This is a genomic window from Streptomyces ficellus, from assembly GCF_030406405.1.
Classification (GTDB): domain Bacteria; phylum Actinomycetota; class Actinomycetes; order Streptomycetales; family Streptomycetaceae; genus Streptomyces; species Streptomyces ficellus_B.
Window position 1 is genome coordinate 1 of the sequence record NZ_JAUEPL010000021.1, and the last position, 100,795, is coordinate 100,795.

Here is a 100,795-nt window from a genome sequence, read left to right on the forward strand (position 1 = left end):
GCCGCCTGCGCGGGGGCCGCCGGCGCCGGAGCCGCCTGCGCCGGGGCCGGGGCGGCCTCGGCGGCGGCCGGAGCCGGGGCCTCGGCGGGCGCGCCCGTGCCGTCGTCGATGACGGCAAGCTCGGCGCCGACCTCGACGGTCTCGTCCTCGGCGACCTTGATGGAGGACAGGACGCCGGCGGCCGGGGCGGGGATCTCGGTGTCGACCTTGTCGGTCGAGACCTCCAGCAGCGGCTCGTCGGCCTCGACGCGCTCGCCCTCGGCCTTCAGCCAGCGGGTGACGGTGCCCTCGGTGACGCTCTCGCCGAGCGCCGGCAGGGTTACGGAAACCGGCATGGTTTCAGTTGCTCCTATCGAATGGTGCGGTAAGTGGTCGTCGCGCCCGGGACTGAAGGCGTCAGTCGTGGGAGTGGAGGGGCTTGCCGGCCAGGGCCAGGTGGGCCTCGCCGAGCGCCTCGTTCTGCGTCGGGTGGGCGTGGATGAGCTGCGCGACCTCGGCCGGCAGCGCCTCCCAGTTGTAGATCAGCTGAGCTTCGCCGACCTGCTCGCCCATGCGGTCACCGACCATGTGGACGCCGACCACGGCACCGTCCTTGACCTGGACGAGCTTGATCTCGCCCGCGGTCTTCAGGATCTTGCTCCTGCCGTTGCCCGCGAGGTTGTACTTCAGGGCGACGACCTTGTCCGCGCCGTAGATCTCCTTGGCCTTGGCCTCGGTGATACCCACGGAGGCGACCTCCGGGTGGCAGTACGTCACCCGGGGCACACCGTCGTAGTCGATCGGAACGGTCTTCAGACCGGCCAGACGCTCCGCCACCAGGATGCCCTCGGCGAAGCCGACGTGCGCGAGCTGGAGGGTCGGGACGAGGTCGCCCACGGCCGAGATCGTCGGAACGTTCGTACGCATGTACTCGTCGACGAGGACGTGACCGCGGTCCATCGCGACGCCCTGCTCCTCGTACCCGAGGCCGGCGGAGACCGGGCCGCGGCCGATGGCGACCAGCAGCACCTCGGCCTCGAAGGTCTTGCCGTCCGCGAGGGTGACCTTGACACCGCTGTCGGTGTACTCGGCGCTCTGGAAGAACGTACCGAGGTTGAACTTGATGCCGCGCTTGCGGAAGGCGCGCTCAAGAAGCTTCGAGCTGTTCTCGTCCTCGGCCGGGACGAGGTGCTTCAGGCCCTCGACGATCGTGACGTCCGTCCCGAAGGACTTCCACGCCGAGGCGAACTCGACGCCGATGACGCCGCCGCCCAGGATGATCGCGGACTCCGGGACCCGGTCCAGCGTCAGCGCGTGGTCCGAGGAGATGATGCGGTTGCCGTCGATCTCCAGGCCCGGCAGCGACTTCGGTACGGAGCCGGTGGCGAGGAGGAGGTGACGACCCTCGACGCGCCGTCCGTTCACATCGACCGAGGTGGGGGAGGAGAGCCGGCCCTCGCCCTCGATGTAGGTCACCTTGCGCGAGGCGACCAGACCCTGCAGGCCCTTGTAGAGGCCGGAGATCACGTCGTCCTTGTACTTGTGGACGGCCTTGATGTCGATGCCCTCGAAGGAGGCGAGCACGCCGAACTGGTCGGCCTCACGGGCCTGGTCCGCGATCTCACCGGCGTGGAGCAGGGCCTTGGTGGGGATGCAGCCGTTGTGCAGGCAGGTGCCGCCGAGCTTGTTCTTCTCGATCAGTGCGACGTCCAGGCCAAGCTGCGCGCCCCGCAGGGCCGCGGCGTACCCGCCACTGCCACCGCCGAGGATCACTAGGTCGAAAACGGTGCTGGCGTCGTTCGCCACGTCACGTCCTCCATGCATGTGCGCCGGTCGCCGGCCTTCCATGACCGGGCGGCGGCTGGTGTTCGGCCGCTGATTCTTCGGCCCTGTGGTGGGGGCCCTGTCCTGCCGAGAACCCATCTTCGCACTTGTTCCCGGAACAGGAGACGCCGGGCCCGGGCGTGAGACGGGCGGGCCCGCCCCCGGGGCCACCCGGCGGTGGTGGCCCCGGCGCCCCGGCGGTCGTGGCCCCGGGGCCCGCCCGAGCACGCTCGGGCCGCCCCGGGGCGCCGGCTGGGTGCGGCCGGAGGGAGAACGTGAGCGGGGGTGCACCCCACGCCCGCGGGCCGTAGGGGGCGATCGACCGTCGACGCACGCTTGAGCGCCCCGGAGCCGAACCGAGCCCTGAAGAGCCGAGCCCTAGAAAAGATCCGTGCGCTCCGCCAGCTTCACCAGCGTGCGGACCGCCGAGCCCGTGCCGCCCTTCGGGGTGTAGCCGAAGGGGCCGCCCTCGTTGTAGGCCGGGCCCGCGATGTCCAGGTGCGCCCAGGTGATGCCCTCGCCCACGAACTCCTTGAGGAACAGGCCCGCCACCAGACCGCCGCCCATCCGCTCACCCATGTTGGCGATGTCGGCCGTCGGCGAGTCCATGCCCTTGCGCAGGTCCGCCGGGAGGGGCATCGGCCAGGACTGCTCGCCGACCTCCTGCGCGATCTCGTGGAGGGAGGTACGGAAGGCGTCGTCGTTCGCCATGATCCCGAACGTGCGGTTGCCCAGCGCCAGCACCATCGCGCCGGTCAGCGTCGCCACGTCGACGATCGCGTCGGGGTTCTCCTCCGAGGCGCGGGTCAGCGCGTCGGCGAGCACCAGGCGGCCCTCGGCGTCGGTGTTCAGCACCTCGACCGTCTTGCCGCTGTACATGCGCAGCACGTCGCCGGGGCGGGTGGCGGAGCCGGACGGCATGTTCTCGGCGAGCGCCAGCCAGCCGGTGACGTTCACCGGCAGGCCGAGGCGGGCGGCCGTGATGACCGCGGCGAACACCGCGGCGGCGCCGCTCATGTCGCACTTCATCGTCTCGTTGTGGCCGGCCGGCTTGAGGGAGATGCCGCCCGAGTCGTACGTGATGCCCTTGCCGACCAGCGCCAGCGTCTTGGCGGCCTTCGGGTGCGTGTACGCGAGCCGCACCAGCCGCGGCGGGTTCTGCGAACCGGCGCCGACGCCCAGGATGCCGCCGTAACCGCCCTTGGCGAGCGCCTTCTCGTCGAGGACCTGCACCTTGATGCCGTGCTCCTTGCCGGCCGCGCCGGCGATGGCCGCGAAGGACTCGGGGTAGAGGTCGTTGGGCGGGGTGTTGACCAGGTCGCGGGCGCGGTTGATCTCCTCGGCGAGCGCGACGGCGCGCTCGGCGCCGGCCTTGTACGCCTTGTCGCGCGGCTTCCCGCCCAGCAGCGTCACCTCGGCGAGCGGGCCCTTGGCGTCCTTGCCCGCCTTGCCGTCCATCCCGGACCGGTACGCGGTGAAGGCGTACGCGCCCAGCAGCGCGCCCTCCGCGATCGCCTCCGCGTCCTCCACCGCCTCCACCGGCAGCGCGAACGCGGCCTTCTTGGTTCCGGCCAGTGCGCGGGCGGCGCACCCGGCCGCGCGGCGCAGCGCCTCGGAGTCGAACGACTCGCCCTTCTCCGGGGCCGTACCCAGACCCACCGCCAGCACGACCGGGGCCTTCAGGCCGGCCGGTGAGGGCACCTTGGTGACCTCACCCTCGCCGCCGGAGGCGCCGAGGGTCTCCAGGACGGTGGCGAGCTTTCCGCCGAACGCCTTGTCCACGGCCTCGGCGCCCGGTGCGACGACGAGTCCCTTGCCGCCCTTCGGGCTCTTGGCGACGCCGACGACGAGAGCGTCGGCGCGCAGTGTCGCCGCGCCGGCGGTGCTGAGAGTGAGAGCAGTCACGGTGGTGAATTCTCGCTTCCGTTGAGTTCTGAGGCGGCCTGCGTCCGTCAGGGGGTGGCCGGCCGGGCCTGCCGCATCGTGATTCGGCCCATGAAACGCCGAAGCCGAGCCTACGCGTGCCACCCGAGTTGGCTCACAGGGGCGGCAATTCACTCATCCGTGGCGTCCGCTCAACGTTTGTGCCGTCCATCCATGAGAGCTGCGTCACACTCCCCGCATTCGTGCAAGGGAGGGACGTGCCCCTTTGCATCATCTCCACAGATCCTCCGCGTGCCCGCATGCGCGCGGAGGGCCCACGAGGGGGGAAGTGCGCATGCAGGCATACGGATTCGCGAGCGGCCGGGCCGCCGGGGCGCTGCTGGCAGCGACGCTGCTGGTCACGGCCGTTCCGGCGGGTTCCGCCGCGGCGGCCGGGGCGGCGCCGCGCGTCGACCTGACGGTGCTGGTCGTGGACGACGGCGGCGGAGCGGTCGGGGCCATCACATCCGAACTGAAGGGTTCCGGCGTGCCCCACCGGACCGTGCGCCTCACCGACCCGGCCCGCCCCGTCATCGACGCCGCGTTCCTGGCCGACACGGCCGATGGGCGGCCCCGCGCCAAGTACCAGGGCGTGGTGCTGCCCGACGAGGCGCCGCAGGGCCTGGCCGCGACGGAGCGGGCCGCCCTCACCGCGTACGAGAAGACCTACGCGATCCCGCAGGTGGACGCCTCCACCTGGGCGCACCCGGGGGTCGGCCTCGACCACACCAGCGACGGCGGGCGTTCCGGCGTTCTCGACGGCGTGCGGAGCGCCGTCACCGCCGCCGGGCGGACGGGCCCCTTCCGGTACCTCGACGGGCCGCTCACCTTCGAGGACAACGACCCGGACATCTCGGAGAGCTACGGCTACGCCGGACGCCCCCGCGAGGGCTTCACCAGCTACCTGGACGTCCCCACCGACGACGGCGGGCGGGCCAGCCTCATCGGGGAGTACACCCACGACGGGCGGCGCGAACTGGTCGTCACCTTCTCCTACAACCAGCACCAGCGGCAGTTCCGGGCACTCGCCCGCGGCATCGTGGAGTGGCTGACCCAGGGCGTCCACCTGGGGCGCAGCCGCAACTACTTCGCCGTCCACGTCGACGACGTGTTCGCCTCCGACGCCCGCTGGGACACCGAACGCGACTGCACGCCCGGCGACTTCGACTGCGCGGGTGGTGACGGCGAGGGCACGGCGCCCATCCGGATGACGGCGGCGGACGCCCAGTACACCGCCCAGTGGCAGCGTGCCCGCGGCTTCACCCTCGACATGGTCTACAACGCGGGCTCGGGAGAGGCGTGGAAGGCCGGGCACGGCGGCAGCGACCCGCTCACCGCCCAGCTGCTGGCCGACCGCGCCCAGTACCGCTGGGTCAACCACACCTACACGCACCCCTTCCTCGGCTGCGTCCAGGACACCTCGACCGTCCCCTGGAGCTGCGCCAAGGACGCGTACGGCGACACCCGCTACGTCAGCCGCGCCGAGATCGCCGCCCAGATCCGCGACAACCACACCTGGGCCGTCGACAAGGGCCTGGCCGTCGACCGCACCGAACTGGTCACCGGCGAGCACTCCGGCCTGCGCACCCTGCCGCAGCAGCCCGCCGACAACCCCAACCTCGCGGGCGCGCTGGCCGACAACGGCGTCAGGTGGATCGGCAGCGACAACTCCCGCGAACCCCGGCAGCGCCCCATCGGCGCCGCGCGCACGGTGCCGCGCCACCCGATGAACGTGTACTACAACGTCGGCACCGCCGCCGAGATGACCGACGAGTACAACTGGATCTACACGGACAAGGAGGACGGCGGCAGCGGCGCCTGCGCGGACGACCCGGCCTCCACCTGCCTCGACGAGCCGCTGGACGTCACCACGGGCTACGCGTCGTACATCGTCCCGCAGGAGGCCCGCACCGCGCTCGGTCACGTCATCGCCAACGACCCGCGCCCGCACTACGCCCACCAGTCCAACCTCGCCGAGGAGCGCCTCCTCTACCCGGTCCTGGACAAGGTCCTCGCCGACTACCACGCCCTCTTCGCCGACAACACCCCGCTCGTGAACCTCCGCCACCGCGACATCGGTACGGAACTCCTCCGCCGCGCCGCCTGGGACAAGGCCCTCGCCGACGGTGAGGTCACCGCCTACCGTGTCGGGAACACCGTCACCGTCAAGGCGCCGGCCGGCGTACCCGCCCCGGTCACCGCACCCGAGGGCACCCGCAAGCAACAACTGCTCGGTACAGCGCCCTTCGGCACGCCGTACGCCGGTGCCCGCTCCGCCTGGACCGCGCCCGAGGCGTTCCAGTCCGCGATTACGCTCACGCTGCCGACCGCCTGACCATCCACCGGGGGGACACATCCATGCCGAGCAGCGGCCGTCACGTCACCATGCTCACGGAAGGCACCTACCCGCATGTCCACGGCGGCGTCAGCACCTGGTGCGACCAGCTCGTACGGGGTATGCCCGAGGTCGACTTCCACGTCCTGGCCCTCACCGGCAGCGGCCGCGAACCGGTCACCTGGGAGCTGCCGCCCAACCTCTACCGGCACACCTCGTTTCCGCTGTGGGGCCCGGCCCGCGGCCGGGGCCGGCCCCTCATCGGCCGCGAGCGGCGCCGCTTCACCGACACCTACGAACGCTTCCTGCTGTCGATACTCGACCCGTCCGCCGGCTGCGACTTCGGCGAGAGCCTCTACACCCTCGCCTTACTCGCCCGGCGCGGCAGACTGTCGACCGCCCTGCGCTCGGAGTCGGCGCTGCGCTCCCTGATGTGGATATGGACCATGCCGCACCTGCGGACGGCCGCCGCCCGCCCCACCGTCCACGACGCCCTGACCGGCACCGACCTCCTCGAACACGCGCTGCGCCCGCTGGCCGCCCGGATACCCGGCGACAGCGTCGCCCACGCCGTCTCCAGCGGCCTCGCCACCCTTCCCGCGCTGGCCGCCCAGCGCTTCGAAGGCGTACCGTTTCTCCTCACCGAGCACGGCATCTACCTGCGTGAGCGCTACCTCGGCTACCGCAGCGAGGCCCAGCGGTGGCCCGTCAAGGCCCTGATGCTCGGGTTCTACCGGGAGCTCAACTCCCTCGGCTACCGCAAGGCCGACCTGATCACCCCCTGCAACCAGTACAACCGGCGCTGGGAAGAGCGCGGCGGCGCTCCGAAGGAACGTATCCGCACCGTCTACAACGGCGTCGACCCGCACGCCTTCCCGCTCGCGGGACCCGAACCGGCCCTGCCCACCCTCAGCTGGTGCGGCCGGATCGACCCCATCAAGGACCTGGAGACCCTCATCCGGGCGTACGCCATCGTCCGCGCCGAACTGCCCGAGGCGCGGCTGCGGTTGTTCGGCCCCGTCCCGGCCGGCAACGAGGACTACCGGACCCGGCTGGAGAAGCTCGCCGCCGAACTGGGCGTCGGCGACGGCATCACCTTCGAGGGGCGCGTGAGCGATGTGGCCCGCGCCTATGCGGCCGGCAGCCTGGTGATGCTCTCCTCCATCAGCGAGGGATTCCCCTTCTCACTGATAGAGGCCATGTCGTGCGGACGGGCCACCGTCTCCACCGATGTGGGCGGGGTACGGGAGGCGGTCGGCGACACGGGTCTGGTCGTGCCGCCGCGCGAGCCCGCCGTGATGGCCGAGGCCGCCATGGCGCTGCTGCGCGACAGCGAGCGGCGCGCCGAACTGGGGCGGCGGGCCCGGCAGCGGGTCATCGACCAGTTCACGCTGCGCCGGTCGGTGGACGGCTTCCGCCGCATATACCTGGAGCTGGCCGGGGCGCCGGAGCCCGGCCCGGAGGCCGAGGAGACCCGCGACTGGACGCTGCGACTGCGGATCACCGACCCCTGGCGCGACGTCCCCACCGAGGAGTTCCCCGGCGGGGACTTCGCCGCTGAAAAGTTCCCCGGCGGGGACTTCGCCGCTGAGGGACTCGTCGCCGAGGGGTTCGTCGCGGGGGAGGCAGCCTGATGAGCGGCTCCCTGTGGCTGAAACCCACCACCGGCCAGGACACCCTGCCCGCCCTGCCGCGCCCCCGGCCCAGCTGGGCCGCCGCCGACCCCATCGACGAACTCACCCACCGGCTGGAGGAGGTGATAGCCGCCGCCGTCCACCCCGACGAGATAGCGGCCATCCTCGAATCCGACGGCATGACGGACGACCACATACGGCTCACCTACGGCCGCCAGGACTCCTTCGCCCTCGCCGAAGACCTCTACGCGCGCGTGGAGCGGCGTTTCCCCGAACCGCCGGGCCCGCCCGCCGACCCCTCGCACACCGGCCTCACCGGCTGCCTGCTGCGCGGCCTGGTCTTCGCCCTCCCCGGCCTCGCGTACGTCATCGGCGCGCCCTTCCTCGCCGGCCCGCCCGGCGCGCTGGGCCTGCCCGCCGGTACGGTCCCGCTGCTCGCCGGAGCGGTCACCGGCTGGGTGTGGAACCAGGCCCTGGCCCACCGCGCCTACTCCTGGCTGGGCCTCGGCGACCGCCGCGCCGCCGCCCGCACCCTGCTCAGCGGCGCCCCGGCCGGTGCCCTGGCCGGCGCGGTCGTCGCCGTCGCCGCGGCCGGGCCGGGGGAGTGGGGCGCCGCCACGTTCGCCGCCGGACAGGCGCTGTACCTGGCCGCCGCGACCGTACTGCTCGTCCTGGACCGCGAGAAGGCCCTGCTGGGCGCGCTGCTGCCGCTCGTGGCGGGCGCCCCCGTCGCCTTCTGGACCGACCCGCCGCTCGCACCGCGCACCGCCCTGCTGCTCGCCTCCCTCGTCGCGGCCGTCGCCCTCGCGCTGCACGCCCTGCTGCCGGCCGGGCCACGCGCCGAGGCCGGACGGACCGCGCCCCGGCTCGCCGCGTCCCTGCCGTACGGGCTGTTCGGGCTCGGCACCGGCGGGCTCGTCCTGTACGCCGCGATCGGCGACGTCCTGGCCGAGGGCGCCGGTGCCCCGGTGGCCGCGCCGACCGCCGTGGCGCTCACCCTCTCGATGGGCCCCGCCGAGTGGCTGCTGTACCGGTTCCGTGGCGAGAGCCTCGCCGGGCTGCGGGCCACCACCAGCGCCCGCGCCTTCCGCCGCGCCACGGCCACCACGCTCGTGCTGTGCCTCACCGCGTACCTGGCGGTGCTGCTGCTCCTGGCGGTGGCCGGGACACTGCTGTGGCCGGGCGCGCCCGCACTCGGCGGCTTGCGGCTGGTGTCGCTGCTGCTGATCGGTACGGTGCTGTGGGCGGCCCTGCTGCTCCAGTCCTTCGGGGCGGTGCTCAGTGCCGCGGTGGTGTGCGGGGCGGCGGCCGGGGCGCAGACGGTGGCACTGGCGACGGGCGCGGGCGACCCGAGGCTCGCCGGCGCGGCCGCCTCGGGGGCGGCGGCCGTGGTGCTCACCGTCCTCGGCTGCGTACTGCTCGGACGGGCGACCGCCCACCGCGTGTGACGCGACGCATCTGACGTAGAGGCACCTGACGTAAAGGAAACGACGAACCGTGGACCTCCTGGTGCCGTACTACGAGCACCCCGCCGACCGCCCCGCCGAGTGGGACGCCATCATCGCCGCCGCGCCCCGGCTCTACGGGGTCGTGCTCAACCCCGCGAACGGCGCCGGCCCCGCCCCCGACCCCGCGTTCGTGACCGTCGCCGACCGGCTGCGCGCGGCCGGGGTGTGCGTCCTCGGCTACACCGACACCGGCTACGGCCGCCGCCCGCACGCCGACGTCCTCACCGACCTGGTCCGCCACCGCGACTGGTACGGCGCGGACGGCGCGTTCCTCGACCAGGTCCCCACCGAGCCGGAGTTTGTCGCGCACTACCGCCGCCTGGGCGTGGCCGCCCGCGCGGCCGGCGCCGCCACGCTCGTCCTCAACCACGGTGCCCACCCCCATCCGGCGTACGCCGAACTTGCCGACCTGCTGGTCACGTTCGAGGGCCCCTGGGACACCTACCGCGCCCTGGACCTCCCCGTCGCCGACCACTACTGCCACCTGGTCTACGCCGCCCCGCCCGGCGCCCGCCCCACCACCCGCGTCCGGTGCGCGGTCCCCGGCGGCGGGGACCACCCGTGGGGGACCCTGCCGCACGTCCTGGCGGGTGCGTGATGCGACGCGCGCTCCCCGTGCTGCTGGCCGCCCTGCTCCTGCTGGCCGGGTGCACCAGCCCGTCCGACGACGACCCCGCCCCGCCGCGCCCCGGCCGCTGGCAGCCCGAGCCCGGCCTGGCCTGGCAGTGGCAGCTCAGCGGGCGCCTCGACCCGAGCGTCGACGTCCCCGTGTACGACATCGACGGCTTCGACCAGAGCGCGGGCGCCGTCGCCGACCTGCACCGGCGCGGCCGCAAGGTGATCTGCTACCTGTCCACCGGCGCCTGGGAGGACTGGCGCCCGGACGCCGCGGCGTTCCCCCGGACGGTCATCGGACGCGGCAACGGCTGGGACGGCGAGCGGTGGCTCGACATCCGCCGAACCGACGTCCTCCGGCCGCTGATGGCGGCCCGCCTCGACATGTGCCGGGACAAGGGCTTCGACGCGGTCGAGCCCGACAACATGGACGGCTACGCCAACGACACCGGCTTCCCCCTCACCGCCGCCGACCAGCTCCGCTACAACCGCCTCATCGCCCGACTCGCCCATGAGCGCGGCCTCGCGGTCGGTCTGAAGAACGACCTCGACCAGATCCCCGAGCTGGTCGGCGACTTCGACTTCGCGGTCAACGAACAGTGCGCCGAGCACGACGAGTGCGACCGGCTCAGCCCCTTCATCGCCGCGGGCAAGGCGGTCTTCCACGTCGAGTACGAACTGCCGACGCGCGCGTTCTGCCCGCAGGCGGAGCGGCTGCGGATGAGCTCGATACTGAAGCGGTACGAACTGGACCCCTGGCGCCGGGCATGCTGACGGCGCCCCGCGCGATGCCGTGCGGGGCGCCGTGGGTGGATACGGTCAGGCGGGTGTGACGTTCTCGGCCTGCGGCCCCTTCGGTCCCTGCGTGACGTCGAACTGGACCTTCTGGCCCTCGTTGAGCTCGCGGTATCCGGTGGCGGCGATGGCCGTGTAGTGGACGAACACGTCGGGGCCGCCGCCGTCCTGCTCGATGAAGCCGAAGCCCTTTTCCGCGTTGAACCACTTCACAGTGCCGGTTGCCATGTTGATCTCCTTCTTCCTCCCCCCACGACTACCGGGCCGCGGCACCCTTCAAACGTCCCCTGCCCCAGTCAGCCGAGTGTCAGCGCGACCAGCGCCGCCGTGGCCGCCGTCTCCGCCACCGCCCCGAACACATCGCCCGTCACCCCGCCGAACCGGCGCACACAGCGGCGCAGCAGCAACTCGGCCGCCCCCAGCGCCACCACGGCCGCCAGCGCGTGCCGCACGGCGCCCCCGGGCCCGGCCACCAGCCCCGCCCCGGCGCACCCGGCCACCACCAGCGCCGTCACCGCGAGCGCCGGCCCCGCCGGAACCGTGCCCGCCACCACCGCGCCCAGGCCCTCGGGGCGAGCGGCCGGCACAGCGGTACGGGAGGCGAGGGTGAGCGCCAGACGGGCGACCGTGCCGCTGACGGCCGCCGCGGCCATGCCGTACGCCCAGCCGGCCGTTCCCTCCGCGTACAGCCGGTGCAGCGCCGCCACCTGGGCGAGCAGGACGAACACCAGCGTGATCACCCCGAAGGGGCCGATGTCCGACTGCTTCATGATCCGCAGCGCGTCCTCGGCGGGCCTGCCGCTGCCCAGTCCGTCCGCCGTGTCCGCGAGCCCGTCGAGGTGCAGGCCCCGGGTCAGCAGCGCCGGCACGGACACGGACGCCACGGCGGCGAGCAGCGGGCCCGCGCCGAGCAGCAGGAGCAGCCCCCCGGCCGCCGCCGCGGCGAGGCCCACCAGCAGGCCCGCGAGCGGCGCGCACAGCATCCCGGCGCGGGCGGCGTCGCGGTCCCAGCGGGTGACGCGGGCGGGCAGCACGGTGAGGGTGCCGAAGGCGAACCGTATGCCGTGGCCGCCCGTACGGGTGTGGGAAGTGGTCACCGCGGGCACAGTAGTCGCTGCTGGCAACAGGTAAATTGCCCATATTGCCCATAGAGCGCAATCCGGAGCGGGTGGCATGGGTCACTGGTTTTACCGCAACATCGTCGAACCGGGAAAGCTCCCGTTGCTGGTCGCCCTGGCCTCTTTCATCCTGACGTTCCTGATCACCCGTACCGTCACCCGCCTGATCCGGGCGGGCAGGGGGCCCTTCCGCAACGTCGGGCGCGACGGGCTGCACATCCACCACGTGGTGCCGGGTGTCGTCCTCACGCTGATCGGCGGGTTCGGCGCGGTCGCCGTCGGGCGGCACGGCGCGGCGCCCATCGTGTGCGCCGTGCTGCTCGGGGTGGGCGCGGGCCTCGTCCTCGACGAGTTCGCGCTGATCCTCCACCTCGACGACGTCTACTGGACCGAAGAGGGCCGCAAGAGCGTGGAGGTCGTCGTCCTGACCGCCGCCCTCCTCCTGCTGGTCCTCGGAGGCTTCTCGCCGCTCGGCGTCAACGAGGTCAGCCAGGCGGAGCTGCAGAGCCGCACCAGCGTCCTCCTCAACTACGGCCTGAACTTCCTGTTCGTGCTGATCGCCCTGTTCAAGGGCAAGTTCCGGATGGCGATCATCGGTACGTTCGTCACACCCGTCGCCGTCATCGCGGCGCTGCGCCTGGCTCGCCCCGGGTCCCTGTGGGCCCGCCGCTTCTACCGCCGCAGGCCCCGCGCGCGGGCCAAGGCGGGGCTGCGGGCCTTCCACCACGACCGCCGCTGGGACCGGGTCAGGCGCGGCTTTCACGACCTGATCGCGGGCGCCCCGGACCGCGTACTGCCGCTGCGCCACTCCCCGGGCGCGCCACCGCGTCCACCGGAACGCGGGCCCGGCGGCCGGTCCGGTGACCGGTCCGACGACCGGCGCTGACGCCAGGACGCGACCGCGCACACCACCAGGACCGCCACGATCGCCGCCAGGTGCTCCTTGCCCGCGAGGTTGCACTTCACCAGCACCTCGACCACCATCGCCGCCACCACCAGGCCACCGGTCAGCCAGGCCCGGTAGTGCCAGCAGACGAACACCGCGAGCCCCACGACCGCCGCCGAGGGGCCGGTGTCCATGACGGCCGCGTCCGACGCGGGCAGCCCCAGCCCGAGTGGGGCGTCCGGGCCGAGCGCGATACCGATCCGCGCGTACAGCGTCCCGCCCAGCGTCGCGGCGTACGCGATCAGCAGCGTACGCAGCCGGCCAAGACAGATCTCCGCGATGCCGAACACCAGCAGGATCTGCGCCAGCGCGCCCCACACCGGCAGGTCCAGCGCCGGTACGAACAGCGACAGGGGCGTGCGCAGCAGCGCCGTCCACAGCGGGTCCTCGGCGCGCACCGCCCCGATGGCGTGCACCGGCCCCAGGCCCCAGGGCTGGTTCTGTACGAGCTGGAAGGCGGCCGTCAGGCAGACCGCGCCGAGCGTCATGGCGACTGCCCGCCACGTCCGCGTCACCAGCGCCGTCGTCACGGCCGCGTAGATCGCCCCCCACTCGCGGCGCGCGAACCGTCTCACCGCCGGCCGTCCAGGTGCCGGTGCATCCACTTCGGCAGTCCCGGAGCCTCCGGGAAGCCTTCCGCGCGGCCGGCGGCCAGCCCGATGCGCAGCAGGTCGGAACTCTTCTCGAAGAGCATGAAGCGCGGCTCCCAGATCGGTCGGTACTTGGCGTTGGCGCGGTACAGCGACTCGATCTGCCACCAGCGGGAGAAGAAGCTGAGCAGCGAGCGCCACAGTCGCAGCACGGGGCCGGCCCCGAGCCTCGCGCCACGTTCGAAGACCGACCTGAACATCGCGAAGTTCAGTGAGACCTGAGTGATCCCGATCTCCCCGGCGCGCTGGAGCAGTTCGATGACCATGAACTCCATCAGGCCGTTCTCGGCGTCCCGGTCCCGCCGCATCAGGTCCAGCGACAGGCCCTTGGGCCCCCACGGCACGAACGACAGCAGGGCGCGCGGCCGGCCGTCGGCGTCGGTGCATTCGAGCATCACGCACCGCCCGTCGGCCGGGTCGCCGAGCCGCCCCAGGGCCATGGAGAAGCCGCGCTCGGTCGCGCCGTCGCGCCAGTCGTCGGCCAGCCGCACCAGGTCGGCCATCTCGTCGGCCGGGATGTCCTCGTGGCGGCGGATGCGCACCTGGTACCCGGCGCGTTTGATCCGGTTGTAGGCCTGGCGCACGGTCCGCATCGCGCGCCCCTCCAGGGTGAACTCGCCCGTGTCGACGATCGCCTCGTCGCCCAGCTCCAGGGCGTCCATGCCGTGGCGGGCGTAGACGGTGCCCGCCTCCTCGCTCGCGCCCATCACGGCCGGGATCCAGCCGTGCTCGCGCGCCTGCGCCAGCCACGGCTCGATCGCGCCCGGCCAGGCCTCCGGGTCGCCGATCGGGTCGCCGGAGGCGAGGCAGACGCCGCCGACGACGCGGTAGGCGACGGCCGCCTTCCGGGTGGGCGACCACACCACGCTCTTCTCCCGGCGCAGGGCGAAGTACCCCAGCGAGTCGCGCTCGCCGTGCCGCTCCAGCAGCGCCCGCAGCTGCTCCTCGTCCTGCGGGCCGAGCGGATCGACGACCCGGCGGGAGCGGAACGCCGCGTACAGCACGGCGATCAGCAGGAGCGCCGCCATGACGTTGATGACGACGTCCACCCAGCCCGGCGTAGTGATGTTGGGCAGGCCTGAGGCGTCGGGGACGAGTGTGAACAGGCGCAGCACGCCGTAGCGCCAGCGCTCCAGGAAGGTGGAGGGGGCGGTGGCGGTGTTGGTCGCGGTGACGAGCAGGGCGGCGAGCAGCGAGGTGACCAGCAGCCCGCCCACGGCCACGGCGGTGGCGAGGGCCGGGTTGGAGCGGTCGCCCTTGGCGTAGAACTCGCGGCGGCCGAGGAGCAGCGCCAGCACGAAGGCCGCGGTCAGGAGCAGCGAGACCCAGTTCTGGGGGTGTCGCCGGATCTCCGGGAGGAGCGCGACGGCGGCGAGGAGCAGGAGGAGGAACAGCCCGCCCAGTACGGAGTTGAGGATCCACGCGGCCCGCTTGCGGCGGCGCATGGTGATCGCCAGGAAGAGCGTGAACGCCCCCGAGGCGAAGCCGGCGGTGAGCAGGTACGGCGTGAAGTAGTTGTCCGTGTTGTGCCGCCGCAGGTCCTGGCCGAGGGAGACCCACACGGCGCCCAGGAAGTTGATGAAGGTGACGACCCGCAGGTACCAGACGGCGAACGCGGCGCTGCGCCGCGACCGGACGGTGCTGCCGGGCGCTTCGGCGGTCAGACGGACTTCTCCCATGAAACGCGATCATATGGGGCATCACGTGACATGGCTGGGCGTGCGGTACGGCCGCCGTCCGTTCAGCGGCAGCGGCCGTACCGGCGCACCTCGGTCGCGCTGGGACCGCTGGCGTGGGTGCGGCCGTCAGCCCTCGACGGGCTTCCCCTCGACCGCCTTCTCCGGCTCCTCCGCCTTCTCCGGCTCTTCCAGCTCCTCCGCCTTCTCCGGCAGCTCGGCGGCGAGCGCCGCAGCCGCCTGGACGAGGGGAAGCGCGAGCAGTGCCCCGGTTCCTTCCCCCACCGTGACGCCATGGTCGAGCAGCGGGTTGAGCGCCATCCGGTCCAGCGCCTTCGACTGCGCCGGCTCACCGCTCACCTGACCCGCCAGCCACCAGTCCGGCGCCCGGAAGGCGGCACGCTGCGCGACCAGCGCGCACGCCGCCGACACCACCCCGTCCAGGATCACCGGCATCCGCCGCACCGCGCTCTGCAACAGGAAACCGGTCGTCGCCGCCAGGTCCGCGCCGCCCACCGCCGCCAGCAGCTCCAGCTGATCGCCCAGGACGGGCCGGGCCCGGCGCAGCGCGTCGCGGACCGCCGCGCACTTGCGCATCCACGCCAGGTCGTCGATCCCGGCCCCGCCCCGGCCGGTCACCACCGAGGCGTCGGTGCCGCACAGGGCGGCGATCAGGGCCGCCGCGGCGGTGGTGCCCCCGACGCTGACGTCGCCGAGCACCACCAGGTCCGTCCCCGAGTCGGCCTCCTCGTCGGCCACGGCCATCCCGAGGCGTACCGCCTGCTCCGCCTCCTCGGCGGTCAGGGCGTCCTCGATGTCGATACGGCCGCTGCCGCGCCGCACCCGGTGGCGTACGACCTCCTCGGGCAGCAGCTGGGGGTCGCAGTCCAGGCCGGCGTCGATGAGCCGCACCGGAACGTTCATCCGCCGTGCCAGCACGGCGACCGGGCTGGCCCCGTCCAGCACGTCACGCACCAGTTCGTGCGCACTGCCCGCGGGCCGGCCGGACACGTCCAGCTCCGCCACCCCGTGGTCACCGGCGAACAGCACCACGCGCGGCCGGTCGATGGGCCGGACCGGCACGGACCCCTGAGCGGCCGACAGCCACTCGCCCAGCTCGTCGAGACGGCCGAGCGTGCCGGGCGGCACGGCGAGGCGCTCCCGGCGTTCCTCGGCGGCACGCCGGATGCCGCTGTCGGGGCGCTCGATCAGGTCGGAGAAGTCGTCGAGATTCAGCCTGCTCATTCGCCGAACAGTACCGTCACCGCCGCCGGGGTGGCCCTGCGCCGGGGGCGGTCAGCCGCGCAGGGCCAGCACCTGGCCCGCCACCACCAGCAGCACGTGCTCGCACTCGTCGGCGAACCCCGCGTTCAGCCGCCCCAGCTCGTCACGGAACCGCCGCCCGGCCGCCGTGGCGGGCACGACCCCCGCCCCGACCTCGTTGGTCACGGCCACGACCGTACGCGGGGTGGCCCGCACCGCCGCGATCAGTTCCGCGACCCGCTCGCGCAGCTCCCGCTGCCCGCTCTTGGCCCAGGTGTCGTCGTCCCAGGCGCCGACCCGGTCCATCGCGTCCGTCAGCCACAGCGACAGGCAGTCGATCAGCAGCGGCGGCCCGTCCTCGGCGAGCAGCGGCGCCAGCTCGCACGTCTCCTCGGTACGCCACGAGCCCGGCCGCCGGTCGCGGTGGGCGTTCACCCGGGCCGTCCACTCGGTGTCACCGTCACGCGTGCCACCCGTCGCGACGTACACCACCCCCGGGAACGCCTCCAGGCGCCGCTCCGCCTCCAGCGACTTGCCCGAGCGCGCACCGCCCGTCACCAGGGTCCGCCGCGGCACATCGGGCACCTCGTGGTACTCGCCCACGGTCAGCGTCGACCCGTCCGGCACGGCCCGCGCACCGGCCGCGGCCAGGCGCCGGTCCAGCTCGTGGCCGGGCGGGGCGTCATGGTCCAGGTGCACCGCGATGACGTCCGTCGCCGGGCCGACGCCGCCGGTGGCCCGCAGCCGCGCGATCGCGTCGGGCCGCCCGACGACGTCCGCGACGACCATGTCGTACGGCCGCCTCGCCTCCGCGGCGCCCGCCGGAGCGGCACCCGGCGGCAGGTACAGCAGCCGCAGGCCCTCCAGCGACGTCACCTCGTACCCGGTGCCGGGGGCGTCCATCGGCACGGCCCGCACCCGGTGCCCGCTGATCAGCGTCAGCTCCCGCCCGTCCGGCACCCGGCCGGCCGTCGGCAGCCCGGCCGGCAGCTCCAGGGCCGGGCCGTCGTGCGGATGGGTCAGCAGCACCTGCCGTACGCCGGTCAGCGAGTGCCCCGCCCGGGCGGCCGCCAGCGCGGCCCCCGGCGTCAGGTCGAGCAGCAGCGCCCCGTCCACGAGCAGCGCGGTGGCGGCGCGCGCCCGGGTGCCGCGGGCGGTGGCGCACGCGGCGCAGGGGCAGTCGGGGCGGGGCAGCCCCTCGGGGGCGCCGGTGCCGAGCAGAGTCACGTCCACATGACGATCCTCCCGCGTCCCCGCGCGGGGTGCGCGCCCGGCTACGCTGCGGGCAGGAAACCGATCATCTGGAGGCCCACATGGCATGGACGTGGCGGTTCGAGAGCTCCGACGGCGCGGAGACCCAGCCGGCGGTCGAGCCGGAGGATTTCCCCACCCAGGGCGACGCGGAATCCTGGATCGGCGAGAACTGGAAGGCCCTCCAGGAGGGCGGCGCGGACCAGGTCATCCTCTATGAGGACGGCACGGAGATCTACACGATGAGCCTCCACCCCCAGGAGGCCTGACCCCATCGCCGGGGCCGGGCGGCCGGGCAACCGGCCGCCCGCGTCCCGCCGCCTCGCCCTACATCTCGCCCAGGGTGACCTGTGCCGTCGCCCTCCGGCCGTCGCGGCTGTAGGTGATCGTCACCCGCTCGCCCGGTTGCGCGGACGCCAGCGCCTCCAGCAGGGACGTGATCGTCCTGATCTCCGCGCCGTCCAGCTCCGTGATGATGTCGCCCGGCCGCAGCCCGGCGTCCGCCGCCGCACCGCCGGGTGAGACCTCGACGACCGCGACGCCCGCGGGCCGGTAGTCCTCGTCCAGGACGGTACGGCCGGTGATGTTCAGCGCCGCCCGCCCGGAGTCGGTGACCCGGCCCGTCCGGACGATCTGGTCGGCGACCGTGCGCACCATGGAGGCGGGGATCGCGAACCCGATGCCGGGGGCCGCGCTGCCGCCCAGGGCGGGGTCCGCCGCCGCGAGGGTCGGGATGCCGATGACCTCGCCGTCCAGGTTGACCAGCGCGCCGCCGCTGTTGCCCGGGTTGATCGCCGCCGACGTCTGGACCATGTTGCCGATCGTCGCGCCCGTCCCGCCGCCCGCCGGGCTCTCGGTGACGGTACGTCCGGTCGCCGAGACGATGCCTTGGGTGACGCTGCCGGACAGGCCCAGCGGTGAGCCCATGGCCAGCACGATCTGGCCCACCTCCACCCCCGCCGAGTCACCGAACCTCGCCGGCTTCAGCCCGTCGGGCCGGCTGTCGAGCCGGATGACGGCCAGGTCCTGTTCGGGGTAGCTGGACACCAGCTTCGCGGTCAGCACCTCCTCGCCGGTGGCCGCGGTGACCCTGAAGGTCCGCTCGTCGCCGACGACGTGCGCGTTGGTGACGATGTGGCCCCGGTCGTCGTAGACGACGCCGGAGCCCAGGCCCGCCCGGGCGTCGATCTGGACGACCGAGGGCAGGACGTCCCTGATGACCCTCTGGTACTCGTCCTCCAGCTCGGTCGCGTGGGTGGCCGCGGGCGGCGCCGCCCGCCGCTGCGCCGCGGCCGTACCGGTGGGCGGTGCGGCCGTGCAGCCGCCCGCCAGGGCGGCCGCGCAGAGCACGGACGTCAGGGGCACCAGCGCACGAAGGGCATCCATGTCCGGAGTATCCCTTTCGCCCCGCAGCGCGGCGCCCGCTGCGCACCCGATCAGGGGGTCGGCTCGGCGGTCGGTTCGACGGAGGGCTCCACGGTCGGTCCGGCGAACGTCTTGGCGGGCGTCGGCGTCTTGGCGGGTGTCTCGGCGGGGGTGAGGAACTGCGTCGCGGCCAGCTCCCCGTACAGCGGGTCGGCCGCCACCAGCTCCGCGTGGGTGCCCACCGCCCGTACCCGGCCCGCGTCCATGACCACGATCCGGTCCGCGAGGGTCACCGTCGACAGCCGGTGCGCCACCACCAGCACCGTCACCTCCCGCGCCACCTCCGCCACCACGTCCCGCAGCGCCAGCTCGTTGACCGCGTCCAGCTGCGAGGTCGCCTCGTCCAGCAGCAGCAGCCGCGGCCCGCGCAGCAGCGCCCGCGCGATGGCCACCCGCTGGCGCTCGCCGCCCGACAGCTTGGACCCGCGGTGCCCGACCAGCGTGTCCAGACCCTCCGGCAGCCGCTCGACGAGCGTGTCGAGCCGTGCCCGTACCAGCACCTCCCGGATCCGCTCCTCGGTCGCGTCCGGCGCGGCGAAGACCAGGTTCTCGCGGAGCGTGCCGGCCAGCACCGGGGCGTCCTGCTCGACGTACCCGATGGCCGCCCGCAGCTCGGCGACCGGCCAGTCCCGTACGTCCTTGCCGTCGACCAGGATGCGGCCGCCGCTCGCCTCGTAGAACCGCTCGATCAGCCCGAACACCGTCGTCTTGCCCGCTCCCGAAGGGCCGACGAACGCCGTCATCCCGGCGCCCGGCACCGTGAAGGTGACGCCGTGGTGGACGTACGGAAGGTCGTCGCGGTAGCGGAAGGTGACGTCCTCGAAGGCGACGGACGCGGGGCGGGTGGAGGCCGCGGGCCGCGCGGCCGGGCGCCCGCCGGACGGCGCCGGCGGCTCCGTCGCCAGCCGTTCCGCCTCCTCGATCCGGGCGACGGCCGCCGCGCCGACCTGGTACTCGGTCGCCGCCGACACCAGCTTGGAGATCGGCTCGGTCAGGTAGAAGAGGTAGAGCAGGAAGGCGACCAGGTCCGCCACGGAGATCGCGCCCGACGCGACCCGCGCCCCGCCGATGCCCAGCACCGCCAGGAACGACACCTGGACGGCCAGCCCCACCGACGAGCCCGAAAGCGCCTGCCACTTCGCCGACTTCAGCCCGTGCCGCCACGCCTCCCTGGCCGCCGCCTCCACGGCCGCCGCCTCGCGCTCCTCCGCGCCCGACGCCTTGACCGTGCGGAACGCCCCGAACACCCGCTCCAGCCGGGCGGAGATCTCGGCCACCGCCTCCTGGGAGCGCCGCGTCGCGCGCGCGATGCGCGGCATCACCACGGCGACCGCGCCGCCGATCAGCACGATCACGCCGAGAGTCACCCCGAGCAGGACCGCGTCCATCACGGCCATCATCGCGAGCGTGGCGAGGAACGCGAGCCCGCCCGTGACGGCCGAGACGATCGAGTTCGTCGTCACCGCGCGCAGCAGGGTCGTGTCGGAGGTGATGCGGGACATCAGGTCGCCCGGCTGCGTCCGCTCCACCTCGGGCAGGCGCAGCCGCAGCAGCCGGCCGATCAGGCTGCGTCGGGCGGCGAGCACCACGGATTCGGCGGTGCGCTCCAGTACGTAGGAGCCGACCGACTCGATCGCCGTACCGAGCACGACCAGCGCGGTGAGGACCAGCAGGATGTGGCCGACCGGCTGGTCCTGGCCCAGCCGTTCCACCAGCGCCCTCGCCGCGAGCGGCTGGAGGATGCCGGTGGCCGCGCCGATCAGGGCCAGGAAGGTGCCGAACGCGACGGTCCAGCGGTGCGGCCGGAAGTGCCGGTACAGGGCGCGCCAGGTCTCGCGCGCGGGCAGGCGGGGTTGGGTCTCCGTAGTGCTCACGCCGACACAGACGCCAAAACCCCCGCGCGCACCTGCCTGGGCGTCAACTTCGGTACGCCCGCGACCGCGCGGACGACGTCAGCCCCGTACCCGCAGAGGTGCACGCGGACGACGTCAGCCCCGTACCCCGCACAGGTGCACGCGGACGACGTCAGCCCCGTACCCCGCACAGGTGCAGCAGGGCCGCGACCCGGCGGTACGGTTCCGTGCGGCCCGCGCGGTCCTCCGCGGCCAGCAGGCGCTCCAGGTCCTCGGCCGCGGGCAGGCCCTCGTCGTTCGGTACGTTGTCGGTGAAGACCCGCACCCCGTACCAGGCGTGCAGGGGCGCCGCGATCCCCGCGAGCGTCGCGGTCAGCGCCTCCAGCCGGTCGGCCCGCACCGGGACCCCCGGCGGGCCTGGGGGTTCCCCCTGTTCGAGCGCGGCCGGCACCTTGGGGGAGTAGGCGTCCGACTCGAACGCGGCCAGCGCCCCGGACCAGTCCCCGGCCAGGCCCGGCCGCATCGCCAGCGCGTCCGCGTTCCGCACGAGCAGCGACAGCAGCCCGCCGGGCGCCAGCATCCGGGCGAGCCCCGCCAGCATGGCGTCCGGCTCCTCGACGTACATCAGCACGCCGTGGCACAGCACCACGTCGAAACTGCCCGGCAGGAAGTGCACGCCGGTGTCCCGGCCGTCCCCCTGGATCAGCCGCACCCGCTCGCGGATGCCCGCCGGCTCGGTGGCGAGCGCTTCGCGGGCGGCCTTCAGCATCTCCGGGCTGGACTCAAGGCCCGTGACGGCGTGCCCGGCCCGGGCCAGGCGCAGGGCCTGGGCGCCCTGGCCCATGCCGACGTCGAGTATCCGCAGCCGCTGCCCCACCGGGTAGCGGGCGGCTATCTGCTCGTCGAGCTGGCGGGCGACGAGCTCCCGGCGCACGGTGTCGCGCAGCCCGCCGAGTCCGTCCAGCCGCTCACCCGACGCGCCGGCGAAGCCGGAGACCTGGGTGCTCAGGGCCGCTCTCCGCGCTTGACCTGCGGCTTCGGCAGCCGCAGTCGGCGCATCTGGAGCGTACGCATCAGGGCGTAGGCCACGGCGCCGCGCTTGGGTTCGTTCGGGAAGCGCGCGTTCAGCTGCTTCTTCAGCCGGATCGAGATGCCGATCGAGTCCACGATGATCATGGCGATCACACCGAGCCACAGCAGCAGCGCGATGTTCTGCAACTGCGGGATGCGGACCATGGACAGGACCAGGATCACCACCGCGAGCGGCAGGAAGAACTCCGCGACGCAGAAGCGCGAGTCGACGAAGTCGCGCACGAAGCGGCGGACCGGGCCCTTGTCGCGGGCCGGCAGGTAGCGCTCGTCGCCGCTGGCCAGCGCCTGGCGCTGCTTGGCGAGGTCCGCGCGGCGGGCCTCGCGCTGCCGGCGCATGGCCTCCTTGCGGTCGAGCGGGGTGCTCTGCGCACGGCGGCGCTGGGTCTGGGCCTCACTCCGCTTCGGGGTCGGGCGGCCCTTGGGGGCCTCGGGGTCGCGGGGCTGCTTGGAGAGGTCCGCCGTCACCTTGTCGGTGGGGGCCTTCTCATCCTTCGAACGGCTACGGAACACAAAGCCCAAGGGTACGGGGTACCCGGCATGGACCCCACCCCCGAGGGGAACGATCCGGCAACAGCCTGCGTCCACCGTGGCAAGGGCCCCTACTCCTCGCGCCGGATCATCGCCGCGCACAGTCGTCCTTGGGGATGAGCGCATCCGCGCTCGAACAGTGCGGTAATGGACGCAGGGCCCGTACTGTGGGTTCTGTTGGAGTGCTGGAGCCGAGTCCGTCAGAAGGGGGCGCGCGAAGCCCATGAGCGGTGTCATGAAGCGTATGGGGATGATCTTCCGCGCGAAGGCAAACAAGGCCCTTGACCGGGCCGAGGATCCGCGCGAGACCCTCGATTACTCGTACCAGAAGCAGCTGGAACTGCTCCAGAAGGTGCGCCGTGGCGTCGCCGACGTGGCGACCTCGCGCAAGCGCCTGGAACTGCAGCTGAACCAGCTCCAGAGCCAGTCCTCCAAGCTGGAGGACCAGGGCCGCAAGGCGCTCGCGCTGGGCCGTGAGGACCTGGCGCGCGAGGCGCTGTCCCGCCGTGCCGCGCTCCAGCAGCAGGTCTCGGACCTGGAGACGCAGCACCAGACGCTGCAGGGCGAGGAGGAGAAGCTCACGCTCGCCGCGCAGCGCCTCCAGGCCAAGGTCGACGCCTTCCGTACGAAGAAGGAGACGATCAAGGCGACGTACACCGCCGCCCAGGCGCAGACCCGGATCGCCGAGTCCTTCTCCGGCATCTCGGAGGAGATGAGCGACGTCGGCGTCGCCATCCAGCGCGCCGAGGACAAGACCGCCCAGCTCCAGGCGAGGGCGGGCGCGATCGACGAGTTGCTCGCCTCCGGTGCGCTGGACGACCAGTCGGGCCTGGCGAAGGACGACATCCAGGCCGAGCTGGACCGCCTCTCGGGCGGTACGGACGTCGAGCTGGAGCTCCAGCGCATGAAGGCCGAGCTGGCCGGCGGGACGACGCCGCAGCAGGCCATCGAGGGCGGCACGGCCACGCCGCAGGACCAGACCCAGCAGCAGTCGAATCCGAGGTTCGACAAGCAGTAAAGGACGGCGCGTCATGATCGTAAGGATCATGGGGGAGGGTCAGGTGAAGCTGGCGGACAGCCACTTCGCCGAGCTCAACAAGCTGGACGACGAACTGCTCGCGGAGATGGAGAACGGCGACGGCGAGGGGTTCCGCCGCACGCTCCACGCGCTCCTGGACACGGTGCGCACCTTGGGCGAGCCGCTCCCGGACGACTCCTTGGAACCCTCCGAACTGATCCTCCCGGCGCCCGACGCGACGCTCGAAGAGGTCCGCGAGATGCTGTCCGGCGACGGGCTCATCCCCGGCTGACCGGCACCTCCCGCGCACCTTCACACCCACCTCCAACGCCTCACCTGTGCCCCGCCCGGCAGCGTCCGGGCGGGGCACAGGTGCTCACGGCCACCGCGAGTGGCGGGCGTGTGCGGATCGCGTGCGGGGGTCCCGGGCTCGTCTCCGCGGGGCCGGCGGCTACGGGAGCGCGAGCATGCGCTCCAGGGCCAGCTTGGCGAAGCTCTCCGTCTCCGGGTCGACCTCGATGCGGTTGACCAGGTTGCCCTCGGCCAGCGACTCCAGCGTCCACACCAGGTGCGGCAGGTCGATGCGGTTCATGGTCGAGCAGAAGCAGACCGTCTTGTCGAGGAAGACGATCTCCTTGCCCTCGTCGGCGAAACGGTTCGCCAGGCGGCGGACCAGGTTCAGCTCCGTACCGATCGCCCACTTCGAGCCGGCCGGGGCGGCCTCAAGGGTCTTGATGATGTACTCCGTCGAGCCGACGTAGTCTGCCGCGGCGACGACCTCGTGCTTGCACTCGGGGTGCACCAGGACGTTGACGCCCGGGATGCGCTCGCGCACGTCGTTGACGGAGTCCAGCGAGAAACGCCCGTGGACGGAGCAGTGGCCGCGCCAGAGGATCATCTTGGCGGCGCGGAGCTCCTCGGCGGTGAGGCCGCCGTTCGGCTTGTGGGGGTTGTAGAGGACGCAGTCGTCGAGCGACATGCCCATGTCCCGCACGGCGGTGTTGCGGCCCAGGTGCTGGTCCGGCAGGAAGAGGACCTTCTCGCCCTGCTCGAAGGCCCAGTCCAGGGCGCGCTTGGCGTTGGAGGAGGTGCAGATGGTGCCGCCGTGCTTGCCGGTGAAGGCCTTGATGTCGGCGGAGGAGTTCATGTACGAGACGGGCACCACCTGCTCGGCGATGCCGGCCTCCGTCAGGACGTCCCAGCACTCCGCGACCTGCTCGGCCGTCGCCATGTCGGCCATCGAGCAGCCCGCCGCCAGGTCCGGCAGCACGACCTTCTGGTCGTCGGAGGTGAGGATGTCGGCCGACTCGGCCATGAAGTGCACGCCGCAGAAGACGATGTACTCCGCCTCCGGCCGCGCGGCCGCGTCCCGGGCGAGCTTGAAGGAGTCGCCGGTGACGTCCGCGAACTGGATGACCTCGTCGCGCTGGTAGTGGTGCCCCAGCACGAAGACCTTGTCGCCGAGCTTCTCCTTGGCCGCGCGGGCCCGCTCCACCAGGTCGGGGTCGGACGGCGATGGCAGGTCACCGGGGCACTCGACGCCCCGCTCGCTCTTCGGGTCGGCCTCGCGGCCGAGCAGCAGCAGGGCGAGCGGCGTCGGCTGGACATCCAGGGGCTGGGCGGTGGTCACGTCACGCACCCTTTCTACTGAGCCTTTTCGTCTAATTGACGCTATCTATCATAACCGGTTCACGTCACTTTGACGATGGCCATAGTGTCGATGTGACACATCCCCCCTCCGCGCAGCGGTGCTTGTACCGGAGGCCGGTGTGCGAGCATGAAAGGGAAAGACACAAGCCTCGGCCCGGAATGAATCCGCGGCCCCGCCGGTTGCAACCGTCGGCAAGCAGTCTCCGTACAACCCGGGAGAGAAGCAGATGTCCGTATCGGACGAGAAGACCACTGTCAGCGACGGCATCCTTCTGTCGGACGCCGCCGCGGCCAAGGTCAAGGCCCTGCTCGACCAGGAAGGCCGCGACGACCTCGCACTGCGCGTCGCCGTTCAGCCCGGTGGCTGCTCCGGCCTGCGTTACCAGCTCTTCTTCGACGAGCGTTCGCTCGACGGTGACGTCGTGAAGGACTTCAACGGCGTCAAGGTCGTCACCGACCGCATGAGCGCCCCGTACCTGGGCGGCGCCTCCATCGACTTCGTCGACACGATCGAGAAGCAGGGCTTCACCATCGACAACCCGAACGCCACCGGCTCCTGCGCCTGCGGCGACTCCTTCAGCTAAGAGGCTGGTGGGTGAAGAGGCGGCGGCCCGGGATGTCCGGGGCCGCCGCCTTTGTCACCTGCGCGGGATACGTTCGCCGCTCGCCGCGTCCACGATCTGACGCTCGCCCACCGGCTTCTCCAGGGTGACCGTGCCGGTCAGGTCCTTGGCGATCAGGACGCACATCCGGCCCGGCTCGATCGGCGTCTCGACCACCGTCAGCTTCACCCGCGTGGCGCTCTCCTCCGCCCTCAGGGCGTACTTGCTGCACACCCCGCCCCAGAAGTGCGCCGTCAGGATCCGCCCGTCGACCCGGTACGACTCGATCCGCCGGGGCTCGTCGTCGCCCGGTTCGGGGGCGGGCGGGGTCGGCGTGGGGGCGGGCGCCAGGTGCTCCGGCGCCACGGCCGGGTACGTGATCGTGAACGGCCGCGCGTCGCCCTTCGGCACCGCCTCGAACAGCCACGACGGTACGAGCGCCGGGCGCCCCGCCGACTGGTGCGCCGCCAGCCCGAAGACCGCCTTGGAGACCGTCACCGTCTCCGGCGCCGCGGTGTTCCCCTCCGGGGCGCACGGCAGGGACGGGCTCTTCTCGTCCACGGGCGCGGGTGTCGCGCAGCCGCCGATGCCGACCCTGCCACCGGACGGCGTGTTCAGCCGCTTCAGCGCCTCGGCCGCGCCGATCACCGGATAGTCGTCGCCCTTCACCGGCGCCTTCAGCCGCCCACTGCCCCCGGCCAGGCGCCCGTCCGCGTCCACCTGGATGCCGGTCGACCAGCCGTAGGTGGGCAGCCCGCCCACCACCGGGTCGGCGTTGACCACCCGTACCGCGCCCATCAGCTGCGTGGCGTCCACCGCCGAGTCCCGCTGGCCCACCGCCTCCAGCACCGCAGCCGCCGCCTTCTTCGCGGCCTCCTCGCTCACCGGCTGCCCGCCGCCGCCCGGCGCGCCCCCGCCGGACGGGCACTCCTTGCCCTTCAGGCAGTTGTCCCCGGAGGGGGCCGTCCCGAACGTCCACACGCCCGGTGCCTGCCGTTCGACGTGCAGCGTCGCGCCCGAACCGTCCTTGTCCGGGCCCACCTTCCACACCGTACCGATCACCCGGGGCGTGCCCTGGACGCCCAGCGCCTTGGCCAGCCGGGCCACCTCGGCCGCGCCGACCGTGCCCTGCGGCCGGTACACGGGCGCCGACTCCGGGCCCTCGGGCAGCTTCCCCGCCGCCCGGTAGACCACCCCGTGCGGATCGGGCTCACCCGGCGCGACCCCGGGCCCGGTACCGGTGCGGCCGTCCAGGACCAGCGGCGGCGGCGTACCACCCGCCGCGGGCGTACCACCCGCCGCGGGCGCACCGCCGCGCCGCTCCTCCCCGTCCGCCCCGACCGTGGCGAGGTACGCACCGCCACCCCCGGCCAGCAGCACCGCCGCCGCCACCGAGGCGACGGCGAGCGGCGAACGCCTCCGGCGGGGGCTGTCCTGTGTCGGCTCCGTACTGCTCACCGCATGCTCCTTCGTACGCCGTGGTCCCTTACGGGAGACACCGGTGGGACGGAGCCGGGGAGCGCGCGGTTCCCCCGTGCCTCAGGCGCCGTACTCGGGTGTGGCGTCGATCAGCCGCGCCGAGGCGGGCGGGACGACCACGCCGTGGATGAGGGACGGGGACACGGGAGCGGGCGCGGCCTTCTCCGCCACCACCCAGTGCGGCGCCATGCGCGCGCCGTCCCCGCGCAGCTCGGCCAGGCTGATCTCGGACTCTCGCTGCTCATGTGGAGCGCTGTACTTGGGCATGACCGCACCGTACGCACGCGGAAGCCGACGGAAAAAGACCTACTATCGGGTAGTTTCCGCATGTCGGACGCCCGCGGACCCGGTAGCGTGAACTGTCAACTCCACCTTCCCGCAGGAGCGCCCAGCCGTGCGTATCGCAGTCACCGGCTCCATCGCCACCGACCACCTCATGACCTTCCCCGGCCGATTCGCCGACCAGCTGGTCGCCGATCAGCTGCACACGGTCTCCCTCTCCTTCCTGGTCGACAACCTCGACGTACGCAGGGGAGGGGTGGCGGCCAACATCTGCTTCGGCATGGGGCAGCTGGGCACCAACCCGATCCTCGTCGGCGCGGCCGGCTACGACTTCGACGAGTACCGCGCCTGGCTCGACCGGCACGGCGTCGACACCGGCTCCGTACGGATCTCCGAGGTGCTGCACACCGCGCGCTTCGTCTGCACCACGGACGCCGACCACAACCAGATCGGCTCCTTCTACACCGGCGCCATGAGCGAGGCCCGCCTCATCGAGCTCAAGTCGGTCGCCGACCGCGTCGGCGGTCTGGACCTGGTCCTGATCGGCGCGGACGACCCCGAGGCGATGCTCCGCCACACGGAGGAGTGCCGGGCCCGGGCCATCCCGTTCGCCGCCGACTTCTCGCAGCAGATCGCCCGTATGGACGGCGATGAGATCCGCACGCTCCTGGAGGGCGCGACGTACCTCTTCTCCAACGAGTACGAGAAGGGGCTCATCGAGTCCAAGACCGGCTGGACCGACGACGAGATCCTCGCCAAGGTCGGCCACCGCGTCACCACCCTCGGCTCGCGGGGCGTCCGCATCGAGAGCGTCGGCGAGCCGCCCATCGAGGTCGGCTGCCCCGAGGAGGAGGCCAAGGTCGACCCGACCGGCGTCGGCGACGCCTTCCGCGCCGGCTTCCTGTCCGGCCTGTCCTGGGGCGCCGGGCTGGAGCGCGCCGCCCAGGTCGGCTGCATGCTCGCCACGCTGGTCATCGAGACGCTCGGCACCCAGGAGTACACCCTGCGCCGGGCCCACTTCATGGACCGCTTCACCAAGGCGTACGGCCATGAGGCCGCCGCCGAGGTCCAGGGCTACCTGGCCTGATCAGGACGTCCGGCGGACCAGGTACGCCGTGCCGCGGTCCGCCGGCCGCTCGCCCACGTACTCCTGGCCGCGCATCTGGCACCACGCCGGGATGTCGAGGCGGGCCGCCTCGTCGTCGGCGAGGACCGTGACGGTGCCGCCGAGCGGTACGTCACCGAACACCTTCGCCAGCTCGATCACCGGGATCGGGCACCGCCTGCCGACCGCGTCCACGACGAGCGACGCCTCACCCCCGCCGGCCGCCGCCGGGGCGGGCGCGCCCAGCCGCTCCCGTACCCCGGCCACCGCGCCCGGCAGCACCTGGAGGAACCGGTCCACATCCGCCTCCGCCGTACCCGGCGGCAGCGACACCCGGACGTTGCCCTCCGACAGCACGCCCATCGCCCGCAGCACATGGCTGGGCGTCAGAGTCGAACTCGTACACGATGAACCGGACGAAACGGAAAAACCCTCCCGGTCCAGCTCGTGCAGCAACGCCTCCCCGTCGACATAGAGACACGAGAAGGTCACGAGATGGGGCAGCCGGCGCACCGGATCGCCGGCCACCTCCACATCCGGCACCAGCTCCGGCACCCGCACCCGGATCCGCTCCACCAACTCCCGCAGCCGCCCCGCCTCCGCCGCCGCCTCCGCGCGCACCGCCCGCAGCGAGGCCGCCGCCGCGACGATCGCCGGGATGTTCTCGAACCCGCCCGCCCGCCCCGACTCCCGCTCGTCGGCCGGGCCTTGGGGGGCGAAGCGCACACCCTTCCGTACGGCGAGCAGCCCGACCCCCGCCGGGCCGCCCCACTTGTGGGCGCTCGCCGTGACCAGCGACCAGTCGCCCGCCACCGGCCCCCACGCCAGCGACTGCGCGGCGTCCACCAGCAGCGGCACCCCCGCCTCCCGGCACGCCGCCGCCACCTCGGCCACCGGCTGCTCGGTGCCCACCTCGTGGTTGGCCGACTGGAGGCAGGCGAGCGCGGTGTCGTCCCGCAGCGCGGCGGCGTACGCCTCCGGCGCGACCCGCCCGGCCCGGTCGACCGGCACCTCGGTCACCGTCCCGCCGTCCGCCTCGTGCGCGGCCGCCGCGTGCAGCACGGACGAGTGCTCCACCGCCGACACGACCAGCCGCCGCCCCGCCCGCCGGCGCCCGGCGAGGGCCCCGGCAACACCGGTGTGCACGGCCCGCGTCCCCGATGGGGTGAACACCAGCTCGTCGGGACGGCACCCCACCGCCTCCGCCGCCGCCTCCCGCGCCGCGTCCAGCAGCAGCCGCGCCCGCCGCCCCTCCCGGTAGAGCCGGCCGGGATCGGCCCACCCCTCGTCGAGCGCGGCGAGCAGGGCCTGCCGGGCGACGGGGTGGAGGGGCGCGGAGGAAGCGGCATCGAAGTAGGGCACACAGCCACGCTAACTCCAGGCTTCTTCCCTGTGCGTCCCCCTCCGGTGACCCCGGCTGCCCTCCAGGCACCTGTGGCGAGTGAGGTGAAGGGGCGCGGGGCTGTCGAAAGGGAGAACGCGCGGAGGGTCGCGAGGTACGAGCGACCCGAGCGGGGGCACCTCCCACGCCCGAAGGGCGTAGGGGGAGATCGACCGTCGACAGCCCCTACAGGCGCCCCGGAGGCGAACCGAGCCCCCAAAAAGAGTGGCGCGCGGCGCGTTGGGCACCCTCCCCGCGCGACCCCAAATGGCGTCCAGTAGGGTTTGGTCCGCATAAACATCCAAACCCCTGCCCGCGTCAGGGCCGGCGACCGACCAGCGTGACGGCCGCAGCCGACCGCGCGGGCGAGACTCTCGGGAAGGCGCTACGTGAGTCCCAACGGCTCCGACCTCCCCCGCAGCCAAGGCGCGGGTGGTACCCCCACGTCGCGGCGCCCGATGCGGCGGAAGCTGCCGCAGGTGCTGACTGCGGGCCTGATCCTGGCTACCGCCTCCGGTTGCTCGTACAACTGGGAGGATTTCCCCCGTCTTGGTATGCCCACCCCGGTGACGGAGGAGGCTCCGACGATCCTCTCCCTCTGGCAGGGCTCGTGGGCGGCTGCGCTCGCCACGGGCGTGCTGGTCTGGGGCCTGATCCTGTGGGCGGTCATCTTCCACCGGCGCAGCCGCACCAAGGTGGAGGTCCCTCCGCAGACCCGGTACAACATGCCCATCGAGGCGCTGTACACGGTGACCCCGCTCATCATCGTCTCGGTTCTCTTCTACTTCACCGCGCGTGATGAGTCGAAGCTCCTTCAGATCTCCAAGAAGCCGGCCCACACCATCAGCGTGGTCGGCTACCAGTGGAGCTGGGGCTTCAACTACATCGAGAACGTCGACGGCAGGGCCGAGACGGGCACCAAGCCCGCCGCGGAACTGGCCGTCATTCCCGACCGGCTCCAGAAGGAATTCCCGGCGGGAGCCGAGGGCGTCTACGACTACGGCATCCCCGGCACGCGGAACCCGCAGAACGGCAACCCGGGTCCGACCCTGTGGCTGCCGAAGGGTGAGAAGGTCCGGTTCATCCTGACCTCCCGTGACGTCATCCACTCGTTCTGGGTGCTCCCCTTCCTGTTCAAGCAGGACGTCTTCCCCGGTCACAACGTCAACGTCTTCGAGGTGACCGCGACGAAGGAGGGCACCTTCAGGGGCAAGTGCGCCGAGCTCTGCGGCGTCGACCACTCCCGGATGCTCTTCAACGTCAAGGTCGTCTCCCCGGAGCGCTACCAGCAGCACCTGAAGGAGCTGGCCGAGAAGGGGCAGACGGGTTACATCCCGGCGGGCATTGAGATGACCGACTCGGCCAGGAACTCGGAGAGCAACCAACTGTGAGCATCCTCAACGAACCTCAGGGTGCCGCCGCGGCAGCCGACGGCTCGCGTGAGCCGTACGAGAACGAGCTGCCCGTACGGCCCAAGCACCCCGGCGGCGTCGTCGTGAAGTGGCTGACCACCACCGACCACAAGACGATCGGCACGCTTTACCTGGTCACGTCGTTCGCCTTCTTCTGCATCGGCGGTCTGCTGGCGCTCTTCATGCGCGCCGAGCTCGCCCGTCCGGGTACGCAGATCATGTCGAACGAGCAGTTCAACCAGGCGTTCACGATGCACGGCACGATCATGCTGCTGATGTTCGCGACGCCGCTGTTCGCCGGATTCGCGAACTGGATCATGCCGCTGCAGATCGGCGCGCCCGACGTGGCGTTCCCGCGGCTGAACATGTTCGCCTACTGGCTGTACCTGTTCGGCTCGCTCATCGCGGTGGCCGGCTTCCTCACCCCGCAGGGTGCGGCCGACTTCGGCTGGTTCGCCTACGCCCCGCTGTCGGACGCGGTCCGCTCGCCGGGTGTCGGCGCCGACATGTGGATCATGGGTCTGGCCTTCTCCGGCTTCGGTACGATCCTCGGCTCGGTCAACTTCATCACCACGATCATCTGCATGCGCGCGCCCGGCATGACGATGTTCCGGATGCCGATCTTCACCTGGAACGTGCTGCTGACCGGTGTGCTGGTCCTGCTCGCCTTCCCGGTGCTGGCCGCGGCGCTCTTCGCGCTGGAGGCGGACCGCAAGTTCGGGTCCCACATCTTCGACGCCGCCAATGGTGGCGCCCTGCTGTGGCAGCACCTCTTCTGGTTCTTCGGTCACCCCGAGGTCTACATCATCGCCCTGCCGTTCTTCGGCATCGTCTCGGAGATCATCCCGGTCTTCAGCCGCAAGCCGATGTTCGGCTACATCGGCCTGATCGCCGCGACGATCGCGATCGCGGGCCTGTCCGTGACGGTGTGGGCGCACCACATGTACGTCACCGGCGGTGTGCTGCTGCCGTTCTTCTCGTTCATGACCTTCCTGATCGCGGTACCGACCGGTGTGAAGTTCTTCAACTGGATCGGCACCATGTGGAAGGGCTCACTGTCCTTCGAGACCCCGATGCTCTGGACGATCGGCTTCCTGGTCACCTTCACCTTCGGTGGTCTGACCGGCGTCATCCTGGCCTCGCCCCCGATGGACTTCCACGTCTCCGACTCGTACTTCGTCGTCGCGCACTTCCACTACGTCGTCTTCGGCACCGTGGTGTTCGCGATGTTCGCCGGATTCCACTTCTGGTGGCCGAAGTTCACCGGCAAGATGCTGGACGAGCGCCTGGGCAAGATCACGTTCTGGACGCTGTTCATCGGCTTCCACGGCACGTTCCTGGTGCAGCACTGGCTCGGTGCCGAGGGCATGCCGCGGCGTTACGCGGACTACCTCGCCGCCGACGGCTTCACCCTGCTGAACACCATCTCCACCATCGCGTCGTTCCTGCTGGGTCTGTCGATCCTGCCGTTCTTCTACAACGTCTGGAAGACCGCCAGGTACGGCAAGAGGGTCGAGGTCGACGACCCGTGGGGCTACGGCCGTTCGCTGGAGTGGGCGACGTCCTGCCCGCCGCCGCGGCACAACTTCCTCACGCTGCCGCGCATTCGCTCCGAATCCCCGGCCTTCGACCTGCATCACCCTGAGATCGCCGCTGTCGGCCTGCTGGAGAACCACGGGCAGAAGGACACCGCGCTGTTCGGCGGCAAGGAGGTCGGCAAGTGAAGATCCAAGGCAAGATGTTCATCTGGCTGAGCGTCTTCATCCTGGCCATGGCCATCGTCTACGGCCTGTGGTCGAAGGAGCCGGCCGGTACGACGGCGCTGTTCCTGGCCTTCGGACTGTCGATCATGATCGGCTACTACCTGGCCTTCACGGCCCGGCGAGTGGACGCCATGGCGCAGGACAACAAGGAGGCCGACGTCGCGGACGAGGCCGGTGAGGTCGGCTTCTTCTCGCCGCACAGCTGGCAGCCGCTCTCGCTGGCGGTCGGTGGCGCCTTCGCCTTCCTGGCCATCGCGCTGGGCTGGTGGCTGCTGTACTTCTCCCTGCCGATGATCCTGATCGGCCTCTTCGGCTGGGTCTTCGAGTACTACCGCGGCGAGAACCAGAACCAGTAGGTCCGCGGCGCTCCGCGAAGCTCCGCGAAGCCTTCGGGCAAAGGGCCCGGCAACCTCCGTACGGAGGCTGCCGGGCCCACTCGTTTGGAGTCATCCGGCGTGCCGGGGTCGACAGGCATTCCTACCGTGTGCTTATGAGCCACACGCCACGCCTGCGCACTGTCCTCAGTTGCACCCTGCTGGTCGCCGTCACCGCCGCGACCGCGACCGCGTGCGGTGGTCCGGACGGCCATCCCCTCTCCGCGAGGCCGTACGACGCGGCCCGTCAGGTCGCGTTCAACACGCCGTCCGGCAGCGTCAAGGCGCCACTGGACAAGCCGCTCGAAGTCACCGCCCGGGGCAAGGACGGCCGCATCACGGACGTCACGGCCGTCGACACGGCCGGCCACTACCTGGCGGGCGAGCTGTCCGCCGACGGCAGCCGCTGGCGGTCCACGGCCCCGCTCGTGGCCGGTACGCGCTACACCGTCCGGGTCGCCACGGAGGACCGCGAGGGCTCGCCCGGCGCCCGTACGCTGACATTCGAGACGGCGCCCGCCAAGAAGCTCCTGAAGGTCGCATTCGGCCCGCAGGCGGGCAAGTACGGCGTCGGGCAGCCCATCACGGCGGAACTCAGCGCCCCGGTCACCACCAAGGCGGGCAAGGCCGCGGTCGAGCGCTCCCTCAAGGTCCGCTCCGTCCCGGCGGTCGCGGGCGCCTGGCACTGGGTGGACGACAAGAAGCTGCACTATCGCCCGAAGGAGTTCTGGCCCGTCGGCGCGTCCATCACCGTCACGGGCAACCTGGCGGGCGTCAGGGTCGCGGGCGACCTCTACGGCGGCCCGGTGAAGCCCCTGAACCTCAGCATCGGCGACCGCGTCGAGGCCATCACCGACGCGGCGAGCCACCAGATGACGGTCAAGCGCAACGGAAAGGTGATCAACACCATTCCGGTGACCACCGGAAAGCCGGGCTTTTCCACCCGTAACGGCATCAAGGTGGTGCTCGGCAAGGAGTACTACGTACGGATGCGCAGCACCACCGTCGGCATCGCCGCGGGCAGCAGCGAGTCCTACGACCTGCCCGTCTACTACGCCACCCGGGTCACCTGGAGCGGTGAATACGTCCACGCCGCGCCGTGGTCGGCCGGCTCACACGGGTCCGCCAACGTCAGCCACGGCTGCACCGGCATGTCCACCAGCAACGCCGCCTGGTTCTACCAGACGGTCCGCCCCGGCGACCTCGTCACCGTCATCAACAGTGACGGCAAGGAGATGGACCACTTCGGCAACGGCTTCGGCGACTGGAACCTGCCCTGGCACAAGTGGCAAGCCGGCAGCGCCGCCCTCGCCGACGCCCCCCGCACCCACCACCTCCGGCTCCAGCCGGGCCTGTGAGGCGAACCGAGCCCGGAAGAGGTGTCACGCCTCCACGGCGAGGCGGGAGCGCAGCAGGGCGGCCAGGGTGTCCGCGAGCTCGACCGGGTCGACCGGGAGGGTCACCGCGGCGTCCGCGCGGCTCCAGGTGGCCAGCCAGGCGTCCTGCGGGCGGCCGATCAGCAGCAGCACGGGCGGGCAGCGGAAGATCTCGTCCTTGATCTGCCGGCAGACCCCCATGCCGCCCGCCGGAGCCGCCTCGCCGTCCAGGACGCAGACGTCGACGCCGCCCTCGTCCAGGGCCTTCAGGACGGCCGGCAGCGTCGCGCACTCGATGTACTCGACCGGGGGAACGTCGGCCGCGGGCCTGCGCCCGGCCGCCAGCCGCACCTGCGCGCGGGTGTTGGCGTCGTCGCTGTAGACCAGGACGGTGGCGCTCGACTGCATTGTTCCTCCGAGTACGTCGGCGGCATGGGCAGGAACCGATGGGCCGGATGCTACTCCGTCCCCCACCGTGTCAACACCGGTTCGGACATCCCTTCGACGGCCGTTCCGCCGGGCCGTCAGGGCCGGTCGGACCGTACCAACACACCGAACGGCACCCCCCGGAGTGAGGGCGGGATAAGCGACCGACATAATGTCGGTCGTGGCGACAGCAACGACAGTAGAAACCGGGCACGCGCACCCGTCGGTCAATCGGCCGAACCTCACCAGCGTCGGAACCATCATCTGGCTGAGTTCCGAGCTGATGTTCTTCGCGGCCCTCTTCGCGATGTACTTCACCCTGCGATCGGTAACGGGTGCCGAGTTCTGGGCAGAGAAAGCCGATGCGCTGAACTTCCCGTTCTCGGCGACCAACACCACGATCCTGGTGCTCTCCTCGCTCACCTGCCAGCTCGGCGTGTTCGCCGCCGAGCGGGGCGATGTGAAGAAGCTCCGGGCGTGGTTCATCATCACGTTCGTGATGGGTGCGATCTTCATCGGAGGCCAGGTCTTCGAGTACACCGAGCTGGTCAAGCACGAGGGCCTCTCGCTCTCGTCCGACCCGTACGGCTCCGTGTTCTACCTGACGACCGGTTTCCACGGCCTGCACGTGACGGGCGGTCTCATCGCCTTCCTGCTGGTCCTCGGCCGTACCTACGCGGCCCGGAGATTCACTCACGAGCAGGCAACCGCCGCCATCGTCGTGTCCTACTACTGGCACTTCGTCGATGTCGTCTGGATCGGCCTCTTCGCCACGATCTACATGATCAAGTAATCGGGCCGGACGCCCGAGACATCCAGCAAGCACCGACGCAGAAGATCCTGACACCGGGGTAATCCGTGAAAAAGCTCTCCGCACGACGACGCCATCCGCTGGCGGCGGTCGTCGTCCTACTCCTCGCGCTGGCGGCCACTGGGGGGCTGTACGCCGCGTTCGCGCCCGCGGGCAAGGCGCAGGCCGACGAAACCGCCCAGTCCCTCGCCATCGAGGAGGGCAAGAAGCTCTACACCGTCGGCTGCGCCAGCTGCCACGGAACCGGCGGTCAGGGAACCACTGACGGCCCGAGCCTCGTCGGCGTCGGCTCCGCAGCCGTGGACTTCCAGGTCGGCACCGGCCGTATGCCGGCGCAGCAGCCCGGCGCCCAGGTGCCGGAGAAGAGGAACATCTACTCGCAGGCCGAGATCGACCAGCTCGCCGCGTACGTAGCCTCCCTCGGCCCCGGTCCCATCACGCCGACCGAGAAGCAGTACAGCCCGCAAGGCGCGGACATCGCCCGTGGTGGCGACCTGTTCCGCACCAACTGCGCCCAGTGCCACAACTTCACGGGCGCGGGCGGTGCCCTGACGCACGGCAAGTACGCCCCGCCGCTGACAGACGTGAGCCCGAAGCACATCTACGAGGCCATGCAGACCGGCCCGCAGAACATGCCCTCCTTCCCCGACACGATCATGCCGGAGAAGGAAAAGAAGGACATCATCGCGTACATCCGGACAGTGAACGACGACAGGACCGCGACCCCCGGCGGCTTCGCGCTGGGCGGCGTCGGCCCCGTCAGCGAGGGTCTGTTCGGGTGGATCTTCGGTCTGGGTTCGCTGATCGCCGTCGCCGTCTGGGTCGCGGCCCACACCGCTAAGGCCAAGAAGTCATGAGTAGCCAAGAGATTTCCAAGGAGAGCCTGCCGAGCGAGCAGGACACCGCGCACGGCACGGCGGTAGCCGAGAACCCGTTCGCCGACCCGGGGCTGCCACCCCACAAGCCGCGCATCCAGGACATCGACGAGCGGGCCGCCAAGCGGTCCGAGCGCACGGTCGCCCTGCTGTTCACGACGTCGATGCTGGCCACCGTCGCCTTCATCGCCTCGTTCGTGATCTTCCCGGTCGACCAGATCGTCTACGTCTGGCCGCTGGGCCACGTCAGCGCGACGAACCTGTCGCTCGGCCTGACGCTGGGCCTCGCGCTCTTCTGCATCGGCGCGGGCGCGGTCCACTGGGCCCGCACCCTGATGTCCGACCACGAGATGGCCGACGACCGGCACCCGATCGAGGCCACGCCCGAGGTCAAGGCCAAGGTCATGGCCGACTTCGCGGACGGTGCGCGCGAGTCGGCGCTCGGCCGGCGCAAGCTGATCCGCAACACCATGTTCGGCGCGCTGGCCATGGTGCCGCTCTCCGGTGTGGTGCTGCTGCGTGAGCTGGGCCCGCTGCCCGAGAAGAAGCTGTTCCACACCGCGTGGTCCAGGGGCAAGCAGCTCATCAACATGAACACGAACGAGCCGCTGCGCCCCGAGGACATCGTCGTCGGCTCGCTCACCTTCGCCAAGCCCGAGGGCCTGGAGGAGGACGACCACGAGTTCAACACCGAGATCGCCAAGGCCGCCCTGATGATCGTCCGGATCCTGCCGGAGGACATCAAGGACAAGCGCGAGCTGGAGTGGTCGCACGACGGCATCGTGGCCTTCTCCAAGATCTGCACCCACGTGGGCTGCCCGATCTCCCTGTACGAGCAGCAGACCCACCACGTCCTCTGCCCGTGCCACCAGTCCACCTTCGACCTCTCCGACGGCGCCCGCGTCATCTTCGGCCCGGCCGGCCACGCCCTTCCGCAGCTGCGGATCGGCGTGAATGACGAGGGCTTCCTCGAGGCGCTCGGCGACTTCCCCGAGCCCGTCGGCCCTGCATTCTGGGAGCGCGGATGAGCACCACGACCGCATCAGACAGCAAGCGCAAGGCGCCCGCCGGCGAGCGGGTGGCCGACTGGGCCGACGGCCGGCTGGGGATCTACGGGTTGGCCAAGGCCAACATGCGGAAGATCTTCCCGGACCACTGGTCCTTCATGCTGGGTGAGATCTGCCTCTACAGCTTCATCATCATCATCCTCACGGGTGTGTACCTGACGCTGTTCTTCCACCCGAGCATGAACGAGATCGAGTACCACGGTTCGTACGTGCCGATGCAGGGCATCCGCATGACCGAGGCGTACGCCTCGACGCTCGACATCAGCTTCGACGTCCGCGGTGGTCTGCTCATCCGGCAGATCCACCACTGGGCCGCGGTGATCTTCCTCGCCGGCATGTTCGTGCACATGATGCGCGTCTTCTTCACCGGCGCGTTCCGCAAGCCGCGCGAGGTCAACTGGCTCTTCGGCTTCCTGCTGCTCGTCCTGGGCATGTTCACCGGCTTCACCGGTTACTCGCTCCCGGACGACCTGCTCTCCGGCACCGGTGTCCGCTTCACGCAGGGCGCGATCCTGTCCATGCCGATCGTCGGCACGTACATCTCGATGTTCCTGTTCGGCGGGGAGTTCCCCGGCCACGACATGGTGGCCCGGTTCTACTCGATCCACATCCTGCTGCTGCCGGGCATCATGCTCGGCCTCGTGGTGGCGCACCTGATCCTGGTCTTCTACCACAAGCACACGCAGTTCCCCGGCCCCGGCCGGACGAACAACAACGTCGTGGGCATGCCGCTGCTGCCGGTCTACATGGCCAAGGCCGGAGGCTTCTTCTTCCTGGTCTTCGGTGTCATCGCGGTCATCTCCGGCATGTTCACCATCAACCCGATCTGGACCATGGGTCCGTACCGTCCGGACCAGGTGTCCACCGGCGCCCAGCCCGACTGGTACATGGGCTTCGCCGAGGGTCTCGTCCGCGTGATGCCGGGCTGGGAGATCAACCTGTGGGGCCACACGCTCGTCCTGGGCGTGTTCATCCCGCTGGTGGTGTTCGGTCTGATGCTCGCCGCGATCGCGCTCTACCCGTTCATCGAGGCGTGGATCACCGGTGACAAGCGCGAGCACCACATCCTGGACCGGCCGCGCAACGCGCCGACCCGCACGGCCCTCGGTGTCGCCTGGGTCACCGCCTACATGATCATGCTGGTCGGTGGTGGCAACGACATCTTCGCCACCCACTTCCACCTGTCGATCAACGCCATCACCTGGTTCGTCCGGATCGCCTTCTTCGCCGGACCGGTCATCGCGTTCATCGTCACCAAGCGGATCTGCCTGGGCCTCCAGCGGCGCGACCGCGACAAGGTGCTGCACGGACGCGAGTCCGGCATCATCAAGCGCCTGCCGCACGGCGAGTTCGTCGAGATCCACGAGCCGCTCAGCCAGGCTCAGCGTTACTCGCTCACCGCGCACGAGCAGTACACGCCGGCCGAGATCGGCCCGACGGTCGACGAGAACGGCGTCGAGCGCAAGCCCACGCGCATGCAGAAGCTCCGCGCCAAGCTGAGCAAGGGCTACTACGGCGAGGGCAACCAGATCCCCAAGCCCACCGTCGAGGAGTACCAGGAGATCACCAGCGGCCACGGCCACCACTGATCGCCTGGTCCGCCTGACCTGAAGGTCGCCACACCGCATCGAGCCCCGTCCACTCACCGGACGGGGCTCTTTGCCGTGTCCGGCGCTCGATAGGCTGTGGTCGACTGTGTAGGTACGGACACCAGGAGCGACCATGAGCGCTGTGCAACCCGCTGGAGGACCGAGCCCGGCGGGTCGTTCCTGGCCCGAGGTGCTGAACGGGCTGCTGGAGGGCCGCGACCAGAGCGCCGACGACACGGCCTGGGCGATGGACCGCATCATGCGCGGCGAGGCGACCGACGCGCAGATCGCCGGGTTCGCGGTCGCGCTGCGGGCCAAGGGGGAGACCGTGGAGGAGATCTCCGGCCTCGTCCGCACCATGTACGCGCACGCCAACCTGATCGAGGTGCCCGGCCCGTCCGTGGACATCGTCGGTACGGGCGGTGACGGCGCCAAAACCGTCAACATCTCCACCATGTCGGCGATCGTCGTGGCCGGTACGGGTGCCAAGGTGGTCAAGCACGGCAACCGGGCGGCGTCCTCCGCCTCCGGCGCGTCCGACGTGCTGGAGAAGCTCGGCGTCAACCTGGAGCTGACGCCGCGGCGGGTGGCGGAGGTCGCGCAGGAGGCGGGCATCACCTTCTGCTTCGCGGTCAAGTTCCACCCGGCGCTGCGCCATGTCGCCGCGGCCCGCAAAGAGCTCGGCATCCGCACCACGTTCAACTTCCTCGGCCCGCTGACCAACCCCGCCCGCGTCAAGGCCCAGGCGACCGGCGTCGCCGACGCCCGGATGGCGCCCATCCTGGCCGGGGTGCTCGCCGAGCGGGGCTCGTCGGCGCTGGTCTTCCGCGGCGACGACGGGCTGGACGAGCTGACCACCACGGCCACCTCGACGGTGTGGGTGGTGCGGGACGGCGCGGTGCGCGAGGAGGCGTTCGACCCGCGCGACGTGGGCATCGCGCTGGTGCCGGTCGAGGCGCTGCGCGGCGCGGACGCCTCGTACAACGCGGATGTGGCCCGCCGGCTGCTGGCCGGCGAGACCGGGCCCGTACGGGACGCGGTGCTGCTCAACGCGGCGGCGGCGCTGGTCGCGCTGGAGCCCTCCGCCGAGCCGCTGACCGAGCAGATCCGGGCGGGCATCGCGAAGGCGACCGAGTCGATCGACTCGGGCGCGGCGCGGGCGGCGCTGGAGCGGTGGGTCGCGGCCAGCAACGCGTGAGGCGTGTGGCTCGTGGGAGGGGTCCGGCCGCGGCCGGGCCCCTTCGCGTGTCCCGTCATCCGGACACGAGTTGCGCGGGGGCGATCAGTGGCATAGCTTCTCGGCAGGTCATGAGTGACAGCGACTACGGCCCCGGCCCGCTGTCCGGCAACCCTCCGTCCGTGGCGGGGTGCCCCGGGTGAAGACCAGGCCGCAGGCGGCGAAGTCTGTGGCAAGCGCGGACCCCTGGACATCGGTGAATGTCACAGCCCTGGGGTCCTGGTCCTCAAGGGAGCAGTCTCGTGAGCAAGCGAATGCGATAGGGCGTATCGCCCCTTCTCCGCACCTCCTTTTCCTCTCTGCGGCGCCGCACCGTGATGCGTGACGCGCAGAATTCGCCTGCCCTGTACGGGAGTTCGCCATGTCCGTTTCCAGTGTTGCCGCCGACCAGTCCGTTTCTTCGCCTCTGCCCGTTCTCGGGCGGGATGTCACCGTGCCGCTGGTCACCGGTGGCGAGGTCACCTACGCCGCGCTCGACTACGCCGCGAGCGCGCCCGCGCTCCAGCGGGTGTGGGACGACGTGGCCGCGTACGCGCCGTACTACGGCAGCGTGCACCGCGGGGCCGGGTACCTGTCGCAGCTGTCGACCGACCTGTTCGAGAGCAGCCGCGTGGCGGTGGCGGAGTTCCTGGACTGCCGCGAGGGCGACCAGGTGGTGTTCACCCGGTCGACCACCGACTCGCTGAACCTCCTTGCCGCCGCCCTCCCGGCCGGCTGCCAGGTCTTCGTCTTCGAGACCGAGCACCACGCCTCGCTGCTGCCCTGGAGGGACGCGCGGGTCACCTACCTCAACGCGCCCCGTACGCCGGGTCAGGCGGTCGAGACGCTGGAGCGGGCCCTCGCCGACCGCGACCCCCACGGCCCCGCCCTCGTCTGCGTCACCGGCGCCTCCAACGTGACCGGTGAGCTGTGGCCGGTGCGCGAGCTGGCCGCCGCCGCCCACGCGCACGGGGCGCGCATCGTGCTGGACGCGGCGCAGCTCGCCCCGCACCACCCGGTCTCCGTGCGGGACCTGGACGTCGACTGGGTGGCGTTCTCGGGCCACAAGCTGTACGCGCCGTTCGGCTCGGGCGTCCTCGCGGGCCGCGCCGACTGGCTGCGGGAGGCCGAGCCGTACCTGGCCGGCGGCGGCGCGTCCCGCACGGTCGCACGGCGGGCGGACGGCGGGGTGGACGTGGAGTGGCACACCACCGCCGCCCGGCACGAGGCCGGTTCGCCGAACGTCATCGGCGTGTACGCCATCGCCTCCGCCTGCAAGGCGCTCACCGAGGCCGGGTTCGACGGCCTGGTGGCGCGCGAGCGGTACCTGATCGGCAAGGTCCGCGAGGGGCTCGCCGAGGTGCCCGAGGTGAAGGTGCTGTCGCTGTTCGGCGACGACGCCCCCCGGGTCGGCGTCATCTCCTTCGTCGTCAGGGGCTGGAACAGCTCCCACTTCGCGGCCGCGCTCTCCGCCGAGTACGGGATCGGTGTCCGTGACGGCCTGTTCTGCGCCCACCCGCTGGTACGCACCCTGCTGGGCGGCGAGCGCGAGGACGTCGGCGAGTGCGGCGCGCCGGACGGCGGGACCACCGCGCTCAACGCCATCCGGGTCAGCTTCGGGGCGGGGACGCCGGACGAGCACGTCGAGCGGTTCGTTCGAGCCGTGAAGGAGCTCGTACGGGACGGGGCGAAGTGGAACTACCGTACGGAGGACGGGCGTTGTGTGCCCGACCGCGGCTGACGAGGCGGGTGCCCAGCAGGATCGTGCGCAGGGCCCGCTCGGCGGCGTCCGCGAGGAGTTCGGCGGCGTGTTCCAGGGCGTGTGACCGCGGTACGGGGCCGGGGGCGATCGACTCGTAGGCGTCCAGGCCCGCCGCCTCGGCGCCGCCCCCCAGGGTCCCCGCCAGCGCGAGCACCGGAACGCCCGCCTCCCGGGCGCGGCGCGCCACCTCGCCCGGGATCTTGCCGCGCGCGGTCTGGGCGTCCAGGGCGCCCTCGCCCGTGATCACCAGGTCGGCGCGGGCGAGCCGTGCGTCGAGGTCCAGCCCGTCCAGCAGCACGTCGAAGCGCGGCGACAGCCGGGCGCCCACCGCCGCGAGCCCCGCGCCCAGCCCGCCCGACGCCCCGGTGCCGGGCGCCGTGCGCAGGTCGGCACCGGGCGCGAACGCCTCGGTCAGGGCGGCCGCCCAGCGCTCCAGCGCCACCGACAGCTCCTCCACCCGCGCGGGCGTCGCGCCCTTCTGGGGGCCGAAGACCCGGGCCACGCCGCGCTCGCCGCACAGCACGTTGTACGGGTTGCACGCCACCAGCAGCTCGGCGCCCGCCAGTCGCGGGTCGAGCCCGCCCGCGTCGATGGCGGCGAGCCGCCGCAAAGCCGCGCCTCCGTGCGGCAGTTCACGCCCGTCCGCGTCCAGGAGCCGGACGCCCAGCGCCTGGAGCGCGCCGGCGCCCCCGTCCGACGTACCGGAGTCGCCGCAGCCGACGAGGACGCGACGGGCGCCCGAGTCCAGGGCGGCCCGGAGCAGTTCGCCGACGCCGTACGTCGTGGTGGCCCCCGGGTCGCGGCGGCCCGGTGGCACCAGCGCGAGCCCCGCGACGGCGGCCATCTCCACCACGGCCGAGCCGTCGCCCAGCACCGCGAAGTGGCTGTCCACGGGCGAGCCGAGCGGGCCCGTCGCGGTGCACGGCACGAGCCGCCCGCCCGTCGCGGCGGCCAGCGCCTCGGCCGTACCCTCACCGCCGTCGACCAGCGGGATGAGGTCCACCTCGGCGTCCGGCAGGACCCGCAGCACCCCTGCCGCGATGGACTCGGCGGCCTGCCGCGCCGACAGGGACTCCTTGAAGCCGCTGGGCGCGACGGCGATGCGGTACGGAAGGTTCACGGCTGGGTCTCCAGGAGGACGGGCACGCCGAGCAGCGGCCAGACGGTCAGGGCGAACAGCAGGACCAGGCCGGCCGTGAGCGGGGCCAGCACGGCCGACAGCCGCAGCAGGTCGCGCGAGGTGTACGTCGGCACGCCGTCCGGCACGTCGGCGAACAGCGCGACCGGCTTGGCCGACGCGGGAAGGGTGTGGCAGAACCCGGCCGCGGCGGTGGAGGCGAGCGCGGCGGCGACCGGGTTCACCCCGGCGGCCGACGCCGCCACCACCACCAGCGGCACGAGCACCGACGAGCGGGCGGAACGCGACTGGAGGACGAGGTGGGCCGCCGTACTCACCCCCACGACGACCGTGAGGAACAGCCACGGCGGCACGTCCACCGGCACCCCGCCCACCAGCCACTCCGCCGCGCCCGAGTCCGCCAGCGCCACGCCCATGGCCATCGTCGCGGCCATGAACAGCAGCAGCGGCCAGGGCACCGTCCTCAGCCCGTCCTTCAGCCGTACGGTGCCGAGCGCCGGCGACGCCGCCACCACCGCGCCGATCAGCGCGACGACCGCGGGTGAGACCCGGTGCAGCGGCTCGCTGCACCACAGCACCACCACCGTCGCCAGCAGCAGCGCGCAGCGGGCCTCGGCGGTGGACAGCGGACCGGTGACGGGGGTGGGGGAGTGCGCCCCGATCTCGGCCGGGGTGATGTGCACGGGACCGCGGCGGTCCGCCCGCGAGGTGGTCGTCAGCAGCACCGCCTCGGCGGCCAGATGGGAGGTGACGACCGCGAGCGGCAGCCCCAGCAGCAGCCATTGCACGAACCCCAGCCGCTGCCCGGTCTGTTCCCACAGCACGTTGACGGTGATCAGGTGCGCGCCCGCGCCGATCAGCGTGGCGACGGCCGACAGCAGCACGACGGTCGGGAACAGCAGGGCCAGCATCACCACCAGCCGCCGCCGGTCCGCCAGCACCTTGGCGAGCGCCAGGAACACCGGAAGCGCGAGGGCGGCGCGCCCGGAGGTGGCCGGGACGGCGAACGAGGTGACGACCAGTGCGGCGGTGGTGAGGTGGACCAGCTGGCGTACCGTACGGGCGCCACTGACCAGGAACGCCGCCGCCCGCCCCGCGAGCCCCGTCCGGGTGACGGCGGCCGCCAGGACGAACGCGCAGATCAGCAGCCAGATCGTCTCGTCGCCGAGGGTGGCGAACAGCGTCTCGCTGCTGATCACCCCGGTCGTGGTGAGGGCGAGACCCGCGCCCAGCGCGATGTAGGTGTCGTCGACGGGGGTGGCGATCCAGGCGACGGTGGCGAGGACGAAGACGGCGAGGGTCAGGCGCGCCTCACCGCCGAGGCCGGGGAACCGGTCCGGCATGGCCAGCAGCGCGCAGACGCCGAGCGCGCCGCCCAGCCACACCGGGCGGCTGAGGGAGAGGGTCACGGTGTCAAGTCTTGGTGTGCGCCGTGAGTCCTCAATGAGCGCTTTATTAAGGAAAGTTCATCCAAGGGCTGTTCTACGGCATGCGGTAGCCCATGCCGCGTACCGTCTCCAGCCGCCGCGCGCCCAGCTTCTTGCGCAGATTGCGTACGTAGACGTCCACGATGTTCGAGCCGGGGTCGAAGTCGTACCCCCACACGTGCGACAGGATCTGCTCCCGCGACAGGACCTGCCCGGGGTGGCGCAGGAACAGCTCCAGCAGGACGAACTCACGGGCCGTCAGGTCGACGGTCCGGTTCTCGGCACGGGCCCGGCGGGTGCGCAGGTCCAGGCTGAGGTCACCGCTGCGCAGCACCGTCACCTCGGGCGCGCGGGCGGCGGTGCGCAGCCGCAGCCGTACCCGCGCGAGCAGCTCCTCGAACCGGAACGGCTTGGTCATCCAGTCGTCCGCCCCGCCCTCCAGGCCCGCGACCGTGTCCCGTACCGAGTCGCGGGCGGTCAGGACGATGACGGGGAGCGTCACCCGGGCCTCGCGCAGCTCGCGCAGCACGGTGAAGCCGTCGCGTCCCGGCAGGCCGATGTCCAGCACCACCAGGTCGAAGCCGCCGGTGACGGCGTAGTCGAGGGCGGTGTCGCCGTCGGCGGCGACGGTGGTGGTGAAGCCGTTGGCGCGCAGTCCCTTCTCCACGAAGGAGGCGATCCGCTCCTCGTCCTCGGCGATCAGAATCCGGTTCACTCGTCTTCCTCCAGTGCGAGTACGAGGACGAAGGTGGCGCCCCCGCCCTCGGTGGGGCGCAGCTCGACGCGGCCGCCCGGGTGGCCCTCGGCGATGGCCCGCACGATGGAAAGACCGAGCCCGGCGCCGCCGCTGGTGAGCGTGGAGCGCCGCGCCGTGCCGCGCCGGAACCGCTCGAAGATCACGGGGATGTCCTGGGGCTGCACACCGGGCCCGCTGTCGGCGACGTACAGCTCGACGCGGCCGTCCAGTTGGCGCGAGCCGATTCTTATGCGCTGGCCGGGGACGGTGTGCTGGACGGCGTTCTGCGCGAGTTGGACCATCGCCTGGGTGATGCGCTGCGGGTCGAGCTCGGCCTCGCGGTCGGCGACGCCGTCCAGGACCCACTCGCGCTCGCCCAGCGCCCGCGCCTTCACGAACACGTCGGCCGTCAGCTCGGCGAGCTGGACCGGCTCGGGGGTGACGAAGTCGGGGCGCTCGGCCTTGGCGAGCAGCAGCAGGTCCTCCACGATCCGGCTCATCCGGTCCAGTTCGTCGGTGACCAGCCGGACCGTCTCGGCCTGCTCCACGGGGTCGTCGCCCATCAGCTCCAGATGGCCGCGCACGATCGTGATGGGGGTGCGCAGCTCGTGCCCGGCGTCGTCCACGAACTGGCGCTGGGCCGCGAACGCCCGCTCCAGCCGGTCCAGCATGCCGTTGAACGTCTCGGCCAGCAGCGCGATGTCGTCGCGGCCCTGCACCGGGATGCGGCGTGTCAGATCCTGCTCGGTGAGCTGCGCGGCCGCCCGGCGCACCACGCGTACCGGGGCGAGGATGCGGCCGGCGACGGCCCAGCCGATGCCGGTCGTCATCAGCAGGGCGACGCCCGAGATGGCGAGCTGGGTGCGGAACGCCTCCGCGGCGATGGCCTGCTCGTGGTCGGCGTGGAACGCCACGACGAAGGCGCCCGGCGCGGCCCGGCCCGCGGGGTCGATCGGCACCTTGGCCCACCGCACCTCGCCCTGCGGGCGGTCGATGGTGCCGGAGCGCTCGCCGGAGGAGAAGATCCGGGCGAGCGTGTCCCGGTCCCGGTGCAGGGCGACGCCCTCCGCGATGTCGCGCGGCTGCCGCAGCACGTCGGGGGCGGGGCCGGTGCCCCGGGTGAGGCCGAGCAACTCCTCGTCGGGGTCGGAGTACTGGCGTTGCAGGAACACCTGGAGCAGCCGGCGCGGCTCGGTGAACCGGGCGCCGGTGTCGGGGTCCACGCCCTGGTCGACGAAGTTGGCGAACTCGCGGGTCTCCTGCGTGAGCAGCTGGCTGATCCGGTGGTCCACGTCCCGCAGGAGGATCGAGCGGGTGGTCATCGCGACCGCGGCCAGCGCGACGGCCATCACCAGCAGTAGCCAGAGCAGGATCCGTACGCGGGCGGATACCCGGCGGTCAGTTCTCGTCACCGATGTCGTCACCGCGGTCGTCATCGTCGTCGTCGCCGGTGACCGGCGGAACCGGTACGACGGCGTCGGTGGGCGTGGCCGGCCGGGCCGGCGAGCCGGTGGGGCTGCCGCCCGGGGTCGCCCATGGGCTCGCCCCCGAGGTCACGGCCGGGGTCCGGGCCGGGGTGCCGGCCGGTGACGGCCCCGCGGTGGGCGTCCGTCCCGGGCCCGGCGTGGCGCTCCCGGCCGGCCGAGGAGTGGCGTCCAGCTCGACCCGGGGCGGCACCTTGGTCGTCTCGGGCGTATCGGTCAGCGTGTAACTGGTCGCGGCGATGCCGAGCGGGATGGCGACGACCGCGGCGAGCGTCACCATGCGATGGGAGAAAGCCATGCGCCCATCCTGGCCGGGCACCACCCTCGCCCGAATGAGCGCCGGATGAAGGCTCCTTCATGAACGGCGCGAACGGCACGAACGGCATGAAGGGCATGCACGGCATCCAGCACGGGCCCGGCCCGGCGCTGAGGGCGTACGGGCGACGCGGAAGGCGTTACGCGTCGAGGCCGATCGCGAACGCGGCTTCCAGGTCGTGCTGCGAGTACGTGCGGAACGCCACGTGCGTGTCCGTCGCCTCGACACCCGGGATCTTGCTGATCCGGCCCGGGATGACGTCCGCCAGGTCCTCGTGCCTGGCCACCCGGACCATGGCGATCAGGTCGTACGTACCCGTGACGGAGAAGACCTCGCTGACGCTGTCCAGCGCGGCGATCGACTCGGCGATCTCGGGGATGCGGTCCACGCTGGTCTTGATGAGCACGATCGCGGTGATCACGGCTGTCCTTCTCCCTCGGTGGCCGCTGGTGGGGCCTTCACTCTAGCTCCCCGCCCGAAGCGCCCCCACGCGTACAGGAAGCCCAGGCAGAACCCCACCACGTGCGCCAGGTACGCCACCCCGGGACCGCTGCCGGTGCCCCGCGCCGCCATCATCCACTGGAGCACGAACCAGAAGACCAGCACGGCCCAGGCGGGAAAGCGCAGCGGCAGGAAGAACAGGAACGGGAAGAGGCTGGTGACCCGCGCCCGGGGGAAGAGGTAGAGGAAGGCACCGAGCACCCCCGAGATCGCCCCCGACCCCCCGACCAGCGTCTGCTCCGAGTGCGCGTGGGCCACCGCGTACGCGAGCAGGGCGAGATAACCGCAGGCGGCGTAGAAGAGGCAGAACTCCAGGTGCCCCAACCGCTCCTCGGCCATCGCCCCGAACACGTACAGGAAGAGCATGTTGCCCAGCAGGTGCAGCCAGCTTCCGCTGACGAACAGCGCGGTCAGCGGCGTGGACAGCGCCCCCGGCGAGCCGCTCAGCAGGTCGGCCGGGATCACCCCCCAGCGGCGGAAGTACGCGCTCTGCGCCGCCAGCAGCTCGTCGCCGGTGCCGTACGACGGGTTCAACCCGGACACCGGACTGATCAGGAAGACCAGGAAGCAGGCGCCGATCACGCCATAGGTCACAGTCGGTCCGCGCCAAGCGATCATGGACAGATCATGACGTAAACGGAGGGAGCGGGACAGGGCGCCTCGCCGCGACACGGGGGTACCCCGAGGCCGTAGGGTTACGGGCAGTACCTCCGCAGTTCGACGGCGCACCGCGGCTCCGCACCCCGGCACGAGAGCACATGGAAGAGGACGGCACGATGACGACGGTTCCCCTGCCGACCGCCGAGACCCGCTGGCGCTGCACGCTCTGCGGCAACCTGACGCGCTTCGACGTCACCCGGTCCTCCAAGGTCGTGGAGTACGTCCATCTGGACCTCGCCGGTGAGCCGAAGGTCGAGGAGCGCGAGGTGGTCAGTGAGACCATCGAGTCGGTCCGCTGCCGCTGGTGCAACGCGGTGGACCAGATCGAGCTGGTGGACAGGCCGGGCACCGCTTCCTGAGACGGGAGCGGCCCGGCGGGCATGACGGACGGGTAGTGGGGTGACGGATCGTGGAGCAGCCCGCAAGCGGCGCTGAACCGGCCGGTGCGGCCGGTGACGCCGCCGAGGCGCTCGACCGGCCGCTGCCCGAAGGGGTGCGGCGCCGGGTCGTCGCCCTCGTCTCCGACGCCTTCGGCGGCCTGACGGTGGCGGAGCTGCCCGCCCAGCTGCGCCAGTACGCCCGGTTCACCCCGTCCCGGCGCGCGAGGTTCGCGGGCAACGCGATGGCGGCCGCGCTGGAGAGCGAGCCGCTGTTCCGGCAGCGGATCGGCGAGCGCCTCAGGGAGGGCCGGCCGGAGCTGGCCGGAGCGGTCGAGTCCGGCTCGCCCCCGGCCGCCGCCGACCCCGTCGACGTCGCCGCCGCGGCCTATGTGCTGCGCCCGGCCGGCTGGGTCAAGCTGGTCGCCGCCGCCGGTGAGGAGGCGCAGCGGGCCGACGCCGAGCGGGCCGACGAGGCGGGCCGGCGGGAGCTGGAACGGCTGCGCGCCGAGCTGGCCGAGGCCCGCGCGCAGACGAAGGCCGAGACGGAGCGGCTGCGCACCGAGCTGGACGCGGCGCGCAAGGAGGCCGAATCGCTTCAGCGCAAGCTGCGCAGCGCCCAGAGCGACGTCAAGCGCGGCGAGGCCGCCCTGCGCCGTACGCAGGCCGACATCGACGGCATCAGGGCCGAGGCGGCCGCCCAGGTCTCCGCGGCCGAGAGCGAGACGCGCCGCCTCAAGGCGCGGCTCGGCGAGACCGAGGCCGCGCTGGAGGCCAGCCGGCGGGCCGCCCGCGAGGGCCGCTCGGTGGAGGACATGCGGCTGCGGCTGCTCCTCGACACGGTCCTGGAGTCCGCCCAGGGGCTGCGGCGCGAGCTGGCCCTGCCGCCCGTCTCCGCCCGCCCGGCGGACACCGTCGACGCCGTCGAGCCCGGCCGGATGTCGCCCAAGGACATCGCGGCCCGCGCCCTGTCCGAGACCGACCCGGCGCTGCTGGACCAGCTGCTCGCCCTGCCCCAGGCGCACCTGGTCGTGGACGGCTACAACGTCACCAAGACCGGCTATCCCACCATGCCCCTGGAGAAGCAGCGGCTGCGGCTGCTCGGCGGTCTGTCCGCGCTGGCCGCCCGCACGGGCGCCGAGGTCACCTGTGTCTTCGACGGCGCCGAGCTCGCCGCTCCGGTGCTGCTGGCGCCGCCGCGCGGCGTGCGGGTGCTGTTCTCCAAGCCGGGCGTGACGGCGGACGAGTTGATCCGCCAGCTGGTACGGGCCGAGCCGCCGGGCCGGCCCGTCGTCGTGGTCTCCACCGACCGCGAAGTCGCCGACGGTGTCGCCACGTCCGGCGCGAGGCCGGTCGCGTCCGCCTTGTTGCTGAAGCGCCTTTCGCGGCTCTCGTAACTCCCTGGGCGCAATGCCCGATTGAGGGAAACCTACCGTCAAGTTCCCATGACGCAGCGTGGACTGTGTGTAAAGAATGTGACCTGTGAGCGAGATTTTTCGCATGAGGATTTGAACTGATCACAAGATGGTCACTAGGGTCTGGCCACGAACCTTCGCGCAGGTGATCACTCATCCGGAGTGACAGCGAAGGAACCGCCTAATTCCGTACAGTCCGGCCTGTTTTGCGGGGGAGCCGGGCACGATGTACGGAGCCGGGGCAACCGACCCCATAGCCCGGCAGGCGGCTCAGAGGAAGAAGGAGCTCGCCTCCGTGGCGTCCCACCGTCGTCCCAAGCAGCCGAGCCGCGCCCGTGTGACCGTGCTCACCGCGACCGCCGCCGCTGCCGTCGCCCTCTCCTCCCAAGCAGCTCAGGCTGACCCCAAGCCGAGCAAGAGCGAGGTCAAGGCCAAGGTCGACAAGCTCCACCACGAGGCCGAGGTGGCCACCGAGCAGTTCAACCTCGCCGACGAGCAGCGCGGCAAGCTCCAGAAGGAGGTCGACGCTCTCCAGGACAAGGTGGCCCGCGGCCAGCAGGAGCTGAACGAACTGCGCGACAGCCTCGGCGCGGTGGCAACCGCCCAGTACCGCGCCGGCGGCATGGACCCGTCCCTGCAGCTGTTCCTGTCCTCCGACCCGGACACCTACCTCGACAAGGCGTCCGCCGTCGAGGCGATGAGCGTCAAGCAGGCCGAGGCCCTGGAGACCATCCAGGCCAAGCAGCGCACCCTGGCGCAGGAGCGCGCCGAGGCGACGGGGAAGCTCGCCGACCTCGAAGACGTACGCAAGTCCCTGGCCGAGAAGAAGAAGTCCTACCAGGGCAAGCTGGCCGAGGCGCAGAAGCTGCTCAACACGCTGACCGCCGAAGAGCGGGCCACGATGCAGCAGGAGGAGCAGCGCGCCAGCCGTGCCGCGAGCGACCGCGTCGACCTCGGCAACGAGGCCCCGGCCTCCCAGCGCGGTGCCGCCGCCCTCGCGGCCGCCAACACCCAGGTCGGCAAGCCGTACATCTCCGGCGCCGAGGGCCCCAACGCCTACGACTGCTCGGGCCTGACGCAGTGGGCGTACCGCCAGGCCGGTGTGAGCATCAGCCGCACCACCTACACCCAGCAGAACGACGGTGTGAAGATCGGTCGCAGCCAGCTCAAGCCGGGCGACCTCGTCTTCTTCAACGGCCTGTCGCACGTGGGCCTGTACGCGGGCAACAACACCATCCTGCACGCCCCGAAGCCGGGTGCCGTCGTCCGTTACGAGTCGATGGACTACATGGGCACGTTCCAGTTCGGCGTTCGCGTCTGACGCGCCCGAACCCCGCGCCCGATCGGGTGGTTTACCGCCCTCAAAGCTGACGCTCCGCCCCGCCGGTGACCTTGTGGTCTCGGCGGGGCGCCGCTGTTCGAGGCCCGTACGGCCGGTGGCCGGTGGGTGGCCGCCCGGCTACTGTCTGGCGCGCAACAGCCTGCACAGCCTGCAACAGCGGAAGGGAGCGCGGTTCGTGGCGTCCCATCGCCGGTCCTCGTCATCCTCGTCCGGGTTCACCCGGAGCGCGAAGGTCACTGTCCTCTCCGCCGCGGCGGCCACCGCCGCCGCTTTCGGCGCCTCACCGGCGAGCGCCGACCCCGGCACCCCGGCGGAGGTCACCCGCGCCAAGGTCGACCGGCTCTACGCGGAGGCCGAGAAGGCCACCGAGGGGTTCAACGAGGCCGACGAGCGCACCGACGCGCTGCGCGGGCGGGTGGCCCAGGTGCAGGACAGCGTGGCGCGCGGACAGGAGCGCATCAACCGGATGCGCGGCCTGCTGGGCGCGGTGGCGGGCGCGCAGTACCGCTCGGGCGGCATGGACCCCGCGCTCGCGCTGATGCTCTCCGAGGACCCCGACACCTACCTCGACAAGGCCGCCGTCCTCGACCGGATCAGCGAGCGGCAGACGACCGCGCTCGCGGAACTCCGGCGCGCCCAGCGCGGGCTGGCCCAGGAGCGCGCCGAGGCCACCCGCATGCTCGCCGAACTGGAGCGCAGCCGGGCCGCCGTGGCGCTCCACAAGCGCACGGTCGAGCGCAAGCTCGCCGAGGCGCGCGCCCTGTTGAACGCCCTGTCCACCGACGAGCGCGACGCCTACGACCGCGCCTCCCGCTCCGGCCGCGACGACCTGCCGCCGCTCGCCGGTGAGGCCGTCTCCGGCCGGGCGGCCGCCGCGGTGGCCGCGGCCCGCTCGGCGGTCGGCAAGCCCTATGTGTGGGGCGCCAACGGCCCCTCCGGCTTCGACTGTTCGGGCCTGATGCAGTGGTCGTACGCACAGGCGGGCGTCGGCCTGCCGCGCACCTCGCAGGCACAGCGCAACGCCGGACGGCACGTCCCGCTGTCCGAGGCGCGCCCCGGCGACCTGGTGACGTACCGGGACGATGCCAGCCATGTCGGGATGTACATGGGCAACGGCCAGGTGGTGCACGCCCCGTACCCGGGTGCCCCGGTGCGCTACGACCCGGTCGGCATGATGCCCGTCTCGGCGGTCACGCGCGTCTGACCGTACGATCGGGAGAATGTGGGTCCCCAGACGTGCGGTGGCGGTGGCTGCGGGCCTCGTCCTGGTCTCCGGCTGTACGGCTCAGGAAGCACCCGGCACGGCCCAGTTCCAGTCGGCGGTGGACCGGCGGGCCGCCGCCGTGCGGGCCGAGGAGCTCGCCGGGGTGCCGCTCGGCTCCTGGTCGTACCGCGTGACGCGGGTGCGGCGGGACGGCGACCGGGCCACCGCGCGCGCCGAGCTGAGCTACCGCATCGCCGGGTACGACAGCGGGGCGGTGACCGGCGAGCGGGTGCTTGAGCTCGCGGAGCGGGACGGCCGCTGGTACGTGACGTCCGACCGGCCCGCGCAGGGCGCCGCCCAGCACCTCTGGGAGCAGGGCGACATCCAGGTCGTACGGGGCAGGAACAGCCTGGTCCTCGGGGTCGGGCAGGACGCGGCGCGGCTGAAGTCCGTCGCGGCGGCCGCGGACCGGGCGGTGCCCGCCGTGTCCGACGCCTGGCCCGGCGGGTGGGCGCGGCGCGTGGTGGTGCTCGTGCCGGCCTCGCTGAAGGGCATGGGCGCGCTGCTGGGGGAGCCGGCGGCGGGGTACCGGGGGATCGCGGCGGTGACGACCGGCCGGGTCGGGGGCGGCGCGGACGCCCCGGCCGACCGCGTGATCGTCAACCCCGAGGCGTACGCGGTGCTGGGCGAGTTCGGGCAGGGCGTCGTGCTCGCCCACGAGACGGCGCATGTCGCGTCCCGCGCGTACACCTCCGCGGCCACGCCGCTGTGGCTCTCGGAGGGGTTCGCCGACTGGGTGGCCTACCGGGGCACGGGGCGGCCGGCGGCGCGGGTGGCCCCGGAGCTGCGGGCGGCGGTCCGGGCGGGGGACGTCCCGGACGCCCTGCCGGACGACGAGGACTTCAGGTTCGGGGGCTCAGGCCGTTCGTCCGGCGGTGACGCGGGCGCGCTGGCGCGTGCGTACGAGGCCGGCTGGCTGGCCTGCGCGCTGATCGCCGACCGGTGGGGCGAGGCGAAGCTGACGGCGTTCTACCGGGCGGTGGGCAAGCACGAGAAGCGGGCCGGCGCGGTGGAGGAGGCCCTGCGCGAGGTGCTGTCGACCACCCCGGAGGCCTTCACCGCCCAGTGGCGCGGCTACCTGCGCGAACAGCTCGGCTAGCCGGCCGGCCGCCGCCGTATCAGGAGGTGAGCACCCGGTCGCGGGTCGCCTGAGCCGGGACCGTGGCGCGCTCGCGCAGGCGCGGCTCGGTGACCGACTGGAGCCACAGCTGCCGGCAGGCGGTGACCGTGGCCGCGACGAGCAGCCCGTTGCGTACGGTCAGCAGCAGCAGGCCCCAGCCGTCGCTGTGCACGACGTGGGTGAACCAGATCGGGAACTCCAGCATCGTCACGCCCGTCGCCGCCAGCACCAGCCGTGCCGCCCCGCGCATCCGGCTGTTGTGGAAGACCAGGCAGACGGCCGCCAGTCCGACCAGCCAGATCATGTACTGCGGGCTGATCACCCGGCTCGTGGTGGTGAACAGCAGCACGGCAGCGAAGGCCGCGTCGCACAGTGTCGTCGTACCGAACTCCCGCGCCCGCACCCGCCACACCAGCAGCCAGCCGAACGCCGCCACCGTCAGCGCGAGCGCGGCGGTGGAGACCACCGGGACGTACGGGCCGAGGAACTCCACCGACCCGTAGTTCAGCAGCACCTGCCCCTCCCAGCCGAAGTGCCGCGCCACATGGAAGACCAGCGCGCCCAGCGACTCCACCTCCGTGCCCCGGTCCCGCTGGAAGGTGAGGAAGGCCAGCGCCCCGGGCATCGCCGCCGTGCAGGCCAGCAGCACCGCCGCCCCCGTGACCACCGCCGTCGTCCACGAGCGCCGGGTGACCGGGCCGCGCCGGGTGCCCGCCAGCACCAGCACCGGCCAGACCTTCAGCAGCGCGCCGAAGCCGGCCAGCGCGCCGAGGACGCGCGGGTGCCGGACGCCCGCCAGCAGCGCGGCGACGGCCACGGCGGTGACCATCAGGTCGTAGCGGGCGTACGCGGTCGGGCCGAGCAGCGGCACGCCCACGACCCACACCCACGCGCCCATGAGGCACTTGCCGGGGCGCCGCGCCGCGTACAGCAGCAGGCCGAGGACGAGCGCGTCGCTGACGAGGACGAGCACGAAGAAGGCCGAGGCGTAGTCGAGGAAGGGCAGCAGGCCGGGGGAGAGGATCGCGAGCGCGGCGGCCGGGGGGTACTGCCAGGTGACGTCGTCCAGCGGGTACGTGCCGGTCCTCAGCACCTCGTACCAGCCCTGGTAGATCTGCGAGACGTCGGAGGTGACGTCCGGTCCGGGCAGGACGAGGACCTTGAAGACACAGAGCAGCAGGAGAGTCCTGGTCAGAAGCCATATGCCGATGACTGCGATCGGGAGCCGGGTGCCGCTGGGGCCCTTCATGCGTACCTCGTCCGGGTGGGTGGGCGGTCTGGGGTCGTGGTGCCGGGCGGGACTGTGCGTGAGCGGTGGAGCGGCGCCGTTCGGTACTGTCGGCTTGCGATGCACAAGACCTTGATCGTAACGAACGACTTTCCGCCCAGACCCGGCGGGATTCAGGCGTTTCTGCACAACATGGCGCTCAGACTTGATCCGGAACGGATCGTTGTCTACGCCTCCACATGGAAGCGCGGCCGGGAGGGCGCCGAGGCGACCGCCCTGTTCGACGCCGAACAGCCGTTCCAGGTTGTCCGGGACCGTACGACGATGTTGTTGCCCACACCACGCGTCACCGCCCGCGCGGCCGGGCTGCTGCGCGAGCACGGCTGCGAGTCGGTGTGGTTCGGGGCGGCGGCCCCCCTCGGGCTGATGGCGCCGGCGCTGCGGAAGGCCGGGGCGCGGCGGATCGTCGCCACGACGCACGGCCACGAGGCGGGCTGGGCCCAGCTGCCGGGGTCGCGGCGGCTGCTGCGGCGGATCGGCGAGGGTACGGACACGATCACGTACCTCGGTGAGTACACGCGCTCGCGCATCGCCGCGGCGCTGACGCCCGGAGCGGCCGGGCGGATGGTGCAGCTGCCGCCGGGCGTGGACGAGAAGACGTTCCACCCCGGGTCGGGCGGGGACGCGATCCGGGAACGGCTGGGCCTGGCCGGTCGGCCGGTCGTGGTGTGCGTGTCCCGGCTGGTCCCGCGCAAGGGCCAGGACACCCTGATCAGGGCCATGCCCGCGATCCTGCGGCGCGTGCCGGACGCGGTGCTGCTGATCGTGGGCGGCGGGCCGTACGGGAAGGACCTGCGCCGCCTCGCCGCCGGGACGGGGGTCGCCGGATCGGTGCGCTTCACGGGCGCGGTGCCGTGGGAGGAGCTGCCGGCCCACTACGGGGCGGGCGACGTCTTCGCGATGCCGTGCCGGACGCGGCGGGGCGGCCTGGACGTCGAGGGGCTCGGCATCGTGTACCTGGAGGCCTCCGCGACCGGCCTGCCGGTGGTGGCGGGCGACTCGGGCGGCGCCCCCGACGCCGTACTGGACGGGGAGACGGGCTGGGTCGTACGCGGCGAGTCCCCGGCGCAGTGCGCCGAGCGGATCGTGACGCTCCTGGAGGACCCGGAACTGCGCCGCCGCATGGGCGAGCGCGGCCGCGCCTGGGTCGAGGAGAAGTGGCGCTGGGACCTCCTCGCGGAACACCTCAAAACCCTGCTCTGACCCGCCCCCACGTCCCTCGGCCCTGGGCCGGCCCCGCCCCCGGCCGCCGTGGGCGGGGCGGGGGCCGGGCCTGCGGAACGCGGCTGTGGCCGGCTCGCAGAGGCTACGCGCCGTAGATGGCCTCGATCTCGTCCGCGAAGTCCTTCGCCACCACGTTCCGCTTCAGCTTCAGCGACGGCGTGATGTGACCGGCCTCCTCCGTGAACTGGGAGGGAAGGATGCGGAACTTCCGCACCGATTCCGCCTTGGAGACCGCCGCGTTGCCGTCGTCCACGGCCCGCTGCACCTCCGCCAGCAGGTCCGGGTCGTCGCGCAGCGACGCCGCCGTCGCGCCGGCCGGCTTGCCGCGCTCGGCGGCCCAGCGGCCGAGGAACTCCTCGTCGATGGTCACCAGCGCGCCCACGAACGGACGGCCGTCGCCGACCACCATGCACTCCGCGACCAGCGCGTGGCCGCGGATGCGGTCCTCGATCACCGCCGGGGCGACGTTCTTGCCGCCCGCGGTGACCAGGATCTCCTTCTTCCGGCCCGTGATGGCCAGGTAGCCGTCCTCGTCCAGCGTGCCGATGTCGCCGGTGTGGAACCAGCCGTCGGCCAGCGCGTCGGCGGTGGCCGCCTCGTTGTTCCAGTACCCCGTGAAGATGTGCTCGCCGTGCAGCAGCACCTCGCCGTCGTCGGCGATCCGCACCACCGAGCCCGGCAGCGGCTGCCCGACCGTACCGATCTTCTGCCGGTCCCACGGGTTGAACGCGGTCGCCGCGCACGACTCCGTCAGGCCGTACCCCTCCAGCACCGTGAACCCGATGCCGCGGAAGAAGTGCCCGAGCCGCTCACCCAGCGGAGCCCCGCCCGAGATGGCGAACTCGCCACGGCCGCCCAGCACCGCGCGCAGCTTGCGGTAGACCAGCTTGTCGAAGACGAAGTGCTTCAGCTTCAGCCCGAGCGAAGGCCCCTGCGGCGCCGCCAGCGCCCTGCTGTACGCGATCGCCGTGTTCGCGGCCCTGTCGAAGATCTTGCCCTTGCCGTCCGCCTGCGCCTTGGCCCGCGCCGAGTTGTAGACCTTCTCGAAGACGCGCGGCACGCCGAGGATCAACGTCGGCCGGAAGGAGGCCAGTTCGTCGGTGAGGTTCTTGATGTCGGGCACACAGCCCAGCCGGATCGGCGCCAGCACCGACGCCACCTCGACCAGCCGCCCGAAGACATGGGCGGCGGGCAGGAAGAGGAGTACGGAACACTCGCCCGTACGGAACAGGGGCTTGAGGCGCTCCACCACATTGCCGCACTCCGCGAAGAAGTTGCGGTGCGTCAGCACACACCCCTTGGGGCGGCCGGTGGTCCCCGAGGTGTAGACGATCGTGGCGATGTCGTCCGCCTTGGCGGACGCGCCGCGCTCGTCGACCGTCTCCTCCGAGACGTCCGCGCCCGCCTCGGTCAGCTCCTCGATCGCGCCCTTGTCGATCTGCCAGACGTGCCGCAGGTGCGGCAGCCGGTCCCGTACGGACTCCACGGCGGCGGCGTGCCCGTCGCTCTCCACCAGCACCGCGACCGCGCCCGAGTCGCCCAGGATCCACTGGACCTGCTCGGCGGAGCTCGTCTCGTACACCGGCACGGTCACCGCCCCGGCGCTCCAGATCGCGAAGTCCAGCTGCACCCACTCGTAGCGGGTACGCGACATCAGGGCGACCCGGTCACCGGGCCGGACACCCCGCGCGATCAGCCCCTTTGCGGCGGCCCGCACCTCGGCGAGGAACTGGGTGGCGGTCACGTCCGTCCACACACCGGCCACCTTGCGGCCCATGACGGCCACGTCCGGGTGCTGAGCGGCATTGCGGCGGATGAGATCCGTCAGGTTGCCGTCCGTGGGGACCTCGTACAGGGCCGGAAGGCTGAACTCGCGCAAGACTGCTGCTCCTCATCGGGCGCCGACGCCACGGCTCTGTGTGACGCGCCGGCTGCGGTCCAAGATCGGGCAGGTGCTCGGTGGGGGCGAGCACGACTGGACTGCCCGGACGTTACCCATCAGTACGCGGTTCCCGATAGGGGCGCCGGTCAGATGTTCGCTGCGTCACACATATGCGGCTGTGCTTCGCGCACAGTAGTCCACACCTGTCACGACTCGGAAGTAACCGCAGGTCCGACCCCCTAAGGTGGATGCTCATGCGAGTCCATGTGGTCAGTGACGTGCACGGGAACGCCGAGGACCTGGCCCAGGCCGGGGACGGCGCCGACGCCTTGATATGCCTCGGCGATCTTGTCCTCTTCCTCGACTACCACGACCACTCGCGCGGCATCTTCCCCGACCTCTTCGGCGTCGAGAACGCCGACCGCATCGTCGAACTGCGCACCTCCCGCCGCTTCGACGAGGCCCGCGAGTTCGGCCGCCGCCTCTGGGCGGAACTGGAGGTCGACCGCGAGAGCGCCATCGAGTCGGCGGTGCGCCGCCAGTACGCCGCCATGTTCGCGGCCTTCCCCACACCCACGTACGCCACGTACGGCAACGTCGACATCCCCGCCCTCTGGCACGAGTACGCCGCCCCCGGCACCACCGTGCTCGACGGGCAGCGCGTCGAACTCGGCGGCCGGGTCTTCGGCTTCGTGGGCGGCGGGCTGCGCACCCCCATGCGGACGCCGTACGAGATCTCCGACGAGGAGTACGCGGCGAAGGTCGAGGCCGTCGGGGAGGTGGACGTGCTGTGCTCGCACATCCCGCCGGAAGTGCCCGAGCTGACGTACGACACGGTGGCGCGCCGCTTCGAACGCGGCAGCCGGGCGCTGCTGGCCGCGATCCGGCGGACCAGGCCCCGGTACGCCCTGTTCGGGCACGTCCACCAGCCGCTGGCACGACGGATGCGGGTGGGGGCGACGGAGTGCGTCAACGTGGGCCATTTCGCGGCGACCAGGAGGCCCTGGGCCCTGGAATGGTGACGGCCGCCCACGCGATAGCCTTCACCCGACACACCACCCCCCGTCGGCACCGCACTGGAGGAGCCACAGCGATGGCGGAACACACCAGCTCGAGCATCGAGATCGAGGCGGCACCGGCCGACGTCATGGGCGTGATCGCCGACTTCGCGCGCTACCCGGAGTGGACGGGTGAGGTGAAGGAGGCCGAGGTGCTGGAGAAGGACGCCGCCGGCCGCGCCGAGAAGGTCCGCCTCCTGCTGGACGCGGGCGCCATCAAGGACGACCACACCCTCGCGTACACCTGGACGGGCGACAACGAGGTCAGCTGGACACTGGTCAAGTCCCAGATGCTGCGCGCCCTGGACGGCTCCTACCGCCTGGCCCCGCTCGCCGGCGGCGCGCGTACCGAGGTGACGTACCAGCTGACGGTGGACGTCAAGATCCCCATGCTGGGCATGATCAAGCGCAAGGCCGAGAAGGTCATCATCGACCGCGCCCTGGCCGGCCTGAAGAAGCGCGTGGAATCGACCCCGAAGCCCTGACCCGCCCCGGGGGCTGCGTGGCGCGTGGCCCCGTGACCGTGCGGCCCCGGGGCCCGGGCGCCCGGTCGCCCGTGGCTCCGTGACCGTGTGACCTGTGGCCGTGTGGCCTGTGGCCTCGTGGCGCCTGGTTCCGTGGCGCGCGACCCGTCCCCCCGTCGCCCCGTGGCCCGTGCCGGGGCCGGGAGGGGAACGCACCGGTAGCGTGTCGGCCCATGCGAACCATCCTCGTCACCGGTCCCGGAGGCGCCGGCCGGACCACCGTCGCCGCCGCCACCGCCCTCAGCGCCGCCCGCGAGGGGCGTGAACGGGTCCTGTTCCTCACCGGGGACCGAGACGTCGCCGACTGGTTCACGCCCGGCGAGGGCGGCCCGGCCGTCCGCCGCATCGACTCCGGCGCCCACTTCCGCGCCGAACTCCTCGCCGTCCAGGAGCGCTGCGCCGCCGCGCTCGACCTGCTCGGCGCGGCGCCCCTCGCCGAGGAGGAGCTGACCGAACTGCCCGGCAGCGACCGGTTCGCCCTGCTGCGGGCACTGCGCGACGCCGCGACCGGCGGGGACGGCGGGACCGGCGGGACCGGCAGGGACAGCGGGGACAGCGAGAACGGCGGGGCCAGCGGGAACGGCGGGGACGGCGTGACCGGCGGCGAAGGCCCCTGGGACCTGGTCGTCGTGGACCTGCCGCCCCTCCCCGACGCCATCGCCGTGCTCGCCCTGCCCGAGCAGCTGCGCCGCTACCTCCGCCGCCTTCTCCCGGCCGAGCGGCAGACCGCCCGCGCGCTGCGGCCCATGCTCGCCCAGTTCGCCGGCGTACCCATGCCCGCCGCGTGGCTGTACGAGACCGCCGCCCGCTGGGACGCCGACCTCGCGTCCGTCCAGGCCCTCATCGAGTCCCCCGCCACGACCCTCCGGCTGGTCGCCGAGCCGGGACCCGCCGCCGCCCACGCGCTGCGCACCGCCCGCGCCGGACTCGCCCTGCACCGCCTCGCCCCCGGCACCGTCGTCGCCAACAAGCTGCTGCCCACCACGTCCCCCGACCCCTGGCTCGCCGCCCTCGCCGCCCAGCAGCAGGCCCACCTCAAGGAGCTGTACGCCGAGCTCGGCGACGTACACGAGCTGCCGCACCTCGGCCGGGCCCCGCGCAGCGCGGGCGACCTGGCGCCACTGGAGCCGCCCGCGCCCACGGCCGCCCCCGCCCCCGCCCCCGCGCCGGAGTGGACCGTCGAGGACCGGCGCGACGAGGACGGCGTCCTGGTCTGGCGCATCCCGCTCCCCGGCGCCGCCAAACGCGACCTCTCCCTCGTCCGCCGCGGCGATGAACTCGTGCTCACCGTCGGGCCGTTCCGTCGCATCGTCCCCCTCCCGTCCGCCCTGCGCCGCTGCACCGTCTCCGGCGCGGGCCTCGCCGACGGCGTGCTGAGCGTGCGGTTCACACCCGACCCCGATATGTGGCCGCGCACGCGGTAACGTCGGAGGTACCACGTCACGCAGCCGCAGGAGTACGCCATGAGCGATGCCACCCAGCATCCCGACGCCGACGCCTGGGCGAGGGCCTGCGCCGAGGACCTGGAAGCCGAGAAGGCCCGCCGCCACGGGCAGAGCGCCCCGCCGCCCGGCGCCGCCGCCGACGAGCTGCGCAAGCTCGTCGACGCGGTCGCCGACAAGGTCGCCTCGCTGCGCACGCCGCTGCTCGGCATGGGCGCCCAGAACGCCGTACAGCAGCTCGTCGACCAGGCCAAGGCCGCCGTCGAGCCGGTCATCGAACGCAACCCCCAGGTCTTCGACCACCTCGCGGCCGCCGGCAACGAGTTGCTCGCCGCGTACCGCTCCGCCGTCGAGGGCCACGAGCGCCGCTGGACCCGCGGTCCCGACGCCCCCGAGGCGGGCGAGCGGAAGGGCGACGGCGGTCCCGCCGGGAGCGAGCACATCGACCTGGACTGACTGACGGGCCCGTACCCGCCCTCGGGTACGGTTGGCCGTAGCGGGGCTCGACCGAAAACTGAGGGACACATGGGACTCACCATCGGCGTCGACATCGGCGGCACGAAGATCGCGGCCGGCGTGGTCGACGAAGAGGGCACCATTCTCGACACCCACAAGGTGCCGACCCCGCCGACCGCCGAAGGCATCGTCGACGCGATCTGCGCGGCCGTGTCCGAGGCCGGCAAGGGCCATGACATCGAGGCGGTCGGCATCGGCGCCGCCGGGTACGTCGACGACAAGCGCGCCACCGTCCTGTTCGCGCCGAACATCAACTGGCGCCACGAGCCGCTCAAGGACAAGGTCGAGCAGCGCGTCGGCCTCCCGGTGGTCGTGGAGAACGACGCCAACGCCGCGGCCTGGGGCGAGTACAAGTTCGGCGCCGGCAAGGGCCACGAGGACGTCATCTGCATCACGCTCGGCACCGGTCTCGGCGGCGGCATCATCATCGGCAACAAGCTGCGCCGCGGCCGCTTCGGCGTGGCCGCGGAGTTCGGCCACATCCGGGTCGTCCCGGACGGCCTGCTGTGCGGCTGCGGCAGCCAGGGCTGCTGGGAGCAGTACGCGTCGGGACGCGCCCTCGTGCGGTACGCCAGGCAGCGCGCCAACGCCACCCCCGAGAACGCCACGATCCTGCTCGCCCTCGGTGACGGCACCCCCGAGGGCATCGAGGGCAAGCACGTCTCCCAGGCCGCCCGCCAGGGCTGCCCGGTGGCCGTCGACTCCTTCCGCGAGCTGGCCCGCTGGGCCGGCGCGGGCCTGGCCGACCTGGCCTCCCTGTTCGACCCCTCCGCGTTCATCGTGGGCGGCGGCGTCTCCGACGAGGGCGAGCTCGTCCTCGACCCGATCCGCAAGTCCTTCCGGCGCTGGCTGATCGGCGGCCGGTGGCGGCCGCACGCCCAGGTGCTGGCCGCCCAGCTGGGCGGCGAGGCCGGCCTGGTCGGCGCGGCGGACCTGGCCCGCCAGGGCTGAGGTCCCCGCACGTATGGCGGTGCCCGCCGCGTCCTCGACCGGATGCGGCGGGCACCGTCATATCGTGCTCGTATGACGGTCACCGAACTGCCCAAGTCCCGCACCGAGCCGGACGGTTCGGCCGTGATCCGGGCGCTCAGCTACAACATCCGCTCGATGCGCGACGACGAGGACGCGCTGGCGCGGGTGATCCGGGCCTGCGCACCCGACCTGGTCTTCGTCCAGGAGGCGCCCCGCTTCTTCCGCTGGCGCAAACACGCCGCCCGGCTCGCCGCCAAGAGCGGCCTGATGGTGCTGAGCGGCGGCGCGACCGCCTCCGGGCCGCTGCTGCTGTGCTCCCTGCGGGCGACCGTGGAGCGCACCGAGGACGTGCTGCTGCCGCTCACGCCCGGTCTGCACCGGCGCGGCTTCGCGACGGCCGTCGTACGGATCGGGGGCGCCCGCATCGGCCTGCTCAGCTGCCATCTCAGCCTCCGGGAGGACGAGCGCTACGCCCAGGCCGGGATGGTCCTGGAGCGGCTGGCCGCCCTGGACGCGCCGCACGCCATCGCGGCCGGCGACATCAACGAACGGCCCGAGGGGCGCTCCTTCCGCCGCCTGGCGGCCGAGCTCCAGGACTGCCGGGCCGTGCGGCCCTGGGGAGGCGAGTACACCTCGACCCCCGGGGAGCCGCGTCAGCGGATCGACGCGATCTTCGCCACCAAGGGGATCGAGGTGCTCGGCTGCGGCGTCCCGCACGGCCTCGCGGGCGTCACGGACGCGGACCTCCGCGCGGCCACGGACCACCTCCCGGTGCTCGCCGCCCTGAGGGTGCCGCCCGTGAACGGAGATCCGGAGAACTAAACCACCGCGCCGCGGCCCGGATCGTCGTCCTCGTCGTCGCCGTCCCGCATACGGGCCACCAGGGTGGCGAACCCTCCCAGGAAGCCGCCGACGCACAGCGTGGTGAGCCACCAGGTCATGTCCCAGCGCAGTATCACGGCGATCAGCATCAGCACCGGGCCGCCGATCACCCCGAGCCAGGCGAACTTGGCGGTGGTGTCCGCCTCCGGCAGCGGCGGCGGCTCCGGCGGTACGAAGTGGCCCTCGTCGGTGTCGTCGAGGTCGTCGTCCTTCGCCTCGGCCACCTCGTAGTCGCGCGGGCCGCCCATGCCCACGCCAGGGGCGAACACCACCGACCCGCCCAGCGGCCTGTCCGGCTCCCGGGACTCCCCGGGCTCACCGGACTCCCCCGGCTCACCGGCCTCCGGGCGCTCGGCGGACGTGCCCTCCGGTACCTCGTTGATGGTGTCCTCCGGCAGGGCCAGGTCCTGGACGGGCTTGAACGGCTTGGCACCGGGAGGGTCGGCCGGCTCCTCGCCGTACCCGGCGACGATCGCCGCCCACGCCGCCTCCTCGTCGAACGGCTGCTCGTCCCGCTTGTCCGAGTCGTGCTGTTCAGCCACCGGTCGTGCTCCCTCCCCTGGCCTCCGGCATGGGGGACCCCATAGTGCCGACGCTCGGAGCGAGCCGGCCGATGAAGGCGTGACTCTCCTCGAAGATCCGCTCCGCGTCGTGGTCCAACGTCGCCACGTGGTAGCTCTGTTCCAGCAGGATCTCCGTGACGTCCGTGGAGGAGATCCGGCTGAGGATCCGCGCCGAGTCGGCGGGCGGCACGACATGGTCCTGGGGGCTGTGCATCAGCAACACCGGCTGCGTGACCTGCGGCAGCTCCGCGTCCACCACCCGGAAGAACTGGCGCAGGGAGTACGCCGCGTGCAGCGGCACCCGGTCGTACCCGATCTCCGCCACGCCCTCCTTGGCTATGTCGCTCGCGATGCCCCGGGTCGAGGGGACGAGGTGGCGGACGACCGGCAGGGCGTGCGCCATCACCCCATGGACCTTGTTCGCCGGGTTCACCAGAGCGACGCCCCGCACCGCGTCCCCGTGCCTGGCGGCGAGCCGCAGCGTCAGCGCGCCTCCCATGGACAGGCCGAAGACGAACACCTGGGCGCACCGCTCCCGCAGCGCGCGCAGCTCCCGGTCCACCTCCGCGTACCAGTCCTGCCAGCGCGTCACCTGCATGTCCTGCCAGCGTGTGCCGTGCCCGGGCAGCAGCGGAAGCGACACCGTCAGGCCGCGGGCGGCCAGATACTCGGCCCAGGGCCGCAGCGACTGCGGCGAACCGGTGAAGCCGTGACAGAGCAGCACGCCGACCTCTCCGCCCTCATGGCGGTACGGCTCGGCTCCAGGGAGGACCGGCACCGGGGTCTCCTGTTCGGGGGTTCGATGGTCTGGACATTCGATGGTTCCGGGATCCGGGGACCCGGGAAATCCGGTGGATCCAGGAAGGGTGTCTTCACCGTACGCGACCGGACTGACACCGACCAGAGCCGTCACCGCCCGCGAGGGCCGGGGGAGGGGGAGCGGGTGCCGCACGGGTTAAGGTCTGATCGACGGAACACAGGAGGCACTCGAGTTGATCTACGGCGCAATGAAGTTCTCCATCGGGGGGTCACTGAAGCTCGCCTTCAGGCCCTGGGTGGAGGGCCTCGAGAACATTCCCGCCGAGGGGCCGGCGATCCTCGCGAGCAACCACCTGTCCTTCTCCGACTCCTTCTTCCTGCCCGCGGTCCTGGACCGCAAGGTGACCTTCATCGCCAAGGCCGAGTACTTCACCTCACCCGGGCTGAAGGGCAGGCTCACCGCCGCGTTCTTCAAGGGCGTCGGCCAGCTGCCGGTGGACCGTTCGGGTGCGCGCGGCGCCGGCGAGGCCGCCATCAAGAGCGGCATCGAGGTCATCGAGCGCGGTGAGCTCTTCGGTATCTACCCGGAGGGCACCCGCTCCCCCGACGGCCGGCTCTACCGGGGCAAGCCCGGCGGGCTGGCGCGCGTGGCGCTGGCCACCGGCGCGCCGGTGATCCCCGTCGCGATGATCGACACCGAGAAGATCCAGCCCCCCGGCAAGGTCATCCCCAAGCTGATGCGCCCGGGCATCCGGATCGGCAAGCCGCTGGACTTCAGCCGCTACCACGGCATGGACGGGGACCGTTTCATCCTGCGCTCGGTCACCGACGAGGTGATGTACGAGATCATGAAGCTGTCCGGCCAGGAGTACGTCGACATCTACGCCACGGCGGCCAAGCGGCATATCGCCGACGCGGAGAAGGCCAAGGCCGCCGGCAGGGCCGCGAAGGCCGAGCGGGACCCGTCCGGCGCGTAACCGCGCCGTTCAGCCGTTCATACGTCGTCCAGGGGTGGGGGAGTTGGCCAAGCGCGAGCGCGTCGTGCGCATGTCCGTCGAGCAGCCGCTGTGGCGGGCCCTGACCGCCTACCGCGTCCTCACCATGGTGTACGCGGTCCTCCTGTTCGTCTCGGCGCGCGACGCCTTCGAGCGCCCCTGGGTGGCCGTCGGCTTCCTCGTGGTGATGTGCCTCTGGACGCTGGTGACCCTCCCCAAGGTGGCGAACGCGGCGAGCTGCACCAAGCGCTTCCTCGTCGCCGACCTGACCATCGCGCTCACCGGCATCCTGCTGACCCCGCTCGCCGACGCGCAGGCGCGGACCATGGACGGCCCCACCCTGCCGTCCATATGGACGGCAGGGTCGGTCCTCGCGTACGCCATCAAGGGCGGCTGGCGCTGGGCCGGGTTCGCCTCGTCCCTGGTCGCCGTCGCCAACATCGTCGAACGCGGCCACCCCAGCCGGGACACCGTGCACAACGTGCTGCTGGTGTGGGTCGCCTCCATAGCCATCGGGTACGTCGTCGAGGTCGCCCGCGCCTCCGAACGCACCCTCGCCCGCGCCCTGGAGATCGATGCGGCCACCCGCGAGCGCGAGCGGCTGGCCCGTGACATCCACGACTCCGTGCTCCAGGTGCTGGCCATGGTGCAGCGCCGGGGCACCGCGCTGGGCGGCGAGGCCGCCGAGCTGGGCCGGATGGCGGGGGAGCAGGAAGTCGCGCTGCGCACCCTGGTCGCGGGCGGCCTGACCCGTACCTCGCACGTCTCGGAGGACGAGTCGCAGGGCGCCGTCGTCCGGGTCGTGGACGAGCCCGACACCGGCGACACCGGCGGCCCGGCCGATCTGCGCACCCTGCTCGCCCAGCACGCCGGGGCCCGCGTGACCTTCTCGGAACCGGGCGCTCCGGTGCTGCTCCCGGCCCCTGCGGCCAGGGAGCTGGCGGCCGCTGTCAGTGCCGCCCTGGACAATGTCCACAGACACGCGGGCACCGACGCCCGGGCCTGGATCCTGGTCGAGGACTGGCCGGACGAGGTGATCGTGACGGTACGGGACGACGGCCCGGGCATCCCGGAAGGTCGGCTCGCGCAGGCGGAGGGCGAAGGGCGGCTCGGGGTCGCGCAGTCCATCCGGGGCAGGCTGCGGGACCTGGGCGGCACGGCCGAGCTGGTCTCGGTGCCGGGGCAGGGCACGGAAGTCGAGTTGAAGGTCCCGAAGGCGAGGACCGCACGGGGGAAGGCAGGACGATGAGCGAACAGCAGCGGATCAAGGTGATGGTGGTCGACGACCATCCGATGTGGCGGGACGCGGTCGCCCGCGACCTGTCCGAGGCCGGCTTCGACGTGGTCGCCACCGCCGGGGACGGCGAACAGGCCGTGCGCCGCGCCCAGGCCACCAGCCCCGATGTGCTGGTCCTGGACCTGAACCTGCCCGCCAAGCCCGGCGTCCAGGTCTGCAAGGAACTCGTCGGCGCCAACGCCGCGCTGCGGGTGCTCGTATTGTCCGCGAGCGGCGAGCACGCCGACGTCCTGGAAGCGGTGAAGTCCGGCGCGACCGGGTACCTGCTGAAGTCGGCCAGCACGGAGGAGCTGATCGACGCCGTGCGCCGCACCGCCCTCGGCGACCCCGTCTTCACACCCGGCCTGGCCGGTCTGGTCCTCGGCGAGTACCGCCGCCTGGCCTCCGATCCCACGCCCGCCGCCGGGGCGGACGAGCCGAAGGCCCCGCAGCTCACCGAGCGGGAGACCGAGGTGCTGCGGCTGGTCGCCAAGGGCCTGAGCTACAAGCAGATCGCCGAGCGCCTGGTCATCTCGCACCGCACCGTCCAGAACCACGTCCAGAACACCCTGGGCAAGCTCCAGTTGCACAACAGGGTCGAGCTCGTGCGGTACGCGATAGAACGCGGCCTGGACGACGCGTAGCCCGCGCGGCGGCGCGTAACTTCCCTACGCCCGCCCGGAATTCACCCTTCGTACCGTCCCGGAGTGACATGGGTCACCATTACCGTGGCCCGCGTACGCCTCCATCGTCTCCACACGGCGAAGGGAACATTCCATGCGGGTCGGAGTTCTGACCGGGGGCGGGGACTGCCCCGGCCTCAACGCGGTCATCCGCGCCATCGTCCGCAAGGGCGTCCAGGAGTACGGCTACGACTTCACCGGCTTCCGCGACGGCTGGCGCGGGCCCCTCGACGGCGACACCGTACGGCTCGACATCCCGGCCGTGCGCGGCATCCTGCCACGCGGCGGCACCATCCTCGGCTCCTCGCGCACCAACCCCCTCACGGCGCCGGACGGTGTCCGCCGCGTCAAGGACACCCTCGCCGCGTACGGCGTGGAAGCGCTGATCACGATCGGCGGCGAGGACACCCTGGGGGTCGCCGCGCGCCTCTGGGACGAGTACGGCATTCCCTGTGTCGGCGTACCGAAGACCATCGACAACGACCTGTCCGCCACCGACTACACCTTCGGTTTCGACACGGCCGTCGGCATCGCCACGGAGGCCATCGACCGCCTCCACACCACGGCCGAGTCCCATATGCGCGTCCTGGTGGTCGAGGTGATGGGGCGTCACGCCGGCTGGATAGCCCTGCACTCGGGGCTGGCCGGCGGGGCCAACGTCATCCTCATTCCGGAGCAGCCCTTCGACGTGGACCAGGTCTGCGCCTGGGTGACCTCCCGCTTCAGGGCGTCGTACGCGCCGATCGTGGTCGTCGCCGAAGGGGCCGTGCCCAGGGACGGCGACCTGGTCCTCAAGGACCAGACGCTGGACTCCTTCGGGCACGTCCGGCTCTCGGGGGTGGGGGAGTGGCTCGCCAAGGAGATCGAGAAACGGACCGGGAAGGAGGCCAGGACCACCGTCCTCGGGCATGTCCAGCGCGGCGGCACACCGAGCGCCTTCGACCGCTGGCTCGCCACCCGGTTCGGGCTGCACGCGATCGACGCGGTCCGCGACGGCGACTTCGGCACGATGGTCGCCCTGCGCGGCACCGACATCGTCCGCGTGCCGATCGGCGAGGCGACCGCGCGGCTCAAGACGGTCGACCCGGCGCTGTACACGGAGGTCGGTGTCTTCTTCGGCTGACGGTGTCGGTGTCGGTGTCGGTGTGGGTGACGTCGGCGAAGGCGGGGGCGAAAGCGCGGAGGGGGCGGAGGGGGGCGGAGGGGCGGACCCTGGTCCTGGTCCGCTCCCTCGGCGTCAGCGGAGGCTGACGTCCAGCGCCCGCATCAGCTCCCGGACGACCGACGCGCCCCGCAGCGTCAGCACCGACTCGGGATGGAACTGAACGCCCGCGAAGCCCGGCCCGCGCAGCGCGTGCACCTCGCCGGTCGCCGGGTCGCGGCTCACCTCGACGCCGTGCGGCGCCAGCCCGGCGGCCGTCTCGTCGTCGCACCGGGCCGTGAAGCTGTTGTAGAAGCCGACCGTCTCCTCCCTGCCGAACAGGTCGATCCGCACCTGCGCGCCCTGGAACGGCACACGCTTGCGCACGACGTCCAGCCCCAGCTCGGCCGCGATCAGCTCATGGCCCAGGCACACCCCCAGCAGGCCGCGCCGGTGGCCGCGCACGAGCTCGGCCGCCAGCGCCCGCAGCGACCGCATCCTCGGATCGGCCAGGTCGCCCGGGTCGCCCGGGCCGGGGCCCAGGACCACCGGCCCCTCGTGCGCGAGCGCCTCCTCCCGCAGCCCCGGCTCGTCGAAGCGGCGGACCGTGACGTCCAGGCCGCAGGAGCGCAGCAGATGCGCGAGCATCGCGGTGAACGTGTCCTCCCCGTCCACCACCAGCGCGTGCCCGCCCAGTTCCGCCGGCCGGTCCCGCATCCTCAGCCAGAACGGCGCCAGGTCCGCGCGGCGGGCGTCCAGCGCCGCCCGTACCCGCGGATCGTCCGCGAGCCGGGGCCCCGCCGCCTCCTCACGCGGCCGTCCGGGACGGACCCCCAGCGCCACCAGGACCCCCGCCGCCTTGGCGTGCGTCTCGGCGACCTCACCGTCCGGGTCGGAGTGCCGCACCAGGGTCGCCCCGACCGGGACGCGCAGCTCACCGGCCGCGGAGATGTCGGCGGTACGGATCAGGATCGGCGAGTCCAGGGTCTGCGCCCCGCCCGCGTCCGTACCGAGCAGGGCGAGCGCGCCGGCGTAGTACCCCCGTCCGCCCCGCTCATGGCGCTCGATGACCCGGCAGGCGTTCTGGACGGGCGAGCCGGTGACCGTCGCCGCGAACATCGTCTCGCGCAGCACGTCCCGTACGTCCAGGGAGGACCGGCCGCGCAGCTCGTACTCGGTGTGCGCGAGGTGGGCCATCTCCTTCAGCCGGGGCCCGACGACCACTCCGCCCCTGTCGCCGACCGTGCACATCATCTTCAGCTCCTCGTCCACGACCATGGAGAGCTCGTCGGTCTCCTTGCGGTCGGCGAGGAAGCGCAGCAGGCCCTCGGGGGTCGGCCCGCCGGCCGGATAGCGGTAGGTGCCGCTGATCGGGTTCATCACGACGGTCCCGCCGGACATCCGCACGTGCACCTCGGGGCTGGCCCCCACCAGCGTCCGGTCCCCGGTGTGCACGACGAACGTCCAGTACGCCCCCCGCTCCCCGGCCAGCAGTCGCCGGAACAGCGCGAGCGCGTCCCGCCGCCCGAACCCGGGGATCCGGCCCGTGTACGTACGGCGGATGACGAAGTTGGCCCCCTCGCCCCGCCCGATCTCCTCCTCGATCACCCGGCGCACGGTCCCGGCGTACTCCTCGTCGGAGACGTCGAAGGCGCCGGCCTCGACCGTCACGTCATGCGCAGGCAGCCGCTCCAGCACGTCGGAGAGCGGCAGCTCGTACGACTCGTCGGCGACGAGCACGGACAGGGGCGTGCCGTCGTCCCGCACCTTGAAGCCCCGCTCCCGCAGCTGCCGGAACGGCACCAGGGCGAGGGATCGGCGCTCCGTCACCGGCAGGTCGGCCAGCCGCTCGGCCTCCCGCACGGCACCGATCAGCACCTCCACAGTGGCGTCATCGCGGCCGGGGGTGCGGCGGCGCAGCAGGGCGAAGGGCGGGCAGGAGTCGTCGAGCAGCCGGGCGAGAACCGTGCTGGGGTCCATGCGATGCGTTCCTTCCAAGGGAGGTGGAGAGGAACGGCCCGTACGAAACGGAAGAAGGCCGCCCCTCGGGCGGCCTTCGCGTCGATCAATCGCGCGAACTGGGGTGTCCCCCAGCTCGAAGAGCGTGGGGAGGGGCCGCCGGATGAGCGGTCCACCACCAGTTCTGGGTCGTCTGCGCGAACATGCCGCGAACCCTACCTGATGATTCTTGTCTCATCAGGTGAGCGCGCAGATGGACGTATGTGGATACCCCGTAAGGTTGTGCAGGTGACCGTGAACGCTAAGTCCACCCCTACCGGTGGCAACACCTGGCGAGACCTTCCCGCGGCGCAGCAGCCCGAGTACCCCGATGCCGAGGCTCTGCGCGATGTGATCGCGGACCTCGAGTCGTATCCGCCGCTCGTCTTCGCGGGCGAGTGCGACCAGCTGCGCGCCCGGATGGGAGCCGTCGCCAGGGGCGAGGCGTTCCTGCTCCAGGGCGGCGACTGCGCCGAGGCCTTCGACGGCGTGTCCGCCGACCACATCCGTAACAAGCTCAAGACGCTGCTCCAGATGGGCGCCGTGCTGACGTACGCCGCCTCCGTCCCCGTCGTCAAGGTGGGGCGGATCGCCGGCCAGTACTCCAAGCCGCGCTCCAAGCCGACCGAGACCCGCGACGGCGTGACGCTGCCGACGTACCGCGGCGACTCGGTCAACGGCTTCGCCTTCACCGAAGAGGCCCGTATTCCGGACCCGGAGCGGCTCAAGCGCATGTACCAGGCGTCCGCCTCGACGCTGAACCTGGTGCGCGCCTTCACCACCGGCGGTTACGCCGACCTGCGCCAGGTGCACGCCTGGAACCAGGACTTCGTGAAGTCGTCCCCGTCGGGGCAGCGCTACGAGCAGCTGGCGCGCGAGATCGACAACGCGCTGAACTTCATGAAGGCCTGCGGCACCGACCCGGCCGAGTTCCGCACGGTGGAGTTCTACGCCTCGCACGAGGCGCTGCTGCTGGACTACGAGTCGGCGCTGACCCGCGTCGACTCCCGTACCGGTCACCTGTACGACACCTCGGGCCATATGGTGTGGATCGGTGAGCGCACCCGCCAGCTGGACGGCGCGCACATCGAGTTCGCGTCGCAGATCCGCAACCCGATCGGCATCAAGCTCGGTCCGACCACGACGGTCGACGAGGCGCTGACGTACATCGACCGCCTCGACCCCGAGCGGGAGCCGGGCCGGCTGACCTTCATCGTCCGTATGGGCGCCGACAAGGTCCGCGACAAGCTCCCCGAGCTGGTCGAGAAGGTCACGGCCTCGGGCGCCACGGTGGCCTGGGTGACCGACCCGATGCACGGCAACACCTTCGAGGCGGCCTCCGGCCACAAGACGCGCCGCTTCGACGACGTCCTGGACGAGGTCAAGGGCTTCTTCGAGGTGCACAAGGAGCTCGGTACGCACCCGGGCGGCATCCACGTCGAGCTGACCGGTGACGATGTCACCGAGTGCGTGGGCGGCGGCGACGAGATCTTCGTCGACGACCTGCACCAGCGGTACGAGACGGCCTGCGACCCGCGGCTCAACCGCAGCCAGTCGCTGGACCTGGCGTTCCTGGTGGCGGAGATGTACCGCGACCAGTGATCTGAATGACCGTTGATCTTGGCTGAATACAGCCTTGACGTGCCGATGGGGCGCGGATCCATGTGATCCGCGCCCCATCGCCGTTTCCCGGGCTTTTGCGCGCCCTGGGCTATGGGTAAGGTTAGGTTAGCCTCACCGATCAACGGGGGGTCCAGCATCGATCCCGCAGGGAGGTGAGCCGCGTGTACGTCTGCTCGTGCTTCGGTGTCACCGAGAAGCAGGTCAAGGAACACGCGGACGCCGGCGCCTGCACGCCCCGCCAGATCGCGTCGGCCTGCAAGGCCGGCACGGACTGCGGTTCCTGCGTACGCCGGATCCAGGCGATTCTCGGCCGTGGCAACTGCCCGCGCCGCGAGCTGGTGGACCAGGGCAGGCCGGCGCTGACGGCTGACGCCGTGGACACCGGCGTGCTCGCCGAGGCCATCGAGGCCATCGAGGCCGTCCAGCTCCCCGAGCCGCTGCCCGAAGCGGCCTAGCGCCCCGCTGTCAGCCGCCAGCCGCCAGCCGCCGGCTGTCAGCTGTCGGGCTGCTCGATCAGCTGGGCGATGTACAGCGCCTCGCCGAGCTTCTCGACCAGCTCCAGCTGTGTGTCGAGGTAGTCGATGTGGTGCTCCTCGTCCGCGAGGATCGACTCGAAGATGTTCGCGGACGTGATGTCGCCCTTGTTGCGCATGACCTCGATGCCGCGCCTGAGCCGGTCGATCGCCTCGACCTCGACCTGCCGGTCCGCCTGGAACATCTCCGTGAGCGTCTGGCCGACGCGGACGTGGAAGAGCCGCTGGTAGTTCGGCAGGCCCTCCAGGAAGAGAATCCGGTCGGTGAGCACCTCGGCGTGCTTCATCTCGTCGAAGGACTCCGCACGGGTGTACTTGGCGAGCTTCGTCCACCCGAAGTTCTCCTGCATCTTCGCGTGCAGAAAGTACTGGTTGATCGCCGTCAGCTCGGCGGTCAGCTGCTCGTTGAGGAATTCGATGACCTCGGGGTCGCCCTGCATCGCAGAGGCTCCTTCCGCGCGTGTGAAAGGGGCAGATGCCGCGCATCCTCGCACCGCTGGAGAGGGTCGTCCAGTAAGTGCATGCTTAGTATGAGTTGCCCCGATCGGACTCGTACCTGGTCATGACCACCCTTCCCGGTCTGTCACCATTGAGACATGGGTCAGCCAGGGAGCGGGGAACACCGGGCAGCAGGAGAGCCCGAGCTTCCGCCGGGGCAGCGGCTCCAGCGCGGCTGGCCGGTCACCCATTACGGGCCGGTCCCCAAGTTCAAGCCGGACCGCTGGGAGTTCCGGGTCTTCGGCGCCACCGCCAACGGCGACAAGCACTGCTGGAACCACGAGGAATTCTCCGCCCTGCCGTTCTCGACGGTCGTGGCCGATCTGCACTGCGTCACGAAATTCAGCATGCTGGGCGCCGAGTGGGGCGGGGTTCCCGCTCGTACGATCCTGGAACTCGCCCCGCCGGCGGCGAATGCCACCCATGTGATGGTGTGGGCGGAGTACGGCTTCAGTGCCAATATGCGGCTCTCCGACTTCGCGTCGGAGCGCACGATTTTCGCCACGCACAAGGACGGTGAGCTGCTCACCGCCGAGCACGGTTTCCCGCTGCGGCTGATCGTGCCGCACCTGTACGCCTGGAAGGGGCCCAAGTGGGTCCGGGGCGTGGAATACATGACCGCCGATCGCCGCGGCTTCTGGGAGGAGCGCGGCTATCACAACATCGGCGACCCGTGGCGGGAACAGCGTTACTCCTACCAGGAGGAGCCGGGGGACGGCCCAGAGCTGTAATACCTGGTGAGGGTGACCGCGCCCGCCCATGACAGGGCGACATAGGCCGGCCCGGACACTCCGCCAGGCGTGTGCGTCACCTGAGCTTCTTCAGCCGCTCGATGTCCCCCGCGTGTCCTTCCTTGCCGCCGGGCGTCTCGATGATCAGCGGTACGCCCTCGGTGGCCGGGTGGCGCATCAGCTCGCGGAAGGGCTCCTCACCGATGTGACCCGCGCCGATGTTCGCGTGACGGTCCTTGTGGGCGCCCACGACGTCCTTCGAGTCATTGGCGTGGATCAGCTTGAGCCGGCCCTCACCGACCGTCCCGACCAGGAGGTCGAGGGTCTGCCGTACGCCGTCCTCCGCGGTGAGGTCGTGCCCGGCCGCGAAGATGTGGCAGGTGTCCAGGCAGACGCCCAGCCGGGGGTGGGCGTCCAGCGCGTCGAAGTACGGGCCGAAGTCCCAGGTGCGGGAGCAGAGCGAGGAGCCCTGACCGGCCGTCGACTCCAGCAGCAGGAACGGGTCGTCGTCGTGCGTCAGCTCGTCCAGCAGCGGCAGCATGTGCGTGCGTACCTGCGCGAGGGCCTCCTCGCGCGGGCGGCCACCGGTCGCCGAACCGGTGTGCACCACCACGCCCAGCGCGCCGATGGCGCGGGCGCGGCGCAGCGAGTGGCGCAGGGACCGCACGGAGAGCTCGACCGTCGCCTCGGTGTGCGAGCCGAAGTTGATCAGGTAGGGGGCGTGGACGTACGCCGGTATGCCCTCCGCCGCGCACTCGGCGCGGAACAGCTCGTCCTGGGCCGGGTTCCCGGCGGGCGTGGCCCAGCCGCGCGGGTTGGCGACGAAGACCTGGACGGTCTCGGCGCCGACCTCGCGGGCGTAGGTGAGGCCGGTCTTCGCGAGGCCGCCGGCCACGGCGACATGGCTGCCGACAGGGCGGGCGGCGCCCCCCGGTCGAGGGGAGCCGGGAGCTTGGGGGAGCATGCGCTTTTAGAGTCCCTTGATCTGGATGGTGATGGTGCTGCCCTCGGGCGCCCGGTCGCCGCCCGCGACGGACTGCCCGCTCACGGTGTCGCCGAGGAACGGGAAGGTCTTCTCGACCTTCACCTCGAAGCCGGCGTCCTTGAGCTCGCGCGTGGCCTCGTCGACGTTCCGGCCGGTCACGTCCGGGACGTCGGCCATGCGCGGGCCCTTGGAGAGGGTGAGCGTGACCGTGTCGCCCTTGGCGGTCCGGGTGCCCTGCGCCAGGGACTGCTTGGCGACCGATCCGGCGTCCTGGGCGGAGTGCACCCGCGCGGCGGCGACCTTCACGGTGAGCCCGGCGTCCTCCAGCGTACGGGTCGCGGCGGCCAGGGTGGCGCCGGTGACGTCCGGGACGTCGACCGGGGCGCCCTTGCTGACGACGAGGGCGACCGCGGAGTCGGGGTTGCGCCGGGTGCCGGGCTGCGGGTCGGTGCTGATCACCGACCCCTGTGCGATCTCCTGGCTGAACGCCCGCGTGACGACCCCCGGGGCCAGTCCCGCCTTGGTGAGCTCACGCCTGGCCTCGTCCAGCGGGGTGCCCCTGACGTTGGGGACCTTCACGACCCTGGGGCCACGGGAGAGGGTGAGCGTCACGGAACCGTTGCCGCGGACGCGCTCGCCGGGCGCGGGGTCGGTGCCCATCACGGTGCCGGGCTTGTAGGCGCTGCTGTAGTCCCGCTCGACGCTCTTGACGTCCAGCCCGGCGTCCGCGAGCCGCTGCTCCGCCTCCGCCTGGGTCTGGCCGAGGACGGCGGGGACGTGGGTGAACTGTCCCGAGTTGATGTACCAGACGCCCGCTCCGACACCCAGGACCAGCAGGACGGCCACCACGGCGGCTATCAGGCCGCGGCGGGGGTGACGGACCGGGTGCGGCCCCCGCCCCGGGCCGGGGCTCGGGGGCGTCTCCAGCCGGCTGGTGTGCAGGACCGGCTGGTGCTCGCCCGGCAGGTCACGGGCGATCACGCTCGTGGGGTCCTCCGAGCCGTCAGCCGCCTGCTCGCTGCGCGCCGCGGGTCCGGTGCGCGCCTGCGGCGGGATCAGGTCCAGCTCGTCGTCACCGAGCAGGGCGCGGGTCTCGCGGGCCTGGGCGAGGAGCGCCACCGCGTCGTGCGGGCGGATGTCCGGGTTGCGGGCGGTGGCGCTCGCCACCAGCTCGTCCAGGTCGGCCGCGAGGCCGGGCACGGCCGCGGACGGCGCCGGGACGTCCGTGTTCAGGTGCCGGTAGAGGATCTGGGCGGGCGTGTCGCCCGCGTGCGGCTTGGCGCCGGTCAGCATCTCGTACAGGACGACACCGCAGGCGTACACGTCCGCGCGGGTGTCGGCCGTGCCGTGCTCGATCTGCTCGGGCGCCAGGTACGACACCGTGCCGAGGACGGAGCCGGTGGTGCTGGTGGCCGCGCCGACCGCCCGTACGAGCCCGAAGTCGGCGACCTTGACCCGGCCGTCGTCCCCTATCAGGACGTTCTCCGGCTTCATGTCGCGGTGCACGAAACCCGCCCGGTGCGCGGCGCCCAGCGCGGCGAGCACCGGCTCCAGGATGTCGAGCGCGGCCCGCGGCTGGAGCGCGCCGCGCTCGCGCAGGACGTCGCGGAGGGTGCAGCCGGCCACGTACTCCATGGCGAGGTACACATACGCCCCGTCCGCACCCTGGTCGAAGACGCCGACCACATTGGGGTGCGAGAGCCGCGCCACCGACTTGGCCTCGCGGATGAACCGCTCGACGAACGTCGCGTCGGTCGCGAGGGCCGGGTGCATCACCTTCAGGGCGAGGCTCCGGTCGAGCCGGGTGTCGACGGCCCGGTACACCGTGGCCATGCCACCGACGGCGATGCGCGCGTCGACTCGGTAGCGGCCGTCGAGCAGCTGGCCGACGAGCGGGTCGTGCAGGGTCGTATCCACCCGGCCGAGTCTACGAGCCCCCACCGACACCCCTCACCGCCGTGTGCACACCCCCGCGACCGCGGCCGACCTGTGACACCCGGGCCGGGCCACCGGCCCGGAGCACGCCTAGAACGCCGGCCGCTCCGGGTCCAGGGACGCGCGGCCCTCCACAGGGGAGGACGCCTCCGCGAAGTGACGGCGCGGAATCCGTCCCGCCCGGTACGCCAGGCGTCCCGCCTCCACCGCGTGCCGCATCGCCTCGGCCATCAGCACCGGCTCCTGCGCCCGCGTCACCGCCGACGCCAGCATCACCGCCGCGCACCCCAGCTCCATCGCCAGCGCCGCGTCCGACGCCGTACCGGCACCCGCGTCCAGAATCACCGGCACGCGCGCGTGCTCCACGATCAGCTGGAAATTGTGCGGGTTGCGGATACCGAGGCCCGACCCGATCGGCGAACCCAGCGGCATGATCGCCGCACAGCCGACGTCCTCCAGCTTGCGCGCGAGCACCGGGTCGTCGTTGGTGTACGGCAGGACCGTGAAGCCGTCGTCGACCAGCGTCTCGGCCGCGTCGAGCAGCTCGATCGGGTCGGGCAGCAGCGTCCGCTCGTCGGCGACGACCTCCAGCTTGATCCAGTCGGTACCGAGCGCCTCACGCGCGAGGCGGGCCGTCAGCACGGCCTCGCCCGCCGTGAAGCAGCCGGCCGTGTTCGGCAGGACACGGATACCGAGCTTGCCCAGGACGGACAGCACCGAGCCCTGGACGGTCGGGTCGAGGCGGCGCATCGCCACGGTCGTCAGTTCCGTGCCGCTCGCGGTCAGCGAGCGTTCCAGTACGTCGAGGCTGGGCGCCCCGCCCGTACCCATGATCAGCCGGGAGACGAAGGTGGTCCCGGCGATGGTGAGACGGTCGTCGGCCATGGCTCAGCCCCCCTGGACGGCGGTGAGGACCTCGACCCGGTCGCCCTCGCCGAGCAGCGTCCCGGACCACTGGCTGCGCGGGACGACGGTCTCGTTGACGGCGGCCGCGACGCCGGACGGCGCGGTGGTCAGCGTCGCGACGAGCGCGTCGAGAGTGGTGGGCTCGGCGAGCCGTCGGCTCTCGCCGTTCACGGAGACGTTCATGACACTCCTACGGAGACGGAGGAGACGGAGGAGACGGAAGGGGACGTGCGGTCCACGGTGGCGAGCGGGGCGAAACGCGCGGGGGCGAAGGCGCGGGCCTCGTCCGGCAGCTCCCCGGTGACGAGCACCTCGGCCATCACGTCCCCCGTGACGGGCGTCAGGAGCACCCCGTTGCGGTAGTGCCCGGTCGCCAGGTGCAGCCCCGGCAGCGAGGTCGGGCCGAGCAGCGGCGCGTTGTCGGGCGAGCCCGGCCGCAGCCCCGCGCGGGTCTCGGTCAGCGGCAGCTCGGTGATGCCGGGCACCAGCTCGTGGGCGTCGCGCAGCAGCTCGTACACCCCGCCGGCGGTGACCGTGGTGTCCCAGCCGAGCTCCTCGCTGGTCGCGCCGACGACCAGCTCGCCGTTCTCGCGCGGCACCAGGTACACATGGCTGCCGCGCACCACCGCCCGGACCGTCCGCGACAGGAACGGCGCGTACGCGGGAGGCACCGACAGCCGCAGCACCTGCCCCTTGACCGGCCGCACCGGCGGCAGCACCTCTTCCGGTACGCCGCCGAGCCGCCCGCTCAGGCTGCCCGCGGCCAGCACCACCTGCCCGGCCGCGAGCTCCGTACCGTCCGCCAGAACGGCCCCCGCCGCCCGGTCCCGTACCACCGACAGCCGCTCCCCCCAGGCGCGGTGGAAGACCACCCCGGCCCGCTCGCACGCGGCCACCAGGGCCGCCGCGAGGCGCCGCGGATCGACCTGGTGGTCGCCGTCCACCCGTAGCCCGCCGCGCACGCCGGGCGCCAGCATGGGCTCCAGGCGGCGGCACTCGCGGCCGGTCAGCCACTCCGAGTCCAGTCCGGACCGGCGCTGCAACGCGTGCAGCTCCCGCAGATGGGCGCGGTCGTCGGCGTCGAGGGCGACGGCGAGCGTGCCGCACGCGCGGTAGCCCACGTCCATGCCACCGGCCGCCTCCTGGAGCTCGGCGACGAACTCCGGGTAGCGGCGGGCGGAGGCCAGGTTGAGGCCGAGCAGCGTCTCCTCGCCGTAGTGCAGCTCGGTGACCGCGGCGAGCATGCCCGCCGCCACCCGCGCGGCCCCGCCGCCGGGCTCCGGGTCGGCGACGGCGGCGCGCAGCCCGCGCTGCGCCGCGCGCCAGGCCGTGACCAGGCCGATGATTCCGCCCCCGATGACCAGGACGTCTGACGTCGTACGTGGATGCATGGGCGTCCAGCCCCTCCCTTCGCCGGCATGACCCGGATCAGGTTCGTACGGTCGGAGGCCGTCCCAGCCTCCCTCTCAGCCCGGTGCGTCCGGGCTCCCGCGAGTGCTCTGCGGTGGCCAGACTAACCCCTCCCCCGACTCGCGGTAAGGGAGCTCCCCGTGCCCGGCCGCTCCACGGGCGGCCTCGTCGGAGCACCGCGTCTCCACGGTGGTGGCGCCGGCGGACGGGCGCGCACGGCACCGGCGCGGTCGAGGGGCCGCCTGCCTGACGCTCTGTCAGCTGCGTAAGGTGGGCGCGTGAGCGAGCGGATGAAAGCCCAGCGGCGCGTCGTCATCGTGGGTGCCGGAATGGCGGGCGTGCAGACGGCGGTGGCGCTGCGTGAACAGGGGCACACCGGGCCCGTGCTCCTGATCGGCGCCGAGCCGCACCAGCCGTACGACCGGCCGCCGTTGTCCAAGGCGGTCCTGCTCGGTACGGCGGAGGGCTCGGCCTTCGACGTGGACTTCGAGGCGCTCGGCGTCGACCTGCGCCTGGGCGTCGAGGTCGCCGCCGTACGCCCCGACGCGCACGAGATCGACACGGAGGCCGGGCCGGTCCCGTACGACGTCCTGGTCATCGCCACCGGCGCCCGGCCCCTCACCCTGCCCGGCACCGAGGGCGTGCGCGGCGTGCATCTGCTGCGCACCCTGGACGACGCCGAGCGGCTGCGGCCGGTCCTGGCCGGGAAGCACGACATCGTGGTCGTCGGCGCCGGCTGGATCGGCGCCGAGTTCACGACGGCCGCCCGGGAGGCGGGCTGCGCGGTCACCGTCGTGGAGGCCGCCGAGCGGCCGCTCGCGGGCTCCCTGCCCGCCGAGGTCGCCGCCCCGATGGCCGAGTGGTACGAGGAGAGCGGCGCCAAGCTCCTGACGCACGCGCGCGTGGCGCACGTCGAGCCGGGCGAGGTCGCCCTGGAGGACGGCCGGCTGCTGCCGGCGGGCGCCGTGGTCGTCGGCATCGGGGCCCGGCCCGCCACCGAATGGCTGGCCGGCTCCGGCATCGCCCTCGGACGGGACGGCGCGATCGTCGCCGACGACCGTCTGCGCACGTCCGCCCCCGATGTGTACGCCGTCGGCGACTGCGCCTCCTTCCCCTCCGCCCGCTACGGCGAGCGGCTGCTGGTGCACCACTGGGACAACGCCCTCCAGGGTCCGCGCACCGTCGCCGCGGACATCGCCGGCGAGGCCCAGCGGCCCTACGACCCGGTGCCGTACTTCTGGTCGGAGCAGTTCGGACGCTTCGTGCAGTACGCGGGGTACCACCCGGTCGCCGACACGATGGTGTGGCGGGGCGACCCGGCCGCCGCCGCGTGGTCGGTGGCGTGGCTGCGCCAGGACGCCCTGGTGGCGCTGCTGGCGGTGGGCCGCCCGCGCGACCTGGCCCAGGGGCGCAAGCTCATCGAGTCCGGCACGCCGCTCGATCCCGGGCTGGTCGCGGACCCCTCCGTTCCGCTGAAGTCGGCCGCTCGGGGTAGCGGAGCAGCCGGTCCGGCCTAGCCCGGCTACCGACTGTCAGTGCGGGATGGCACGCTTGTCCTGTGACCGAGATTGACGCAAAGATCGATGCTCTCGTCCCCGCCTGGCTCCACCTGCCCGACATCGCGGAAATGCTCGATGTCGAGGTGACGCGTGTGCGGCAGCTGGTCAAGGAGGGCCAGCTGATCGCCGTGCGCCGCGGTGAGAACCGGACGCTCCAGGTGCCTGCCGCCTTCATCAAGGACGGCAGGGTCGTCAAGGGGCTCGCCGGGACCCTGACGCTCCTGAAGGACGACGGCTTCACCGACGAAGAGATGCTGGAGTGGCTCTTCACCCCCGACCCGAGCCTGCCGGGCACGCCCGCGCAGGCGCTCAGCGAGAATCGCGGCACGGAGGTGAAGCGCCGCGCCCAGGCGCTCGCCGTCTGACGCACTGGTAAGAGATCCGGCGCCTGCCGGGAAGTCCGGCGCGTGCCGGGGAGTCCGGCGCCGCCGGGAAGTCCGGGTCCTGCCGGGAAGTCCGGCGCCCGCCGGGAAGTCCGGCGTCCGCCGGCGGACGCCGACACCAGGCGGTGTGCGGGCCGGGCCGGGGCACCCGTCCCGTACCGTCCCGTACACCGCCACACCAACGGGGGGAGCACCTCATGTCCACCACACGCGCCATATCCACCGCACCCGCCGCGTCCACCGATCGCGCCGCGTCCACCGCGCGCGCCCGGCTGTCCGACGCCCGGCTGTACCTCTGCACGGACGCCCGTAAGCGCCAGGGCGACCTGCCCGAGTTCCTCGACGCCGTGCTCGCCTCCGGCGTGGACATCGTGCAGCTGCGGGACAAGGGCATGGAGGCCGGCGAGGAGCTGGAGCACCTGGCCGTCTTCGCGGACGCCTGCCGCCGCCACGGCAAGCTGCTGGCGGTGAACGACCGGGCCGACGTCGCGCACGCCATCGGCTCCGACGTGCTGCACCTGGGGCAGGGCGATCTGCCCGTCCCGGCCGCTCGCGCGATCCTCGGCGACGAGGTGCTGACGGGCCGCTCCACGCACGCGGAGGCGGAGGTCGACGTGGCGGTCGCCGAGCCCGGCGTGGACTACTTCTGCACGGGCCCCTGCTGGCCCACCCCGACCAAGCCGGGGCGGTACGCGCCCGGGCTGGGCCTCGTGCGGTACGCGGCGTCGCTGGCCCCGGAGCGGCCCTGGTTCGCGATCGGCGGTATCGACGCGGACAACCTGGACCAGGTGCTGGAGGCCGGTGCCCGCCGGATCGTCGTCGTCCGGGCGATCACGGAGGCGGACGACCCGGCGGCGGCCACGGCGGCGCTGGCCAAGCGGGTGCGCGAGCGCTCCGCGTAATACCCGCCTCCGCGCTGTGGCGACCACCCCGCGCTGTGGCGACCACCCCCGCCCTTCCCTCACCCCGTGGACTGTCCACGAGTGTCCGAAGGGTGGACAACAAATAGACAAAACAGACAAACTACCCCGCTTTGGTTGGGTGGTGTCCCTGCCCTGGCTAACCTGCCCGTATGGCCCTTGGCACACCTTCCACCAGGACAGATCGCGCACGAACCGTGCGCGATCTGCTCGCGACCGGCAAGACGTCGTACTCCTTCGAGTTCTGGGCGCCCAAAACCGAGAAGGGCGAGCGGAACCTCTGGAACGCGCTGCGCCGTGTCGAAGCGGTGGCTCCCAGCTTCGTGTCCGTGACGTACGGGGCCGGCGGCTCCACACGGGCCGGGACGGTCAAGGCCACCCAGCAGATCGCGGCCGACACCACGCTCACGCCCGTCGCGCACCTCACCGCCGTCAACCACACCATCGCCGAGCTGCGCAACATGATCGGCCAGTACGCCGACGCCGACATCCGCAACATCCTCGCCGTCCGGGGCGACCCGCCCGGCGACCCCATGGGCGAGTGGGTGCCGCACCCGCGCGGCGTGCGGTACGCCGCCGACCTCGTACGCCTCATCAAGGAGTCCGGCGACTTCTGCGTCGGCGTCGCGGCCTTCCCCGAGATGCATCCCCGCTCCACCGACTGGGACACCGACGTCCGGCACTTCGTGGACAAGTGCCGCGCGGGCGCCGACTACGCCATTACGCAGATGTTCTTCTTCCCCGAGGACTATCTGCGACTGCGCGACCGGGTCGCGGCCAAGGGCTGCGACACGCCGATCATCCCCGAGATCATGCCGGTCACCAGCGTCAGGCAGATCGAACGTTTCGCCCAGCTCAGCAACGCCCACTTCCCGCCCGAGCTGAAAGACCGCATCCTCGCGGTCAAGGACGATCCCGCCGCTGTACGCTCCATTGGCATCGAGTTCGCGACGGAGTTCTGTGCACGGCTGCTCTCCGAGGGTGTCCCCGGGTTGCACTTCATCACACTCAACAACTCCACGGCGACGCTCGAGATCTACGAGAATCTCGGACTGCACGAGCAGTCCTGACCGGCCGTACCCGCCACGTCCCGGGGCGGCGGCCGTACGAGAGGGGCGGGCATGGGCTGGACGGTCCTCTACATCGCGTTCGGTGTGGTCGCGTTGTGGCTGCTGGGTGAAGTGCTCCTGCAGTACAAGGCCCGGCTGCGCTGGCGGCTGCTCGCCTTCGCCGGCTTCCTCGGCGTCGTCATCGGCGTGCTGCTCCCGTCCGTCCCGGTGATCGGGGCGGGCGCGATCGCCTTCGCGATCGGCCAGACGTACGTCACGCTCTCCTTCCGGCGCGGCTTCTCGACGGGCTGGGCGATCGGCGGCCGCCCGGGGGCCAGCCGCCGCCGCAAGGCCGGGCCCACGGCCGCCGCCGCGGGACCGACGCTGGAGGTCTCCGACGTCTCCTACGAGCAGGAGCGCGACCACGAGCAGGAGGGGCCGGACCGCGAGCCCGCGCCCGCCGGGACCTCGGCGGTCTACGAGCCGCAGCCGCTGCCGGACGAGACCGGGCAGTACGGGATCTACGGCGCCGGCCCCGGCCACGCCGCCGACCACACCCAGCAGACCGCCGCGTACGACGGCGGTTTCGGCACCTACGCCGCCACGGGATACGACCAGCAGGACGCGTACGCGACGGCCGCCTACGACTACGGCACCGGGGACCAGCAGTACGCCGCGTACTCCGACCCGTACATCGGCACCGCCCCCGCCTCCGGTGGGACGAGCTACGGCTCGTACGACAGCTACGGCGGCCAGCAGCAGTACGCCGACCCCTACGCCCCCCAGTACGGCATGGACACGCCGCCCGGGGGCGTCTGGGTGCCGCAGCAGAGGGACGGCGAGCAGCAGTTCCCCCCGCCCCCGCAGGACCAGCCCTCGCCGTACGGCTACGAACCGGGCCAGGACGGCCAGCCCTACCGCTACTGAGAGCCGCGGAAGTCCGCGCCCTCCACGATCAGCCCGGCCACCAGGGCCCCGGACATCCCGGCATGCGCCAGCCCACCGCCCGGGTGCGCCCACCCGCCCGCGAAGTACAGCCCGCCCAGGGGCGCGGGATTGGCCGCCGGCAGCAGCGCGCCACCCGCGCCCGCCAGCGCCGGACCCGGCACCTGGTACACACCGGTCTCCCGGAACGTGTCGGCCGGAGTGCGCACCGCCCGCCACAGCAGCCGCTCCCGCAGCCCGGGCACAGCGGCCGCCGCGGCCTCGACCATCCGCTCGGCGAACGCCTCCACGGCACCCTCCACGGCGCCCTCCGGGGCACCCTCCTGGGCCGCGCCCCACAGGTTCTCCGACGCCCACGGCTCACCCGCCGGGACGGTCGCCGTCACCGTCACCGACTCGTGGTCCCCGTCCGGGCGCAGCCGCTCGTCGCCGGGGCGCAGCACCACCACGGTGGGCCGCTCGCACAGCCGCCCCCGCGCAAGGGCGTCCAGCTCCTCAGCCCGGTCCGCCGAGTGCACCACCGTCCGGTGGACGGCGCCCGCCTCCCGCGCGCCGCGCAGCGCCAGGCACACCGTGACCCGGCCCGTCCGTACGCCGTGCTGGTGGCGCGGCCACTCGTCCTGGCTGTCCCACCCCAGGACCTGGTCCCGGTACAGGGCGGGCAGCGGCGCGCCCGCGACCACGTGGTCCGCCTCGGCCACCTCCCCGCCGGCCAGCTCGACACCGACCGCCCGGGCGTCCTTGACGACCACTCCGGTCACCTCGGCGCCGAAGACGAACTCCACCTTCCGTTCGCGGCACCGCGCGTACACGGCATCCGCCAGCGCGCGGATGCCGCCGCTCACGTACCAGGTCCCGAAGGTCTGCTCCATGTACGGCAGTACGGCGGCGGCAGCGGGGGCGGTCGCCGGATCCAGCCCGTACGACAGGGCGTAACTCTCCAGCAGCGCCGCCAGCCGGGGGTCGCGCAGCTCACGCCGCCCCACACCCGCGAGCGTGGCCGCCGGCCGGCGCAGCAGGCCCGTCCTGAGCGCCGGATACGGGTCCCGCGCGAAGGGCGACACGTCGGCCGGCAGCGGCTCCTCCAGCAGCGGTCTGCGCGACCGGTCCCAGGCGTCCCGCGCGCGGTTCAGGAAGTCGCCCCACCGGCTCCCCGCGCCCGCGCCGAGCGCCGCGTCCAGCGCCGAGACGACCCCGGCCCGGGAGGCGTTCGGCAGCGACACGGCCGTACCGTCGGCGAAGACATGCCGGCTCGCCGGGTCGACCTGCGTCAGCCCGACGCACCGCTCCAGCGGCTCCTTGCCCGTCTTGACGAACAAGTCCCGGTACACCGCGGGCAGGTGCAGCAGCCCCGGTCCGGTGTCGAAGGCGAAGCCGTCCCGCTCGTACCGCCCGACCGCGCCGCCGTACGTCTCCGCGCGCTCGTACACCGTCACCCGGTGGCCCGCCACAGCCAGCCGGGCAGCCGCCGCCATGGCGCCCATCCCCGCGCCGATCACCACAATGCGTGCCATGTCAGGGACCTTATCCGGCCCCACTGACAACCCGGCCGGGGAGTCCGGGGGAGGGCCGGGGAGTACGGAGCGGACCGTGCTCGTGGGCCTGAGCACGGAGCTCTGAGTATCCGTACCTAGGGAGCCGGATGAGTAGGTACGCGGATGGCCCGGAGCCCCGCAGACGGAAGAGTGGGGACCACGGAAGGGGCGCGGCGCCGACACCGCCGGCACGGGGCGGCGGAACGGCACCGCGCACCTGACGGAACGGGGATGCACAAAGGAGGGCCCGGGGACCGACGGGGGAACACGGGGGTCAGGGCTCTCCCACAGGGGGGAACGCACGGGGGAACACAGCGGGGGACACGGGGGAATGACGCCGGTCCGCTGAGGCTCGGGGGGATCGAGCCTCAGCGGACCGGCTTTTTCCTGTACGGCCGGAACTACCGCCGGAGTACGGCCGGAGCCCCGGGCCTGCCCCCGGACCTGCCCTAGCGGCCGCTCACCCGCCCGTGCAGCAGCCGGGACAGGGCCGCGTGGACGTCGTCGATGGACCGCTCACGCTGGAACGCCTGCCAGTCCAGCGCCGCCACCAGGACCATCCCGACCAGCGCGGCGGCGGTCAGCGGGATGTCGATCTCGTCGCTGAGCTCACCGTTCGCCACCCCCTCCCGCAGCACCGTCTCGACGACCGCCACCGCCTCCTGACGCACCACCAGGAGCGTCGACTGCCAGGCGCGGTTGGTGCGCCACAGCTCCGCGACGTACAGCTGCGTGAAAGCCGGGTAGCGGTCGATGAAGACCAGACCCGCGCGGATCATCGCGTCCAGTGCCTGCACCCGGGTCCCGCCGCGTGCGGCCGTCTCGTCGGCGGCCGCACGCAGGGACGCGGTGAGCAGCCCCACCCCGTGCCGCAGCAGCTCCTCGAAGAGCTCGGTCTTGCTCTTGAAGTTGTAGTAGACCGTGCCCTTGGCCACCCCGGCGCGCTCCGCGATCTCGTCCACTGTGGTCGCCGAGAAACCCTGTTCGGCGATGAGGGTCACAGCGGCCTCGTAGAGCTTGGTGCGGGTGGCCTGCCGTCTGCTGCTCTGGGTGTCCATGGCGTCGATTCTCACAGGCTCAGCTCAGGGTGCAGGCGATCGAGGGTCCACACCTGCTTGCGGCGGGCCGACAGGGCGGTCAGCGCGAGCGCCCCGGCCGTGAACGCGGCCAGCACCGCGCAGGCCTGCCAGACGGGCCCGGCGCCGCCGCCCGTGATGAGCCGGCGCAGTGCCTCCACGACGTAACTCATCGGCAGGAAGGGGTGGATCGCGTTGAAGAAGCCCGGGCTCGTCTGGACGGGATACGTCCCGCCGGCCGACGTCAGCTGAAGCATCAGCAGCGCGAGGACCAGGATCCGGCCCGCCGCGCCGAAGCGGGCGTTCAGCCACTGGATGATCGCCGCGAAGCAGCAGGTGACCAGTGCCAGGAAGCCCACCGTCCCGGCGGCGCGGGCCATCTGCAGACCCAGCCCCCAGTGCAGTACGGACATCAGGGCGGCGACCTGGAGCAGGCCGATCGCGGCAACCGGCAGCCAGCCCGCCAGCGCGATCCGCCAGGCGGAGGCACCGGCGGCGAGGGCGCGGCGGTTGAGCGGCTGGATCAGCATGTACGCCACCATGGCGCCCACCCACAGGGAGAGCGGGATGAAGTACGGCGCGAATCCGGTGCCGTAGTTGGGCGCCTTGTGCAGCGACTGGGAGGCCAGCTTCACCGGGTCGGCCATCGCCTCGGTGCGGCGGTCGCGGTCGTCCTTGTCGTAGTCCGGGATCTTCTCGACGCCGTCATTGAGGCCGGTGGCCAGTTCGGTGGAACCGTCGGCGAGCTTGTACAGGCCGCTGTCGAGTTCACCGGCGCCCTTCTTGAGCCTGCCGACTCCGCTGTCCAGGTCCGTGGAGCCGGTTTTGGCGCTCGTCAGGCCCGTGTGCAGGGTGTCGGCGCCCGTGGCGACCCGGTGGGCGCCCGCGTTCAGCTCGTTGATCTTGGTGACGGCGTAGGCCAGATCCTCATCCAGGTTCGGTGCCCGCTTGGCGAGGGCGTCGGCCTTCTTCTGCAGGTCCGCCAGCTGCGTGTCGAGCTTCTTGAGGTCACCGTTGCTGTCCTTGGCCAGCTCGTGCACGTCGTCGGCGACCTTGGCCACGTCGGCGGCCGCCACCTTGGCCTGCTTCAGCTTCGGGCACAGCTTGGCGTCGGGCAGCAGGGCGTCCTCGCACTCCTCCTTGTAGAAGGCGGCCAGGTCGTCGGCCGCCACATGCGCGCCTTCCCGGCCGGTGGGCCCCCACTTCATGATGAGCTCCAGGCTGTTGCGCATGCCCTGGGAGAGGTCGGAGACCAGCCGGGCGGAGTCACCGATCTTCTTGCCGTTGTCCTTCAGGTACGGGCGGACGTCGGCGGCGACCCCGTTGATCCTGTCGGCGAGCACCTGGGTGCCGCCCGCGACCTGCCGGGCGCCGGTCTCCAGGTCGGCCGCGCCCTTGTCCAGCTTCTTCAGGCCGCCGGCCAGCTCACCACTGCCCTTCTTGGCGTCGGTCAGACCGTCGGAGAGGTCCTTGGAACCCTTCTTCGCCTTGGCCGCCCCGCTCTTGAGCTGGTCGGCCCCCTTGGCGGCCTTCTCGGTGGCGTCGTGGATGTCGGAGAAGGAGATGAAGATCTTGTCGAGGAAGGAGCGGGACGACTTCGTCGACGCGGCGGTGCGGACCTCGGAGAACACCGTCCGCGAGATCTGCCCCACGATGTAGTTGTTGGCGTCGTTCGTACGCACCTGGAGGGCGCCCGTCTCGGGGGAGTCGCCGGCACTGGAGGCGATGCGCTCACTGAAGTCGCCCGGCATGGTCAGCGACAGGTAGTACGTGCCGTTCTCGACGCCCTCACGGGCCTCCGCGTCGCTCACCTCGTGCCACTCGAAGACCTTGCTGTCGCGCAGGTTCCTGGTGATGTCGTCGCCCGCGGTGATCTTCTTGCCGTCGGCAGTGGCGCCCTTGTCGTCGTTGACCAGCGCGACCGGTATGCGGTCGAGCCTGCCGTACGGGTCCCAGAACGACCACAGGTACAGCGCGCCGTACAGCAGCGGCAGCAGCAGGATCGCCACCAGCGCGGCGCGCGGCAGCCTCCCCCTGCCGAAACGCTTCAGCTCAAGCGCGGCCAGCTTCGGCGAGCGCATCGGCCGCCCCCTCCTCGTCGGTACGGATGGTGATCGCGTCTGCGGGCGCCTCGCTGCACACGGCCAGTACGGTCGTGCCGCCTCCGGCGACGGAGCGCAGCAGCGCCCACGCCTCGGCGCGGTCGGCGTCGGACAGCTTGAGGTCCATGTCGTCGACGGCCAGCAGGCGCGGCTCGCCCATCAGGGCCAGGGCGACCGACAGACGCAGGGCCTCCAGCCGCTCCAGGTCCCGCACGGAGGTGCGCCCGCCCTTGGGCAGCGCGTCCAGGTCCAGCCCCGCGGCGGCCAGCGCGGCCTCGACGCGTAGGCGGGAGGCCGCGGCACGCTCGGCACGCGGGCGCAGCAGGCCGAGCGGCGAGCCGTCGAAGCGGCGTTGCAGCAGCGCGCGTTCACGCAGGTGCTCGGCGACCGTGAACGCCGGGTCGAGGTCGCTGACGCCCGGCACCGGGCCGAGTGCGCTGAACCGGCGTACGGCGGCCATCTTGCGCGGCAGCCGCAGGCCGCCGACCTCGGCGTGCCCCTCGGTGGCGCGCATCCGGCCGGTGAGCGCCAGCAGCAGGCAGGTGCGGCCGGAGCCGGACGGTCCCTGGATTGTGAGGAGCGCGCCGGGCGGGGCGTCGACGCTCACCCCGCGGAAGGTCCAGCCGCGCGGGCCCTTCAACCCGAAGCCCTCCGCGACGACCGCGGCGCCGTGGGGCTGGTGCTGGGGCTGGTGCTGGGACTTGGGCTGGTGCTGGCGTTGGGGCTCGGGCTGGGTGCGTTCGCTGTCGCCCTCCTCGCCGCCGTCCCGTTCTTCGGCGCCTTCCAGGTCCTTGGCGCCGTCCCGCTCTTCGACGCCCTCCCGCTCTTCGGAGTTCTCCCGGTCCTCAGTCCCTGCCGGGTCCTCGGCGCCCTCTTCGGGGCCGGCCTCACCTTCGGCCTGGTCCTGGCTGTCCACGCACACCCCCACCCTTTCTTTGAACTGACCAGTCAGTGCAAAAACTACTCCGAAACGCGGGATCGAAGCAAAAGCCCAGGTCAGGCCCAACTGTCAGTGGTGGCCTGCACGATGGGCACATACGGCCACAGTGCCGTCACACGACGACAGGAGGTTCGTCATGGCCGGTACCCACGCGTCGGCGAGCGACGTCCACCCCGTGTTGCGTCGCGCCTCGGCGCCCCCCGCCGCGCTCGACCTGCTCGACCAGGCCCGCGCCGGTCTCCAAGAGGCGAGCACCCTCGAAACCCCCAACGAGCGGTACGCCACCGCGCACCTCGCCGCCCTGCGCACCGCCGCCGCCGTGCTCGCCGCCCGGGGCCGCCCCGAGAGCACCCCGCGCAAACGGCAGCAGATCCGCAGCGCGTGGGACGTCCTCCCGGAGACGGCGCCCGAGCTGACGGAGTGGAGCGCCCTGTTCGCCTCCGGCGCCTCCCGCAGGGCACGCGCGGAAGCGGGCATACGGGGCGCGGTCGGCGCCCGTGACGCCGACGACCTCATCCGCGACGTGGCGATGTTCCTGCGCCTGGTGGAGCGGCTGCTGATACCCCAGCCCGTGCTGCCGAAGCCCAGGCCGGAAAGGTTGGGTCCGAGCATGCGGCACGAGTGACCGGGCAGGTCGCGCCAGGCCATAGGGTGGGAGTGTTCGTAGACCGTCACCGAGGAGTCAACTGCCGTGTCGGACCCGCAGCGCCCCCGCGCCTCCCTTCGTACCGCCGTGGTGTGGGACGTTCTCGAGGACGCCCTCGACCGCCGGGTCAAGGCGACCGGGAAGGACAGCCTCGACGTCCTGGACACCGGCGGCGGCAGCGGGAACTTCGCCGTGCCGGTGGCCCGGCTCGGTCACCGGGTCACCGTCGTCGACCCCAGCCCCAACGCCCTGTTCGCCCTGGAGCGCCGGGCCGCCGAGGCCGGGGTCGCCGACCGCGTGCGAGGCGTCCAGGGGGACATCCACGGGCTGTTCGACGTCGTCGAGCGCGGTGGCTACGACGCGGTGCTGTGCCACGGCGTCCTGGAGTACGTGGACGACCCCGCCGAGGGCGTACGCAACGCCGTGGAGGCCCTGCGGCCGTCCGGCGCGCTCAGCCTCCTCGCGGCCGGGCTCGGCGGCGCGGTGCTCGCGCGGGCGCTGGCCGGGCACTTCACCGAGGCCCGCCGCGCGCTGACCGACCCGGCCGGCCGCTGGGGCGAGGGCGACCCGGTGCCCCGGCGCTTCACGGCCGAGCAGCTCACCGAGGCCGTCGAGGCGGCCGGCGTGGAGGTCGGCGCCGTGCACGGCGTGCGGGTCTTCGCCGACCTGGTGCCCGGCGTCCTGGTCGACACCGAGCCCGGAGCCCTGGACGCGCTCCTCAAGCTGGAGGCCGCCGCCGCCGAGCTTCCCGCCTTCCACTCGGTCGCCACCCAGCTGCACGTCCTGGGTGAAAAGCGCGGTTGAGCCCACGGGCGGGCTGATCTGCGGCGCAGCCGCAGATGGAGTACGCCACAGGCCCCCCGATCACGGCCGGATCCCCGTATGATCGAAGGACACCATCCGGCATGACGGATCGGAGGACGGGGAATCAACGCCTCACCAGCCGAACCGGCATGGCGGTCCGATCGGTGAAATGGCACAGAGGGCGGGTTTCACGGGGGCGAATCCCTGCCTATCCTGAAAGGGCCGCATACCGGTCGCCCCCAGCGACCGACGACGAGGAGGACTCCGTGCCGCTCTCGGAGCACGAGCAGCGAATGCTCGAGCAGATGGAGCGAGCGCTGTACGCCGAAGATCCCAAGTTCGCGACAGCGCTCGAGGGAAGCGGGCTGCGTACACACACCCGGCGACGGGTCTATCAGGCGGTCGCAGGCTTCCTGGTGGGTATCGCGCTCCTCATGGCCGGAATGGTCGCGCAGCAGATCTGGATCAGTGTGGTGGGATTCCTGGTCATGCTCGGCTGCGCGGTCCTGGCGGTCACCGGATGGCGCAAGGCGCCCAAACCGGGCGAACAGCAGGCCGAAGGAGGCACGGCCCACGGCCGTCGTCCCCGGCAGCGTCGCTCGATGATGGACCGGATCGAGCAGCGGTGGCAGCGCCGCCGCGACGAGCAAGGACACTGACCGCGCGGCCACCAGGCCGCGCCGTGTCGTGAGTATCGGGTGAGGGGTGACCGCTTCGGCGGTCACCCCTCACCCGTATCCGTACGCTCAGTGCCGCGCCCATGAGGCAAGCAGCCCCCGCCGGAACACGACAATCACAGCAGCCCCCCGGGCGGGGACCCCGGAGGCTGCTCCGCCGGGCGGTCAGCCGCGTTGCCGGGAGGGGCGGCGGATGACGGCCTTCATCGACGCCGACCAGCGGGCCGTGAGGTGGCGGCGCCGGTCCGACCAGCGGGTCGTGACCGCCGTCCAGCGGTACGAGAGGGCCCACACCACCCGGATGGTCGAGCGCGGCAGCAGAAGGGCGCGCAGCCGGGTGCCCCGGCCCACCGAGGCGCGCAGACCGGCGTGGATCCGGGCGGCGTCCGCCGCCAGGCCGGTCGCGAGGCGGGGCCGGGGCGCGTACAGCACCTGCTCCACCGCTCCGGCGACGCGGTGCACCGCCTCGGCCGCCGCCCCCTCCAGCCCGCCCAGCCGGACGATCCGTTCGGCCGTCTTGCGGGGCGTCCGCGACTCGTCGGGCAGGATGCCGTGGTCCCAGGCCGTATCGATGATCTCCTCCCAGGCCGCCAGCGCCCCGGCCGCCGCGTCCTCGGCGGTGCGCCCGGCCGTACCGAGCCGCCGCGTCCGCACCCGTGCGCGCCACAGCAGCGGCAGCAGCGGGATCAGCGCCACCGCGAGCACCGCCAGGGTCACCAGCAGCACCGTGCCCAGCGGCGTACCCGAGTCGGACGACGTCGTCGCGCCCCCCTCCTCGGTGTCACCGCACTCGCCCAGCCGCCGTGCCTGCGCCGGGCAGCTGTCCTCGGCGGAAGGCTCGGCGGAGGGCACGGCAGCGGCGCTCTGCTCGGGTTGCGCAGGAGTGCTCGCCTCACCCGTCGGCGCCTGCGCCCGGGTGTACTCGGGCACCGAGCCACGCGTCGGCGTCGGTTCGAACCGGGTCCACCCCACGCCCTCGAAATACAGCTCGGGCCAGGCGTGCGCGTCCTTGATGCCGACCGACATGGTGCCACCGGACTGCGGGACGCCCGGCGTGAAGCCCACCGCGACCCGCGCCGGAATGCCCAGCGTCCGCGCCATCGCCGCCATCGAGAACGAGAAGTGGATACAGAAGCCTTCCTTCTGCCTCAGGAACTGGGAGATCGCCGTGGCGCCCGTACCCGACGACACCTCGGTGTCGTACCGGAAACCGCCCTCCACCGCGAACCAGTCCTGGAGCTTGACGGCCCGCTCGTAGTCGTTCTCCGCGCCCTTGGTGACCTTCACCGCGGTCGACCGCACGTCCCGCGGCAGCGAGTCGGGCACGCGCGTGTACTCGCTCAGCAGGGCGGCCGGCGCCTTCGGAGCGCCGGACAACTGCTGCGAGCTCGGGCTCACCAGCAGGCTGCTCACCGAATACTGCAAGCCCTTCGTGGTCTGGCCGCCCTCGCCGACGAGCATGCGCCCGGCCGGTTCGTACCGCCAGCGTCCGTCGACGTCGATCCGCGTCGCCGGGTAGGGCAGCGGCAGCCACCGCTGCTGGTACGTGCCGGCGGCGGAGACGTTGGTCGTGATCTCCGTCGCGCTGACGCCCCCGCTCAGGCCGTCCGGACGCGGCAGCTCCCGCGGTACGTCCCCGATGTCGCGCCGCGAGAGCCTCCACGACGTGCCGTCGAACTGGTCCAGCGCGACCAGGCGCAGATACAGACCGGAGGTGTCCTGCGCGTTGGTGCGGTACCGCAGCACCTCGCGGTCCACCGGCTGGTTCAGGTTGTCCTGCAGCGACACCAGCGGATTGACCGCCTCGATGATGCCCCCGCCACCGTCACCGCCCGCGCTTCCCGCGCCGTCCAGCAGACCGCCGCTCAGCGACGGCAGCGCGGCCGGCACCACCAGCGCGATGCCCAGCGCCACCACGCCGATCCGCCGCCCGGTGCGCACCGGGGCCAGCGGCCGGCCGGCCGGCGCCAACGGCCGGGCCGCGCCCCCGCCGCGGGACGGTACCGCGCCACCGAAGACCCGGCCCCACTGCGAGAGCCGGTCGCGGCCCTCGGCCAGCAGGAGCAGCAGATAGCCGGCGGCCGCCAGCAGGAACCACAGCCAGCTCGCGCCACCGCCCGACAGGCCGGCCGCGACCGAGTACAGCGCGAGCAGCGGCAGCCCGGCCGGGGCAGCGCTGCGGAACGTCACCGCGAGCGCGTCCACCGCCAGCCCGATGATCAGCACACCGCCGACCAGCATCAGCCGGATGCCGTCCGTCGCGGGCGCCGGTATCGCGTACCGCCCGACGTCCTCGGCACCCGCGGTCAGCAGCGCACCGAGCCGCTGGAGAACCTCCGGGCCGGGAACGAACCCGGCCGGAGCCTGGTCCCGGGCGAAGACGACCGTCAGCGCCACCAAGCCCACCACGGCCTGGGCCACCACCGTCAGCGGCCGGGCCGGCGACACCCGCCGGACCGCCGCGCCCACGCCGCACTGGACCGCCAGCAGCAGGACGGCCTGGACCATCCAGCCCGGCGTGGCGACCAGCGGCAGCAGCGCACCCGCCGCCATCAGCGTGGCGGCGAAGGCGCACAGCGCGAGCCTCCCGCGACCGCTCATGACCAACTCCCTGAAAGCCCTGTCGTCCCGCTGCCCGGCGCACCCGGTGAGGCAGGGGCCAGGCCCGCGTGCCGCCACAGATCCACGAGCGACGCCCCGGGCGGAACGGCCACCGCCGTCCAACCCGCCTCGCGCAGTTGCCGAACCCTGTCCCGCACCGCCCCGGCCACCGCGCCGCCGGTCAGCCACGTACCGCTGTCCAGGACGAAGGCGACGGCCGCGCCACTGCGCTGCCGCATCCGGGCGGCCAGCGCCGCCTGCTCCTCGTCCAGGTCGCCGATGAACGCGACCAGCAGCCCTCCGCCCCCGCCGCGCAGCACGTCGTACGCGCGCGAGAGCCCCGCGCCCTCGGAGTGGTCGATGACCGCGAGCGTGTCCATCATCAGCCCCGCCGCGTCGGCGGACTCCTGCGTCGAACCGGCGAACCCGTCGGCGCTCTCCCCGGGCAGCGCGTCGCCCGTGTCCGTCAGCAGCCGGACCGCGACGCCCCGCTCCAGCATGTGCACCAGCACCGACGCCGCACCCGACACCGCCCACTCGAAGGCGGAGTCCGGCCCCGCGTCCTGGTAGGCCACCTCCCGGGTGTCCAGCAGGACCGTGCAGCTGGCCCGCTGCGGCTGCTCCTCACGGCGCACCATGAGCTCGCCGTACCGCGCCGTGGACCGCCAGTGCACGCGCCGCAGGTCGTCGCCGTAGCGGTACTCGCGCGGGATCACATCGTCCTCGCCGGCCAGGGCAAGCGAACGCTGCCGTCCCTCGCCGTAGCCCGAGGCCTCGCCGGGCAGCCGCACGGGCGGCAGCGGCTCGGTGCGCGGCACCACCGTCAGCGTGTCGTACGCGCTGAACGACCTGGTCAGCTCACACATCCCGAACGGGTCGGACAGCCGCAGCTGGAGCGGCCCGAGCGGATAGCGCCCGCGCAGGTCGGAACGGACCCGGTAGGACACCTCGCGCCGGCCGCCCGCCTCCACCCGGTCCAGCACGAACCGGGGCCGGGGCCCCAGTACGTACGGCACATGGTCCTGGAGCATCAGCAGCCCGGTGGGCAGCCGTGAGACGTTCTCCATCCGCAGGTGCACGCGCGCCTCGGCCCCGGCCGGCACGCGCTGCGGCGACAGCCGCCTGCTGGCCGCCACCTGGTAGCGGGTGCGGTAGAGCACGGTCACGCAGATCAGGGGCAGTACGGCGAGCAGCAGGCCCACCCGCAGCAGGTCCGCCTGGCCCAGGACGTACGCGCAGATCGCCGCCGCCACGCCGGCCGCCAGGAACGACCGCCCGCGCGTGGTCAGCCCGCCGAGGGCTGCCCGTACCCCGCCCATGCTCTCGCCGTCCCGGGCGGCGGGCCCCCCGGCCGCCATCACAGCCGCCGTACGCCGGGCTGCTGCTGGCCGTAGAGCGGAGCGCCCGGCGCCGGCCCACCGTGCGCGCCCGGCATCGGAGCGCCGTGCGTCGGCGTGCCGTACGGCGGCGTGCCCGGCGCCGTGCCGTGCTGAGCGCTGCCGTGGTGAGCCGCGCCGTGGTGAGCCGTGCTGTGCTGCGGGGCGGCGCCCGCAACGGGGTGCGCCGGGTTGCCGTGCGCCGGGTTGCCGTGCGCCGGGGCTCCGGCGCGCGTGGCCGCGGGGACCGGGGTGCGCTGGAGGATGTCCCGTACGACCTGCTCGGACGTACGCCGGTTCAGCTGCGCCTGCGCGGTGGGCAGCAGACGGTGCGCCAGCACGGCGACGGCCAGCGCCTGGACGTCGTCCGGCAGCGCGTACTCACGGCCGTGGAGCGCGGCGGACGCCTTGGCGGCGCGCAGCAGGTGCAGGGTGGCGCGCGGCGAGGCGCCGAGCCTGAGGTCCGGGTGGGTGCGGGTGGCCGCGACGAGCTCCACCGCGTACCGCCGGACCGCCTCGGCGACATGGACCGATCGGACCGCGTCGATCAGCTTCACGATGTCGTGGGCGTGCGCCACCGGCTGGAGGTCGTCCAGCGGCGACACACCACCGTGCACGTCCAGCATCCGCAGCTCGGCCTCGGCGCTCGGGTAACCGATCGAGACGCGGGCCATGAAGCGGTCGCGCTGGGCCTCGGGCAGCGGATACGTGCCCTCCATCTCGACCGGGTTCTGCGTGGCCACCACCATGAACGGGCTGGGCAGTTCGTAGGTCTGCCCGTCCATGGTGACCTGGCGCTCCTCCATCGACTCCAGCAGCGCCGACTGCGTCTTGGGCGAGGCGCGGTTGATCTCGTCGCCGATCACGATCTGCGCGAAGATCGCACCGGGCTTGAACTCGAACTCGCGCCGCTGCTGGTCGTAGACCGAGACACCGGTGATGTCCGACGGCAGCAGGTCCGGCGTGAACTGGATACGCCGCACCGAGCAGTCGATGGACCGCGCCAGCGCCTTGGCGAGCATGGTCTTGCCGACGCCGGGGACATCCTCGATCAGGAGGTGTCCCTCGGCGAGCAGCACGGTCAGCGAAAGCCGTACGACCTCAGGCTTGCCCTCGATCACACCCTCCACCGACCGGCGGACACGCTCCGCAGTGGTGGTCAGATCTGTGAGGCTCGCTCGATCGTCATAGGTCGTCACACGGCCCTCCTCGGCCCGTTCCATGGGCCGATGCATGGCTGACGGCCCGGCCCACCCCTCAAACACGGACACCGTCACCGGATGGTTCGGGAACGGGTCACCCCCGCATTCTTGTTGGCGTTACCCGTTCGTGTCACTCGGCTGTGGACAACCGTGTGCGATATGTCGGGGTCTGCCGTGGTTCGGGCGGGTGTCCGGCCATGAAATTTCCTCGCCGACCGGCCAGGAGCCAGCCAGGCAGCCGGCCAGGAAGCCGGCTGCCACGCCGGCTACGACGTCGGGTCGATCTCCCGCAGGAGTCCCGTCTTCACGTCGAAGACGAAGCCCCGGACGTCGTCGGTGTGCGGCAGGAACGGCGACGTACGCACCCGCTGCATCGACTGGCGTACGTCCTGATCGACGTCCCGGAACGCCTCCACCGCCCACGAAGGCCGCTGCCCGACCTCCTGCTCCAGCTCGTGCCGGAAGTCCTCGGTGAGGGATTCCAGGCCGCAACCCGTGTGGTGCACCAGCACCACGCTGCGCGTGCCGAGCGCGCGCTGGCTGATGGTCAGCGAACGGATCACGTCGTCGGTCACGACGCCGCCCGCGTTGCGGATGGTGTGGCAGTCGCCCAGCTTCAGGCCGAGCGCGGCGTGCGGGTCCAGGCGGGCGTCCATGCAGGCCACGACGGCGACCTGGAGTGCGGGCCGGGCGTCCATCCCGGAGTTCGTGAACTCGGCGGCGTAGCGCTGGTTCGCCTCGACGAGACGGTCCGTGACCGTGCCGCCGGTGCGTACCGCGCTGCTCGAAGGGTGCGCGGAAGTCGACATGGCTCTGACGTTAATGGTCATCAGCCGCTCGGGCGCGCTGCGACAGGGGACAAAGAACATCAATGAGGCGTGTTGTGAGGTAACCCACAAGGGTGAGGGTCGCGTCCCCGAACGGGTGAGCGCTCCGCAATCGCCCCCCTGGCGCCGAGGCCCCGTGCGACGCGCTGGCCGGTTGATTGACCGGGCGGGGGAGTGGACTAAAGTGGCGCGAAGTTCACGGAGACATTGAGCGATTTCCGCAGTTTCTCCCCGCGTGTGCGGCGGTACGTACGGCTCGGCCTCCTCCCGCTCGCCGGTCGGCCGACGCCCCTTTCCGGCGCCGGCGGACTCCCCTTCCTCGGGGGCACCTCCCGGCGTGACCGGGAGTGGGCGGGGAATCCGGCAGTACGTGCGGCCGTGCCCGACCTGAGAGGGCGCATGAGCCAGACCCGACACGTCCCGGTGATGCTCCAGCGGTGCCTGGACATGCTGGCCCCCGCGCTGGGACAGCCGGGAGCGGTGGTCGTCGACTGCACCCTCGGCCTGGGCGGCCACAGCGAGGCGCTGCTGAACCGGTTCCCCGAGGCGCGGCTGATCGCGCTCGACCGGGACACCGAGGCGCTGCGGCTCTCCGGCGAGCGGCTGGCGAAGTACGGCGACCGCGCCACCCTGGTGCACGCCGTGTACGACGAGCTGCCCGACGTACTGGACCGGCTGGGCGTCCCGCGCGTCCAGGGCGTCCTGTTCGACCTCGGCGTCTCCTCCATGCAGCTCGACGAGGCCGAGCGCGGCTTCGCCTACGCCCAGGACGCGCCGCTGGACATGCGCATGGACCAGACGACCGGCATCAGCGCGGCCGAGGTCCTCAACACCTACCCGCCCGGCGACCTGGTGCGGATCCTGCGCACCTACGGCGAGGAGAAGCAGGCCAAGCGGATCGTGGCGGCGGTGGTACGGGAACGGGAGAAGGAACCGTTCACCAACAGCGCCCGGCTGGTCGAGCTGATCCGCGACGCCCTGCCCCAGGCCGCCAAGCGGACCGGCGGCAACCCCGCGAAGCGGACGTTCCAGGCCCTGCGCATCGAGGTCAACGGCGAGCTGGCCGTCCTGGAGCGGGCCATCCCGGCCGCGGTGAAGGCCCTCGCGGTCGGCGGGCGGATCGCCGTCCTGTCGTACCACTCGCTGGAGGACCGGCTGGTCAAGCAGGTTCTCGCGGCCGGCGCCGCCACCACGGCGCCCCCCGGGCTGCCCGTCGTACCGGAGCGCTACCAGCCGAAGCTCAAGCTGCTGACGCGCGGTGCCGAACTTCCGACGGAGGAAGAGGTGGCCGAGAACCGCCGCGCCGCCCCCGCCCGGCTCCGTGGCGCCGAACGGATCAGGGAGGACAACCTGTGACGGCCGGCCGCCGCGCGGACCGCGGCGCCACCCACCACGAGCACGGCAGCGGGGCGAACCGGGAGGACAGGTGACCAAGGCGGGACCGTTGAAGGGGCGGGCGGCCCGGCTCGCGCGGCTCATGCCGTCCGGGCCCAGCACCGCCGCCCGTACCCCTTTCGTCCTGCTGGTCGTCCTCCTCCTCGGCGGCGGGCTGATCACCCTCCTGCTGCTCAACTCCTCCCTCAACGAGGGCTCCTTCAAGCTGAGCGAGCTCAAGAAGAGGACCACCGAACTCACCGACGAGGAGCAGGAGCTCCAGCGGGAGGTCGACAGCCGCTCCGCCCCCGACGCGCTGGAGCGCCGGGCCCGCGAGCTGGGCATGGTGCCCGGCGGCAACCCCGCCTTCCTGGGCCCCGACGGCACCGTCCGCGGCGTGCCGAGCGTGGCCACGGCCGACCCCGCCCCGCCCACCGCCCCGACGACGTCCGGCAGGTGACGCAGTGCCCCCCACCCAGCCCCCACGCCGCCGCGTGCCCGCCCCGGCCCGGGGCGCGGCCCCCCCCCCCCCCCCCCCCCCCCCCCCCGCCCCCCCCCCCCCCGCCGGCCCC

The 100,795-nt window shown here is 72.4% G+C and carries 93 protein-coding genes, 1 pseudogene and 2 riboswitches; of the genes and pseudogenes, 50 read left to right on the forward strand and 44 right to left on the reverse strand.

Features of this window, described 5'->3' with window-relative positions; translation table 11 throughout:
- The 3 genes from QWM81_RS15570 to QWM81_RS15580 form a co-directional block, all read right to left on the reverse strand.
- Window positions 1-335, reverse strand: a 335-nt coding sequence (locus tag QWM81_RS15570) for a biotin/lipoyl-containing protein (RefSeq protein ID WP_290112570.1), incomplete at its 3' end; no start/stop codon positions are given.
- Between the two features lie 61 nt (window positions 336-396).
- Window positions 397-1,785, reverse strand: coding sequence for a dihydrolipoyl dehydrogenase (gene lpdA, locus QWM81_RS15575; protein ID WP_290112571.1), 1,389 nt, complete (start codon window positions 1,783-1,785; stop codon window positions 397-399).
- Between the two features lie 396 nt (window positions 1,786-2,181).
- Complete coding sequence (locus QWM81_RS15580) at window positions 2,182-3,708, reverse strand: leucyl aminopeptidase (protein ID WP_290112572.1); 1,527 nt, start codon at window positions 3,706-3,708, stop codon at window positions 2,182-2,184.
- Window positions 3,709-4,021: 313 nt separating this feature from the next.
- Between QWM81_RS15580 and QWM81_RS15585 the strand changes: the two genes are divergently transcribed.
- From QWM81_RS15585 to QWM81_RS15605, 5 genes are read left to right on the forward strand one after another with little or no spacing between them, the layout of a single operon-like run.
- Complete coding sequence (locus QWM81_RS15585; RefSeq protein WP_290112574.1) at window positions 4,022-6,061, forward strand: hypothetical protein; 2,040 nt, start codon at window positions 4,022-4,024, stop codon at window positions 6,059-6,061.
- A gap of 23 nt (window positions 6,062-6,084) precedes the next feature.
- Window positions 6,085-7,695 (forward strand): GT4 family glycosyltransferase PelF, encoded by a 1,611-nt coding sequence (gene pelF / locus QWM81_RS15590; RefSeq protein ID WP_290112576.1) that lies wholly within the window; start codon window positions 6,085-6,087, stop codon window positions 7,693-7,695.
- On the forward strand, window positions 7,695-9,143 hold the full coding sequence (locus tag QWM81_RS15595) for a hypothetical protein (RefSeq protein WP_290112577.1): 1,449 nt from the start codon (window positions 7,695-7,697) through the stop codon (window positions 9,141-9,143). Before pelF ends, QWM81_RS15595 begins: the two co-directional genes overlap by 1 nt.
- A 49-nt stretch (window positions 9,144-9,192) precedes the next feature.
- A complete protein-coding gene (locus QWM81_RS15600; RefSeq protein WP_290112578.1) occupies window positions 9,193-9,801 on the forward strand; it encodes a spherulation-specific family 4 protein in 609 nt (202 codons plus the stop codon).
- Complete coding sequence (locus QWM81_RS15605; protein ID WP_290112579.1) at window positions 9,801-10,592, forward strand: endo alpha-1,4 polygalactosaminidase; 792 nt, start codon at window positions 9,801-9,803, stop codon at window positions 10,590-10,592. The genes QWM81_RS15600 and QWM81_RS15605 overlap by 1 nt, the downstream gene beginning before the upstream one ends.
- Window positions 10,593-10,637: 45 nt before the next feature.
- Here the strand turns inward: QWM81_RS15605 and QWM81_RS15610 are convergent, their stop codons facing one another.
- The gene (locus QWM81_RS15610; RefSeq protein WP_290112580.1) at window positions 10,638-10,841 is read right to left on the reverse strand and encodes a cold-shock protein; all 204 of its coding nucleotides are present in this window, start codon (window positions 10,839-10,841) and stop codon (window positions 10,638-10,640) included.
- A gap of 68 nt (window positions 10,842-10,909) precedes the next feature.
- Window positions 10,910-11,719: an adenosylcobinamide-GDP ribazoletransferase gene (locus tag QWM81_RS15615; protein WP_435372373.1), complete on the reverse strand. Its 810-nt coding sequence runs from the start codon at window positions 11,717-11,719 to the stop codon at window positions 10,910-10,912.
- A gap of 67 nt (window positions 11,720-11,786) precedes the next feature.
- Here QWM81_RS15615 and QWM81_RS15620 point away from each other — a divergent pair, with 67 nt between their 5' ends.
- A complete protein-coding gene (locus tag QWM81_RS15620) occupies window positions 11,787-12,617 on the forward strand; it encodes a hypothetical protein (protein WP_435372374.1) in 831 nt (276 codons plus the stop codon).
- Between the two features lie 631 nt (window positions 12,618-13,248).
- Here the strand turns inward: QWM81_RS15620 and QWM81_RS15630 are convergent.
- From QWM81_RS15630 to QWM81_RS15640, 3 genes are all read right to left on the reverse strand, one after another.
- Window positions 13,249-15,006: a phosphatidylglycerol lysyltransferase domain-containing protein gene (locus tag QWM81_RS15630; protein ID WP_290112584.1), complete on the reverse strand. Its 1,758-nt coding sequence runs from the start codon at window positions 15,004-15,006 to the stop codon at window positions 13,249-13,251.
- Between the two features lie 126 nt (window positions 15,007-15,132).
- The gene (cobT, locus tag QWM81_RS15635; RefSeq protein WP_290112662.1) at window positions 15,133-16,239 is read right to left on the reverse strand and encodes a nicotinate-nucleotide--dimethylbenzimidazole phosphoribosyltransferase; all 1,107 of its coding nucleotides are present in this window, start codon (window positions 16,237-16,239) and stop codon (window positions 15,133-15,135) included.
- Between the two features lie 60 nt (window positions 16,240-16,299).
- Entirely contained in the window at window positions 16,300-17,499 is a 1,200-nt protein-coding gene (locus tag QWM81_RS15640) for a bifunctional adenosylcobinamide kinase/adenosylcobinamide-phosphate guanylyltransferase (RefSeq protein ID WP_290112586.1), read from the reverse strand.
- A gap of 80 nt (window positions 17,500-17,579) precedes the next feature.
- Between QWM81_RS15640 and QWM81_RS15645 the strand changes: the two genes are divergently transcribed.
- Window positions 17,580-17,786: a hypothetical protein gene (locus QWM81_RS15645; protein WP_290112587.1), complete on the forward strand. Its 207-nt coding sequence runs from the start codon at window positions 17,580-17,582 to the stop codon at window positions 17,784-17,786.
- A gap of 58 nt (window positions 17,787-17,844) precedes the next feature.
- Here the strand turns inward: QWM81_RS15645 and QWM81_RS15650 are convergent, their stop codons facing one another.
- The 4 genes from QWM81_RS15650 to QWM81_RS15665 form a co-directional block, all read right to left on the reverse strand.
- Window positions 17,845-18,903, reverse strand: a complete 1,059-nt coding sequence (locus tag QWM81_RS15650; RefSeq protein WP_290112588.1) for a S1C family serine protease — start codon at window positions 18,901-18,903, stop codon at window positions 17,845-17,847.
- A 50-nt stretch (window positions 18,904-18,953) separates the two neighbouring features.
- Window positions 18,954-20,816, reverse strand: a complete 1,863-nt coding sequence (locus QWM81_RS15655; RefSeq protein ID WP_290112589.1) for an ABC transporter transmembrane domain-containing protein — start codon at window positions 20,814-20,816, stop codon at window positions 18,954-18,956.
- Between the two features lie 151 nt (window positions 20,817-20,967).
- Window positions 20,968-21,729: a class I SAM-dependent methyltransferase gene (locus QWM81_RS15660; RefSeq protein WP_290112590.1), complete on the reverse strand. Its 762-nt coding sequence runs from the start codon at window positions 21,727-21,729 to the stop codon at window positions 20,968-20,970.
- A gap of 71 nt (window positions 21,730-21,800) precedes the next feature.
- Window positions 21,801-22,397 carry a DUF3043 domain-containing protein gene (locus QWM81_RS15665; protein ID WP_290112591.1) on the reverse strand — a complete coding sequence of 199 codons (597 nt, stop codon included), beginning with the start codon at window positions 22,395-22,397 and terminating at the stop codon, window positions 21,801-21,803.
- Between the two features lie 241 nt (window positions 22,398-22,638).
- Between QWM81_RS15665 and QWM81_RS15670 the strand changes: the two genes are divergently transcribed.
- Together QWM81_RS15670 and pspAA are read left to right on the forward strand one after the other, a co-directional pair.
- Complete coding sequence (locus tag QWM81_RS15670) at window positions 22,639-23,433, forward strand: PspA/IM30 family protein (RefSeq protein ID WP_290112592.1); 795 nt, start codon at window positions 22,639-22,641, stop codon at window positions 23,431-23,433.
- A gap of 13 nt (window positions 23,434-23,446) precedes the next feature.
- The gene (gene pspAA, locus QWM81_RS15675) at window positions 23,447-23,725 is read left to right on the forward strand and encodes a PspA-associated protein PspAA (RefSeq protein ID WP_290112593.1); all 279 of its coding nucleotides are present in this window, start codon (window positions 23,447-23,449) and stop codon (window positions 23,723-23,725) included.
- A gap of 159 nt (window positions 23,726-23,884) precedes the next feature.
- Here pspAA and nadA read toward each other — a convergent pair whose 3' ends face one another.
- Window positions 23,885-25,072 (reverse strand): quinolinate synthase NadA, encoded by a 1,188-nt coding sequence (gene nadA, locus QWM81_RS15680; RefSeq protein WP_290112595.1) that lies wholly within the window; start codon window positions 25,070-25,072, stop codon window positions 23,885-23,887.
- Window positions 25,073-25,310: 238 nt separating this feature from the next.
- On the opposite strand from nadA, the gene erpA reads away from it, so the two are divergent.
- Entirely contained in the window at window positions 25,311-25,667 is a 357-nt protein-coding gene (gene erpA / locus QWM81_RS15685) for an iron-sulfur cluster insertion protein ErpA (RefSeq protein WP_064071056.1), read from the forward strand.
- A 54-nt stretch (window positions 25,668-25,721) separates the two neighbouring features.
- Here erpA and QWM81_RS15690 read toward each other — a convergent pair whose 3' ends face one another.
- Both QWM81_RS15690 and QWM81_RS15695 read right to left on the reverse strand, forming a co-directional pair.
- Window positions 25,722-27,143, reverse strand: coding sequence for a hypothetical protein (locus QWM81_RS15690; protein ID WP_290112596.1), 1,422 nt, complete (start codon window positions 27,141-27,143; stop codon window positions 25,722-25,724).
- Between the two features lie 81 nt (window positions 27,144-27,224).
- Window positions 27,225-27,431: a hypothetical protein gene (locus QWM81_RS15695; RefSeq protein ID WP_290112597.1), complete on the reverse strand. Its 207-nt coding sequence runs from the start codon at window positions 27,429-27,431 to the stop codon at window positions 27,225-27,227.
- A 127-nt stretch (window positions 27,432-27,558) separates the two neighbouring features.
- On the opposite strand from QWM81_RS15695, the gene QWM81_RS15700 reads away from it, so the two are divergent.
- A complete protein-coding gene (locus QWM81_RS15700; RefSeq protein WP_290112598.1) occupies window positions 27,559-28,533 on the forward strand; it encodes a carbohydrate kinase family protein in 975 nt (324 codons plus the stop codon).
- On the opposite strand, the gene QWM81_RS15705 is transcribed toward QWM81_RS15700, so the two are convergent.
- Complete coding sequence (locus QWM81_RS15705; RefSeq protein WP_290112599.1) at window positions 28,534-29,913, reverse strand: cysteine desulfurase/sulfurtransferase TusA family protein; 1,380 nt, start codon at window positions 29,911-29,913, stop codon at window positions 28,534-28,536.
- Between the two features lie 408 nt (window positions 29,914-30,321).
- On the opposite strand from QWM81_RS15705, the gene ctaC reads away from it, so the two are divergent.
- The 4 genes from ctaC to QWM81_RS15725 all read left to right on the forward strand — a co-directional run bounded on the left by ctaC (window position 30,322) and on the right by QWM81_RS15725 (window position 34,839).
- Complete coding sequence (gene ctaC, locus QWM81_RS15710; protein ID WP_435372375.1) at window positions 30,322-31,323, forward strand: aa3-type cytochrome oxidase subunit II; 1,002 nt, start codon at window positions 30,322-30,324, stop codon at window positions 31,321-31,323.
- Window positions 31,320-33,068 carry an aa3-type cytochrome oxidase subunit I gene (ctaD, locus tag QWM81_RS15715; protein ID WP_290112602.1) on the forward strand — a complete coding sequence of 583 codons (1,749 nt, stop codon included), beginning with the start codon at window positions 31,320-31,322 and terminating at the stop codon, window positions 33,066-33,068. The genes ctaC and ctaD overlap by 4 nt, the downstream gene beginning before the upstream one ends.
- Window positions 33,065-33,463 (forward strand): cytochrome c oxidase subunit 4, encoded by a 399-nt coding sequence (locus QWM81_RS15720; RefSeq protein ID WP_290112603.1) that lies wholly within the window; start codon window positions 33,065-33,067, stop codon window positions 33,461-33,463. Before ctaD ends, QWM81_RS15720 begins: the two co-directional genes overlap by 4 nt.
- Before the next feature lie 134 nt (window positions 33,464-33,597).
- A complete protein-coding gene (locus QWM81_RS15725; protein WP_290112604.1) occupies window positions 33,598-34,839 on the forward strand; it encodes a L,D-transpeptidase in 1,242 nt (413 codons plus the stop codon).
- A 24-nt stretch (window positions 34,840-34,863) separates the two neighbouring features.
- On the opposite strand, the gene QWM81_RS15730 is transcribed toward QWM81_RS15725, so the two are convergent.
- A complete protein-coding gene (locus QWM81_RS15730; RefSeq protein ID WP_290112605.1) occupies window positions 34,864-35,265 on the reverse strand; it encodes a DNA-binding transcriptional response regulator in 402 nt (133 codons plus the stop codon).
- A gap of 190 nt (window positions 35,266-35,455) precedes the next feature.
- On the opposite strand from QWM81_RS15730, the gene ctaE reads away from it, so the two are divergent.
- The 6 genes from ctaE (at window position 35,456) to QWM81_RS15760 (ending at window position 42,582) form a co-directional block, all read left to right on the forward strand.
- Window positions 35,456-36,076 carry an aa3-type cytochrome oxidase subunit III gene (gene ctaE / locus QWM81_RS15735; protein ID WP_290112606.1) on the forward strand — a complete coding sequence of 207 codons (621 nt, stop codon included), beginning with the start codon at window positions 35,456-35,458 and terminating at the stop codon, window positions 36,074-36,076.
- 65 nt (window positions 36,077-36,141) lie between these two features.
- On the forward strand, window positions 36,142-36,951 hold the full coding sequence (qcrC, locus tag QWM81_RS15740; protein ID WP_290112607.1) for a cytochrome bc1 complex diheme cytochrome c subunit: 810 nt from the start codon (window positions 36,142-36,144) through the stop codon (window positions 36,949-36,951).
- Entirely contained in the window at window positions 36,948-37,997 is a 1,050-nt protein-coding gene (qcrA, locus tag QWM81_RS15745; protein ID WP_290112608.1) for a cytochrome bc1 complex Rieske iron-sulfur subunit, read from the forward strand. Before qcrC ends, qcrA begins: the two co-directional genes overlap by 4 nt.
- On the forward strand, window positions 37,994-39,625 hold the full coding sequence (qcrB, locus tag QWM81_RS15750) for a cytochrome bc1 complex cytochrome b subunit (RefSeq protein ID WP_290112609.1): 1,632 nt from the start codon (window positions 37,994-37,996) through the stop codon (window positions 39,623-39,625). The genes qcrA and qcrB overlap by 4 nt, the downstream gene beginning before the upstream one ends.
- A gap of 133 nt (window positions 39,626-39,758) precedes the next feature.
- On the forward strand, window positions 39,759-40,823 hold the full coding sequence (gene trpD, locus QWM81_RS15755; protein ID WP_290112610.1) for an anthranilate phosphoribosyltransferase: 1,065 nt from the start codon (window positions 39,759-39,761) through the stop codon (window positions 40,821-40,823).
- 106 nt (window positions 40,824-40,929) lie between these two features.
- A riboswitch (SAM riboswitch) is annotated at window positions 40,930-41,047 on the forward strand.
- Between the two features lie 176 nt (window positions 41,048-41,223).
- The gene (locus QWM81_RS15760; protein ID WP_353938307.1) at window positions 41,224-42,582 is read left to right on the forward strand and encodes an aminotransferase class V-fold PLP-dependent enzyme; all 1,359 of its coding nucleotides are present in this window, start codon (window positions 41,224-41,226) and stop codon (window positions 42,580-42,582) included.
- Here QWM81_RS15760 and QWM81_RS15765 read toward each other — a convergent pair.
- From QWM81_RS15765 to QWM81_RS15795, 7 genes and pseudogenes are all read right to left on the reverse strand, one after another.
- Window positions 42,543-43,765 (reverse strand): annotated as a pseudogene (locus QWM81_RS15765) (glycerate kinase family protein); the annotation flags it as partial. The gene QWM81_RS15760 and the pseudogene QWM81_RS15765 sit on opposite strands and share 40 nt — an antisense overlap.
- Window positions 43,720-45,084 carry an SLC13 family permease gene (locus QWM81_RS15770; RefSeq protein ID WP_290112663.1) on the reverse strand — a complete coding sequence of 455 codons (1,365 nt, stop codon included), beginning with the start codon at window positions 45,082-45,084 and terminating at the stop codon, window positions 43,720-43,722. The gene QWM81_RS15770 and the pseudogene QWM81_RS15765, both read right to left, overlap by 46 nt.
- Before the next feature lie 139 nt (window positions 45,085-45,223).
- A complete protein-coding gene (locus tag QWM81_RS15775) occupies window positions 45,224-45,883 on the reverse strand; it encodes a response regulator transcription factor (RefSeq protein ID WP_290112612.1) in 660 nt (219 codons plus the stop codon).
- Window positions 45,880-47,340 (reverse strand): sensor histidine kinase, encoded by a 1,461-nt coding sequence (locus QWM81_RS15780; RefSeq protein WP_290112613.1) that lies wholly within the window; start codon window positions 47,338-47,340, stop codon window positions 45,880-45,882. Before QWM81_RS15780 ends, QWM81_RS15775 begins: the two co-directional genes overlap by 4 nt.
- Window positions 47,303-47,686 carry a small hydrophilic protein gene (locus QWM81_RS15785; protein WP_290112614.1) on the reverse strand — a complete coding sequence of 128 codons (384 nt, stop codon included), beginning with the start codon at window positions 47,684-47,686 and terminating at the stop codon, window positions 47,303-47,305. The genes QWM81_RS15780 and QWM81_RS15785 overlap by 38 nt, the downstream gene beginning before the upstream one ends.
- Before the next feature lie 157 nt (window positions 47,687-47,843).
- Window positions 47,844-48,125, reverse strand: coding sequence for an Lrp/AsnC family transcriptional regulator (locus QWM81_RS15790; protein WP_290112615.1), 282 nt, complete (start codon window positions 48,123-48,125; stop codon window positions 47,844-47,846).
- Entirely contained in the window at window positions 48,122-48,823 is a 702-nt protein-coding gene (locus tag QWM81_RS15795; protein ID WP_290112616.1) for a rhomboid family intramembrane serine protease, read from the reverse strand. The genes QWM81_RS15790 and QWM81_RS15795 overlap by 4 nt, the downstream gene beginning before the upstream one ends.
- Before the next feature lie 158 nt (window positions 48,824-48,981).
- Here QWM81_RS15795 and QWM81_RS15800 point away from each other — a divergent pair, with 158 nt between their 5' ends.
- The 5 genes from QWM81_RS15800 to QWM81_RS15820 all read left to right on the forward strand — a co-directional run bounded on the left by QWM81_RS15800 (window position 48,982) and on the right by QWM81_RS15820 (window position 54,362).
- Window positions 48,982-49,224: a hypothetical protein gene (locus QWM81_RS15800; protein ID WP_260228851.1), complete on the forward strand. Its 243-nt coding sequence runs from the start codon at window positions 48,982-48,984 to the stop codon at window positions 49,222-49,224.
- 50 nt (window positions 49,225-49,274) lie between these two features.
- Window positions 49,275-50,639 (forward strand): NYN domain-containing protein, encoded by a 1,365-nt coding sequence (locus QWM81_RS15805; protein WP_290112617.1) that lies wholly within the window; start codon window positions 49,275-49,277, stop codon window positions 50,637-50,639.
- Between the two features lie 313 nt (window positions 50,640-50,952).
- Window positions 50,953-51,978 (forward strand): C40 family peptidase, encoded by a 1,026-nt coding sequence (locus QWM81_RS15810; RefSeq protein WP_290112618.1) that lies wholly within the window; start codon window positions 50,953-50,955, stop codon window positions 51,976-51,978.
- 196 nt (window positions 51,979-52,174) lie between these two features.
- The gene (locus QWM81_RS15815) at window positions 52,175-53,203 is read left to right on the forward strand and encodes a C40 family peptidase (protein ID WP_290112619.1); all 1,029 of its coding nucleotides are present in this window, start codon (window positions 52,175-52,177) and stop codon (window positions 53,201-53,203) included.
- 16 nt (window positions 53,204-53,219) lie between these two features.
- Window positions 53,220-54,362 carry a hypothetical protein gene (locus QWM81_RS15820; RefSeq protein ID WP_290112620.1) on the forward strand — a complete coding sequence of 381 codons (1,143 nt, stop codon included), beginning with the start codon at window positions 53,220-53,222 and terminating at the stop codon, window positions 54,360-54,362.
- A gap of 19 nt (window positions 54,363-54,381) precedes the next feature.
- Here QWM81_RS15820 and QWM81_RS15825 read toward each other — a convergent pair whose 3' ends face one another.
- Window positions 54,382-55,632 (reverse strand): glycosyltransferase family 87 protein, encoded by a 1,251-nt coding sequence (locus QWM81_RS15825; RefSeq protein ID WP_290112621.1) that lies wholly within the window; start codon window positions 55,630-55,632, stop codon window positions 54,382-54,384.
- Between the two features lie 99 nt (window positions 55,633-55,731).
- Between QWM81_RS15825 and QWM81_RS15830 the strand changes: the two genes are divergently transcribed.
- Window positions 55,732-56,874, forward strand: a complete 1,143-nt coding sequence (locus QWM81_RS15830; RefSeq protein ID WP_290112622.1) for a glycosyltransferase family 4 protein — start codon at window positions 55,732-55,734, stop codon at window positions 56,872-56,874.
- Window positions 56,875-56,977: 103 nt separating this feature from the next.
- On the opposite strand, the gene QWM81_RS15835 is transcribed toward QWM81_RS15830, so the two are convergent.
- Entirely contained in the window at window positions 56,978-58,774 is a 1,797-nt protein-coding gene (locus tag QWM81_RS15835) for an AMP-dependent synthetase/ligase (RefSeq protein ID WP_290112623.1), read from the reverse strand.
- 257 nt (window positions 58,775-59,031) lie between these two features.
- Between QWM81_RS15835 and QWM81_RS15840 the strand changes: the two genes are divergently transcribed.
- The 6 genes from QWM81_RS15840 (at window position 59,032) to QWM81_RS15865 (ending at window position 64,111) form a co-directional block, all read left to right on the forward strand.
- Window positions 59,032-59,799 (forward strand): metallophosphoesterase family protein, encoded by a 768-nt coding sequence (locus QWM81_RS15840; protein ID WP_290112624.1) that lies wholly within the window; start codon window positions 59,032-59,034, stop codon window positions 59,797-59,799.
- Window positions 59,800-59,870: 71 nt separating this feature from the next.
- Window positions 59,871-60,320 carry an SRPBCC family protein gene (locus tag QWM81_RS15845; protein WP_290112625.1) on the forward strand — a complete coding sequence of 150 codons (450 nt, stop codon included), beginning with the start codon at window positions 59,871-59,873 and terminating at the stop codon, window positions 60,318-60,320.
- A gap of 212 nt (window positions 60,321-60,532) precedes the next feature.
- Window positions 60,533-61,783: an ArsA family ATPase gene (locus tag QWM81_RS15850; RefSeq protein WP_290112626.1), complete on the forward strand. Its 1,251-nt coding sequence runs from the start codon at window positions 60,533-60,535 to the stop codon at window positions 61,781-61,783.
- Between the two features lie 39 nt (window positions 61,784-61,822).
- Window positions 61,823-62,257: a DUF5304 domain-containing protein gene (locus QWM81_RS15855; protein WP_290112627.1), complete on the forward strand. Its 435-nt coding sequence runs from the start codon at window positions 61,823-61,825 to the stop codon at window positions 62,255-62,257.
- Window positions 62,258-62,326: 69 nt separating this feature from the next.
- Window positions 62,327-63,268 (forward strand): ROK family glucokinase, encoded by a 942-nt coding sequence (locus QWM81_RS15860; RefSeq protein WP_290112628.1) that lies wholly within the window; start codon window positions 62,327-62,329, stop codon window positions 63,266-63,268.
- A gap of 72 nt (window positions 63,269-63,340) precedes the next feature.
- A complete protein-coding gene (locus QWM81_RS15865) occupies window positions 63,341-64,111 on the forward strand; it encodes an endonuclease/exonuclease/phosphatase family protein (RefSeq protein ID WP_290112629.1) in 771 nt (256 codons plus the stop codon).
- Here the strand turns inward: QWM81_RS15865 and QWM81_RS15870 are convergent.
- Window positions 64,108-64,713 carry a hypothetical protein gene (locus tag QWM81_RS15870; protein WP_290112630.1) on the reverse strand — a complete coding sequence of 202 codons (606 nt, stop codon included), beginning with the start codon at window positions 64,711-64,713 and terminating at the stop codon, window positions 64,108-64,110. The genes QWM81_RS15865 and QWM81_RS15870 overlap by 4 nt on opposite strands.
- Window positions 64,706-65,512, reverse strand: a complete 807-nt coding sequence (locus QWM81_RS15875; protein ID WP_290112631.1) for an alpha/beta hydrolase — start codon at window positions 65,510-65,512, stop codon at window positions 64,706-64,708. The genes QWM81_RS15870 and QWM81_RS15875 overlap by 8 nt, the downstream gene beginning before the upstream one ends.
- A gap of 229 nt (window positions 65,513-65,741) precedes the next feature.
- Here QWM81_RS15875 and QWM81_RS15880 point away from each other — a divergent pair, with 229 nt between their 5' ends.
- From QWM81_RS15880 to QWM81_RS15895, 4 genes are all read left to right on the forward strand, one after another.
- Entirely contained in the window at window positions 65,742-66,470 is a 729-nt protein-coding gene (locus tag QWM81_RS15880; protein WP_290112664.1) for a lysophospholipid acyltransferase family protein, read from the forward strand.
- A gap of 43 nt (window positions 66,471-66,513) precedes the next feature.
- Window positions 66,514-67,737: a MacS family sensor histidine kinase gene (macS, locus tag QWM81_RS15885; RefSeq protein WP_290112632.1), complete on the forward strand. Its 1,224-nt coding sequence runs from the start codon at window positions 66,514-66,516 to the stop codon at window positions 67,735-67,737.
- Window positions 67,734-68,408, forward strand: a complete 675-nt coding sequence (locus QWM81_RS15890; RefSeq protein WP_290112633.1) for a response regulator — start codon at window positions 67,734-67,736, stop codon at window positions 68,406-68,408. Before macS ends, QWM81_RS15890 begins: the two co-directional genes overlap by 4 nt.
- 133 nt (window positions 68,409-68,541) lie before the next feature.
- The gene (locus tag QWM81_RS15895; RefSeq protein WP_290112634.1) at window positions 68,542-69,570 is read left to right on the forward strand and encodes a 6-phosphofructokinase; all 1,029 of its coding nucleotides are present in this window, start codon (window positions 68,542-68,544) and stop codon (window positions 69,568-69,570) included.
- 114 nt (window positions 69,571-69,684) lie between these two features.
- Here QWM81_RS15895 and QWM81_RS15900 read toward each other — a convergent pair whose 3' ends face one another.
- Entirely contained in the window at window positions 69,685-71,568 is a 1,884-nt protein-coding gene (locus QWM81_RS15900) for an anthranilate synthase family protein (RefSeq protein ID WP_290112635.1), read from the reverse strand.
- 85 nt (window positions 71,569-71,653) lie between these two features.
- Complete coding sequence (locus QWM81_RS29130; RefSeq protein ID WP_353938308.1) at window positions 71,654-71,785, reverse strand: trp operon leader peptide; 132 nt, start codon at window positions 71,783-71,785, stop codon at window positions 71,654-71,656.
- Window positions 71,786-71,808: 23 nt separating this feature from the next.
- On the opposite strand from QWM81_RS29130, the gene QWM81_RS15905 reads away from it, so the two are divergent.
- Window positions 71,809-73,188, forward strand: coding sequence for a class II 3-deoxy-7-phosphoheptulonate synthase (locus tag QWM81_RS15905; protein ID WP_435372376.1), 1,380 nt, complete (start codon window positions 71,809-71,811; stop codon window positions 73,186-73,188).
- A gap of 173 nt (window positions 73,189-73,361) precedes the next feature.
- Window positions 73,362-73,664: a (2Fe-2S)-binding protein gene (locus QWM81_RS15910; protein WP_290112636.1), complete on the forward strand. Its 303-nt coding sequence runs from the start codon at window positions 73,362-73,364 to the stop codon at window positions 73,662-73,664.
- Window positions 73,665-73,702: 38 nt separating this feature from the next.
- On the opposite strand, the gene bfr is transcribed toward QWM81_RS15910, so the two are convergent.
- Complete coding sequence (bfr, locus tag QWM81_RS15915) at window positions 73,703-74,182, reverse strand: bacterioferritin (protein WP_290112637.1); 480 nt, start codon at window positions 74,180-74,182, stop codon at window positions 73,703-73,705.
- A 156-nt stretch (window positions 74,183-74,338) separates the two neighbouring features.
- Between bfr and QWM81_RS15920 the strand changes: the two genes are divergently transcribed.
- On the forward strand, window positions 74,339-74,971 hold the full coding sequence (locus QWM81_RS15920; RefSeq protein WP_290112638.1) for a sulfite oxidase-like oxidoreductase: 633 nt from the start codon (window positions 74,339-74,341) through the stop codon (window positions 74,969-74,971).
- 76 nt (window positions 74,972-75,047) lie between these two features.
- On the opposite strand, the gene QWM81_RS15925 is transcribed toward QWM81_RS15920, so the two are convergent.
- The 5 genes from QWM81_RS15925 to thiO all read right to left on the reverse strand — a co-directional run bounded on the left by QWM81_RS15925 (window position 75,048) and on the right by thiO (window position 80,188).
- Entirely contained in the window at window positions 75,048-75,935 is an 888-nt protein-coding gene (locus QWM81_RS15925; protein ID WP_290112639.1) for a deoxyribonuclease IV, read from the reverse strand.
- 6 nt (window positions 75,936-75,941) lie between these two features.
- Window positions 75,942-77,873 (reverse strand): Stk1 family PASTA domain-containing Ser/Thr kinase, encoded by a 1,932-nt coding sequence (pknB, locus tag QWM81_RS15930; protein WP_290112640.1) that lies wholly within the window; start codon window positions 77,871-77,873, stop codon window positions 75,942-75,944.
- A gap of 108 nt (window positions 77,874-77,981) precedes the next feature.
- Window positions 77,982-78,776 (reverse strand): thiazole synthase, encoded by a 795-nt coding sequence (locus QWM81_RS15935; protein ID WP_290112641.1) that lies wholly within the window; start codon window positions 78,774-78,776, stop codon window positions 77,982-77,984.
- Between the two features lie 3 nt (window positions 78,777-78,779).
- Window positions 78,780-78,980, reverse strand: a complete 201-nt coding sequence (gene thiS / locus QWM81_RS15940; RefSeq protein ID WP_290112642.1) for a sulfur carrier protein ThiS — start codon at window positions 78,978-78,980, stop codon at window positions 78,780-78,782.
- On the reverse strand, window positions 78,977-80,188 hold the full coding sequence (gene thiO / locus QWM81_RS15945) for a glycine oxidase ThiO (RefSeq protein WP_290112643.1): 1,212 nt from the start codon (window positions 80,186-80,188) through the stop codon (window positions 78,977-78,979). Before thiO ends, thiS begins: the two co-directional genes overlap by 4 nt.
- A riboswitch (TPP riboswitch) is annotated at window positions 80,186-80,299 on the reverse strand. Its footprint overlaps the gene before it by 3 nt.
- Window positions 80,300-80,497: 198 nt before the next feature.
- On the opposite strand from thiO, the gene QWM81_RS15950 reads away from it, so the two are divergent.
- The 5 genes from QWM81_RS15950 (at window position 80,498) to QWM81_RS15970 (ending at window position 85,045) form a co-directional block, all read left to right on the forward strand.
- Entirely contained in the window at window positions 80,498-81,724 is a 1,227-nt protein-coding gene (locus QWM81_RS15950; RefSeq protein ID WP_290112666.1) for an NAD(P)/FAD-dependent oxidoreductase, read from the forward strand.
- A gap of 41 nt (window positions 81,725-81,765) precedes the next feature.
- The gene (locus QWM81_RS15955) at window positions 81,766-82,131 is read left to right on the forward strand and encodes an Rv2175c family DNA-binding protein (protein ID WP_290112645.1); all 366 of its coding nucleotides are present in this window, start codon (window positions 81,766-81,768) and stop codon (window positions 82,129-82,131) included.
- A 215-nt stretch (window positions 82,132-82,346) separates the two neighbouring features.
- Window positions 82,347-83,051 carry a thiamine phosphate synthase gene (gene thiE / locus QWM81_RS15960; protein WP_290112647.1) on the forward strand — a complete coding sequence of 235 codons (705 nt, stop codon included), beginning with the start codon at window positions 82,347-82,349 and terminating at the stop codon, window positions 83,049-83,051.
- Between the two features lie 170 nt (window positions 83,052-83,221).
- A complete protein-coding gene (gene metF, locus QWM81_RS15965) occupies window positions 83,222-84,139 on the forward strand; it encodes a methylenetetrahydrofolate reductase [NAD(P)H] (protein ID WP_290112648.1) in 918 nt (305 codons plus the stop codon).
- A 51-nt stretch (window positions 84,140-84,190) separates the two neighbouring features.
- Entirely contained in the window at window positions 84,191-85,045 is an 855-nt protein-coding gene (locus QWM81_RS15970; RefSeq protein ID WP_290112649.1) for a hypothetical protein, read from the forward strand.
- On the opposite strand, the gene QWM81_RS15975 is transcribed toward QWM81_RS15970, so the two are convergent.
- The 4 genes from QWM81_RS15975 to QWM81_RS15990 all read right to left on the reverse strand — a co-directional run bounded on the left by QWM81_RS15975 (window position 85,039) and on the right by QWM81_RS15990 (window position 90,692).
- Window positions 85,039-86,577, reverse strand: coding sequence for a phytoene desaturase family protein (locus QWM81_RS15975; RefSeq protein WP_290112650.1), 1,539 nt, complete (start codon window positions 86,575-86,577; stop codon window positions 85,039-85,041). The two genes, QWM81_RS15970 and QWM81_RS15975, sit on opposite strands and share 7 nt — an antisense overlap.
- 470 nt (window positions 86,578-87,047) lie before the next feature.
- Window positions 87,048-87,656, reverse strand: coding sequence for a TetR/AcrR family transcriptional regulator (locus QWM81_RS15980; protein ID WP_290112651.1), 609 nt, complete (start codon window positions 87,654-87,656; stop codon window positions 87,048-87,050).
- 11 nt (window positions 87,657-87,667) lie between these two features.
- On the reverse strand, window positions 87,668-89,755 hold the full coding sequence (locus QWM81_RS15985) for a YhgE/Pip family protein (RefSeq protein ID WP_290112652.1): 2,088 nt from the start codon (window positions 89,753-89,755) through the stop codon (window positions 87,668-87,670).
- Window positions 89,727-90,692: an ATP-binding cassette domain-containing protein gene (locus QWM81_RS15990; RefSeq protein WP_290112653.1), complete on the reverse strand. Its 966-nt coding sequence runs from the start codon at window positions 90,690-90,692 to the stop codon at window positions 89,727-89,729. The genes QWM81_RS15985 and QWM81_RS15990 overlap by 29 nt, the downstream gene beginning before the upstream one ends.
- A 160-nt stretch (window positions 90,693-90,852) precedes the next feature.
- Between QWM81_RS15990 and QWM81_RS15995 the strand changes: the two genes are divergently transcribed.
- The 3 genes from QWM81_RS15995 to QWM81_RS16005 all read left to right on the forward strand — a co-directional run bounded on the left by QWM81_RS15995 (window position 90,853) and on the right by QWM81_RS16005 (window position 92,825).
- A complete protein-coding gene (locus tag QWM81_RS15995) occupies window positions 90,853-91,341 on the forward strand; it encodes an SAV_6107 family HEPN domain-containing protein (protein WP_290112654.1) in 489 nt (162 codons plus the stop codon).
- A 66-nt stretch (window positions 91,342-91,407) separates the two neighbouring features.
- Complete coding sequence (locus QWM81_RS16000) at window positions 91,408-92,166, forward strand: methyltransferase (protein ID WP_290112655.1); 759 nt, start codon at window positions 91,408-91,410, stop codon at window positions 92,164-92,166.
- 266 nt (window positions 92,167-92,432) lie between these two features.
- Window positions 92,433-92,825: an SCO2097 family morphological protein gene (locus tag QWM81_RS16005; RefSeq protein ID WP_290112656.1), complete on the forward strand. Its 393-nt coding sequence runs from the start codon at window positions 92,433-92,435 to the stop codon at window positions 92,823-92,825.
- A gap of 183 nt (window positions 92,826-93,008) precedes the next feature.
- On the opposite strand, the gene QWM81_RS16010 is transcribed toward QWM81_RS16005, so the two are convergent.
- From QWM81_RS16010 to QWM81_RS16025, 4 genes are all read right to left on the reverse strand, one after another.
- Window positions 93,009-95,444, reverse strand: a complete 2,436-nt coding sequence (locus QWM81_RS16010; RefSeq protein WP_290112657.1) for a transglutaminase TgpA family protein — start codon at window positions 95,442-95,444, stop codon at window positions 93,009-93,011.
- On the reverse strand, window positions 95,441-96,802 hold the full coding sequence (locus QWM81_RS16015; RefSeq protein WP_290112658.1) for a DUF58 domain-containing protein: 1,362 nt from the start codon (window positions 96,800-96,802) through the stop codon (window positions 95,441-95,443). Before QWM81_RS16015 ends, QWM81_RS16010 begins: the two co-directional genes overlap by 4 nt.
- A complete protein-coding gene (locus tag QWM81_RS16020; protein ID WP_290112659.1) occupies window positions 96,802-98,019 on the reverse strand; it encodes an AAA family ATPase in 1,218 nt (405 codons plus the stop codon). The genes QWM81_RS16015 and QWM81_RS16020 overlap by 1 nt, the downstream gene beginning before the upstream one ends.
- A 269-nt stretch (window positions 98,020-98,288) precedes the next feature.
- A complete protein-coding gene (locus tag QWM81_RS16025) occupies window positions 98,289-98,831 on the reverse strand; it encodes a beta-class carbonic anhydrase (protein WP_290112660.1) in 543 nt (180 codons plus the stop codon).
- A 417-nt stretch (window positions 98,832-99,248) separates the two neighbouring features.
- On the opposite strand from QWM81_RS16025, the gene rsmH reads away from it, so the two are divergent.
- Window positions 99,249-100,205, forward strand: a complete 957-nt coding sequence (rsmH, locus tag QWM81_RS16030) for a 16S rRNA (cytosine(1402)-N(4))-methyltransferase RsmH (protein WP_290112661.1) — start codon at window positions 99,249-99,251, stop codon at window positions 100,203-100,205.
- A 70-nt stretch (window positions 100,206-100,275) separates the two neighbouring features.
- Entirely contained in the window at window positions 100,276-100,683 is a 408-nt protein-coding gene (ftsL, locus tag QWM81_RS16035; RefSeq protein ID WP_435372377.1) for a cell division protein FtsL, read from the forward strand.
- Window positions 100,684-100,795: the final 112 nt, after the last annotated feature.

Coding starts and splice junctions, on each gene's coding strand:
- QWM81_RS15585 (WP_290112574.1), top strand. CDS start 4,022: ATGCAGGCATACGGATTCGCGAGCGGCCGGGCCGCCGGGGCGCTGCTG.
- pelF (WP_290112576.1), top strand. CDS start 6,085: ATGCCGAGCAGCGGCCGTCACGTCACCATGCTCACGGAAGGCACCTAC.
- QWM81_RS15595 (WP_290112577.1), top strand. CDS start 7,695: ATGAGCGGCTCCCTGTGGCTGAAACCCACCACCGGCCAGGACACCCTG.
- QWM81_RS15605 (WP_290112579.1), top strand. CDS start 9,801: ATGCGACGCGCGCTCCCCGTGCTGCTGGCCGCCCTGCTCCTGCTGGCC.
- QWM81_RS15610 (WP_290112580.1), bottom strand. CDS start 10,841: ATGGCAACCGGCACTGTGAAGTGGTTCAACGCGGAAAAGGGCTTCGGC.
- QWM81_RS15620 (WP_435372374.1), top strand. CDS start 11,787: ATGGGTCACTGGTTTTACCGCAACATCGTCGAACCGGGAAAGCTCCCG.
- QWM81_RS15630 (WP_290112584.1), bottom strand. CDS start 15,006: ATGGGAGAAGTCCGTCTGACCGCCGAAGCGCCCGGCAGCACCGTCCGG.
- QWM81_RS15645 (WP_290112587.1), top strand. CDS start 17,580: ATGGCATGGACGTGGCGGTTCGAGAGCTCCGACGGCGCGGAGACCCAG.
- QWM81_RS15650 (WP_290112588.1), bottom strand. CDS start 18,903: ATGGATGCCCTTCGTGCGCTGGTGCCCCTGACGTCCGTGCTCTGCGCG.
- QWM81_RS15670 (WP_290112592.1), top strand. CDS start 22,639: ATGAGCGGTGTCATGAAGCGTATGGGGATGATCTTCCGCGCGAAGGCA.
- pspAA (WP_290112593.1), top strand. CDS start 23,447: ATGATCGTAAGGATCATGGGGGAGGGTCAGGTGAAGCTGGCGGACAGC.
- erpA (WP_064071056.1), top strand. CDS start 25,311: ATGTCCGTATCGGACGAGAAGACCACTGTCAGCGACGGCATCCTTCTG.
- QWM81_RS15695 (WP_290112597.1), bottom strand. CDS start 27,431: ATGCCCAAGTACAGCGCTCCACATGAGCAGCGAGAGTCCGAGATCAGC.
- QWM81_RS15725 (WP_290112604.1), top strand. CDS start 33,598: ATGAGCCACACGCCACGCCTGCGCACTGTCCTCAGTTGCACCCTGCTG.
- QWM81_RS15730 (WP_290112605.1), bottom strand. CDS start 35,265: ATGCAGTCGAGCGCCACCGTCCTGGTCTACAGCGACGACGCCAACACC.
- ctaE (WP_290112606.1), top strand. CDS start 35,456: ATGTCGGTCGTGGCGACAGCAACGACAGTAGAAACCGGGCACGCGCAC.
- qcrA (WP_290112608.1), top strand. CDS start 36,948: ATGAGTAGCCAAGAGATTTCCAAGGAGAGCCTGCCGAGCGAGCAGGAC.
- qcrB (WP_290112609.1), top strand. CDS start 37,994: ATGAGCACCACGACCGCATCAGACAGCAAGCGCAAGGCGCCCGCCGGC.
- trpD (WP_290112610.1), top strand. CDS start 39,759: ATGAGCGCTGTGCAACCCGCTGGAGGACCGAGCCCGGCGGGTCGTTCC.
- QWM81_RS15760 (WP_353938307.1), top strand. CDS start 41,224: ATGTCCGTTTCCAGTGTTGCCGCCGACCAGTCCGTTTCTTCGCCTCTG.
- QWM81_RS15770 (WP_290112663.1), bottom strand. CDS start 45,084: ATGCCGGACCGGTTCCCCGGCCTCGGCGGTGAGGCGCGCCTGACCCTC.
- QWM81_RS15780 (WP_290112613.1), bottom strand. CDS start 47,340: ATGACGACCGCGGTGACGACATCGGTGACGAGAACTGACCGCCGGGTA.
- QWM81_RS15785 (WP_290112614.1), bottom strand. CDS start 47,686: ATGGCTTTCTCCCATCGCATGGTGACGCTCGCCGCGGTCGTCGCCATC.
- QWM81_RS15795 (WP_290112616.1), bottom strand. CDS start 48,823: ATGATCGCTTGGCGCGGACCGACTGTGACCTATGGCGTGATCGGCGCC.
- QWM81_RS15800 (WP_260228851.1), top strand. CDS start 48,982: ATGACGACGGTTCCCCTGCCGACCGCCGAGACCCGCTGGCGCTGCACG.
- QWM81_RS15820 (WP_290112620.1), top strand. CDS start 53,220: ATGTGGGTCCCCAGACGTGCGGTGGCGGTGGCTGCGGGCCTCGTCCTG.
- QWM81_RS15825 (WP_290112621.1), bottom strand. CDS start 55,632: ATGAAGGGCCCCAGCGGCACCCGGCTCCCGATCGCAGTCATCGGCATA.
- QWM81_RS15830 (WP_290112622.1), top strand. CDS start 55,732: ATGCACAAGACCTTGATCGTAACGAACGACTTTCCGCCCAGACCCGGC.
- QWM81_RS15840 (WP_290112624.1), top strand. CDS start 59,032: ATGCGAGTCCATGTGGTCAGTGACGTGCACGGGAACGCCGAGGACCTG.
- QWM81_RS15845 (WP_290112625.1), top strand. CDS start 59,871: ATGGCGGAACACACCAGCTCGAGCATCGAGATCGAGGCGGCACCGGCC.
- QWM81_RS15850 (WP_290112626.1), top strand. CDS start 60,533: ATGCGAACCATCCTCGTCACCGGTCCCGGAGGCGCCGGCCGGACCACC.
- QWM81_RS15855 (WP_290112627.1), top strand. CDS start 61,823: ATGAGCGATGCCACCCAGCATCCCGACGCCGACGCCTGGGCGAGGGCC.
- QWM81_RS15860 (WP_290112628.1), top strand. CDS start 62,327: ATGGGACTCACCATCGGCGTCGACATCGGCGGCACGAAGATCGCGGCC.
- QWM81_RS15865 (WP_290112629.1), top strand. CDS start 63,341: ATGACGGTCACCGAACTGCCCAAGTCCCGCACCGAGCCGGACGGTTCG.
- QWM81_RS15880 (WP_290112664.1), top strand. CDS start 65,742: ATGAAGTTCTCCATCGGGGGGTCACTGAAGCTCGCCTTCAGGCCCTGG.
- QWM81_RS15890 (WP_290112633.1), top strand. CDS start 67,734: ATGAGCGAACAGCAGCGGATCAAGGTGATGGTGGTCGACGACCATCCG.
- QWM81_RS15895 (WP_290112634.1), top strand. CDS start 68,542: ATGCGGGTCGGAGTTCTGACCGGGGGCGGGGACTGCCCCGGCCTCAAC.
- QWM81_RS15900 (WP_290112635.1), bottom strand. CDS start 71,568: ATGGACCCCAGCACGGTTCTCGCCCGGCTGCTCGACGACTCCTGCCCG.
- QWM81_RS29130 (WP_353938308.1), bottom strand. CDS start 71,785: ATGAGACAAGAATCATCAGGTAGGGTTCGCGGCATGTTCGCGCAGACG.
- QWM81_RS15905 (WP_435372376.1), top strand. CDS start 71,809: ATGTGGATACCCCGTAAGGTTGTGCAGGTGACCGTGAACGCTAAGTCC.
- bfr (WP_290112637.1), bottom strand. CDS start 74,182: ATGCAGGGCGACCCCGAGGTCATCGAATTCCTCAACGAGCAGCTGACC.
- QWM81_RS15920 (WP_290112638.1), top strand. CDS start 74,339: ATGGGTCAGCCAGGGAGCGGGGAACACCGGGCAGCAGGAGAGCCCGAG.
- QWM81_RS15925 (WP_290112639.1), bottom strand. CDS start 75,935: ATGCTCCCCCAAGCTCCCGGCTCCCCTCGACCGGGGGGCGCCGCCCGC.
- QWM81_RS15935 (WP_290112641.1), bottom strand. CDS start 78,776: ATGGCCGACGACCGTCTCACCATCGCCGGGACCACCTTCGTCTCCCGG.
- thiS (WP_290112642.1), bottom strand. CDS start 78,980: ATGAACGTCTCCGTGAACGGCGAGAGCCGACGGCTCGCCGAGCCCACC.
- thiO (WP_290112643.1), bottom strand. CDS start 80,188: ATGCATCCACGTACGACGTCAGACGTCCTGGTCATCGGGGGCGGAATC.
- QWM81_RS15950 (WP_290112666.1), top strand. CDS start 80,498: ATGAAAGCCCAGCGGCGCGTCGTCATCGTGGGTGCCGGAATGGCGGGC.
- thiE (WP_290112647.1), top strand. CDS start 82,347: ATGTCCACCACACGCGCCATATCCACCGCACCCGCCGCGTCCACCGAT.
- metF (WP_290112648.1), top strand. CDS start 83,222: ATGGCCCTTGGCACACCTTCCACCAGGACAGATCGCGCACGAACCGTG.
- QWM81_RS15970 (WP_290112649.1), top strand. CDS start 84,191: ATGGGCTGGACGGTCCTCTACATCGCGTTCGGTGTGGTCGCGTTGTGG.
- QWM81_RS15975 (WP_290112650.1), bottom strand. CDS start 86,577: ATGGCACGCATTGTGGTGATCGGCGCGGGGATGGGCGCCATGGCGGCG.
- QWM81_RS15980 (WP_290112651.1), bottom strand. CDS start 87,656: ATGGACACCCAGAGCAGCAGACGGCAGGCCACCCGCACCAAGCTCTAC.
- QWM81_RS15985 (WP_290112652.1), bottom strand. CDS start 89,755: ATGCGCTCGCCGAAGCTGGCCGCGCTTGAGCTGAAGCGTTTCGGCAGG.
- QWM81_RS15995 (WP_290112654.1), top strand. CDS start 90,853: ATGGCCGGTACCCACGCGTCGGCGAGCGACGTCCACCCCGTGTTGCGT.
- QWM81_RS16010 (WP_290112657.1), bottom strand. CDS start 95,444: ATGAGCGGTCGCGGGAGGCTCGCGCTGTGCGCCTTCGCCGCCACGCTG.
- QWM81_RS16015 (WP_290112658.1), bottom strand. CDS start 96,802: ATGGCGGCCGGGGGGCCCGCCGCCCGGGACGGCGAGAGCATGGGCGGG.
- QWM81_RS16025 (WP_290112660.1), bottom strand. CDS start 98,831: ATGTCGACTTCCGCGCACCCTTCGAGCAGCGCGGTACGCACCGGCGGC.
- rsmH (WP_290112661.1), top strand. CDS start 99,249: ATGAGCCAGACCCGACACGTCCCGGTGATGCTCCAGCGGTGCCTGGAC.